This is a genomic window from Pseudomonas entomophila, assembly GCF_029193575.1.
GTDB classification, from domain to species: domain Bacteria; phylum Pseudomonadota; class Gammaproteobacteria; order Pseudomonadales; family Pseudomonadaceae; genus Aquipseudomonas; species Aquipseudomonas entomophila_G.
In genome coordinates this window covers 516,902-628,290 of the sequence record NZ_JARGCS010000012.1, presented here as the reverse complement: position 1 = coordinate 628,290, position 111,389 = coordinate 516,902, and the positions used below count along the sequence as shown (strand labels likewise).

General features: G+C 65.0%; 111 protein-coding genes and 2 tRNA genes (2 of these 113 running past the window's edge). 30 read left to right on the top strand and 83 right to left on the bottom strand.

Annotation, left to right across the window (positions count from 1 at the left end):
• From P0Y43_RS07655 to P0Y43_RS07635, 5 genes are all read right to left on the bottom strand, one after another.
• On the bottom strand, positions 1-355 hold the 5' end (the start) of the coding sequence (locus P0Y43_RS07655) for a YebC/PmpR family DNA-binding transcriptional regulator (RefSeq protein WP_275636688.1). It extends 392 nt beyond the left edge of the window; 355 of the gene's 747 nt are visible here — the first part of the coding sequence; it begins with the start codon at positions 353-355; the stop codon falls past the left edge of the window.
• A 111-nt stretch (positions 356-466) separates the two neighbouring features.
• Positions 467-2,242 (bottom strand): aspartate--tRNA ligase, encoded by a 1,776-nt coding sequence (gene aspS, locus P0Y43_RS07650; RefSeq protein WP_275636687.1) that lies wholly within the window; start codon positions 2,240-2,242, stop codon positions 467-469.
• A gap of 94 nt (positions 2,243-2,336) precedes the next feature.
• Positions 2,337-2,558, bottom strand: a complete 222-nt coding sequence (locus tag P0Y43_RS07645) for an FmdB family zinc ribbon protein (protein WP_275636686.1) — start codon at positions 2,556-2,558, stop codon at positions 2,337-2,339.
• Positions 2,559-2,651: 93 nt separating this feature from the next.
• Positions 2,652-2,969, bottom strand: a complete 318-nt coding sequence (locus P0Y43_RS07640) for a ribbon-helix-helix domain-containing protein (protein ID WP_275636685.1) — start codon at positions 2,967-2,969, stop codon at positions 2,652-2,654.
• 156 nt (positions 2,970-3,125) lie between these two features.
• A complete protein-coding gene (locus P0Y43_RS07635; RefSeq protein WP_275636684.1) occupies positions 3,126-3,599 on the bottom strand; it encodes a Dps family protein in 474 nt (157 codons plus the stop codon).
• Positions 3,600-3,879: 280 nt separating this feature from the next.
• On the opposite strand from P0Y43_RS07635, the gene P0Y43_RS07630 reads away from it, so the two are divergent.
• The gene (locus P0Y43_RS07630) at positions 3,880-4,473 is read left to right on the top strand and encodes a cold shock domain-containing protein (protein WP_275636683.1); all 594 of its coding nucleotides are present in this window, start codon (positions 3,880-3,882) and stop codon (positions 4,471-4,473) included.
• Between the two features lie 21 nt (positions 4,474-4,494).
• Here P0Y43_RS07630 and P0Y43_RS07625 read toward each other — a convergent pair whose 3' ends face one another.
• Complete coding sequence (locus P0Y43_RS07625) at positions 4,495-4,701, bottom strand: SlyX family protein (protein WP_275636682.1); 207 nt, start codon at positions 4,699-4,701, stop codon at positions 4,495-4,497.
• A 5-nt stretch (positions 4,702-4,706) separates the two neighbouring features.
• A complete protein-coding gene (locus P0Y43_RS07620) occupies positions 4,707-5,126 on the bottom strand; it encodes an HIT family protein (protein WP_275636681.1) in 420 nt (139 codons plus the stop codon).
• 247 nt (positions 5,127-5,373) lie between these two features.
• Between P0Y43_RS07620 and P0Y43_RS07615 the strand changes: the two genes are divergently transcribed.
• From P0Y43_RS07615 to P0Y43_RS07600, 4 genes are all read left to right on the top strand, one after another.
• The gene (locus P0Y43_RS07615) at positions 5,374-5,691 is read left to right on the top strand and encodes a hypothetical protein (RefSeq protein ID WP_275636680.1); all 318 of its coding nucleotides are present in this window, start codon (positions 5,374-5,376) and stop codon (positions 5,689-5,691) included.
• A gap of 166 nt (positions 5,692-5,857) precedes the next feature.
• Positions 5,858-7,177, top strand: a complete 1,320-nt coding sequence (locus tag P0Y43_RS07610) for an OprD family porin (protein WP_275636679.1) — start codon at positions 5,858-5,860, stop codon at positions 7,175-7,177.
• 159 nt (positions 7,178-7,336) lie between these two features.
• Positions 7,337-9,052 carry a proline--tRNA ligase gene (locus tag P0Y43_RS07605; RefSeq protein ID WP_275636678.1) on the top strand — a complete coding sequence of 572 codons (1,716 nt, stop codon included), beginning with the start codon at positions 7,337-7,339 and terminating at the stop codon, positions 9,050-9,052.
• A gap of 21 nt (positions 9,053-9,073) precedes the next feature.
• Positions 9,074-10,027 (top strand): hypothetical protein, encoded by a 954-nt coding sequence (locus tag P0Y43_RS07600; RefSeq protein WP_275636677.1) that lies wholly within the window; start codon positions 9,074-9,076, stop codon positions 10,025-10,027.
• A 119-nt stretch (positions 10,028-10,146) separates the two neighbouring features.
• Here P0Y43_RS07600 and dinB read toward each other — a convergent pair whose 3' ends face one another.
• A complete protein-coding gene (gene dinB, locus P0Y43_RS07595; RefSeq protein ID WP_275636676.1) occupies positions 10,147-11,211 on the bottom strand; it encodes a DNA polymerase IV in 1,065 nt (354 codons plus the stop codon).
• A 223-nt stretch (positions 11,212-11,434) separates the two neighbouring features.
• On the opposite strand from dinB, the gene P0Y43_RS07590 reads away from it, so the two are divergent.
• The 4 genes from P0Y43_RS07590 (at position 11,435) to P0Y43_RS07575 (ending at position 15,889) form a co-directional block, all read left to right on the top strand.
• Positions 11,435-11,511, top strand: a tRNA-Met gene (locus tag P0Y43_RS07590).
• 121 nt (positions 11,512-11,632) lie between these two features.
• Positions 11,633-11,709: transfer RNA gene (locus tag P0Y43_RS07585), tRNA-Met, on the top strand.
• Positions 11,710-11,951: 242 nt separating this feature from the next.
• A complete protein-coding gene (mprF, locus tag P0Y43_RS07580) occupies positions 11,952-14,597 on the top strand; it encodes a bifunctional lysylphosphatidylglycerol flippase/synthetase MprF (protein WP_275636675.1) in 2,646 nt (881 codons plus the stop codon).
• Positions 14,597-15,889: a virulence factor family protein gene (locus tag P0Y43_RS07575; RefSeq protein ID WP_275636674.1), complete on the top strand. Its 1,293-nt coding sequence runs from the start codon at positions 14,597-14,599 to the stop codon at positions 15,887-15,889. Before mprF ends, P0Y43_RS07575 begins: the two co-directional genes overlap by 1 nt.
• 92 nt (positions 15,890-15,981) lie before the next feature.
• Here the strand turns inward: P0Y43_RS07575 and P0Y43_RS07570 are convergent, their stop codons facing one another.
• Complete coding sequence (locus P0Y43_RS07570) at positions 15,982-17,892, bottom strand: potassium transporter Kup (RefSeq protein ID WP_275636673.1); 1,911 nt, start codon at positions 17,890-17,892, stop codon at positions 15,982-15,984.
• A 251-nt stretch (positions 17,893-18,143) separates the two neighbouring features.
• Between P0Y43_RS07570 and rimO the strand changes: the two genes are divergently transcribed.
• From rimO to tsaA, 5 genes are all read left to right on the top strand, one after another.
• On the top strand, positions 18,144-19,475 hold the full coding sequence (rimO, locus tag P0Y43_RS07565) for a 30S ribosomal protein S12 methylthiotransferase RimO (RefSeq protein ID WP_275636672.1): 1,332 nt from the start codon (positions 18,144-18,146) through the stop codon (positions 19,473-19,475).
• Between the two features lie 111 nt (positions 19,476-19,586).
• The gene (locus tag P0Y43_RS07560) at positions 19,587-20,063 is read left to right on the top strand and encodes a GNAT family N-acetyltransferase (RefSeq protein WP_275636671.1); all 477 of its coding nucleotides are present in this window, start codon (positions 19,587-19,589) and stop codon (positions 20,061-20,063) included.
• Between the two features lie 51 nt (positions 20,064-20,114).
• The gene (locus P0Y43_RS07555; protein WP_275636670.1) at positions 20,115-20,825 is read left to right on the top strand and encodes an rRNA pseudouridine synthase; all 711 of its coding nucleotides are present in this window, start codon (positions 20,115-20,117) and stop codon (positions 20,823-20,825) included.
• 51 nt (positions 20,826-20,876) lie between these two features.
• Positions 20,877-21,338 carry a DUF1456 family protein gene (locus P0Y43_RS07550; RefSeq protein WP_275636669.1) on the top strand — a complete coding sequence of 154 codons (462 nt, stop codon included), beginning with the start codon at positions 20,877-20,879 and terminating at the stop codon, positions 21,336-21,338.
• Between the two features lie 6 nt (positions 21,339-21,344).
• Positions 21,345-22,046 (top strand): tRNA (N6-threonylcarbamoyladenosine(37)-N6)-methyltransferase TrmO, encoded by a 702-nt coding sequence (gene tsaA / locus P0Y43_RS07545; RefSeq protein ID WP_275636668.1) that lies wholly within the window; start codon positions 21,345-21,347, stop codon positions 22,044-22,046.
• Positions 22,047-22,148: 102 nt separating this feature from the next.
• On the opposite strand, the gene fpr is transcribed toward tsaA, so the two are convergent.
• Entirely contained in the window at positions 22,149-22,928 is a 780-nt protein-coding gene (gene fpr / locus P0Y43_RS07540; protein WP_275636667.1) for a ferredoxin-NADP reductase, read from the bottom strand.
• Between the two features lie 121 nt (positions 22,929-23,049).
• On the opposite strand from fpr, the gene finR reads away from it, so the two are divergent.
• Positions 23,050-23,976: a LysR family transcriptional regulator FinR gene (gene finR / locus P0Y43_RS07535; protein WP_275636666.1), complete on the top strand. Its 927-nt coding sequence runs from the start codon at positions 23,050-23,052 to the stop codon at positions 23,974-23,976.
• Here finR and P0Y43_RS07530 read toward each other — a convergent pair.
• From P0Y43_RS07530 to P0Y43_RS07520, 3 genes are all read right to left on the bottom strand, one after another.
• A complete protein-coding gene (locus tag P0Y43_RS07530) occupies positions 23,973-24,335 on the bottom strand; it encodes a diacylglycerol kinase (protein ID WP_275636665.1) in 363 nt (120 codons plus the stop codon). The two genes, finR and P0Y43_RS07530, sit on opposite strands and share 4 nt — an antisense overlap.
• Before the next feature lie 74 nt (positions 24,336-24,409).
• The gene (gene erdR, locus P0Y43_RS07525; RefSeq protein WP_275636664.1) at positions 24,410-25,060 is read right to left on the bottom strand and encodes a response regulator transcription factor ErdR; all 651 of its coding nucleotides are present in this window, start codon (positions 25,058-25,060) and stop codon (positions 24,410-24,412) included.
• A 227-nt stretch (positions 25,061-25,287) separates the two neighbouring features.
• Positions 25,288-25,998, bottom strand: coding sequence for a tRNA-uridine aminocarboxypropyltransferase (locus tag P0Y43_RS07520; RefSeq protein WP_275636663.1), 711 nt, complete (start codon positions 25,996-25,998; stop codon positions 25,288-25,290).
• Between the two features lie 222 nt (positions 25,999-26,220).
• On the opposite strand from P0Y43_RS07520, the gene P0Y43_RS07515 reads away from it, so the two are divergent.
• Positions 26,221-26,646 (top strand): quorum-sensing-regulated virulence factor family protein, encoded by a 426-nt coding sequence (locus P0Y43_RS07515; protein WP_275636662.1) that lies wholly within the window; start codon positions 26,221-26,223, stop codon positions 26,644-26,646.
• Position 26,647: 1 nt separating this feature from the next.
• Here P0Y43_RS07515 and P0Y43_RS07510 read toward each other — a convergent pair whose 3' ends face one another.
• A complete protein-coding gene (locus P0Y43_RS07510; RefSeq protein WP_275636661.1) occupies positions 26,648-26,854 on the bottom strand; it encodes a hypothetical protein in 207 nt (68 codons plus the stop codon).
• Positions 26,855-27,213: 359 nt separating this feature from the next.
• On the opposite strand from P0Y43_RS07510, the gene P0Y43_RS07505 reads away from it, so the two are divergent.
• The gene (locus P0Y43_RS07505; protein ID WP_275636660.1) at positions 27,214-28,332 is read left to right on the top strand and encodes an LOG family protein; all 1,119 of its coding nucleotides are present in this window, start codon (positions 27,214-27,216) and stop codon (positions 28,330-28,332) included.
• 75 nt (positions 28,333-28,407) lie between these two features.
• Here P0Y43_RS07505 and recX read toward each other — a convergent pair whose 3' ends face one another.
• The 36 genes from recX to P0Y43_RS07325 all read right to left on the bottom strand — a co-directional run bounded on the left by recX (position 28,408) and on the right by P0Y43_RS07325 (position 58,115).
• A complete protein-coding gene (gene recX, locus P0Y43_RS07500; protein ID WP_275636659.1) occupies positions 28,408-28,875 on the bottom strand; it encodes a recombination regulator RecX in 468 nt (155 codons plus the stop codon).
• A gap of 5 nt (positions 28,876-28,880) precedes the next feature.
• Complete coding sequence (gene recA, locus P0Y43_RS07495) at positions 28,881-29,948, bottom strand: recombinase RecA (RefSeq protein WP_275636658.1); 1,068 nt, start codon at positions 29,946-29,948, stop codon at positions 28,881-28,883.
• A gap of 103 nt (positions 29,949-30,051) precedes the next feature.
• Positions 30,052-30,534, bottom strand: coding sequence for a CinA family protein (locus P0Y43_RS07490; RefSeq protein WP_275636657.1), 483 nt, complete (start codon positions 30,532-30,534; stop codon positions 30,052-30,054).
• Between the two features lie 39 nt (positions 30,535-30,573).
• Positions 30,574-31,071, bottom strand: a complete 498-nt coding sequence (locus P0Y43_RS07485; protein ID WP_430540227.1) for a lysis system i-spanin subunit Rz — start codon at positions 31,069-31,071, stop codon at positions 30,574-30,576.
• Complete coding sequence (locus tag P0Y43_RS07480) at positions 31,068-31,616, bottom strand: glycoside hydrolase family 19 protein (protein ID WP_275636656.1); 549 nt, start codon at positions 31,614-31,616, stop codon at positions 31,068-31,070. Before P0Y43_RS07480 ends, P0Y43_RS07485 begins: the two co-directional genes overlap by 4 nt.
• A gap of 13 nt (positions 31,617-31,629) precedes the next feature.
• A complete protein-coding gene (locus P0Y43_RS07475) occupies positions 31,630-32,136 on the bottom strand; it encodes a phage tail protein (protein ID WP_275636654.1) in 507 nt (168 codons plus the stop codon).
• Positions 32,133-33,275, bottom strand: coding sequence for a phage tail protein (locus P0Y43_RS07470; RefSeq protein ID WP_275636653.1), 1,143 nt, complete (start codon positions 33,273-33,275; stop codon positions 32,133-32,135). The genes P0Y43_RS07475 and P0Y43_RS07470 overlap by 4 nt, the downstream gene beginning before the upstream one ends.
• An 11-nt stretch (positions 33,276-33,286) precedes the next feature.
• Positions 33,287-33,886 (bottom strand): YmfQ family protein, encoded by a 600-nt coding sequence (locus tag P0Y43_RS07465; protein ID WP_275636652.1) that lies wholly within the window; start codon positions 33,884-33,886, stop codon positions 33,287-33,289.
• Positions 33,874-34,914, bottom strand: coding sequence for a baseplate J/gp47 family protein (locus P0Y43_RS07460; RefSeq protein ID WP_275636651.1), 1,041 nt, complete (start codon positions 34,912-34,914; stop codon positions 33,874-33,876). Before P0Y43_RS07460 ends, P0Y43_RS07465 begins: the two co-directional genes overlap by 13 nt.
• On the bottom strand, positions 34,904-35,299 hold the full coding sequence (locus tag P0Y43_RS07455; RefSeq protein ID WP_275636650.1) for a phage GP46 family protein: 396 nt from the start codon (positions 35,297-35,299) through the stop codon (positions 34,904-34,906). Before P0Y43_RS07455 ends, P0Y43_RS07460 begins: the two co-directional genes overlap by 11 nt.
• Positions 35,296-35,796 carry a phage baseplate assembly protein V gene (locus tag P0Y43_RS07450; RefSeq protein WP_275636648.1) on the bottom strand — a complete coding sequence of 167 codons (501 nt, stop codon included), beginning with the start codon at positions 35,794-35,796 and terminating at the stop codon, positions 35,296-35,298. The genes P0Y43_RS07455 and P0Y43_RS07450 overlap by 4 nt, the downstream gene beginning before the upstream one ends.
• Positions 35,797-35,821: 25 nt before the next feature.
• Entirely contained in the window at positions 35,822-36,877 is a 1,056-nt protein-coding gene (locus tag P0Y43_RS07445; protein ID WP_275636647.1) for a phage baseplate assembly protein, read from the bottom strand.
• Positions 36,878-36,880: 3 nt separating this feature from the next.
• Positions 36,881-38,182, bottom strand: a complete 1,302-nt coding sequence (locus tag P0Y43_RS07440) for a DNA circularization protein (protein WP_275636646.1) — start codon at positions 38,180-38,182, stop codon at positions 36,881-36,883.
• On the bottom strand, positions 38,179-39,795 hold the full coding sequence (locus P0Y43_RS07435) for a hypothetical protein (RefSeq protein ID WP_275636645.1): 1,617 nt from the start codon (positions 39,793-39,795) through the stop codon (positions 38,179-38,181). Before P0Y43_RS07435 ends, P0Y43_RS07440 begins: the two co-directional genes overlap by 4 nt.
• A gap of 131 nt (positions 39,796-39,926) precedes the next feature.
• The gene (locus P0Y43_RS07430) at positions 39,927-40,223 is read right to left on the bottom strand and encodes a phage tail assembly protein (RefSeq protein WP_275636644.1); all 297 of its coding nucleotides are present in this window, start codon (positions 40,221-40,223) and stop codon (positions 39,927-39,929) included.
• On the bottom strand, positions 40,220-40,567 hold the full coding sequence (locus P0Y43_RS07425) for a phage tail tube protein (RefSeq protein WP_275636643.1): 348 nt from the start codon (positions 40,565-40,567) through the stop codon (positions 40,220-40,222). The genes P0Y43_RS07430 and P0Y43_RS07425 overlap by 4 nt, the downstream gene beginning before the upstream one ends.
• 61 nt (positions 40,568-40,628) lie before the next feature.
• The gene (locus tag P0Y43_RS07420; RefSeq protein ID WP_275636642.1) at positions 40,629-42,125 is read right to left on the bottom strand and encodes a phage tail sheath subtilisin-like domain-containing protein; all 1,497 of its coding nucleotides are present in this window, start codon (positions 42,123-42,125) and stop codon (positions 40,629-40,631) included.
• Positions 42,125-42,307 (bottom strand): DUF2635 domain-containing protein, encoded by a 183-nt coding sequence (locus tag P0Y43_RS07415; protein ID WP_275636641.1) that lies wholly within the window; start codon positions 42,305-42,307, stop codon positions 42,125-42,127. Before P0Y43_RS07415 ends, P0Y43_RS07420 begins: the two co-directional genes overlap by 1 nt.
• The gene (locus tag P0Y43_RS07410) at positions 42,304-42,891 is read right to left on the bottom strand and encodes a phage tail terminator protein (RefSeq protein ID WP_275636640.1); all 588 of its coding nucleotides are present in this window, start codon (positions 42,889-42,891) and stop codon (positions 42,304-42,306) included. The genes P0Y43_RS07415 and P0Y43_RS07410 overlap by 4 nt, the downstream gene beginning before the upstream one ends.
• Before the next feature lie 156 nt (positions 42,892-43,047).
• On the bottom strand, positions 43,048-44,082 hold the full coding sequence (locus P0Y43_RS07405; RefSeq protein WP_275636639.1) for a phage late control D family protein: 1,035 nt from the start codon (positions 44,080-44,082) through the stop codon (positions 43,048-43,050).
• A gap of 29 nt (positions 44,083-44,111) precedes the next feature.
• Entirely contained in the window at positions 44,112-44,318 is a 207-nt protein-coding gene (locus P0Y43_RS07400) for a tail protein X (RefSeq protein ID WP_275636638.1), read from the bottom strand.
• Entirely contained in the window at positions 44,293-45,138 is an 846-nt protein-coding gene (locus P0Y43_RS07395) for a phage tail protein (protein WP_275636716.1), read from the bottom strand. Before P0Y43_RS07395 ends, P0Y43_RS07400 begins: the two co-directional genes overlap by 26 nt.
• A 10-nt stretch (positions 45,139-45,148) precedes the next feature.
• Entirely contained in the window at positions 45,149-47,482 is a 2,334-nt protein-coding gene (locus P0Y43_RS07390) for a phage tail tape measure protein (RefSeq protein ID WP_275636637.1), read from the bottom strand.
• 124 nt (positions 47,483-47,606) lie between these two features.
• The gene (locus P0Y43_RS07385) at positions 47,607-47,909 is read right to left on the bottom strand and encodes a phage tail assembly protein (protein ID WP_275636636.1); all 303 of its coding nucleotides are present in this window, start codon (positions 47,907-47,909) and stop codon (positions 47,607-47,609) included.
• A 12-nt stretch (positions 47,910-47,921) separates the two neighbouring features.
• The gene (locus P0Y43_RS07380) at positions 47,922-48,431 is read right to left on the bottom strand and encodes a phage major tail tube protein (RefSeq protein ID WP_275636635.1); all 510 of its coding nucleotides are present in this window, start codon (positions 48,429-48,431) and stop codon (positions 47,922-47,924) included.
• A gap of 13 nt (positions 48,432-48,444) precedes the next feature.
• Positions 48,445-49,611: a phage tail sheath family protein gene (locus tag P0Y43_RS07375; protein ID WP_275636634.1), complete on the bottom strand. Its 1,167-nt coding sequence runs from the start codon at positions 49,609-49,611 to the stop codon at positions 48,445-48,447.
• Positions 49,612-49,706: 95 nt separating this feature from the next.
• Positions 49,707-50,099, bottom strand: coding sequence for a phage tail assembly chaperone (locus P0Y43_RS07370; RefSeq protein ID WP_275636633.1), 393 nt, complete (start codon positions 50,097-50,099; stop codon positions 49,707-49,709).
• 970 nt (positions 50,100-51,069) lie between these two features.
• Complete coding sequence (locus P0Y43_RS07365) at positions 51,070-51,507, bottom strand: phage tail protein (RefSeq protein WP_275636632.1); 438 nt, start codon at positions 51,505-51,507, stop codon at positions 51,070-51,072.
• Between the two features lie 10 nt (positions 51,508-51,517).
• A complete protein-coding gene (locus tag P0Y43_RS07360; protein WP_275636631.1) occupies positions 51,518-53,614 on the bottom strand; it encodes a phage tail protein in 2,097 nt (698 codons plus the stop codon).
• Positions 53,607-54,218, bottom strand: coding sequence for a phage tail protein I (locus P0Y43_RS07355; RefSeq protein WP_275636629.1), 612 nt, complete (start codon positions 54,216-54,218; stop codon positions 53,607-53,609). The genes P0Y43_RS07360 and P0Y43_RS07355 overlap by 8 nt, the downstream gene beginning before the upstream one ends.
• Before the next feature lies 1 nt (position 54,219).
• Positions 54,220-55,101, bottom strand: coding sequence for a baseplate assembly protein (locus P0Y43_RS07350; protein WP_275636628.1), 882 nt, complete (start codon positions 55,099-55,101; stop codon positions 54,220-54,222).
• Positions 55,098-55,424, bottom strand: a complete 327-nt coding sequence (locus tag P0Y43_RS07345) for a GPW/gp25 family protein (protein ID WP_275636627.1) — start codon at positions 55,422-55,424, stop codon at positions 55,098-55,100. The genes P0Y43_RS07350 and P0Y43_RS07345 overlap by 4 nt, the downstream gene beginning before the upstream one ends.
• An 88-nt stretch (positions 55,425-55,512) precedes the next feature.
• Complete coding sequence (locus P0Y43_RS07340) at positions 55,513-56,076, bottom strand: phage baseplate assembly protein V (protein ID WP_275636626.1); 564 nt, start codon at positions 56,074-56,076, stop codon at positions 55,513-55,515.
• Complete coding sequence (locus P0Y43_RS07335; protein ID WP_275636625.1) at positions 56,073-56,570, bottom strand: hypothetical protein; 498 nt, start codon at positions 56,568-56,570, stop codon at positions 56,073-56,075. The genes P0Y43_RS07340 and P0Y43_RS07335 overlap by 4 nt, the downstream gene beginning before the upstream one ends.
• A gap of 11 nt (positions 56,571-56,581) precedes the next feature.
• Positions 56,582-56,905: a phage holin family protein gene (locus tag P0Y43_RS07330; protein ID WP_275636624.1), complete on the bottom strand. Its 324-nt coding sequence runs from the start codon at positions 56,903-56,905 to the stop codon at positions 56,582-56,584.
• A gap of 463 nt (positions 56,906-57,368) precedes the next feature.
• Entirely contained in the window at positions 57,369-58,115 is a 747-nt protein-coding gene (locus P0Y43_RS07325) for a LexA family transcriptional regulator (RefSeq protein WP_275636623.1), read from the bottom strand.
• A gap of 133 nt (positions 58,116-58,248) precedes the next feature.
• Here P0Y43_RS07325 and mutS point away from each other — a divergent pair, with 133 nt between their 5' ends.
• Together mutS and fdxA are read left to right on the top strand one after the other, a co-directional pair.
• Complete coding sequence (gene mutS, locus P0Y43_RS07320; protein WP_275636622.1) at positions 58,249-60,822, top strand: DNA mismatch repair protein MutS; 2,574 nt, start codon at positions 58,249-58,251, stop codon at positions 60,820-60,822.
• A 136-nt stretch (positions 60,823-60,958) separates the two neighbouring features.
• The gene (fdxA, locus tag P0Y43_RS07315; RefSeq protein WP_004375459.1) at positions 60,959-61,282 is read left to right on the top strand and encodes a ferredoxin FdxA; all 324 of its coding nucleotides are present in this window, start codon (positions 60,959-60,961) and stop codon (positions 61,280-61,282) included.
• A gap of 470 nt (positions 61,283-61,752) precedes the next feature.
• Here fdxA and rpoS read toward each other — a convergent pair whose 3' ends face one another.
• From rpoS to P0Y43_RS07275, 8 genes are all read right to left on the bottom strand, one after another.
• Positions 61,753-62,760, bottom strand: a complete 1,008-nt coding sequence (gene rpoS / locus P0Y43_RS07310; protein ID WP_275636621.1) for an RNA polymerase sigma factor RpoS — start codon at positions 62,758-62,760, stop codon at positions 61,753-61,755.
• Between the two features lie 108 nt (positions 62,761-62,868).
• On the bottom strand, positions 62,869-63,723 hold the full coding sequence (locus tag P0Y43_RS07305; protein WP_275636620.1) for a peptidoglycan DD-metalloendopeptidase family protein: 855 nt from the start codon (positions 63,721-63,723) through the stop codon (positions 62,869-62,871).
• A 185-nt stretch (positions 63,724-63,908) separates the two neighbouring features.
• Positions 63,909-64,547, bottom strand: a complete 639-nt coding sequence (locus P0Y43_RS07300) for a protein-L-isoaspartate(D-aspartate) O-methyltransferase (RefSeq protein ID WP_275636715.1) — start codon at positions 64,545-64,547, stop codon at positions 63,909-63,911.
• A gap of 38 nt (positions 64,548-64,585) precedes the next feature.
• Positions 64,586-65,335 (bottom strand): 5'/3'-nucleotidase SurE, encoded by a 750-nt coding sequence (gene surE, locus P0Y43_RS07295; RefSeq protein WP_275636619.1) that lies wholly within the window; start codon positions 65,333-65,335, stop codon positions 64,586-64,588.
• The gene (gene truD, locus P0Y43_RS07290) at positions 65,323-66,381 is read right to left on the bottom strand and encodes a tRNA pseudouridine(13) synthase TruD (protein WP_275636618.1); all 1,059 of its coding nucleotides are present in this window, start codon (positions 66,379-66,381) and stop codon (positions 65,323-65,325) included. The genes surE and truD overlap by 13 nt, the downstream gene beginning before the upstream one ends.
• Positions 66,378-66,851 carry a 2-C-methyl-D-erythritol 2,4-cyclodiphosphate synthase gene (ispF, locus tag P0Y43_RS07285; RefSeq protein WP_275636617.1) on the bottom strand — a complete coding sequence of 158 codons (474 nt, stop codon included), beginning with the start codon at positions 66,849-66,851 and terminating at the stop codon, positions 66,378-66,380. The genes truD and ispF overlap by 4 nt, the downstream gene beginning before the upstream one ends.
• Before the next feature lie 89 nt (positions 66,852-66,940).
• Entirely contained in the window at positions 66,941-67,795 is an 855-nt protein-coding gene (fghA, locus tag P0Y43_RS07280; protein WP_275636616.1) for an S-formylglutathione hydrolase, read from the bottom strand.
• 8 nt (positions 67,796-67,803) lie between these two features.
• The gene (locus P0Y43_RS07275) at positions 67,804-68,916 is read right to left on the bottom strand and encodes an S-(hydroxymethyl)glutathione dehydrogenase/class III alcohol dehydrogenase (protein WP_275636615.1); all 1,113 of its coding nucleotides are present in this window, start codon (positions 68,914-68,916) and stop codon (positions 67,804-67,806) included.
• Positions 68,917-69,022: 106 nt separating this feature from the next.
• Here P0Y43_RS07275 and P0Y43_RS07270 point away from each other — a divergent pair, with 106 nt between their 5' ends.
• The gene (locus P0Y43_RS07270) at positions 69,023-69,919 is read left to right on the top strand and encodes a LysR substrate-binding domain-containing protein (protein WP_275636614.1); all 897 of its coding nucleotides are present in this window, start codon (positions 69,023-69,025) and stop codon (positions 69,917-69,919) included.
• Between the two features lie 77 nt (positions 69,920-69,996).
• Here P0Y43_RS07270 and ispD read toward each other — a convergent pair whose 3' ends face one another.
• From ispD to rpsB, 23 genes are all read right to left on the bottom strand, one after another.
• The gene (gene ispD, locus P0Y43_RS07265) at positions 69,997-70,704 is read right to left on the bottom strand and encodes a 2-C-methyl-D-erythritol 4-phosphate cytidylyltransferase (RefSeq protein ID WP_275636613.1); all 708 of its coding nucleotides are present in this window, start codon (positions 70,702-70,704) and stop codon (positions 69,997-69,999) included.
• Entirely contained in the window at positions 70,701-70,982 is a 282-nt protein-coding gene (gene ftsB / locus P0Y43_RS07260) for a cell division protein FtsB (protein WP_054891061.1), read from the bottom strand. The genes ispD and ftsB overlap by 4 nt, the downstream gene beginning before the upstream one ends.
• Positions 70,983-71,141: 159 nt before the next feature.
• On the bottom strand, positions 71,142-72,431 hold the full coding sequence (gene eno, locus P0Y43_RS07255) for a phosphopyruvate hydratase (RefSeq protein WP_275636612.1): 1,290 nt from the start codon (positions 72,429-72,431) through the stop codon (positions 71,142-71,144).
• A 152-nt stretch (positions 72,432-72,583) separates the two neighbouring features.
• Entirely contained in the window at positions 72,584-73,429 is an 846-nt protein-coding gene (gene kdsA / locus P0Y43_RS07250) for a 3-deoxy-8-phosphooctulonate synthase (RefSeq protein WP_275636611.1), read from the bottom strand.
• A 4-nt stretch (positions 73,430-73,433) separates the two neighbouring features.
• Entirely contained in the window at positions 73,434-75,062 is a 1,629-nt protein-coding gene (locus P0Y43_RS07245) for a CTP synthase (RefSeq protein WP_275636610.1), read from the bottom strand.
• Between the two features lie 268 nt (positions 75,063-75,330).
• On the bottom strand, positions 75,331-76,614 hold the full coding sequence (gene tilS / locus P0Y43_RS07240; protein WP_275636609.1) for a tRNA lysidine(34) synthetase TilS: 1,284 nt from the start codon (positions 76,612-76,614) through the stop codon (positions 75,331-75,333).
• Positions 76,615-76,744: 130 nt separating this feature from the next.
• Entirely contained in the window at positions 76,745-77,692 is a 948-nt protein-coding gene (locus P0Y43_RS07235; protein WP_275636608.1) for an acetyl-CoA carboxylase carboxyltransferase subunit alpha, read from the bottom strand.
• Positions 77,693-77,797: 105 nt separating this feature from the next.
• Positions 77,798-81,322, bottom strand: a complete 3,525-nt coding sequence (dnaE, locus tag P0Y43_RS07230) for a DNA polymerase III subunit alpha (protein ID WP_275636607.1) — start codon at positions 81,320-81,322, stop codon at positions 77,798-77,800.
• A 133-nt stretch (positions 81,323-81,455) separates the two neighbouring features.
• A complete protein-coding gene (gene rnhB / locus P0Y43_RS07225; protein ID WP_275636606.1) occupies positions 81,456-82,079 on the bottom strand; it encodes a ribonuclease HII in 624 nt (207 codons plus the stop codon).
• A gap of 1 nt (position 82,080) precedes the next feature.
• Positions 82,081-83,208 carry a lipid-A-disaccharide synthase gene (gene lpxB / locus P0Y43_RS07220; RefSeq protein ID WP_275636605.1) on the bottom strand — a complete coding sequence of 376 codons (1,128 nt, stop codon included), beginning with the start codon at positions 83,206-83,208 and terminating at the stop codon, positions 82,081-82,083.
• A gap of 1 nt (position 83,209) precedes the next feature.
• Complete coding sequence (gene lpxA, locus P0Y43_RS07215) at positions 83,210-83,986, bottom strand: acyl-ACP--UDP-N-acetylglucosamine O-acyltransferase (protein WP_275636604.1); 777 nt, start codon at positions 83,984-83,986, stop codon at positions 83,210-83,212.
• The gene (gene fabZ, locus P0Y43_RS07210; protein ID WP_003252314.1) at positions 83,983-84,423 is read right to left on the bottom strand and encodes a 3-hydroxyacyl-ACP dehydratase FabZ; all 441 of its coding nucleotides are present in this window, start codon (positions 84,421-84,423) and stop codon (positions 83,983-83,985) included. The genes lpxA and fabZ overlap by 4 nt, the downstream gene beginning before the upstream one ends.
• 113 nt (positions 84,424-84,536) lie before the next feature.
• Positions 84,537-85,592, bottom strand: a complete 1,056-nt coding sequence (gene lpxD / locus P0Y43_RS07205) for a UDP-3-O-(3-hydroxymyristoyl)glucosamine N-acyltransferase (RefSeq protein ID WP_275636603.1) — start codon at positions 85,590-85,592, stop codon at positions 84,537-84,539.
• Between the two features lies 1 nt (position 85,593).
• Entirely contained in the window at positions 85,594-86,097 is a 504-nt protein-coding gene (locus tag P0Y43_RS07200; protein ID WP_275636602.1) for an OmpH family outer membrane protein, read from the bottom strand.
• Positions 86,098-86,141: 44 nt separating this feature from the next.
• The gene (gene bamA, locus P0Y43_RS07195) at positions 86,142-88,502 is read right to left on the bottom strand and encodes an outer membrane protein assembly factor BamA (protein ID WP_275636601.1); all 2,361 of its coding nucleotides are present in this window, start codon (positions 88,500-88,502) and stop codon (positions 86,142-86,144) included.
• A gap of 74 nt (positions 88,503-88,576) precedes the next feature.
• A complete protein-coding gene (gene rseP, locus P0Y43_RS07190) occupies positions 88,577-89,929 on the bottom strand; it encodes an RIP metalloprotease RseP (RefSeq protein ID WP_275636600.1) in 1,353 nt (450 codons plus the stop codon).
• Positions 89,930-89,974: 45 nt separating this feature from the next.
• Entirely contained in the window at positions 89,975-91,165 is a 1,191-nt protein-coding gene (gene ispC / locus P0Y43_RS07185) for a 1-deoxy-D-xylulose-5-phosphate reductoisomerase (protein WP_275636599.1), read from the bottom strand.
• On the bottom strand, positions 91,162-91,977 hold the full coding sequence (locus P0Y43_RS07180) for a phosphatidate cytidylyltransferase (RefSeq protein ID WP_275636598.1): 816 nt from the start codon (positions 91,975-91,977) through the stop codon (positions 91,162-91,164). Before P0Y43_RS07180 ends, ispC begins: the two co-directional genes overlap by 4 nt.
• Positions 91,977-92,732: a polyprenyl diphosphate synthase gene (uppS, locus tag P0Y43_RS07175; RefSeq protein WP_275636597.1), complete on the bottom strand. Its 756-nt coding sequence runs from the start codon at positions 92,730-92,732 to the stop codon at positions 91,977-91,979. The genes P0Y43_RS07180 and uppS overlap by 1 nt, the downstream gene beginning before the upstream one ends.
• A gap of 16 nt (positions 92,733-92,748) precedes the next feature.
• Positions 92,749-93,306 (bottom strand): ribosome recycling factor, encoded by a 558-nt coding sequence (gene frr / locus P0Y43_RS07170; protein WP_275636596.1) that lies wholly within the window; start codon positions 93,304-93,306, stop codon positions 92,749-92,751.
• Positions 93,303-94,046 carry a UMP kinase gene (gene pyrH, locus P0Y43_RS07165; protein ID WP_043208871.1) on the bottom strand — a complete coding sequence of 248 codons (744 nt, stop codon included), beginning with the start codon at positions 94,044-94,046 and terminating at the stop codon, positions 93,303-93,305. Before pyrH ends, frr begins: the two co-directional genes overlap by 4 nt.
• Positions 94,047-94,227: 181 nt before the next feature.
• On the bottom strand, positions 94,228-95,091 hold the full coding sequence (gene tsf / locus P0Y43_RS07160; protein WP_275636595.1) for a translation elongation factor Ts: 864 nt from the start codon (positions 95,089-95,091) through the stop codon (positions 94,228-94,230).
• Between the two features lie 179 nt (positions 95,092-95,270).
• Entirely contained in the window at positions 95,271-96,008 is a 738-nt protein-coding gene (rpsB, locus tag P0Y43_RS07155) for a 30S ribosomal protein S2 (RefSeq protein WP_275636594.1), read from the bottom strand.
• Positions 96,009-96,423: 415 nt separating this feature from the next.
• On the opposite strand from rpsB, the gene map reads away from it, so the two are divergent.
• The 3 genes from map to dapC are packed head-to-tail and all read left to right on the top strand — an operon-like array spanning position 96,424 to position 101,149.
• Complete coding sequence (gene map / locus P0Y43_RS07150; RefSeq protein ID WP_275636593.1) at positions 96,424-97,206, top strand: type I methionyl aminopeptidase; 783 nt, start codon at positions 96,424-96,426, stop codon at positions 97,204-97,206.
• Between the two features lie 25 nt (positions 97,207-97,231).
• Positions 97,232-99,931: a [protein-PII] uridylyltransferase gene (locus P0Y43_RS07145; protein WP_275636592.1), complete on the top strand. Its 2,700-nt coding sequence runs from the start codon at positions 97,232-97,234 to the stop codon at positions 99,929-99,931.
• Between the two features lie 21 nt (positions 99,932-99,952).
• On the top strand, positions 99,953-101,149 hold the full coding sequence (gene dapC, locus P0Y43_RS07140) for a succinyldiaminopimelate transaminase (protein WP_275636591.1): 1,197 nt from the start codon (positions 99,953-99,955) through the stop codon (positions 101,147-101,149).
• A gap of 124 nt (positions 101,150-101,273) precedes the next feature.
• On the opposite strand, the gene P0Y43_RS07135 is transcribed toward dapC, so the two are convergent.
• Positions 101,274-102,920, bottom strand: coding sequence for a Na+/H+ antiporter (locus tag P0Y43_RS07135; protein WP_275636590.1), 1,647 nt, complete (start codon positions 102,918-102,920; stop codon positions 101,274-101,276).
• A gap of 279 nt (positions 102,921-103,199) precedes the next feature.
• Here P0Y43_RS07135 and P0Y43_RS07130 point away from each other — a divergent pair, with 279 nt between their 5' ends.
• The 4 genes from P0Y43_RS07130 to P0Y43_RS07115 all read left to right on the top strand — a co-directional run bounded on the left by P0Y43_RS07130 (position 103,200) and on the right by P0Y43_RS07115 (position 106,316).
• Positions 103,200-103,547: an ArsC family reductase gene (locus P0Y43_RS07130; RefSeq protein WP_275636589.1), complete on the top strand. Its 348-nt coding sequence runs from the start codon at positions 103,200-103,202 to the stop codon at positions 103,545-103,547.
• 43 nt (positions 103,548-103,590) lie between these two features.
• Positions 103,591-104,625, top strand: coding sequence for a 2,3,4,5-tetrahydropyridine-2,6-dicarboxylate N-succinyltransferase (gene dapD / locus P0Y43_RS07125; protein ID WP_275636588.1), 1,035 nt, complete (start codon positions 103,591-103,593; stop codon positions 104,623-104,625).
• A gap of 78 nt (positions 104,626-104,703) precedes the next feature.
• On the top strand, positions 104,704-105,909 hold the full coding sequence (locus P0Y43_RS07120) for a cysteine desulfurase (RefSeq protein WP_275636587.1): 1,206 nt from the start codon (positions 104,704-104,706) through the stop codon (positions 105,907-105,909).
• Positions 105,906-106,316, top strand: a complete 411-nt coding sequence (locus P0Y43_RS07115) for a SufE family protein (RefSeq protein WP_275636586.1) — start codon at positions 105,906-105,908, stop codon at positions 106,314-106,316. Before P0Y43_RS07120 ends, P0Y43_RS07115 begins: the two co-directional genes overlap by 4 nt.
• Positions 106,317-106,333: 17 nt before the next feature.
• Here the strand turns inward: P0Y43_RS07115 and tcdA are convergent, their stop codons facing one another.
• A complete protein-coding gene (tcdA, locus tag P0Y43_RS07110; protein ID WP_275636585.1) occupies positions 106,334-107,143 on the bottom strand; it encodes a tRNA cyclic N6-threonylcarbamoyladenosine(37) synthase TcdA in 810 nt (269 codons plus the stop codon).
• A gap of 247 nt (positions 107,144-107,390) precedes the next feature.
• Between tcdA and P0Y43_RS07105 the strand changes: the two genes are divergently transcribed.
• The 3 genes from P0Y43_RS07105 to P0Y43_RS07095 form a co-directional block, all read left to right on the top strand.
• On the top strand, positions 107,391-109,982 hold the full coding sequence (locus P0Y43_RS07105; protein ID WP_275636584.1) for a glycosyltransferase: 2,592 nt from the start codon (positions 107,391-107,393) through the stop codon (positions 109,980-109,982).
• Positions 109,983-110,131: 149 nt separating this feature from the next.
• Positions 110,132-111,283 (top strand): succinyl-diaminopimelate desuccinylase, encoded by a 1,152-nt coding sequence (dapE, locus tag P0Y43_RS07100; protein ID WP_275636583.1) that lies wholly within the window; start codon positions 110,132-110,134, stop codon positions 111,281-111,283.
• Positions 111,283-111,389, top strand: partial view of a putative RNA methyltransferase gene (locus tag P0Y43_RS07095; protein WP_275636582.1) — the start only. It continues 706 nt past the right edge of the window; 107 of the gene's 813 nt are visible here — the first part of the coding sequence; it begins with the start codon at positions 111,283-111,285; its stop codon lies beyond the right edge, outside the window. The genes dapE and P0Y43_RS07095 overlap by 1 nt, the downstream gene beginning before the upstream one ends.

Below are 111,389 nucleotides of genomic sequence, written 5' to 3'. Positions count from 1 at the left end.
TGGTGAAGGCATGGCGCACGGCGGCGGCGGTGCGGTTACGGTTATCGGTCATGGCCTCGACCATGATCGCCACGCCACCCGGGCCGTAACCTTCGTAGGTCAGCTCCTCGACGTTGTCGCTTTCATTGGTGCCAGCGCCACGCGCCACGGCGCGGTCGATGATGTCGCGGCTCATGTTGGCGCCCAGGGCCTTGTCCAGGGCCAGGCGCAGACGCGGGTTGGAGGCTGGGTCAGGCCCGCCCTGCTTGGCGGCGACGGTCAGTTCGCGGATCCACTTGGTGAAGATCTTGCCTCTCTTGGCATCCTGGCGCTCTTTGCGGTGCTTGATGTTCGCCCACTTGGAATGACCTGCCATAACGACTCCAAATCCTTGAAACAAAAACAGGTTCCGCCCCGAAGGGCGGAACACGAGAAATGCTGCGCCGAAGCGCGTGGGCGCCCCGGCGAAAGGGCACCCGCAGGTCGCTTACTCGACCTTGGTCTGCTCGCGCAGACGGATGTGCAGCTCGCGCAGAGCCTTGGCATCCACCAGGCCTGGGGCCTGGGTCATGACACAGGCCGCGCTCTGGGTTTTCGGGAAGGCGATCACTTCACGGATCGACTGCGCGCCAGTCATCAGCATGACCAGACGGTCCAGGCCGAAGGCCAGGCCGCCGTGAGGCGGTGCACCGAACTTCAGCGCATCGAGCAGGAAGCCGAACTTCTCTTCCTGTTCCGCCGCCTCGATGCCCAGCAGACGGAACACCGCCTGTTGCATTTCCTTGCGGTGAATACGGATCGAACCACCACCCAGCTCAGTGCCGTTCAGGACCATGTCGTAGGCACGCGACAGCGCGGTGGCCGGGTTGGCCTCCAGCTCTTCAGGCGAGCACTTCGGCGCGGTGAACGGGTGGTGCAAGGCGGTGAAGCTGCCGTCTTCGTTCTCTTCGAACATCGGGAAGTCGACGACCCACATCGGCGCCCACTGGCAGGTCAGCAGGTCGAAGTCGTGGCCCAGGCGGATACGCAGCGCGCCCAGGGCCTCGCTGACCACCTTGAACTTGTCGGCACCGAAGAACACGATGTCGCCATCGACCGCGCCGACGCGATCGAGGATCACGTTGAGGTTGGCCTCGGGGATGTTCTTGACGATAGGCGACTGCAGGCCGTCGACGCCCTTGGCACGCTCGTTGACCTTGATGTAGGCCAGGCCCTTGGCGCCATAGATGCCGACGAACTTGGTGTACTCGTCGATCTTGCTGCGCGGCATGCTGGCGCCGCCCGGCAGGCGCAGCGCGGTGACGCGGCACTTCGGATCGTTGGCAGGGCCGGCGAAGACCTTGAAGTCGACATCCTTGAGTTGGTCGGCAACGTCGACCAGCTCCAGCGGGTTGCGCAGGTCCGGCTTGTCGGAACCGTAGCGGCGCATGGCCTCCTCAAAGGTCATGTGCGGGAACTCACCGAACTCCAGGTCCAGCACTTCCTTGAACAGCTTGCGGATCATGCCTTCGGTCAGGCCCATGATCTCGGATTCGTCGAGGAAGCTGGTCTCGATGTCGATCTGGGTGAATTCCGGCTGGCGGTCGGCACGCAGGTCTTCGTCGCGGAAGCACTTGGCGATCTGGTAGTAGCGGTCGAAGCCGGCGACCATCAGCAGTTGCTTGAACAGCTGCGGCGACTGCGGCAGGGCGAAGAAGCTGCCGGCATGGGTGCGGCTCGGTACCAGGTAGTCGCGCGCGCCTTCCGGGGTGGCACGGGTGAGGATCGGCGTCTCGACGTCGAGGAAGCCGTTCTCGTCGAGGAAGCGCCGAATGCTGCTGGTGATGCGCGAACGCAGGCGCAGCTTGTCGGCCATCTCCGGACGGCGCAGGTCGATGAAGCGATAGCGCAGACGGGTTTCTTCGCCCACGTCGGAATATTCATTCAACGGGAAGGGCGGCGTCTCGGCTTCGTTGAGCACGGTCAGCTGGTAACCCAGGATCTCGATGGCGCCGGACGCCATGTTCGGGTTCACCGCACCTTCCGGACGCTTGCGCACCTTGCCGGTGATCTGCACCACGTATTCGCTGCGCACGCGGTCGGCAGCGGCGAAGGTGTCGGCGCGATCCGGGTCGAACACGACCTGGGCCATGCCTTCGCGGTCACGGATGTCGAGGAAGATCACCCCGCCGTGGTCGCGGCGACGATGGACCCAGCCGCAAAGGGTGACTTCCTGGCCGTCCAGGCTCTCGTTCAGTTGGCCGCAATAATGGCTGCGCATCATGATGGTGGTTTCGCTTCTCGTGATTCGTGTATTCGGTGGAGGTCTTGGCCGCCCAAGGGGCTAATAGTGCAAGACCCGGTCGCTGCACTTCAACTCAGTCGGCCTTGTCGCCGCCTGCCAGGTTCTTCTTCGCCCCGGTCTTGAAATCGGTTTCGTACCAACCATTGCCGCTCAGGCGAAAGCCGGGTACCGACAGTTGTTTCTTCAGCGCCGGCGCCTGGCAGGCCGGGCAATCGGTCAAAGGCGCCGCGCTGATCTTCTGCAACGCCTCCAGGCGGTGGTCGCAGGCGGCGCATTGATAGTCATAAAGAGGCATGGGTGTCTCTCGCTCAACCCTGTCGCTGGCTGCCGGGGCAGCAAAAAGCGGGATTATATATGGTTAAGGAGAGCAGTGCAGCCCGCCCGGCGATCAGTGCGCGCTCGGCGGCTCGAGCAGCCAGGCGACACAGACCACGCGGATCAAACCACTGAAATTGCGCACGCCGCCCTGGCGCAGGTGCACCTCCCGATCAATATAGGAAAGCACCGCGCTCACCGAACAGCCATTGGCTTCGGCTATACGCTCGAGGATCTGCCAGTAAACAGCCTCCAGGCGCAGGCAGGTGGCGAAACCATTGAGCCGCACCGAACGTGAAACCGGCACGATACGCCGCATGTCGAAATCATTCCTGAATGGGTCCCTGCACTCCTTGACCGGCCAGCCACCGAACTTGCCTGCTTGCGCCATACGTCACCACCACTTCCTTTGTCATTGCACGAAAACCCTTCTGGGTCGGGCAATGAAGCGCCGTCACGGCGCCGGAAAGCAGCGACAAGGGTTTCCTTGTGCAAAGAAAAGCCCGGCGCCGGAAAACCGGGCCGGGCTGGCTTAGCGCTGGCGAGGTCACTTGCCGTCGAGCAATACCCGCAGCATCCACGCCGTCTTCTCGTGTACCTGCATGCGCTGGGTCAGCAGGTCGGCGGTCGGCTCGTCACTGACCTTGTCCACGACCGGGAAGATACTGCGCGCCGTGCGCACGACCGCCTCCTGGCCCTGAACCAACTGGCGAATCATCTCGTCCGCGGCCGGGACGCCTTCTTCTTCCTTGATGGAAGAATGCCGCGCATAGAAGGCATACGAACCCGGCGCGGGGAAGCCCAGGGCACGAATGCGCTCGGCGATCGAGTCGACGGCCAGGGCCAATTCGTTGTACTGCTCTTCGAACATCAGGTGCAGCGTGCGAAACGACGGGCCAGTGACGTTCCAGTGGAAGTTATGGGTTTTCAGGTACAGCACGTAAGTATCCGACAACAGGCGAGACAACCCGTCAACGATGGACTTGCGATCTTCTTCGCTGATACCGATATCGATTGCCATGAATCTCCCCTTTCCTTAAGGCTTGATGATCAAGCGGGCAAAAACACTCTATCAAGAGTTGCACCCCGCCGCATGCGACAGATGGCTGCGCATCAGTCGCACCGGCCTACGGTTTGAGAAGCCTGCGCCTTTGCGGTTAAATAGGCAGCGTGCCACCCGTGCGGACTTTTATTGCCGGGTGCATAGGCTGGCCAGTCACGTGATCGCGCCTTTTCCACACCTGCGCACCGTGCTGCCCGCTCTTCCTGTGATCGACTTATCCAACTGTGAGCCTAACCCAATGTTCAAGATCGTCCATCTGGTGACGGGCGTGGCGGCTTTGCTGCTGTCGCTCATCCCCAGCCTCAGAACCGACGCGACACCCTTTCTACAGCAACCCGAAGCTGTCTACCTTGGACTGCTTGGCCTGCTCAACCTGATCCTGGCCCCAGTCGTGCCGCACTACTACCAAGGTACTCGGCAACTGCTGCAACGCCTGGCGAGCACCCTGCTGGTAGTGGCGGTGATCCTGCAGACCATCACCCTGCTGGCCCGCCCGGAATTGGGCAATGCCCCTGCCCTGTTCTGCGCCGCACTGGCAGCCGCCCTGCACCTGGGCGCCAACCTTGCCCGCGGCAGCCGCAAACCACGCACCAACCCAGTACCGCTGCCGGATGGCGGCAAGCGCGATACTGGCACCGTGAAGTGGTTCAACACGTCCAAGGGCTTCGGCTTCATTTCCCGCGACTCCGGCGACGATATCTTCGTGCACTTCCGCGCCATCCGCGGTGAAGGCCACCGCGTGCTGGTCGAAGGCCAGCGCGTGGAGTTCTCGGTGATGCACCGCGACAAGGGCCTGCAGGCCGAGGACGTGGTCGCGGTCACCCGTCGCTGAGCGCACCCAACCCTGCCGCCCTCAATAATGAGGCGGCGGGGCCTCCTCCCCACCGGCCTCGTACTGGCCGACCATCTCTTCATAACGCTTGATCAGTTCGGCCATCTGCAATTGCAGGCGCTCGATCACCTGCCCCTGCTCCACCAGCACATCATTGAGCGCCTGGATGGTGTCGTCCTGGAACGCCTGACGGGTTTCCAGTTCGATGACGCGCGATTCCAACGACATACGCCTCACACCTCCTTGAATTCGTCGCCCAACAGCGCACGCAGGCGCTGGCGGATGGCCTCGACCTGCTCCGGCGCATACTCAACGGCTGGCGCCTTGCCCCACACCGGCGCCGGCCAGGCGGCATCGTCACGGCGACGCACGATCACGTGCATGTGCAGCTGGCTGACCACGTTGCCCAAGGTCGCCACGTTCATCTTGTCGGCGGCGAAGCCATCCTTGAGGGTTTCCGCCAGGTAGGTGGTCTCTTTCCAGAGCTGCTGCTGGTCGGCGGCATCCAGCTGGAACAACTCACTGACGTCCACACGTCGCGGCACCAGAATGAACCAGGGGTAATTGGCGTCCCTGCTCAGCAACAAACGGCATAGCGGGAAATCCCCCAGCACCAGGGAATCCTGCTGCAGACGCGAATCCAGGTCGAACACGACAAAACCTCCTCGAAACCCCAACCGACAACCACTGCCGGCACATTGACGCAGGATACCTCGCCGCGCGCCAGGCCTCGCACCCTTTTTGCCCCACACCTGATAGCGCAATGCCACACGCGGTAACACATCGCTACTTTTCGCACCAAAATGAGGCGACAAATGTCGACCAACCCACACCTGCCCGCAAAAAACTACTCAGGATGAACAGTGCGCGGTAACACATTGACTTTCAAGGCAGCTTTCCTTGACGCAACCCGCCCTGAAAACAGCCCGGCCATCAAGCGAGCAAAACCCAGCATTTGCGGTGCTTTGCAGGCCCTTCCAGAGCAAATGTGAAAAAATCATCAACGGTGATCGTTTTTGTGCACGCTTGTTGCATTCTTTTTACGCCAAGTCGGCACGACACCTGCAATGTCGGGTGGACGGAATGGATAACAACAGCGACAGGTTTACCAGGGAGTACCACACCGGCACATTTTCTTTACGGGCAGGTGACGGGCGTGGAAACAACGCTGAAGTACACGCCGCGAAAAAAGGGACGTGGTTTGCGACATGGATATAACCGGGAGCGACATGAGCATAAACTTTCCGAAAGGATGTTTTTTTCATATCGCCAACAACAGTCAGGTGATATACATTTTCGCCGACATAAAAAGAAAGTGCTGCCCCGATAACTAGAAAACCTGGGCGCAGCGGTACTCTTCCTAAAACCAAAGGAGCAAATCACGATGCGCGTGATGAAGTGGAGCATGATCGCCCTGGCCGTTGCGGCAGGGACCTCGCAGTTCGCCGTAGCCTCTTCGCAAGATGAATCCAAGGGCTTTGTCGAAGACAGCAAACTGAGCGTCAAAACCCGGATGCTGTATTTCAGCCGTGACTTCCGTAACTCGCCGGCCGACAGCAAGAGCCGCACCGAAGAAACCGGCCTGGGCTTCCACGGCGCCTTCGAGTCTGGCTTCACCCAAGGCACCGTCGGCGTTGGTGTGGATGCCATCGGCTTGCTGGGTGTGAAACTGGACAGCGGCAAAGGTCGCGCGGGCAGCGGCCTGTTCCCGACCGGCAGTGACGGTCGCTCCCAGGACGATTACTCCGAGGCTCATGGCGCAGTCAAGATGCGCATCTCGGACACCACCCTCAAGTACGGCGGCCAGTACACCGCTCTGCCGGTCTTCGCTACCGACGACAGCCGTCTGTTGCCAGAAGTTGCCGAAGGTTTCCTGCTGACCAGCAAGGAAGTCAAAGGCCTGGAGCTCAACGCCGGTCACTTCACCCGTCTCAATGCCCAAGCCCAGACCTACAAGGACAGCGTTCTCGGCAAGAACCGTAATACTGGGGTCAAGACCCCAGGCCTGACCGAAGCCAATGTGTTCGGCGGTACTTACGCAATCACCGACGGCCTGAGCACCAGCCTGTACTATTCGCGCGTGGAAGATCACTTCCGCAAGTACTACGGCAACCTCAACTGGGCAGTGCCGCTGAGCGACAAGCAAGGCCTGGTGTTCGACTTCAACATCTATGACACCAAGTCCATCGGTGACAACCGCACCGGCGCCTACGTTGCCAAAGCTGACGGCAGCAACAAGCTCGACAACGTCGCAGCCAGCCTTTCGGCCGCTTACAACATTGGTGCACACACCTTCACCCTGGCCTACCAGAAAGTCAGCGGCGATGGCGACTACGCCTACGGAATCGACGGCGGCGGCAGCATCTTCCTGGCCAACTCCATCGCGCGTTCGGACTTCAACGCCGAAGACGAGAAATCCTGGCAGGCTCGCTACGACCTGAACTTCGCTGAATACGGCATCCCGGGCCTGAGCTTCATGACCCGTTATGCGCGTGGTACCGGTGCGCAAACCAGCTCCACCGACAACGGCAAAGAGTGGGAACGCGACATCGATGTCAAGTACGTCCTGCAGAGCGGCCCGGCCAAGGACCTGAGCTTGCGCGTCCGTCAGGCCACCTACCGCTCCAGCGATGGCGTCTACTACGATTCCAACTCCATCGACGAACTGCGCCTGATCGTCGAGTACCCGCTGAGCATCCTGTAAGCCCTGGCTTGCACTGCCCCGCATCTGAAGAAGCCCGGCACTCGCCGGGCTTTTTCTTGGCTGACAAGTGCCGCGCCCTGGGGCATTCTGTACGCTTTCGTTTCGCCCCCGTACAATGCGGGGTCATTTCAAACATTCAGGCAATCGACACGGCTCCCCATGCGCACCAGTCAATATTTGCTCGCCACCCAGAAAGAAACCCCTGCCGACGCGGTGGTCATCAGCCACCAGCTCATGCTGCGCGCCGGCATGATCCGCAAGCTGGCCTCCGGCCTGTACACCTGGCTGCCGATGGGCCTGCGGGTGATGCGCAAGGTCGAGAACGTGGTGCGCGAGGAAATGAACGCCGCCGGCGCCCTGGAAGTGCTGATGCCGAGCATCCAGCCCGCCGAGCTGTGGCAGGAATCCGGCCGCTGGGAGCAGTACGGCCCCGAGCTGCTGCGTCTGAAGGACCGCCACGATCGTGACTTCTGCGTCGGCCCGACCCACGAGGAGGTCATCACCGACCTCGCGCGCAACGAGCTGTCCAGCTATAAACAGCTGCCGCTGAACATGTACCAGATCCAGACCAAGTTCCGTGACGAGATCCGTCCGCGCTTCGGCCTGATGCGCGGCCGCGAGTTCATCATGAAGGACGCCTACTCCTTCCATGCCGACCAGGCTTCCCTGCAGGAAACCTACGACCGCATGCACCAGGCGTACTCCAACGTCTTCACCCGCCTGGGCCTGGACTTCCGTCCAGTGCAGGCCGATACCGGCTCGATCGGCGGCAGCTACTCCCACGAATTCCACGTCCTGGCCTCGTCCGGCGAAGACGACGTGATCTTCAGCGACAGCTCCGACTACGCGGCCAACATCGAGAAAGCCGAAGCCATCCCGCGCGAAACCGTGCGCCCAGCGCCCGCCGAAGAGCTGCGCCTGGTCGACACCCCGGACGCCAAGACCATCGCGCAACTGGTCGAAAACCACGGCCTGGCGATCGAAAAGACCGTCAAGACCCTGATCGTGCGCGGCGCCGAGGAAGGCAAGCTGATCGCCCTGATCGTCCGCGGCGACCATGAGCTGAACGAAATCAAGGCCACCAAGCTGGAGCAGGTCGCCGACCCGCTGGTCATGGCCACCGACGCCGAGCTGCGCGCCGCCATCGGCGCTGGCGCAGGCTCGCTGGGCCCATTGAACCTGCCGCTGGAAATCGTCATCGACCGCTCCGTGGCCCTGATGAGCGACTTCGGCATCGGCGCCAACATCGACGACAAGCACTACTTCGGCGTCAACTGGGAACGTGACCTGCCCGTCCCACAAGTAGCCGACCTGCGCAACGTGGTCGCTGGCGACCCGAGCCCGGACGGCCAGGGCACCCTGGTGATCAAGCGCGGCATCGAAGTGGGCCACATCTTCCAGCTCGGCACCAAGTACAGCGAGGCGCTCAAGTGCCAGGTACTGGGCGAGAACGGCAAGCCGGTCACCCTGTCGATGGGCTGCTACGGCATCGGCGTGTCCCGCGTGGTCGCCGCCGCCATCGAGCAGAGCCACGACGACAAGGGCATCATCTGGAACGACGCCCTGGCGCCCTTCCACATCGCCCTGGTGCCACTGCGCTACGAAACCGAGGCCGTGCGTGAAGCGACCGACAAGCTGTACGCGGAACTGACCGCCGCCGGCTTCGAGGTGCTGCTGGATGACCGCGACAAGAAGACTAGCCCCGGCATCAAGTTCGCCGACATGGAGCTGATCGGTATTCCGCACCGCATCGTGGTCAGCGACCGCTCGCTGGCCGAAGGCAACCTTGAATACAAGCACCGCACCGAGCAGGAAGCCCAGGCGCTGCCACTGAATGAAGTGCTGACCTTCCTGCAAGCCCGCGTCCGCCGCTGATAGCCCAATGCACGAGTGATCATGTCCAAGCGAAGTACCTTTACCCTGGGGGGCGCCGCGCTCTGCGGCGCCCTGCTCGTCAGCGGTTGCGCCAACCAGATGTCCCAGCGCAGCGAGCATGAGGAGCGCGTCGAGCGCAAACTGCTCGAGCACAGCCTGCAAATCGACGTCGGCGAGCCCAAGGTCATGGAGCTTCCGCAACGGCGCGTGCGCATCCACGAGCAGAAGCGCTTCGAAGTCACCGAGTTCGAGGTCACCCGCCGCTACGACCGCTACACGCCCTACCAACCGTGGCGGGAGATCTACGAGATCCCGCTGGGCGCGGTGGCGGTGGTGGCCGGGATCGGCGCCAACGTGGTCAATGTGTTCGCCCTGGGCAACCTGCCGCAAAGCGTCACGCACGACTGGCTGAACTACGGCGTCGCCGGGCTCAACCCGTTCATGAACGTGCAGTCCAACGGTCGCGCACAGCAGAACCTGGCAGGTATCAGCGAGGTGCAGAAGGGCAAGCGCGAAGAGGCCACCAGCGTGCCTTGGAGCGAGCGCCTGGTGGAGGTCAAGGCCGGCAAGAAGACCCACGAGCTGACCACCGACCGCAACGGCGTGCTGCGCCTGAACCTGCTCGACAGCCCGTTCTCGGAGCAGAACCTCAACCACATCGGCACCCTGCACCTTCTGGTGGCCGACGAGGACAACGGCGTACGCGGCGATGCGAGCCTGCTGGTCAGCGGCAGCCTGCGCAACAAGTTGCTGGAAGCCCACGAACTGATCTTCGATGACCTTGAGGACGATGATGTCGGCCAATGGGTGCACCGGGTCAAGCGCCTGTCTGAGCTGGGCCTGGAAGAGGAAGCCAGCGAGCTGGAGCAGAGCCTGATCGAGCTGACCCGCAACGATCCGGAGCTGCAGCAGGAATTTCTCAAGGCGCTGACCAAGGATACCGGCCGCTTGGTGGCCGACCCGGGCGTGCATTGATCCGTAAACAGTAGCGGCCTCATCGCGGGGCGAGCCCGCTCCCACAGCTACACCAGCGCCCACGAGGGTTGCGGTGTGCCGGTGGAGGCGAGCTCGCCCCACGATGAGGCCGCTGCCGTTCACCGAGGCGGAAACAACTCCAGTTGCTCATGCGCCCCGCGCAGATCCCGCAGCCGCACCCCTACCCCCAACAACCGCACCGGCTTGCCACCCCGGGCAAACGCCTGGCTGAGCAACTGCCGGTAACTGTCCAAGTCCCGCCCCGCCCCCGCCTGCTCCAGCGTGGTCTGGCTGAAATCGTGGAACTTGACCTTCACGAAGGGCTTGTCCGGCCGGTAGCTGCTGTCCATGCGCGCGATGCGCTCGTTCAGGCTGCGCAGCAGGTCGGGGATCTTTTCCAGGCAACTGGCCAGATCCGGCAGGTCGTTGTCATAAGTGTTCTCCACACTCACCGACTGGCGCCGGCTGTCGTTCTGCACCACCCGATCGTCAATGCCCCGCGCCAGCCCCCACAGCCGCTCACCGAAGCTGCCGAACTCACGCACCAGGGCCAGCCGTGACCATTCACGCAGCGCCAGGCAGGTATCGACCCCCAGGCGCGACAATTTATCCGCCGTGACCTTGCCTACCCCATGCAACCGCGCCACCGGCAAGGCGGCGACGAAATCCTCCACATGGTCCGGGGTGACCACGAACAGGCCGTCGGGCTTGCGCCAGTCACTGGCGATCTTGGCCAGGAACTTGTTCGGGGCGACCCCTGCCGACACGGTGATGCGCAAGGTCTGCACGACCCGCCGACGAATGTCTTCGGCGATACGCGTGGCGCTGCCGCCGAACCACTGGCTATCGCTGACGTCCAGGTAGGCCTCATCCAACGACAGCGGCTCGATCAGCTCGGTGTAGTCACGCAAGATCGCGTGGATCTCCCGCGAGGCTTCGCGGTACGCCTCGAAGCGCGGCTTGACGATCAGCAGGTCCGGGCACAACTTCAGCGCATGCCGGGATGACATCGCCGAATGCACACCGTAGGCGCGCGCCTCATAGTTGCACGTGGCGATCACACCGCGATGCTCGGGTGAGCCGCCCACCGCCATCGGTCGCCCGGCCAGGCGCGGGTCGTCACGCATCTCGATCGCGGCATAAAAGCAATCGCAGTCGATGTGGATGATCTTGCGCTGAGACATGGATGACAGCCGATACTGTAAATTCATACAGATATTACAACATCACTGGCGATGGGAAAGCCCAGGCGCTGTCACGGCGATGACCGGGGTGCCAATTGAGCCACACCCGCGCCGTTGCTGGGCCGCCGGCCGAATGGGAACGCTAAGCTTTTGAACAAAAAAGGATTTTTTTGAGAAAGCGCTTGACATGGTGGCGCTTTTCCGTAGAATTCGGTTCCACAGGCGCGGGATGGAGCAGCCTGGTAGCTCGTCGGGCTCATAACCCGAAGGTCGTCGGTTCAAATCCGGCTCCCGCAACCAAATCAAGAAAAAGGCCACTGCTTGCGCAGTGGCCTTTTTCGTTGCGCCCAGAAAAAATCTGAAAAAATCAACACTTAACGCTTGACACCCCGCCGCGAATCCGTAGAATGCGCACCACTGACGCGGGATGGAGCAGCCTGGTAGCTCGTCGGGCTCATAACCCGAAGGTCGTCGGTTCAAATCCGGCTCCCGCAACCATATCGTCAGAACAAGCCCCGCCTGTCCCAGGACAGCGCGGGGCTTGTTGCATCTGCACCACGCAATACGCTGGCCTTCCTGGCCCGCCCGCGCCCATGCGCCGCCACTCGATGAACTAACTTTAACTATCCTGAAACAGATAAAACGACTCCTTACGGAGTAATATCCGGATACGTTTTTCAAAGGGACTTTCACTTGGCCGCACCTCTTCTTCACCTCGGGCTGCCTGCACGGGGTTACCCATGACTGCCTCCTCCTCTCCAGAACCCCAGGCCTCCCTCACCGCCGCACTGCCCACAGCCGCGCAGCGTCTGCCCTGGTTGGAGCGCCTGAGCAAGTACCGGCAACCGATCGGCCTGGCGGTGACCCTGTTGCTGTTCGCGATGGCATTGATCGCCTGTCGCCACCTGCTCAGCGAATTGGATATCTATGCCCTGCACGACGCCATGCTCAGCGTGCCGGCCCACGCCTTGCTCGGCGCACTGCTGGCCAGCGTTGCAGGCTTCGTGATCCTGCTGGGCTACGAGTGGTCGGCCTGCCGCTACGCCAACGTCAAGCTGCCGACGCGCACCCTGCTGCTAGGCGGCTTCAGCGCCTTCGCCATCGGCAACGCGATTGGCCTGTCGATGCTCTCCGGCGGCTCGGTACGCTACCGCCTGTATGCACGCCAAGGCCTGGGCGCCGCCGAAGTGGCGCGAATGACCGTGTTCGCCAGCCTGTCCCTTGGCTGCGCGCTACCACCGCTGGCCGCGCTGGCCACCCTCAGTGACCTGACCTCGGCCTCCACCGCGCTGCGCATGTCGCCAACGCTGCTCGGCAGCCTTGCCGTCGGCGTGCTGTTGGCCACTGCGGTGCTGGTGATCGGCCTCTACCGCCGGCGTGCAGCCGAGCAGCCCTTGGCCGACAACCTGCTGGTGCAGGTCGGCCGCCGCGCCCTGCGTTTGCCGGGCGCGCGCCTGGCGGCCCTGCAGCTGCTGATTACCGCGCTGGACGTCGCCGCCGCCGCCACCGTGCTCTACTTGCTGCTGCCCCAAGCCCCGCCGTTCGGCGCCTTCGTGCTGGTGTACCTGCTGGCCTTGGCTGCCGGCGTGCTCAGCCACGTGCCGGGCGGCGTCGGGGTGTTCGAGGCGATCCTGCTGGCCGCCTTCGCCAATGAGCTGGGGGCCGCGCCGCTGGCCGCCGCCCTGCTGCTGTACCGCCTGATCTACGTGGTGCTGCCGCTGCTGGTGGCCTGCGTGCTGCTGCTGGCCAACGAAGCCCGGCGCTTGCTGTTCGCCCAACAGGCGATCAAGGCCGCCTCGGGGCTGGCCGCCCCGGTGCTGGCGATCCTGGTCTTCCTCTCCGGCGTGGTGCTGTTGTTCTCCGGCGTTACCCCGGAAATCGACAGCCGCCTGGAGCACATGGGCTTTCTCATCCCGCACCGACTGATCGACGCCTCGCACTTCGGTGCCAGCCTGATCGGCGTGCTCTGCCTATTGCTGGCCCAGGGCCTGCGCCGACGCCTGTCGGCCGCCTGGCTGCTGACCATCGTGCTGCTGCTGACCGGCGCCCTGCTGTCGCTGCTCAAGGGCTTCGACTGGGAAGAGGCGTCGATGATGATCTTCACCACCGCCCTGCTTGCCTTGTTCCGTCGCTCGTTCTATCGCCCCAGCCGCCTGCTCGAGCTGCCATTCTCGCCGATCTACCTGGTGGCCAGTGCTTGCGTGGTCGGCGCCTCGGTGTGGCTGTTGCTGTTCGCCTACCAGGACGTGCCCTACAGCCACCAGCTGTGGTGGCAATTCACCCTCGATGCCGACGCGCCACGCGGCCTGCGAGGCGCCCTGGGTAGCGCGATACTGCTGGTGATCGTCGCCCTGACCTGGCTGCTGCGCACCGCGCGCCCGGTGATCCACCTGCCAACCGACGATGAGCTGCAGCGTGCCAACCACATCCTGCTGGCCTCCGACCAGCCCGACGGCGGCCTGGCCCTGACCGGCGACAAGGCGCTGCTGTTCCACCCCAACGACAATGCCTTCCTGATGTATGCCCGCCGCGGCCGCAGCCTGGTGGCGCTGTACGACCCGATCGGCCCGGCCCAGGAACGCGCCGAGATGATCTGGCAGTTCCGCGACCTGTGCGACCTGCACCACGCTCGGCCGGTGTTCTACCAGGTGCGCGCCGAGAACCTGCCCTTCTACATGGACATCGGCCTCACCGCGATCAAGCTGGGTGAAGAGGCGCGGGTCGACCTGCGTCGCTTCGACCTCGAGGCCAAGGGCAAAGAGATGAAGGACCTGCGCTACACCTGGAACCGCGGTGGCCGCGATGGGCTGACCCTGGAAGTCCACGAACCCGGCCAAGCCCCACTGGCCGAGCTGCGGGAGATCTCCGACGCCTGGCTCACCGGCAAGAACGTACGCGAGAAAGGCTTCTCGCTGGGCCGCTTCAGCCCCGAGTACCTGCGTCACTTCCGCATTGCCTTGATCCGCTTCCAAGGCCGCCCGGTGGCCTTCGCCAACCTGCTGGAAACCCACAGCAACGAGTTGGCCAGCCTCGACCTGATGCGCGCGCACCCCGAGGCGCCGAAGCTGACCATGGAATTCATGATGATCGGCCTGATCCTGCACTACAAAAGCCACGACTACGCCCGTTTCAGCCTGGGCATGGTCCCACTTTCCGGCCTGCAGCCGCGGCGTGGCGCCCCCCTGACCCAGCGTCTGGGTTCGATGGTGTTCCAGCGCGGCGAGCAGCTTTACAACTTCCAGGGCCTGCGGCGCTTCAAGGACAAGTTCCAGCCGGACTGGGAACCTCGTTACATGGCCGTGCCGGCCGGGCTCGACCCGCTGGTGGCACTGGCTGACACCGCCGCCCTGATCGCTGGCGGCCTGACTGGACTGGTGAAACGCTGATGATCCGACGCTATTGGCTGTATGTCCTGATCCCCTTGCTGCTGGCCCTGTTGGCCGGCGCCGCGGCCTTCTGGCTGTGGACCCGCCCGGCGCCCGAGGCGCGGGTAGAGCACCTGACCCTGAACGACGGCAGCGCCCTCACCCGCGTGACCCCTGGCGTGCGCCCCAAGGCCCTGGTGGCCATCGGCGTGCCCCACAACCAGGCACTGACCGACAAGCAGCTACTGGACCTGAGCCAGGCCGGCGAGGCCCAACTGGTGCAGGTGGTGCTGCCCACCGGCGAGTGCAGCAAGCAACAGCAGGCGCTGAACGACGCCATGACCCAGTTGGCCGGCAAGCCGACTTTGGTGGCTGGCATCGGCCCAGGCGCGAGCGAGGCATGGCGCTGGCTGGCCGGGCAGAGCGACGACAAGGCGCGGGCGATTTCCGTCGATTTCAATCTCGAACAACCCGCCTGCCAGGCCGCCCTGCCCAAGACCGCCGCCCATGGCCGCTGGAACGTGGCCTGGAACGACAACCCGGACGACGCCAGCGCCGCCTTCGTGCGTGACCAGGCCAACGCCGAGACCAGCATCGCCGACTACGACATCCACCTGCCGCAAGTGCTCAAGGCTCAGTTGACCCAGGCCCTGGTGGGCCGCGACGGCAACGCCCTGGCGATCCCGGTAGTGGAAGTGCCCGCCGGGCAGACCACCGACACCGTCACCCTGTTCCTCTCCGGCGACGGTGGCTGGCGCGACCTGGACCGCGATGTGGCCGGCGAGATGGCCAAGCTCGGCTACCCGGTGGTGGGCATCGACACCCTGCGCTACTACTGGCAGCACAAGACGCCGGAACAGAGCGCCGTCGACCTGTCCGAGCTGATGCAGCACTACCGGCAGAAATGGGGCACCAAGCGCTTCGTGCTGACCGGCTACTCGTTCGGTGCCGACGTGCTGCCTGCGATCTACAACCGCCTCTCGGCCGATGACCAGAAACGCATCGACGCAGTGATCCTGCTGGCCTTTGCCCGCAGCGGCAGCTTCGAGATCGAGGTGGAGGGTTGGTTGGGCAAGGAAGGCCAGGAGGCACCGACCGGGCCGGAGATGGCCAAGCTGCCGGCGTCCAAGGTGGTGTGCATCTACGGCGTGGAAGAAACCGACGAAAGCGGCTGCACCGACAAGACCGCCGTGGGCGAGCGCCTGAAGCTGCCGGGTGGCCACCATTTCGACGAGAACTACCCGTCGCTGGCCAAGCGCTTGATCGGCGAGATCGAGACCCGCCAGGGCAAGGCCAACGTCGCCGAGCAGTAAGTTCAGGAGGGGGCCGCTCCAAGGGGACTTCGCTGTGCCTGCAGGAGCGGGCTTGCCCAGCGATGGGCCGCACAGCGGCCCCTTTTTAACCCTCAGATCTCGACCTGGGTCCCCAGCTCGATCACCCGGTTCAATGGCAGGTTGAAGAAGCGCAGATTACCGTTGGCATTCTTCAGCAGGAAGGCGAACAGGTTGCCCCGCCATCGCGACATCCCCTCCAGGCGCGAGGCAATCACCGTCTCGCGGCTGAGGAAATAGGTGGTGCGCATCGGGCTGAAATCCAGCGCGTCCAGGTGGCACAGCCTCAAGGCCGCCGGCACGTCCGGCTCGTCCATGAAGCCAAAGTGCAGCAAAACGCGGAAGAACCCGTCGCCATAGGCCTCCACCTCGAAGCGCTCATGCTCCGGCACCCGTGGTCGGTCTTCGCTGACCACCGTCAGCAGCACCACCTGACTGTGCAGCACCTGGTTATGCAGCATGTTGTGCAACAGCGCATGGGGCACGGCATCCGGCCGGGCGGTGAGAAACACCGCGGTACCCTCGACCCGGTGCGGCGGCTGCACGCGGATGCTGCTGATGAACACCGGCAGCGGCAACGCGCCTTCGTCGATGCGCTCCACCAGGATCTGTTTGCCGCGCTTCCAGGTGCTCATCAGCACGAACAACACGATCCCCGCCAACACCGGGAAGGCACCGCCCTGGACGATCTTCGGCACGTTGGCGGCGAAGAACAGCCCGTCGACGAACAGGAAGCCCACCAGCAAGGGCACCGCCAGCACCGGCGGCCACTTCCACAGCAGCAGCATCACCACCGCCACCAGGAGGGTGGTCATCAGCATGGTGCCGGTCACCGCGACACCATAGGCTGCTGCCAGGGCACCGGACGATTCGAAACCGATCACCAGTAGCACCACGCCGACCATCAGCGTCCAATTCACCGCGCCGATGTAGATCTGCCCCTGCTCGTCGCTGGAGGTGTGCTGGATCTGCATGCGTGGCACGTAGCCCAGCTGGATGGCCTGGCGGGTCAAGGAGAACGCCCCGGAGATCACCGCCTGGGACGCGATCACCGTGGCCATCGTGGCCAGCCCCACCAGCGGCAGCAACGCCCAGCCCGGGGCCAGCAGGTAGAACGGGTTGCGCGCGGCTTGCGGGTCTTGCAGCAGGATAGCCCCCTGGCCGAAGTAGTTCAGCACCAACGCCGGCAGCACCAGGGCGAACCAGGCGCGGGCGATGGGTTTGCGACCGAAGTGGCCCATGTCGGCGTACAGCGCCTCGGCACCCGTCAGCGCCAACACCACCGCACCGAGGATGGCCACACCCATGCCGGGGTGAACGATGAAGAAATTCACCGCCCAGCCTGGGTTGAAGGCCTTGAGCACTTCCGGGCTCTGCGTGATGCCGTGCACACCCAGGGCGGCCAGCACCAGGAACCAAGCGACCATGATCGGGCCGAATGCCTTGCCGATCTTGTCGGTGCCGTGCTTCTGCACCAGGAACAGCGCCACCAACACCACCAGCGAGATCGGCACGACCCAGTGGTCGATGCCCTCGAACGCCAGGCCCATGCCCTCCACCGCCGACAACACCGACACCGCCGGGGTGATCATGCTGTCACCGTAGAACAGCGAGGCCCCCACCAACCCGCAGCCGACCATCAGCATGCGCAGCCGCGGGTGTTGCGCCGTGGCCCGCCGTGCCAAGGCGGTAAGCGCCATGGTGCCGCCCTCGCCCTGGTTGTCGGCGCGCAGGATGAACATCACGTACTTGAACGACACCACCCACAGCAGCGACCAGAGAATCAGCGACAGGATACCCAGCACCCCGTCGTGGTTGACCTGCACGCCGTAACCACCACCAAACACCTCTTTGAGGGTATACAACGGGCTGGTGCCGATATCGCCGTACACCACCCCCACGGCCGCCACCAGCAGGCTCAGCGGGCGCGACGCCCCCTGCTTGCCCGCGTGCCCGCCTTCGGCGTGACTGCTTGCCTGAACCATCGACCACTCCCGCAGACGGCCTCCAAGGCCCGATAGAATTCACCCTTGCGCCCAGGCCTGAGCAACGCCGGGCGCAACGGCGCGAAGCATAGCGCAGCGTTCGTCGCTTTTCTGCTGGTCAAGCGACCTCGTGCTCGCTAGAATTGCGCACTTTTTGATCAGAGGCGCCGAGAGCGCCCGCCGTGGGGCGGGTCGGGGCTGTTTCTCAGCCCCGACGCCCGACCGCCGCACCCCTTACACCGAGGTTAGCCATGTCCACCACTCCCGCCACGCCGAAGGTCGGCTTCGTCAGCCTGGGTTGCCCCAAGGCCCTGGTCGACTCCGAACGCATCCTGACCCAGCTGCGCATGGAAGGTTACGAAGTCGTGCCGACCTACCAGGACGCCGACGTGGTAGTGGTCAACACCTGCGGCTTCATCGACAGCGCCAAGGCCGAGTCGCTGGAAGTGATCGGCGAAGCGATCAAGGAAAACGGCAAGGTCATTGTCACCGGCTGCATGGGTGTCGAGGAAGGCAGTATCCGTGACGTGCACCCGAGCGTGCTGTCGGTCACCGGCCCGCAGCAGTACGAGCAGGTGGTCAATGCCGTGCACGAAGTGGTGCCGCCGCGCCAGGACCACAACCCGCTGATCGACCTGGTGCCGCCCCAAGGCGTGAAGCTGACCCCGCGTCACTACGCCTACCTGAAGATTTCCGAAGGCTGCAACCACAGCTGCAGCTTCTGCATCATCCCGTCGATGCGCGGCAAGCTGGTCAGCCGTCCGGTCGGCGAAGTGCTGAGCGAGGCCGAGCGCCTGGTCAAGGCCGGGGTCAAGGAGATCCTGGTGATCTCCCAGGACACCAGCGCCTACGGCGTCGACGTCAAGTACAAGACCGACTTCTGGAACGGTCGCCCGGTCAAGACGCGCATGCTCGAACTGTGCGAGGCCCTGAGCAGCCTCGGCGCCTGGGTGCGCCTGCACTACGTGTACCCGTACCCGAACGTCGACGACGTGATCCCGCTGATGGCTGCCGGCAAGATCCTGCCGTACCTGGACATCCCCTTCCAGCACGCCAGCCCCAAGGTGCTCAAGGCCATGAAGCGCCCGGCCTTCGAAGACCGCACCCTGGCCCGCATCAAAAACTGGCGCGAGCAGTGCCCAGAGCTGGTGATCCGTTCGACCTTCATCGTCGGCTTCCCCGGCGAGACCGAGGAAGACTTCCAGTACCTGCTCGACTGGCTGACCGAAGCCCAGCTCGACCGCGTCGGCTGCTTCCAGTACTCGCCGGTCGAAGGCGCCCCGGCCAACGACCTGGGCCTGGACGAAGTGCCGGATGACATCAAGCAGGACCGCTGGGACCGCTTCATGGCCCACCAGCAGGCGATCAGCGCGGCGCGCCTGCAACTGCGCATCGGCAAGGAGATCGAGGTGTTGATCGACGAAGTCGAGGAGCAGGGTTCGGTTGGCCGCAGCTTCTTCGATGCGCCGGAAATCGACGGCAGCGTGTTCATCGACGGTGACCACGGCTTCAAGCCAGGCGACAAGGTGCGCTGCCGCGTGGTCGACGCCGACGAATACGACATGTGGGCCGAACCGATCTGAAGGTCTTGCGCCTGAATATAGCCTCGCCGCACTGGCGGGGCTTTTTTTTGCATCTATGTTTCCTGTAGGAGCGGGCTCTCCCCGCGATAGCGCCACAGGAAACACCACGCCATGCCACCCTCCCTCACCCTGCAAACCCCACACCTGAGCGACTACCCGGCGCTGGTGCAAATCTGGGAAGACGCCGTGCGCGCCACCCATGACTTCCTCCCCGACGCCTACATCGTGCTGCTGCGCGAACACGTGCTGCGCCGCTACCTCGACGCGGTGATGCTGGTCTGTTGCCGCGACCCCGCGCGGCGCATCCTGGGCTTCGCAGGCGTGGCCAATGGCCGGGTCGACATGCTCTTCGTCGACCCGCGCCACCACGGCCAAGGGGTGGGCAAGCGCCTGCTGCGCTACGCGATCGACGAGCTCAACGCCGAACGCCTGGACGTCAACGAGCAGAACCCCAAGGCCCTGGGCTTTTACCTGCATGAGGGCTTCGAAGTGGCCGGGCGCTCGGAGACCGACGGCCTGGGCCAACCCTACCCTCTGCTGCACCTGCGCCTGGCCCATGCGAAAGGTGCAGATTCCCGGGCTGATTGACGCCCAGGCAGGTACAATGGCGGCCTTTTCCCCTTGCGCGAACGTCTGTCCATGTCCGAACCCATCCGCCTGTCCAAACGCCTCATCGAGCAGCTCGGCTGCTCTCGCCGCGAGGCCGAGCTGTACATCGAGGGTGGCTGGGTCACAGTCGATGGCGTAGTGGTCGAACAACCGCAGTTCAAGGTTGACGCCCAGCGCGTCGAGCTGCTGCCCGGCGCCCGCGCCGACGCCCTGGACCCGGTCACCCTGCTGCTCAACCTGCCCGCCGGCCAGGACGCCGAAGCCGGCCGCATCAGCATGACCCTGGCCAGCCTCAGCGAAGCCCACCGCGAAGGCGTGCGGCCCCTGCACGGGCATTTCGCCCGGCTCACCTGCCTGGCCCCGCTGGAGCCAGGTGCCAGCGGCCTGCAGCTGTACACCCAGGACTGGCGAGTGACCCGCAAGGTCGACGCCGACCTCAGGCGCCTGGAACAGGAATACATCGTCCAGGTCAGCGGCGCGGCGCCCGCCTCGGCGCTGGAGCGCCTGGCACGCGGCGTCACCTATAAAGGCCGCGAACTGCCCAAGGCCAAGGCCAGCTGGCAGAGCGAAAGCCACCTGCGCGTGGCCATGAAGAACCCCTTGCCCGGCCAGATCGCCCAGCTGTGCGCCAGTGTCGGCCTCACCGTGCAGGGGATGCGCCGCATCCGCCTGGGCGGCGTGCCGATGGGCAAGCTACCCTTGGGGCAGTGGCGCTACCTGGCCAGCACCGAACGTTTCTAGCATTACCGCCGCGCCCGTTTCGTCGCGGCACTTGAACAGGATTGGCTTTACATGAACCACAACGATGTCCTGCGCAGCCTGCGCTACATGCTCAAGATCAACGACGCCAGGATGGCCGAGATCATTGGGCTGTCCGGCCTCGAAGTAAACCCGGTGGTGCTCGCCACCTACCTGAAGAAGGAAGACGAGGCCGGCTTCGTGCGTTGCCCCGAGCGGGTCATGGCGCATTTTCTCGATGGCCTGGTGATTCACCGCCGCGGCAAGGACGATAGCCGTCCGCCGCAACCGGTGGAACTGCCGGTGACCAACAACACCATCCTCAAGAAGTTGCGGGTCGCCTTCGAGCTCAAGGAGGACGACCTGCACGCGATCCTCAAGACGGTCAACTTCCCCGTGTCCAAACCCGAGCTGAGCGCGTTGTTCCGCAAGGTCGGCCACGACAACTACCGCCCGTGCGGCGACCAGCTGCTGCGCAACTTCCTCAAGGGCCTGACCCTGCGCGTGCGCGGCTGAGTGGTGATGCAGCACAGTGTCTCGCCAGTCGGAGTCGTGCGCTCCTGCTTCAAGGAAAAGTTCGCCATTCCGCGCCAGCCCCAGCTGGCACCCGCCGCGCGCGGCGTGCTGGAACTGCTGCCGCCGTTCGACCAGGGCGACGCGGTGGCGGGGCTTGAGCAGGTCAGCCATGTATGGCTGCTGTTCCTGTTCCACCAGGCGCTGGAAGACAAACCACGCCTGAAAGTGCGCCCGCCGCGCTTGGGCGGCAACAAGAGCATGGGCGTGTTCGCCACCCGCGCCACCCATCGCCCCAACGGCATCGGCCAGTCGGTGGTGCGCCTGGAGGGCGTGGAGCCGGGGCGCCTGTTGCTGTCGGGTATCGACCTGCTGGACGGTACGCCAGTGCTGGATATCAAACCCTACGTGCCCTATGCCGACAGCGTCCTTGACGCGAGCAACCTGATGGCCAGCGAGGCGCCCGCCCCGATCGAGGTGCAGTGGAGCGAGGCGGCGCTGCCCCAGGCCCACGTGCATGCGCTGCGTCTGGGTGAGCCGTTGGTGGAACTGATCGAGCAGTGCCTGGCGCAGGATCCGCGGCCCGCCTACCAGGTGCCACCGCCGGAACGGGTGTATGGGGTGAAGTTCTGGGATGTGCAGGTGCGCTGGCATTACCCGACACCGGAGGTGATCCGGGTGTTGGAGGTGATGCCGGACGGCTCTGCATAACCTGAAGCGGGCTTGCCCCGCGATAGGGCCGGCACAGACACCGCCCCATCAGCCATAAAAAAACGCAGGCCAAGGCCTGCGTTCTTCATGCTGCGTTTTGTCTTACTTCTCGACAAACGCCCGCTCGATCAAGTAGTCGCCCGGCTCACGCATACGCGCGGAAATCTTCAGGCCAAAGCTGTCGAGCACCTCGCTGGTCTCGTCGAGCATGCTCGGGCTGCCGCAGATCATCGCACGGTCGTCCTGCGGGTTGATCGGAGGCAGGCCAATGTCGCTGAACAGCTTGCCGCTGCGCATCAGGTCGGTCAGGCGGCCCTGGTTCTCGAACGGCTCACGGGTCACGGTCGGGTAGTAGATCAGCTTGTCACGCACCGCCTCGCCGAAGAACTCGTTCTGCGGCAGGTGCTCGGTGATGAACTCGCGGTAGGCCACTTCGTTCACGTAGCGCACGCCGTGGACCAGGATCACCTTCTCGAAGCGCTCGTAGGTCTCCGGGTCCTGGATGACGCTCATGAACGGCGCCAGGCCGGTGCCAGTGCTCAGCAGGTACAGGTGCTTGCCCGGGTTCAGGTCGTCGAGCACCAGGGTACCGGTGGGCTTCTTGCTGATGATGATCTCGTCGCCTTCCTTCAGGTGCTGCAACTGCGAGGTCAGCGGGCCGTCCGGCACCTTGATGCTGAAGAACTCCAGGTGCTCTTCCCAGTTCGGCGAGGCGATCGAGTAGGCACGCATGAGCGGACGGCCGTTGGGCTGCTGCAGGCCGATCATCACGAACTGACCGTTCTCGAAGCGCAGGCCCGGGTCGCGGGTGCACTTGAAGCTGAACAGGGTGTCGTTCCAGTGGTGCACACTGAGGACACGTTCGTGGTTCATGTTGCTCATCTAAGGGGGCTCCTGAAGAAAGACGCGATGCGCGCAAAACGCGCAGTTGCGCGATAGTTTAGGGGCAGCGACAATATCTGTTAACTGAATTATCAAGATATGTCTTATCGGTTATATAGATATGCGATTCACCCTCCGCCAGCTCCAGGTGTTCGTCGCCGTGGCCCAGCACCAAAGCGTCTCCCGAGCCGCCAACGTGCTGGCCTTGTCGCAATCGGCCGCCAGCACCTCCATCACCGAACTGGAGCGCCAGTCCAGCTGCCAGCTGTTCGACCGCGCCGGTAAGCGCCTGAGCCTCAATGCCCTGGGCCACCAGTTGCTGCCTCAGGCCGTGGCACTGCTCGACCAGGCCAAGGAAATCGAAGACCTGCTCAATGGCAAGTCGGGTTTCGGCTCGCTGGCGGTCGGCGCCACCCTGACCATCGGCAACTACCTGGCCACATTGCTGATCGGCAGCTTCATGCAGGTGCACCCGGAAAGCCAGGTCAAACTGCACGTGCAGAACACCGCGCACATTGTGCAACAGGTGGCCCACTATGAAATTGACCTGGGGCTGATCGAGGGCGACTGCAACCACCCCGACCTGGAGGTGCAGCAATGGGTCGAGGACGAACTGGTGGTGTTCTGCGCACCGCAGCATCCACTGGCGAAGATCGGTCGGGCCAGCATCGAGTCGCTGTCGCACGAGGCGTGGATCTTGCGCGAACAGGGCTCAGGCACACGCCTGACGTTCGACCAAGCCATGCGTCATCACCGCGCCAACCTCAATATCCGCCTGGAGCTGGAACACACCGAGGCGATCAAGCGCGCCGTGGAGTCGGGCCTGGGCATCGGCTGCATCTCGCGCCTGGCCCTGCGCGACGCCTTCCGCCGCGGCAGCCTGGTGCCGGTGGAAACCCCGGAGCTGGACTTGCTGCGCCAGTTCTACTTCATCTGGCACAAGCAGAAGTACCAGACCTCGGCCATGCGCGAGTTCCTCGACCTGTGCCGCAGCTTCACCGCCGGGGTACGGCGCAGCGACGAGATCGTGCTGCCGACGATCGCCTAGAGCAGGATCACGCCCCACACCAGCGCCACCATACTCATCGCCACCAGTTGCGCGGCGCTGCCCATGTCCTTGGCGTTCTTCGACAACGGGTGGCGCTCCAGGGAAATGCGGTCGATGGCCGCCTCCACCGCCGAGTTGAGCAGCTCGACGATCAGCCCCAGCAGGCACACCGCGATAAGGATGGCACGCTCGGCGCGGCTGACCGGCAGCCAGAAGGCGGTCGGGATCAACAGCACGTTGAGCAGCACCAGTTGGCGGAAGGCGGCCTCGCCCTTGAAGGCGGCGCGCAGGCCGTCCAGCGAGTAGCCGGCGGCGTTGAGGATACGTTTGAGGCCGGTCTGGCCCTTGAATGGCGACATGTGCGTCTATTCACCGATGAAAAGGCCTGCAGGCTAATCCAGCCTGGGTCAAAAAAGCGTGAAGCAGCAGCGACTTAACTGCCGGCAACCGATTCCAGTTGTTGCAGCAGCAAGGCCGCCTGGGTGCGCGTGCGCACGCCGAGCTTACGGAAAATCGCGGTCACGTGGGCCTTGATGGTCGCCTCGGACACACTCAGCTCGTAGGCGATCTGCTTGTTCAGCAGCCCTTCGCAGACCATGGTCAAGACCCGGAACTGCTGCGGCGTGAGGCTGGCCAACCCTTCGCTGGCGGCCTTGGCTTCGGCCGACACATCGACCTTGTCGAACGCCTGCGGCGGCCACCAGACCTCGCCGTCGAGCACCTTTTGCACCGCATCCTGAATCACTTCCAGCGGGCTCGACTTGGGAATGAAGCCACTGGCGCCGAACTCGCGGGACTTGACCACCACAGCCGCTTCTTCCTGGGCCGAGACCATCACCACCGGAATCTGCGGGTACTGCCCACGCAACAGCACCAGGCCGGAAAAGCCGTAGGCGCCGGGCATGTTCAGGTCGAGCAGGACCAGGTCCCAGTCGGCCTTCTCGGTCAGGCGGTTTTCCAGTTCGGCGATGCTCGCCACCTCCACCAGACGCACGTCCGGGCCAAGGCCCAGGGTCACGGCCTGGCGCAACGCGCTGCGAAACAGCGGGTGGTCATCGGCAATCAGGATTTCGTATGTGGCCATCGATCCAGGGGTCCTGTTCTGAGCCAGGCGTGCAGGGGTATGGCGAGCGCCTGGCGGGCAACTCAAGGCACGGCGAAGCCGGGGGTACCCGCCGCCTCGCCGTGGCCGAATCGGCGCCAAGGATGCCGAGCGCGGTCCGGGTGGTCAAGCCAATTGCCCGCCGGGCTCGCCCACCCTGGCTGCCAGCCCCGACAGTATGAACCAATCCGCCTCACCTGCCCCTTGGACTATAGGAAGGTATGCAAACGCTGGTGCGCCTCATCCTGCGGGTCCAGTGGCAGGCGGCGCTTGCCGCTCAGGTAGTGCAGGCTGAACACGTCCAGGTAGGCGTCCAGCGCCTGGGACGCGCGCGCGTCGCCGGCCAGGTCCAGGCACATGGCCGCCACTTCCGCGGTGCAGAAGTGGTCGTCGCGCTTGGAGCGGCGCAAGCGATAGCGCGACATCTGCTCGGCTTGCAGGCTCAGCACCGGGAAGCGGTCCAGATACGGGCTCTTGCGAAACATCTTGCGCGCCTCGGTCCAGGTGGCGTCGAGCAGGATGAACAGCGGCCGCTTGCCCGGCTCGCGCACCACCTCGCTGACTACCCGCTCCTCGGCGACGAATTCGCCGGGGAACACGATGTAGGGCTGCCACTGGGGTTGTTCGAGCAGCTCGAGCAGACGAGGGTCGACCTCGGTGCGCAGCCAGCCGAAGGCCCAGGTGTCGGCAACCAGGTCGGCGATCAACCAGCCGGTGTTGGTCGGCTTCAGCGGCTCGGTGTCGTGCATCACCAGGCAGACACCTGAGTCGGCATCGACCCGCGGCTTCCAGGCGCACAGACAGTGAGTGGCGATCACCCGGCAGTCCGGGCAGCGCTCGGCGCGCGAACCTCGGGCGATGAAGGGTTTGTTGCTGCGCGCCAGGCGCTCGGCGCGCAGGCGCGCTACCGCGTGGCTCATGTACGCGCGCCTGTGGACGGGGTGAAGGTGGACACTGCGACGACTCGGAAGGAAACAGGCGCCCAGTCTACCAGAGCGGGCGTGTCAATTGCCGTGCAGGCACAGGGAGCGCTCCCTTATACTCGCCACTTTGGCGATCCGCGCGCCGGCAGGCGTGCGGTTTAACGGAACGCTGCCTGCCGGCGCCGGTCAAAGCGCCTGTCACCGAACCAGGAGAGATTCATGCTGCGTCTTATCGTCCCGACCCTGAGCCTGCTGCTCGCCCTGCCGCTGGCTGCTCAGGCGGCCTCCAAGCAGGATTACGACCTGAACCAGATGCTGCAGAAGGTCGCCAAGGAAAGCAGCGTCGGTACGCCGCGGGCGGTCAATGAGGACATCCTCGACCAGGGCTACACCGTCGAGAAGGGCAAGGCTCTGGTCAATCACCTGAGCGTGCGTGAAGCCCATGCCCAGCGCATGCTGGAAAACCCGGCGCTGGTGCGCAGCCAGTTGGGCGACAGCGTCTGCCGCAACACGGGCTACCGCCAACTGATGTCCAAGGGCGCAGTGCTGGTCTACCGCTTCACCGTGTACAAGACCAACCAGCCGGTGATGGACCAAGCCTTCGATGCCGCCAGCTGCGTGTCGGGCAACAACAAGAAGAAGTGATTCAGGCCAACTGGTCGTTCGCACTGGCGAGTCGCTGCTCCTCATCGGCGCGCAACTCCGCCAGCAACGCCTGCAAGTAGCTCGACTGGCGCGGCGCGCCTTGCAGGCGGCGCAAGCACTCCCCTTCCACGCTCAGGTGATTGGCCTGGGCGGCATGCTCCAGCAACTGGTACAGCGGTCCATCCACTTCGATGACCAACAGATGCATGGGCCTACCTCGCGTCGCACCCTCTGTTTCTCCAGTTAATCAAAGCCTCGCAGCGATTGGATCCTATCCGACGAGCGGCCAGTCGCGCCCGAATCCGGCACGAAGCGGCGCCAGGGTCTAGATTGATAGCGAACAGCCCGCACTTTTCCGGCAAGCCGAGGAGATTGCCGAAGCCGCGGTGTTGGCGGATCAGCACAATGACGACGAGATGGACTCATGCCACTGCATCATGGCCTTGAAGGCCTACTGCAATGCTCAAGGTGCACGCTTGGGCGACAGCAGCCAGCGACACACGCAGTGTCGCGGCCGGGACACACCATCGACCCGGTCAAAGGTTTTGCTGCAGAAGGAGACGTTGAATGCCTTACCTACCGAATGAACGCCTGTCCAACCACTTCAGGGACCACGGTATCGACCTGAACAAGATTGACGAACAGTTGCAGCTGGTCGCCCCCGACAGCCCCAATTTACCGCTGTACCGCGACATGATGTTGACCGTTCTGCGCATGGCCCATGACGACGCCGACCGCTGGAGCGCCAAGATCACCCTCCAGGCACTGCGCGAGTTGGACCACGCTTTCCGCACCTTGGCGCACTACCGCGGACGGCGCAAAGTCACGGTGTTCGGCTCGGCCCGCACGCCGCTGGAACACCCGATGTATGCCCTGGCCCGCGAACTGGGCGCGACCCTGGCGCGCTCCGAGTTGATGGTCATCACCGGTGCCGGAGGGGGCATCATGGCCGCCGCCCACGAAGGCGCGGGCAGCGACCACAGCCTGGGCTTCAACATCACCCTGCCCTTCGAGCAACACGCCAATGCCACGGTGGACGGCACCGACAGGCTGTTGCCCTTCCACTTCTTCTTCATCCGCAAGTTGTTCTTCGTCAAGGAGGCTGACGCGCTGGTGCTGTGCCCGGGTGGCTTCGGCACACTCGACGAGGCGCTGGAGGTGCTGACGCTGATCCAAACCGGCAAGAGCCCCCTGGTGCCGGTAGTGCTGCTCGACTCGCCAGGGGGCAGCTTCTGGCGCGACGCCCTGGACTTCATCAGCCGCCAACTGGAGGAAAACCGCTACATCCTGCTCAGCGACCTGAAGCTGGTGCGCCTGGTGCACAGCGCCGATGAGGCCGTGGATGAGATCAACCAGTTCTACAGCAACTACCACTCCAGCCGTTGGCTGAAGAACCAGTTCGTGATCCGCATGCAGCACCCGCTCAGCGAAGCGGCGCTGCAGGACGTGCAGGATGGCTTCGCCGACCTGCGCTTGAGTGGCAAGTACCACCAGCACGCCGACAGCGGCTTCGAGCATGAAGAGGGTAACTTCAGCCACCTGACACGGCTCACCTTCGCCTTCAACGGCCGCGACCAAGGCCGTCTGCGCGAATTGGTGGACTTCATCAACCTGCCGGAGAACTGGGCCAAGCCCCAGCCCATGCACACGACCCAGCGGGCCCGGGAGGCCTTGAAGGTCAGCTGAAACGAAAACGGCCTGTACGGCTGACCCGCCCTCGAGGCGCTGGGTCAGCCGTACAGGCCGTCGTTGTCAAAACGCTCAATCGTCGAAGCTGCGCCCGCTGAGCAGGCGCCCAATCATGTCCATGGGAAACCCACGGTAAGCCAGGAAGCGGGTTTGCTGCGCGCGGCTGCGTGGATCTTGCGGGCGTTGCCCGGCGAACTTGCGTTGCCAGACATCCTGCAAGCGTGCCGACCAGTCCACCTCGCTGTCACGCAAGGCCTGCTCGATATCGCCCCGGTTCAAACCGCGCTGGCCCAACTCTTCGCGGATGCGAGCAGGGCCGTAGCCAGCGTTGGAACGATGATTGATGAAGCTTTCAAGATAGCGTGCTTCGCTGAGCAGGCCGTCTTCGGTGAGCCGGTCGAGCGCTTGGTCGATCAGCTCATCCGAAGCGCCGCGCTGACGCAACTTGCGGGTCAGCTCGACGCGACCATGCTCGCGTCGCGCGAGCAGGTCCATGGCTGTCCGCCGAACGGCGACGGGGGTGTCGAGTACGACGGACATGCCAATCAGTAACCGGCGTCGGCGTCAGCCAGGTCGTCGGCATCGGCTTCGGCAGCAGCGGCCTTGCCAGCGGCGGCAACGGCACCCGAGGTGAGCAGCTTCTCGCGGATCTGCTTCTCGATTTCGCCACCGATGGCTGGGTTCTCTTGCAGGTACTTGGCGGCGTTGGCCTTGCCCTGACCGATCTTGTTGCCTTGGTAGCTGTACCAGGCACCGGACTTTTCCACCAGGCCTTGGGACACACCCAGGTCGATGATTTCGCCGTTGCGGTAGATACCCTTGCCGTAAAGGATCTGGAACTCGGCCTGGCGGAACGGTGGCGAGACCTTGTTCTTGACGATCTTCACGCGGGTTTCGCTGCCGACCACCTCGTCACCTTCCTTCACCGCGCCAGTGCGGCGGATGTCCAGGCGCACGGAGGCGTAGAACTTCAGGGCGTTACCGCCGGTGGTGGTTTCCGGGCTGCCGAACATCACGCCGATCTTCATGCGGATCTGGTTGATGAAGATGACCAGGCAGTTGGCGTTCTTGATGTTGCCGGTGATCTTGCGTAGCGCCTGGGACATCAGGCGGGCTTGCAGGCCCACGTGCATGTCGCCCATCTCGCCTTCGATCTCGGCCTTCGGCACCAGGGCGGCCACGGAGTCGACGATGATCACGTCGACGGCGTTGGAGCGCACCAGCATGTCGGTGATTTCCAGGGCCTGCTCGCCGGTGTCCGGCTGGGAGACCAGCAGGTCGTCGACGTTGACGCCCAGCTTGCCGGCGTACTCGGGGTCGAGGGCGTGCTCGGCGTCGACGAAGGCGCAGGTGGCGCCGTTCTTCTGGGCTTCGGCGATGACCGACAGGGTCAGGGTGGTTTTACCCGAGGACTCCGGGCCGTAGATCTCGACGATACGGCCTTTCGGCAGGCCGCCGATGCCCAGGGCGATGTCCAGGCCCAGGGAGCCGGTGGAGATGGCGGGGATGGCCTGGCGCTCGTGGTCGCCCATGCGCATGACCGCGCCCTTGCCGAATTGGCGTTCGATCTGACCCAGGGCCGCAGCCAAGGCGCGCTTCTTGTTGTCGTCCATTGAAATCCTCACGTGATCGACTTGGCCCTGATGGCCGGAATAACTGTATAAGTAGCCAGTATTATTCCACAGGGAAAAGATTCCGCAACCCCCGTCGAGCGATTTACTCGGCACCAAGCTGTAACAAGCCGTCTAGCGCAGCGATCACCGTCTGTCGGCGCACCGCCTCGCGGTCGCCGTCGAAGTGCCGGCGCTCGCTGCTCACGCGGTCGCCGTCGGCCCAGGCCAGCCACACCGTGCCCACCGGTTTGGCCGGCGAGCCGCCGTCCGGGCCAGCGACGCCACTGACCGCCACGGCGAAGCGCGCCCCGCTGGCGGCCTGGGCGCCACGCGCCATGGCCTCGACCACCTCCTGGCTGACCGCGCCGACCTGCGCGAACAGCGCCTCCGGCACGCCGAGCTGGCGGGTCTTCTGGCGGTTGGAGTAGGTCACGTAGCCGGCCTCGAACCAGGCCGAGCTACCGGGAATGCGGGTGATGGCCTCGGCGATGCCGCCGCCGGTGCAGGACTCGGCGGTGCTCACCTGGGCGTTGAAGCGGCGCAGGTGTTCGCCCAGGCGGGTGGAAAGAACGGTGATCGGGTCCATGGCAGGCTCCTGGCGGGTCGGCCCCCTACCCTACCACCCTCAGGGCCGCAGCGCGCGCACGTAGGCCTGGCAGGCGCGCAGGGCGATCAGCCCCCGGTCGCCGTCGTCGGTGATGGCGATAAGGCGTCGAGCATTCGCTGGGTCAAGTCGGGCGCGTACGGCGCCATGATCCACGCCGCCGGCGCCGGCGGCGGCAGGCACTGTGGCACAGGCGCTGTCGCGCTCGACCAGGACTGACAGCCGTAGATCGGCAGTAGCCAGGCGGTCACGCAGGCGAGCCTGAGTCTGTTGCGCATCGGTAAGCTCCTGGAAATGTCTGGTTTCACTGTCGTGCAGGCGTTGCTCGAGGCCCTGGCGCTGCCCGCGCTCGGCGAGCAGCTGGTCGTTGAGCACCTCGGCCTGCTCCACCCGTTGCTGCGCCTGGAGCGTGTCCGACTCGGCCAGCAGCCGTTCGTAGCGCCAGGCCTGGACGTGCCAGGCCAGCGCTGCGGACAGCAGCATGAGCACTGCGTACACACCCAGTTGCAGGCGGCTCAGCACAACACCTCGCGGGCCCGGGCCCAGAGCTTGAGGCGATCGTCCAGGCCGTTGAGGCCGCCGTTGATGTGCCGGGTGATGCGGTTGAACTCGCCACGGTCGGCCAGGGCGTTGAGCCCGCGCGACTGCCAGAACCACGCCGCCGATTCGCAGGCCCAGCGCGGCTGTTCGAGCAACTGCGGCTGCGCCAGGAGGCGCTCGTCGCCGAACAGCGCGCGGCTGCACGCCTGGTAGTTGTTGCGGCCGGTGACCTGGATCAGGCCACGGCCGCAGTAGCGCTGGCCGTCGCCGTCGGCCTCGGGGGTGTTGCCCAGGCGCAGGGCCAAGGGGCCGGTGTCGTAGCGCGACAGGTAGCGGTCGCTGCCCAGTTCCTTGACGTAGCGCAGTTGGCCGGACTCATGGCCGACCTGGGCGAGGAACGCCGCCACGCGCTTGGGGTTGTCGATTTCCCAGCGCGGCAGGGCGGTGTTCAGGGCGGGCAGAAAAACGCCCGCGACGGGGCGGGCGTTGGGGAGGATGGCGAGCAGTTGGCTTTCCGTAAGCATGGGGCCTCCTTGGTCACTCCAGTTCAACATTGCGCAGCTCTCGCAGGGCTTGGACAGTCTGGTCGCGAACCGCCTCGGCCTGCGTCGCGTCGGTGGCGCCACGCACCTGCTCCTTGGCTTGCAGGCGCAAGGTGCGAACCACGAGCAGCGCTTCGGCGAAACGGTCGGCTTGGGCCACGATGTCCTCGGCGGCCTGGCGCGCGTCACGCTGCGCGGTGACCCAGGCCTGCACGGCCTGCGGTACCGCTTGCGCTGGCGCGCCAGCGGCAAGGAAGGCTCGTGCGGACTCGCTGGCGCGTTGGTGCTCCAAGGCCCGCAGTGCATCGCCTGAAAGCACAAGCCTGGCGTTGTCGGCGTCGCGGTCGATATCGGCGCACAGCGCCAGTAAGCGAGCAGCCAGGTTACTGGCCTGTAGTTGCAGGTCGATCACCCAGCCGTCGCCGTTCCAAACGTGATCCGGTGAAGGGGCTGGCGGCAGCAGCTCGCCGTTGTAGTCGTGCATATCCTGAATGACTTTCATCGAATCAGCTCCCATGCCAATTGCAGATTGACCGCATTGAAGAAATTGAGCGCGATCCCACTCTGGTACTCCTCCGCCACATGACCCTTGATGGCCATGCTGAACAGCAGCTCATCACTAACGGCGTCGGTCGCGCCATAGAGGTGTTCGGCCTGATAGCAGTTCCACAGAGAACGCCCGACACCATGATCGAAGCTCACATTGACATTGGAGATCGTCACGTCACCCACGAGGTTGTTGGTGAACACATAGAAGCCGACGGCGTTAGGGGATTTCCATCCGTCGAAGTTGCTGATCGTGTTGGCGAGCGTCGGGTTCAAGTACGAGTAGTTGTAGCCTTGCCAGCCCAACGCTGGGAAATACAAACTCGTCACCTGCGTTGGGTGCGGTATCGGGTTGGCTGCATGCAGGCGGGCACCGCGAGCCAACGGATCGATCGGCAGGTAGATGACACCGGTGCCATTGAGGGTCTGCGTCCAAAGCAAGGACTTGCGATTGTAGGTCGTCACCACGGAAGGAACGCTGCCAACCGCACCCGTGCGAATCCACGCCAGGCAAACATCCAGCGCTGTACTCGGGTAGCCACCGCCAGACGCCGAGCGAACATCCCCCTTGAGCAAGGCGGGCGTGGCATCGTAAAGGGTGCCTTGCTGCACATAGACGGACAGCGCCCCCGCCACCACCTGCGCCCGCAGGAAGTAGGTGCTGTTGGCCACCAGGTCCGCGCTGCTCCAGGCGCTGGTGACGAATGCGCCGCCCCGTCCCTGAGTGCCATCGCCGAAGCTCTCGCCCAGGGCAATCGGCACGCCCGCAGGGATCGACACCCTGCCCGCACTGCCACTGGCCGCCAGCGGCGTAACAGGCAAACGTCCATCGGCGGTCTGCACCACCGCGTTCGGCAATGCGCTGACTGGCAAACGCTGCCCTACCCCAAGCTGACGCAGCGATTGCCACAACTGGTCAGTACGGGTTTCGTCCGGCGTGGCGCCGGAGGAGCGAATGACGTTGAGCACCTCCTCGGTCACCGCATTGCCCCAACTCGCCGGAATCAACGACCCCGGCATCCCGGTCGCCGGGTTCTCGTCGACGAACTTGCCGTTCACCAGCCCGACGCTGGGAACACTTTTCGGATAATCCACTTTGCTTTCCTCTAGTCGTAGTTGATCCGCACCTGCGTGTGCGCCGGTGCGCTGCGCCGTATCAGGCACTCCAGGGCATTGCCCGGGTTGACGCCGAAGCGTTCACCGAAATAGCTGGCGCCGAAGCGCCGGCCCAGGCGTTGCCGCCCGCCGGTGTTGAGGGTCCAGATGAACTGGGCCTGCCAGGTGCCGAAGTGGTCACGGCCAAAACGCGAGCGGCCAAAACGTGGCGCGCGGTGTTCGGTGACGGTCGGCGACGGGTAGCCCTGGCCCCGAGCCAGTTCCAGGTAATAGGCGATGTGCTGGCCGCCCACCGCCAGCAGGCGCTGGCGCACGGCCAGGCGGCGGTCCTCGAAGGCCGCCGCCGGGCCCAGGCAGGTATCCGGCAGTTGCATCACCCGCTCCCAGTCCGGCACCAGCTCGCTGAAGGTCGCCGGGTCCGCCTCGAACAGCAGGTCGCGGATACGCGCATCGACCCGCGCCAGTTCCTCGGCGGCGCCTTCAAGCACCAGGTCCAGCTCCGGCACCCGCTCCGGGTCCCAGGCCGGGCCGGCCGGCAACAGCGTGCGCAGTTGCTGGTGGTAGTCGGCGGTGGTTCTCAATCCAGCCATTGGCAACCTCCGTACACCAGCAACTGGTTGCCCTCGGCGGGCACGTCGGTCAGTGGCCAGTCAAGGCGATGGTCGCGCTCGCCGCTGGCGCCGCTGATGGCCTCGCGGATATGGCTGAGCAGCAACGGCACGCCCAGCTCGGCCTCGCGCCGGTGCAGGTCGGCCAACTGCGCCTCGACGGCGGCGCGCACCACGCTGCTGTCCGGGGTGACGCGCAGGCGATAGGTCACCGTCACCGGCACCGGGGCCAGCACCCACACTTCGGCGGTCACCGGGCGCAGCGGCTCGATGTAGGCCTTGATCGCGGCCAACTGCTCAGCCGTGGGCAAGGGCGTGGCATCGTCGTCACGCATCACGAACACGCCGACGGTGCCCGGGCCCAGGTAGTTGCGCCGGCACCAGGCGCGGGTCACGCCGGGGCACTCCAAGGCCCAGGTGACGTAATCGTCCGCCGCGCCGCCATGGGGGATGACCCGGTACGAGCGGATCACCCGGGCGCGCAGCGACTCAACGCTTTCCGCCGCCACGCCACCGCTCAGGCCCGGCGCCAGCACGCGGAACGGCCCCGCGATGCCGGCGACCGGCTGCACCGAGAACAACGCGGTGCCGGGCTCGGCGTTACCGCTCACACCGGGGTCGAGCGCCTCGACCGAAGCCTGGTTGTCACCCGCGTGCACGCTGACCGCGCGGGTGACCCGGTAGCTGCGGCCATCCTCGCTCTGCAGCAGGGTGTCGACCTCCAGCCGCGCACTGGCGGCGGCGCTGAAGCCAACCTGCCCCTGGGCGCGCTGGGCAGCCTTGCGCGGCTGCTTGAGGCGCAGCGCGGCCATGCGTTCGAGGGTCTCTTCATCGGCGCTGTCGGGCAGGATCTGTTCGGCGATCCAGTCCAGGTAGCCGTACAGCCCGAACGCCGCGCCGCCAAGGGCGCGCGCCAGCACCTGGGCGTCGGCGCGGCGCAACGGCGCGCGGCCCAGGTCGTTGCGGGTGCGGTCGATCAGTTGCGCAAGGTTGGGGGTTTCAAAGGGCATAGAGCACCTGCCAGCTGTCTTCCAGGTTGATGTCCAGGCGCTCGCCATCGGCGAGCACCAGCGTGGTGTGCAGGGCCAGGCGTTGCAGGCCGCTGCGCTCGCCGCGCACCTCGACCGCCCGGCAGTGGCCGTCGTCGATCAACCATTGCAGCGCCTCGCGGGCATAGAACTCGGCGTCGCGGCGGGTCTGCTCGGTCAGCTTCACCCGCTGCAGCAACCAAAGCCGCGAACCGATGCGGTCGTCGGCGACGTCGGGAAAGCTGTCGCCCCACCAGCCATGGCGCTGTTCATCGTCGATCGGGTCGTCCGGTGCGGCGCGGCGCCAGCTGAACAGGCTGATCAGCACCGCGCGGTCGAGGTTGGCCTTGAGTTCGGCGCTGATCATGCCGGCCTCCCGGTCTGCCCATTGCCGCCCTGCACGCCGCCGTGCACGTGCTGCACCTGGCTGATGCCGGCGGCCACCTGGTCGCCCTGGGAGACGATGCGCCCACTGTGCTTGAGCAGCGGCGACTCGATGTTCACCGCCGTGCTGGCGCGGATGTTCAGGGTGGCGGTATCGATGTCGATGATGCGCCCGCGCTTGAAGTGCAGACGGTCGCCTTCGTCGGTGTACAACGCCACCTCGCCCGGGGCCAGGGCTTGCAGGCGGTAGCGGCGGTCACCGACCACCAGCACCACGCCGTGGGAGCGGTCGCCGCCGATGAACGCGGCGATGCCCTCGGCGCCGGGCAGCGGGTGGCTGGTGAAGCCATAGGCCTCGAAGTGCTCCAGGTCGTCCTGCAGCTCCCCGGCCAGCAGGCGCATTTGCAGGCGTTGCAACTGGTCTGCGGACTGGGCGAGCACCAGGCTGCCGCGCGCCAGCATTCGCGTGAGTAGGTTCATGGGTTGTGCCTGTGTCAGGGATCGATCACTCGGCCTCGCGCTTGGGGCGCTGCGGATCGATCGGGTTGAGTTCGAACTTGGCCGCCGGCGCCACCTGCAAGGTGGTGACCGAGCCATTGCCATCGAGGTGGTAGGTGACCTTGGCGATCAGCATCCAGCGTTCGAGGCCGAGGATCGGGTCGCTCACCCACACCAGGGTGTTCTGCCGCCACAGCTCGCCGTTGGACTGGCGCCAGCCCTGCACCTTGTAGGTCGCCTCCCACACCTGCGCCTCGCGGCTGCGCGCCTCCCAGTCGGCACGGCGCTGGGCGTCGCGCTCGCTGATCTGGCAGCTCTCGTTGATCACCAGCACGCGTCGACGCACCGCCGGGTCGAAGGCCACGGCCTCAACGCCGCAGGCCTGTTCGGCGGTCTCGCCGGTCTTGCGCTTGCGCTGGCCGCGAATGCGGTATTCGGTGAAGCGCTTCTGGTGGCTGAGCGTGGCGTTGGCCGACAGCACGTTGCGCCCGACCTTGAGGTCATCGCACGCCAGGCCACCGCTGCCAGGGCGCACCAGCACCAGGCCGCCCTCGGCGTCGTCGGTGGAATAGGCCATCTGCACGGTGAGCAGGCGGTCCAGCGACTGGAACACCGTCTCGCCGGGGTGGATGGCGTGCACGGCGATCGGCGCGAGCACGCCCAGCTCGCTGCGCACCCGCACGCCGTAGGGCGCGGCCAGGGCCTGGGCGATCTGCTCCAGGCGTTGTTGGCGCCATTGCCCGGGGTCGTTGATCGCCGAGCACTCGACCAGGTCGACGGTCAGCGATTCACCCTGCACGGTCAACGCGGTCTGCTTGTGGTCGTGGTTGATCGGCGTGGCCGAGACCCAGCCGGTCAGCACCAGGTCGTTGCCGATGCGCAGCTCGCAGCGGTCGCCCGCGGCGATGCGCACCGCGCTGCCCTGCCCCGGCCACTGCCAGGTGATGCCGAGCTTGAAGCTGCGCGCCTGTTGCTCGAAGCCGGCGCTGACCTCGACGCTGGTCCAGCCACCGTAGTCCAGGCCGTTGACGCTGAGGGTCACGGCATTGCGCGGGTCGTCCATGGTCTACTCCCCGGCCATCTGCAGCGGCACCGGCGGCACGAAGCCGGGGTGACGCACGCGGTTGCGCTGGACGATCTCGCCGGCACGGGTCGCGTCGGCGAAGCGTCGGTAGGCCAGCACCAACGCCGGCAGCGGTTGCTCAGGGGTGACCGCGACCAGGCGCACGCCGGAGGCGGCCACCGCTTCCAGGTGGGTCGCCAGCAGCTGGCGCAGCTCGCTCAAGGCCGGGTAGTGCTGCGCATCGGCGCGCAGCGCGGCCTGCCAGATCACCTCGTCGAGCAGGTCGCGCAGGGCCAGCACGTCGTCCGCCACTGGCACCTGCGGGCGCGCCACCGGCTGCAGCCGTTGCACCGCCAGCGTCGGCACACCGGCCAGTTCGCTGCCACGTGCATTGACCGGCATGCGCGCTAGCAACAGCGCCAACTGCACCAGCACAGCGTCCTGCAGCAGGTCGATCAGCGCCTGGGCAGCAAGGCCGGTGTCCTTGCCGCTGGCAGGCGGCAAGCGTTCGAGCTGGGCGGCGGCCTCGGCCTGTTGCGTGGCGTTGGCCAGCACGCCGCGATAGCCCCGGCCCAAGGCTTGGTTCAAGGCCAGCGCCGAATCGCCCGGGGCGTCGCTGGAGGGCTGCGAGAAGCGGCCCAGGTTGCCCTTAATGTCGCTGAAGTAGTTGCCGGCCAGGGCGCTGATCGCCCGGGGCGCGTTGACCAGCGAATCGACCAGCGCGCCCAGGCTGTCGAAGGTCGCCAGCCACGGTTTGAACTGTTGGTTGATCAGGTTGTACGCGCCCGACAATCGGCTGCGCAGGGCTTGCAGGTTGATCCGCGCCTGGTCGACCTGGGCCAGCGTCGCCTGGTAGCGCGCCAGCGCCGCGTCGAGCAGCGACTGCGAGGCGCGCTCCAGTTGCTGGCGGGTGTTGGCCCGGGCGCTGGGGTAGGTCAGCGGCGTGTCCGGGTGGAACTTCAGGCTGAAGCTGGCCACGCCCCCGGCCTTGCGCTCCTGGGTCAGGCTGCATTCGCCGACCTTGACCTGCATGCGCCCCAGCCACGGGTGCACCAGCTCGCCGGCGCCCTTGGCCAGCGCGGCCAGCAACCGGTCGCGCTGAGCGAAGCAGTCCGGGCCGACGATGAAGGCCTCGAAGTCGTGCACCTGGGCCTGACGGCCGAGGCTTTCGAAGAACGCCTGGTCACGCTGCGGATACTCGTGCAGCGCACCCTTGCGCCCAACCGGCACGGTGGCCTTGCCGACCCAGAACTTCACCCCGGCGAAGCTGGCGGGCAACAGGCTCTCGGTCCAGTCACGGTTCATGCGACACCTCCTTGCGAGAGTGAACGGACGCCCACGTTCGAGCGGATGCTCAGGCCCGGCTGATTGCTCTGGCTGTCGGCCAGGGCCAGGCCCGGGGGCGGGTTCTCGAAGCGCAGCAACAGGCTGCCGTCCAGTGAAGTGCGGCGTGCCTCGGCGGTCTGTTGCACCAACATGCTCGACCCGTTGCCCGCCAATGGGCTGGCCAGCGAAGAAGACGCGTCGGGCAGCGACTGGGCGATGTCCGACGCACCCGACGCTTCGCCCTGCGCAGCAAAGGCCTGGAAGGCACTGGAAAAGGTGCCGCCAAAGAACGCCCGGATCGGTTCGATGATCGGCGCGAGCTTGGCCCACCACTCAGTCAGCCAGGACGCCAGCGGCTCCCACCGCTGCTTCAGGCTCTCCAGAGGAGAACCACCGAACAGCGTGTCGAAGGTTGCACGGATCGGTGACAGGACGTTCTGCAATTGGCCCCAGAGCTCTTCGAAGAAACCGGACACCGGTGTCCAGAGTTCCTCCAGCATCGACAGCGGCGAGAAGCCGAACGCCCTGCCCAGACGAGCCAGGAAACGCAGGGCGAAACGCCCGGCATTCTCGAACAGGCCCTCGAAGAACCCACCAAGGGCGCTCCAGGCGCGCTCCAGGAGCGGCATGGGCGACCAGTCGAACACTGCACGAATCCAGTCCCAGACCGCGGAAAGCCGTGCCAGGCTGTCGGCCATCGTGTTGCCGATGAACTCGGGAATCTTCTGCCAGTTGTTCGCCAGCAGCATCATCGGGCTCCAGTTGAACAGTGCCTTGATCACCACCCAACTGATCTGCAACGCCAGCAGGATTTGCGCGCCGAGCCTTGCGAAAAACCCGACCACCGCGCCCCATGCCGAGGCCACCACGCCCAGCAACCCGGCAAAGGCCTCCCCCACGACCGCCAGCACTTGGCCGATACGCTGGCCGATGGCGGTGAAGAACGCCGAGAGGGGTGCCCAGTTGGCCACGATCACCCCAGCCGCAAGCGCGAGCGCGCCAATCACCAGCCCGACGCTGCCGAAGCTCAGGGCCGTCAGCGCGACCTTCATCACCGTGAAGGCCACCGCCGCTGCGGCCACCCCCTCGGCCAATTGCGGGTGGGCGACGATCAGTTGCGAGAGCCCTTGGAGCATCGGCGTCAATGCATCGGCCACCGCGACGAAGGCCGGCAGCAACGCCACGCCGAACGCCAGGCTCACACCGCCGATCGCCTCACGCAGTTGCGCCAGGCTCTCCTGACCCTTGCGCACATCGGCTTGCGGCAACAGCTTGGCCAAGTCGTCACGCTGCAACCCGGTGCCCTTCAAAGGGTCGCCCTCGGCCTTGTCTTCCTTGAGATCGTGCAGGTGCTGTTCGAACGCCAAGGCAGCCTTGATGCCATTGACGAAAGGTTCAGCCAGCCCCTCTCCCTTGAACACGTTGCCGATCTCGACCTCGGCGAGCGTGCTGTTTTCCAGGGCCTCGGCAAAACCAGAGACCTTGGGTGCCTGGGCCGCGACTTCGGCGGCCTGACGGCGCATCTGGCCCAGGTTGAGCACCAGGCGCCCCGTAGCCAGCGCCATTGAATTGAGCTGAAGTTGATCTGCCATTCATTGCACCTGTTGCATCGCATTGATCCGTTGCGCGTGCTCCAGGGATTCCCGGAGCACATCCAGGGGCCTGGCCAGCATCTGTTCGGGGTCCACCCGCCAGAACCAGGCCAGGTCATAGGCCGTCGCGATCAACCCGCCGAGGTCGGCGATGCCGCACTCATGAAAAAACCGGCGACGACCCAGCTGGCGGTGTTGAGGTCGGCCAGGTCCATCTGGTTGACCGACGACGGCGGGATGCCGGCGCAGACGGCGATGTACTTGGCGGCCACATCCATGTCCAGGCTGACCTCCTCGCTCTTGTCGATGCGGTAGGGCAAGGCCTTGATGGCACGCACTTCCTGCACCGTGGGCCGGCGCAGGGCCAGTTCCTGCAGCACTTCGCCGTGGGCCTCGAGCGGCACGTTGAGCTTGAGGGTCTGGGTCATTGCCAGCTCCCCTTGATGCCGTCGAATTCCAGGGCGATCTCGGCGTCGTCGCCCTTGCTTACCGGTTCACCGACCAGGTAGGCGCCGGCCAGCACGTAGACACGGCCGTTGCTGAACTCGCAAGTGATGGTCATGTCGGTGCCGTTGACCAGCTTCTTCAGCGGGAAATCCGGGGTGTGCAGCGCGGTGACTTTCAGCGATGCGCGACGCTCCTCTTCCTTGTAGTAACCGGGCACCAGGGTGCTGCGGTTGACTTCCATCAGCGGTGCTTCGCAGCCGCCCTTGATGGTCAGTTGGGCCCCGTCGACCTTGACGTAGCAGGTGCCCGCGATTTTCTGCCCCATGGCATCTCTCCATAAAAACAGGCCCGCGCGTGGCGGGCCGGGATAGGTGGTTGGTCGCGCCTCAGGCGGCGTCTTCGTACTGCAAGCGGAACTGGTTGAGCAGCGCGAACACGCGCAAGCCGTTGATGTAGTCCGGCGGGAACAGCACGTTGACCCGGCTCGGGTCGGTGGCCGAACGCTCCACCACCAGGTGCTCGGCGAACAGCTCGGCGTTCTCCACGTGGCCTTCGTTTTCCAGGCGCGCGTACTGGGCGATCAGCTCGCCACGCAGGGTGCTCGGCGTGACGATCGGCTGGCCGGCGCCGAAGCGGGTGCCGTCGCTGGCCAGCTTGTGGCGCCCGTACTTGCTGGTGATCACCCCTTGCAGGCGGCGCACGATGAAGGCCGACTGGTGCAGGGTCTCGCTGTCCAGGTAGGAGTTGTCCGGCTGGCCGTAGGCGTTCTTCTGGTAGGTGGTGATCGCCCGCTGGATGCGCAGCGAACCGCCTTCGTAGTACGCGGTGGCGATGCCGTAGCTGAGCAGCGACTGGCGCTCGCTCAGGGTGAAACGCGCGCTGGCGGCGGCCGGCTCCAGGCCCGGCAAGGTACCGCTCTGGGTCGGGCGGCTGGCATCGGCGGAAAGGAACGCCGCCGAACGCGCGGCGAAGCTTGCCGCGTGCAGCCACACCGGCTGCGGCGCGCCCTGCTCCACCGCCAACAGGCTGACGTGCTGGTCGTTGCGCTGTTGCCCGGCAGCGACGAGGCTGCCCACGGTGCCGCGCTTGGCGCCGTATACGTGGCCGTACAGCTGGCGCGCCCACGACCAGCGCCCGGCGCTGTCGTCCATGGCCAGCTTCCAGGCATCGAGGCTGGCGCTGTCGGACCACGGCTGGCAGATGAATTCGAACGGCTCGTCACCCAGTGCGGCCAGGGCCTGGACTTGGTCCGGCACGCCGACACCGGCCGCGAAGGCGGTGAGGGTCAGGGTCAGGCCGCCAGGGGTCTGCTCGCCGTTGCTCAGGCCCAGGCGGTTGAGCTCCAGGGCGATGTCGTTGCCACTGGCACCGGACCATTTGCAGGTCAGGGTCAGTACACCGGCAGCCGCCACAGCGGTCACCGGCAGGTCGGGGTTGGCGTTGACCTTCAGGGCCAGCGCCGCGGCCACCTGGGTCGCGCTGTTGCCCAAGGCCACGCTGGCCTGGACCTTGGTGCCGGCAACGTACAGGTTGACCAGGCCGGCCTCGGTGGCGCCGCCTTCGACCTTCACTTCGGCCTTGGCCGCCACGCCTTCGCTGGCCAGCAGCGGCAGGCACCAGACCTCGCCGATCGGGTCGGCCTTGCGCCAGGTTTCGTACATGGCCGCCAGCATCGAACCCTGGCCGCCGATCTGCCGGGCCACGGCCAGGCTCGGCAGCAGCACCAGCTTGCCGGTTTGCTCGCGGCTGACGTTGTCGTTGACCTGGGCGACGATCAGCCGACGCAGGTTGGAGGTGGCGCTGTTGGCCGCCGAGTTGTCCATCTCGGCATAGAACAGCGGGACGCGGATGTCCGCGGGGATGTTGCTGAATCCGACCGACATTATTTCACTCCCTGTTGTTTTGCCGCCTTGGCGGCCTTGAGAATCACATCGCCGTCTGCCAGGCGGCGGCGCCACCAGGCCGAATCCGGCACTTCGCGGCCCTCGACGGGCAGCAGGTCGCCGGCTTGCGGGTCCGGCACCGCCCGGCCGGCGGCCGGGATCACGGTGATACGTGCAGTCATGGGTTGAACGCTCCTTGGAAGGTCATTTCGATGCGCCCGTCCGGGCCGGGCTGGCGCAGGTTGGGGTCTGCCGGGTCGATGGCATCGACGTGCACGGTGATGCCGGTGAACGGCGGCAGGTTGTCGAGCTGGCGTTCATGCCAGGTCTCGGCGGGGTCGCCGGCCTTGCTGCGGCCCAGTTGCAGCGGCGCGACGAAGCGGTGGCGGTAGAGCACGCGGCTCTTGTCGCAACGCAACAGCTCGCCGCCGGCGTACTCCACCGGTTCGCGGCCTGGCGCGGGCGCCCAGCCGACCAGGGCAAGCCACAGTTCGGCGCGCAGCTCGTCGAGCTGCTCCAGCGTGTGGGCCGGGCCATGGGCGCTGCTGTCGAGCAGCAGCAAGACCTCGAAGCGCTCGCGCAGCAGTTGGCGGGTGGCGTTCTGCAGGTCGTTGCCCTCGGCCTCCTCGCCGATCGGCAGCAGGCAGGCGATGGGTTGCGGTTGTGGGGCGAGGCTTTCGATCGCCGCCAGGTCCAGCCCGACCACGGCCGGCCGGCCAAGGCTCGGGCAGAGCGCCAGTTGGGCGCTGAGCAGGCTTGGTTTCATGGGGATGTCCAGTGGGTAGGGTATTCAGCGCTCCTGACAGGTGCCCCGCTGATTTCAAAAGCGGTGGTGCGCCTGTGGGAGCAATCGTCTTTGCGGTGTCAGTGCCGGACTCATCGCGGGGCAGGCGGTGCTCGATCTTGAGAAATGCACCTACCACTAAGCCTTGGTGCTGCCCCCCTGACGCGGCGCCCGCCCCTTGGCCGTGGCCTTGCCAGCCTTGCCGCCGCTGCACTGCACCGTGGTGCGCCAACCAGAGCTGGTGAACACCTGCTCGACCGATTCGATCAGGTACACCCCATCCAGCCCATCGACGAAGCCCTTGGCTTCCAGGCTGCGCTCGGCGAACAGGTCGGTGCGCCCGGGCATGTCCAGGCGCACGTGCGCGGTGTCGCGGTTGAAGCTGGCCAGGCGCGCCCGCGCCGCCTGCTCGGCGGCGCTGCGGTTGGGGTACAGGTGGCGGTCGGTGTGCACCGGCTGCAAGCCCTCAGGCGCATCGGCGTTGCCCAGCTCGACCTCCACCAGCTTGCCGCTGGCCGTGTCCTGGTGACGGGTGCGCACCGCCTTGTGGGTGGCCTTGTCACCCAGGCGGAACTGCCACTGGCTGACCTCGCGCCGCTCGATCGGCACCACCCCCAGCGGCTTGCCACTGGCGCTCTGCCCGCCCTGGCGCGGCAGCACCAGCAGCTGGCCGTTGGCGAGCTTGGCGGTGCAGTCGTACTGGCGCGCCAGGCGGGTGATGAAGTTGAAGTCCGACTCGGCGTACTGGTCGATGCGCGGCACCTTGCTGGCCACCGGGCACACCGCCTGCCAACCGTTGCGCGCGGCGATCTCGGCGACGATGCGCTGCAACGCCACCGCTTCCCAACTGCCGCTGCGGGTGGTCTTGCCGGTGCCGCGCAGGTCGCTGGCCTTGCCGCGCACCACCAGGGTGTCCGGTGGGCCGGACAGCTCGACCTCATCGACCGTGTAGCGGCCAAGCAAGGTCAGTGGCTGGCCGGCGTAGCCCAGGTGCACTTCGAGCACCGCGCCACGGGCCGGCAGGGCCAGGGCGCCGTCACGGGCGTCGATGCGCAGCTCGAACTCGTCCGACTCCATGCCAGGCTTGTCGGTGGTGCGCATCAACAGCAGGCGGTCGTTGATCAGGGCGGTGATGTCCTTGCCATCGGCCTTGATGCTGAACACGGGTTGCATGGTTCATGGCTCCGTTGGTGAGGCTGGGGTCAATCCCAGAGTTGCACGGTGTTGGCCGCCACCAGCGGCAGCTCCGGCAGCAGGATCATCACCCCGGTGCGAAACGGCTGGGCTTCGTCGGCCAGGCCCTGGTTGGCCTCCAGCACCGTCTCGACGGTACCGTTGAGGTGGCCGTAGTAGTGCTGGCAGAGGCTGTCGAGCAGGTCGCCGTCAGACGTTGTGCAGGTCTTGGCCATAGCTGGTGAACTCCAGAGAGAAACCCTGTTTGCGGGGAATGCCACCGGCCAGCAGGTTGCCCTGCTCTTCCTCGATGCTGGTCAGGCACCAAGTGCCGAGCACTTCGCCGTAGCCGGTGGTCAGGCTCAGTGGCAGCAACTGGCGGCCGATGCTGCGCAGGGTCTGCAACTGGCCGATGCCGCCTTTGAAAGTGGGGAAGATCGCACCGCGGATGCTGATGCTCTCCTCGCCCAGGCTCACGGCCTGCTGCGCGGTCTCGCGGCTCAGGCGCTCCTGGCCGGCCCAGCGGAAGCGGGTCTGGCGGCGCAACTGGTCGAAGGCGGCGGTGTCGAGGTTGAAGTAGTACGGCGCCGCACCGGCCTTGAGCGGTTGCAGCACCAGCAGGTGGGGAAACGGCTTGATCGCCTCGGCGGCGGGCGTCGCTTCCGGCGCCAGGCCCAGGGCGGTGAGCACGCCGCCCACGGTCTTGCGCACCTCGCCCACCACCCGGCCGATCGCCGCGCTGGCCTTGGCGACATGGCCGGCGAAGGCATCGATGCGCTCACGCACCTGACGCACCACGCCCAGGGCTTGGTCGTACTTGGCGATCACCTTGGCGACACGCGCCTGGGCCGCCGTAATCGCCCGCATGGTGCGCTGCAGGCGCGCACCGATCAGCGGGCCGACCACCGGCAGCCCTTCCAGCTCCGTCACCGCGCCCTGCACATGGCCGATCGCCTCGTTCATCGGGTCGAGCATGGCGTCGGCACGCCGCCGCCCCGCCTCCCCTGCCTTGACCACGGCGTGCAGCGCGGATTGCAGCTGCTCCAGGTAGGTCATCATGTCCTCCTCAAACATGTACGGTATCGGACATTTGCGCGTCGTTGGCTCGGGCCATCAAGTCCATGAGCGTCCGTCGCGCGATTGCCTCCAGTTGTGCCAGCACGGAAGGGTCGTCAAGGCTGTTGTTGAAGGTGACCGGCATGTTGGCGGTGAAGGTGAATTGCTGGTTGGCTGGCACGGGAGGTGCGCCAAGCGTGGACGTCGAAGCTGTGGCCATCACGCCCGCCGCGGCTTGTGGCACAGCCCCCGTGTCGTCCAGCGTGCGGGCGACAGCCCCAACGTCAAGCGGTGCCTGAGCGCCATTACCTGTGCTCGCCGGTTCACTCGGCTTCTTTGCCCCGGGTACGAGACTGGCCAGCCAACCGACGGCCTCTTCACCGTACGCACTACCGACCATGCTGCCGAGAAGGCCCCCGATCGCCGTGCCGAGCACCGGTACCACCGAGCCAAGCGCCGCGCCTGCGGCCGCCCCGGCCATCGCACCACCCTGGCCGCCCAAGGCGACGCCCACGCCTTGCAGCTTCTCGCGCCAACTACCCTTACCGGTCACGGTGCTCCACAGTTGCCTGCCCGTTTCCAGCTGGGAGAGCCCAGGCACACGCCTGAGCAACCCCTTCGCCGAGCCAAGGACACCGCCCAGGCGTGAGGTCACAGCGCCCCCCATGCTGCCCAGGAAGCCCGTGATACCTCCCGGCCCCTTGGCGCCAACACGGTTCTTCAGCCCATGCTTCTCATTAGCACGCCCGCCCATTACCTGGGCGCCCTCGCGCGCTACCCCGGCGGCCGGCCTGGCTTGAACAGCCACACCTTTGCCGCGCCCAGACCTTGCAGCACCGCGTGGGGAGGTGCCCTTGCCTTTTCTGCCGTTGCGACCGCCACCTGAACGCCGTGACCTAGCAAGGGCATCGAGGTTGACTACGCGCACGTCGATTGGCTGCTTGCCACCGAGGGCCTGGCCGCCAGTGGCCTCCTTGAAACTGGGCAGCCCCTTGGCACCCGCCTGGCGCTCCCTGGACAAGCCAGCGCCCAGGTCCAACAGCCCCTTGCCAACCTGCAACCCTCGATAGACCGTGCCCACCGCAACCGCCGCAACCGCAAGGCCGGTAAGTCCGGTTACCACCCAGGTGCAGGCATCCGACACCTTGGTCAGCCCTTGAAGGGCGGCGGTGGCGCCTTGCGCCAGGACATCGGTGACCGGACGCATCCCGTCGCCCAGGCTGCGCTGCAGGTCATCGAAGGCATTGCCAGTCTGCGACCATTGTTGCTTGGAGAGGCCCTGGCGGCTCTTGAGGTCATCATCCAGGACACTGCCACCCTGGGGAGGTAGCTTGCGCAGGCGATCGTGCAGCGCGATGTCGCCGCCATAGGCCTGGCTTTCACCGTTCTTGTCCGGACTGAAGCCCTTGGGGTTGGCGTCCAGGAACGTGCCGACCTTGGCAGCCGCCTCATCGGTGCCATTGGCACTGACCATCTGCCCCTGCAACAGGGCTCCCACTTCGCCCACCGCTGCCAAACCGGTTTGCTCGCTCCCCACCTTCGGCAGCAGCTTGGGAACCCACTTGGCCAGCTCGGCGCTGTCGAAGCCACCTTCCTTGGCTTGTGTCACCAGCAGTTCCAGCGCAGCGCGCGTCTGCTCCGGCTGACCCAGACCACGCTGCTGCAGGCTGCGCATGAGCGTTGCGGTATCTTCGACACCGGCATTCTGGCCGACCGCGAAAGTGGCCGCGGTGGGCAGGTTGTTCCGCGCATCCTTCAGCGACATGCCCTTGCCAATCATCTGCGCAAGCAACTGAGCGACCTGATTGCGCGACATCCCGGAAGCGTTCGAGGTGTCGATCACCTGACGCGTCACCTCCCGCTCCGTCGCAGCGTCCGCCCCGGTCTTGAGGCTGATGTCACGGAGCTGCGCCTGATAATCGCCGCTGACCTTCACCGGCTTGCTCGCCAACGTGACAAGGCCGGCAAGCCCGACCAACCCAGCACGGCCTTCAGCGAGCTGCTCATGGCCCTTGATCTGCTGCTTGTATGCCTTGACCGCTTCGCCGAGGGCCTCGTAGCGCGCCCCCAGCCCCTTGGCCTCTACGCCCTGCTTGCGCAGCGTATCCAAGTGCCTGTCCATGACGCTCTGCAACTGGCTGACCGAGTCGGCTTTCGCCTGTTGAGCCTCGTGCAGCCGTGCGGACGCTTCCAGGTATTTCTGGATGTCATTGTCCAGGCGCATCGCGGCGCCCAACTTGCCATCCAGCTTGCTGACACGCTCCTGGACCGCGTTCAGCGCCGCGCTAACCGTCGGATTGACGGCGGCACCGATCTCCAGCGTGATCGCCGGTTTGTTCGCCATCCGTTCCTCCTGTCACTCCGAGAGCCACCAAACCATGTCGCTGAACGACATGGTCATGATTTCACTCGCGGAAAAGTTCAGCTCCTTGGCCAGCCGCCTCGCGGCGGCCTTCTGCCAGGAAGGATCAAACCTCGTCGTCCTGCACCAGGCGAAAATAGCCGCTTTGCAAACGGCCATAGTCCTTGAGGGTGAGGCCTTCGAGGTCCTTGACGCCGACTTCGGCCAGCGACGCGAACAGGTTCAGTTCGCGTTGCTCGTCGTCGACGGCGCCGCCGGCCTGGGCGTTGCGGATGTCACGCACGGTCGGTGCGCGCAGCGACAGGCTGTCGACCTGCACGCCATTGGCCTCGCTGGGCCGCGACAGGCGCACGGTGATGCGCTCGGCGGTCACGTGCAGCCATTGCGGTGTCTGTTTTTCCTGAGCCATGAACGGGCCTCCTTACAAGCCAAGGGCGGCGCGCTGGGCGGCCAGCTGGTCGACACCGTCGATCACCCGGGTCATGCCCAGGGCATCGATCTCGTAGACCACGCGGCCATCGACTTCGAGCTTGTAGTAGGTGACCGCGATGCTGTGCTTGATCTCGGCCTTGTCGCCGGATTTCCAGTCACCCATGTCGACTTCCTTGAGCGCGCCGCGCAGGCTGACGATCACTGGGTTGATCTTGCCCTTCAGGCCCTTGAAGGCGCCGCGGAAGGTGCCGTTGAAGGCCGTGCCGTCGGCCAGGCCGAAGAACTTCAGCGACTCGCGGCGAACGCCGGTGGTGGTGAAGGCCGCTTCCTGTTTTTCCATGCCCTGGTCCATCTCGACCGGCATGTCCATGCCGCCGGGGCGGTGCTCTTCCATTTTCAGGGTGAGCTTTGGCAGGGTCAGGCTAGGGACATCGCCCTGGAAGCTGACGCCGTCGACGAACAGGTTCAGGTTGGCCAGGGTTTCGGGAATCATTGCCATGTAAGAGCGCTCCTTAGGCGGCGGAATCGAGGACTTCGGTCAGCCACTGGTTGGTGACTTCGACGCGGAAGTTGGGGTTTTCGGCAGGCGGGACGTCGGTGAAGCGGATGTTCCAGTACACCTTGCCCTGCTCCAGCTGGCTGGCGGTGTTCAGCTCCGGGTCGGCGAAGACTTCGAAGTTGATGATCGCGCCCTGGTTCTTCAGGTCGCGCATGAAGGCCTGCAGGCCCTCGGTGACGTCCTTGACGTAGGTGGCGGTGATGGAGCGGTCGACGGCCCACTTGTGGCCGTAGAGGATCGCGTCCATGACGATGTCGAGGGTGCGCACGCGGGTGACGAAGGCCCATTTCGGGTCGCTCGACAGGGTGCGGTTGCCCCACAGGCGGAAGCCGTCGTCGCGGATGATAGTGGCGATGTTGGCGTTGTTCAGCAGGTTGGCGCGGCAGCTGTCGTCGCCATCGAGGAACTCCACCGGGCGGCTGGTACCGGTGATGCCGACGAACTCCTTGTTCGACGGCGAGGCCCAGAAGCCGTACTCGCGGTCGGTGAAGGCGAACAGGCCGGCGACCCAGGCAGAGCCCGGCGCATCGACGGTGGCGGCAGCCTCGGTGTCGAAGTAACGCACGCCCGGGTCGACCAGGAAGGCGCGCTTGGCGCCGAAGTTCTTGGCGTAGGCGACCGCCGCTTCATCGGTGGTGTTGGGACCGTCGATGATGGCGATGCCGCGCAGCTTGTCGGCCAGCGCCACCAGCGCGGTGCCGACCGCCTGGGTGGCGCTGTGCTTGGGTGCTACCAGCAGGCGTGGCTGGGCGTTGAAACGGCTCTTGCCGTCGAGCAGCGCTTGCAGGCCGGTGCGCTTGCCGTCGGCCAGCACGCTGCCGATGACCGCCGCGGTCTGTTCGGCGGCGTCCTCGAGCTTGGCCACGCCGCAGGCGACGATGACCGCCTTGGCGCGGCTGAACACGGCGCGGCAGGCTTTGGTGATCGCCGCCTCGGCACCGAACGCGGCGACCGCTTCGCGTTCGCTGGTGATCAGCACCAGGTCGTTGGCCTTGGCGGTGACGTCGGCGCCTTCGGTGAAGGTGTCGACCAGGCCGATGATCGAGGACGACGGCAGCGCGATGCTGCGCGCGCCGCTGTCGACGTTGGTCACGGTGACGCCGTGGAAGAATCCACTCATGTAGGTTGTCTCCAAGTCAGATATGAAAAGGCCCTGCGGGGAGTGCAGGGCCTGGGGTGAGGCGAGGATGAAAAAAGCCCCGACGAGGCGGGGCTTCAGTGAATATGTTCAATGAGCCAGGAGGGCGCCAATGGATGCCTTGCCTGATCTGGGAAAACATCGTCTTGCGGCCAGGTACGAAGCATCTGGCGATAGCTGAGCAACTCACTATAGTGCTCGCTGCTCAAGGTAGTCTGTAGGTTCATGTCCAGTTCTTCACGGTGACGCGAAACCAGCCACTCACTGCTCATCAGTTGCGCGTCACGCCAGGCGCGCTCGGCAACCCCGCAGTGAGCGTATTCAGAAGGCACCAAGGTGCCATCTATCAGGCGATGACCAGGTTGCACCTCAAACGAGCAGGGCATCCAGTTCATCGAGGTATGAAAGCGGCCTTCGGGGTCGATGAGCGTCACTTCAACGACGGTGTTATCTACTATCAATGCCCACATAAATCCTCCTATCACCACCAGAGCTCTACGCAACCATGAGCCCCCGGGGCGCCCGCCGAATAGGTCCGTCCACCGCCCCCATAGCCAGGCTTAGTTGGACGGTTGGGATCGATTGCCGCCAAAATGCTGACGCAGCCACCGCCATGCCCCCCATAAACCACCCCGCTGCCGGACAATATGCCTACGCCGCCTGTGCCGAGGTCATAATTGAGATCTCCCCCATAACCTTGTGCACCAGGCGCTGCATTACCGTCCGTCGTGCCGCCTGGTCCTCCCGAAGCGGAGCAGAATGTTACGAACGAAGAACTACCGCCGGCCTTTCCGACTTCTCCATCAGCTTGGCCACCAGCACCGCCCGCTCCCACCGAAACCGTCATCACGCTCAGCCCGACCAGGCTGACCAGCTTCTCAGCAACGCCTCCACCGGCGCCGCCACCCGGGCCCGGAGCAGTGGTACGCCTCGCCCCACCACCACCCGCGCCAGTTACCCTGACTCGGGCAAGGCGACGCCCACTGCGCAAGATTGGCGGAACAGCAGGGGAACTGGTGCCGGGTGTATTCCAAACCAAGTAGCCGCTGGCCTGGCTCGCAGGCAGTTGGGCTTGCCCGATGCACCACCAGTTACCTCCGCCATCCGCCCGCAATGCCAGGTAATCACCGGCGAAGATCAGCTCCGTTGAGGCGAGTCCTGTTGGTGAAAAGGCCGAGTCGAGCATGATCCTGTCGGCGCCTGTGGCATTGATCGACAGCATATTGGCGGAAGCATCCCGACGCTGGAGAATTACCTCTACAACGCCTAACGTCGCATCGGCTCTGGGCAGCGTTACGCTGACGGCACCTGCGCTAGCGTCGACACCGACATGGCCCAAGCGATCGAGCGATAGGCTCGTCGTGTTAGTGATTACACCGTCTTGCATGGCCCAAGATCGCAGCAGAACCGTATCCAACTGCGACATCGTGCTTGCCCTGGTCATGACTCATCTCCCCGTTCAAAGATGAACGCTGGTGTTAGCGGGCGGTATTCCCTGTTAGGGAATGCAAGTGCCTGAGGCCAATCGCGCATTACCTGCACATAGGTCAGCAGTTCTTTGAACTGCGCGTCCGTAAGTGTGGTGCTGCGTGCCAGGTCTAATTCATCGCGATGCCGCTCACGCAACCAGAGAACACGGTCGATCGCCGTGTCACGCCAGCTTCGCTCCTGTGCGGCCAACGCAGCTTCATCCAGTGGAAGCGGTTCGACCAGTATCGGCAGGTTGTCAGCATCATGCTCACGCACCATCCCGGGCGTAGGGTTGCCGATCACTGACGCGTAGCGGTCTTCGGATATCGCAACGGCATCCGAGGGAAAGAGGGTGTGAACACCTTCTAGATAGGTGCAGCCAGTTGTACGGCTGTAAAAACGCTTCATGTAGATCTCCTTAGCTGCCAATCGCCAGCCATCGACACGTCCAGTTACCCGTGCCCCACACATAAACGGTCGCACCGGTGCGCGTACCACTTGAGATCGCGGGCCCACCCGCCCCCGTCGAGGTGCTGGTACCAACAGGGGTACCTACCAGTGTGTAAAGCGCATTGGGAAACTCTATGGGGAACGTCAGCGCCGCACTGACCCCGCTCAATGGGGTACTGCCCCATTGGATGACAAGGCCACCGAGCCATGACGGAAGGACCACGTAGCCGTTAACTGCCAGGCTGATGGCAAAACCTTTACGCAACTTCTTCGGCGTTGCGACGACCTCGTCGCTTACGCTGCCTTGCATTTCGGCATCGGTAGCGATTTCAACTATCCCCGGCCGCGTCTCTGTCGCAGGGACGATACCTGCGGCTAGCGCAGCCACATCGATCTGTCCTTGATTGACTGGCGCGTTCCAGGCCTTGATGCACCACATGACGGCCAGGTTGCGTGGTCGGGTTTCCGCTGCTGTCCTTGCCGCCTTGGAAGCATCGAAGCGAACCACATCACTAGCAGCGGCGGAGTTTGGATCACGGGTGATAGTGTTTGCCGGCGACGACTCGCCGAAGGAGCCAGAAAATACACCCGCGGTGCCTCCCAGCACACCGAGCCCAATCCCCGCACCACCACGCAGGCCAATCGACCCAATGAGGTTCTGCAAGGCATCATCCTGATAGGAGCCCATCGCCCGCGCCGTGTCGATACCACGACCGTGATCCCAACCACGTAGGAACTCCCCCCGACTGTCCGGCAGCCGGAAGAAACCCGCAGGCTCATTACCCTTGTTGTATGTCGTCCCCAGATAGCCCGCCAGGTCCGGATACACCGCCGCGCTCTGCGCACTGCCATCCACCTCCAGGAACCCCGCCGGCACGGTCCCTTTTGGGAACGGCAACATGGTGCCCACCGGCAGCGCGGACGCCGTCTTCAGCAGCGCATCGGTCTCGGCCTTGGTGTAACTGTTGGCGGCCTGGAAGGAGCTGAACGCCAGGATCTCCACCGACTCACCCAGGCTGCAGGGCGCCTTGAGCGTGATCTTCTGGCCGTCCGACAGGTAGTCGGTAATCTCGCGGCCATTGCGCAGCACGATGGTGCTGCCAATCGCGTGCGGCACGCTGAACAGCGTCTGCCCCAGCGAAGCCTCGAACGAGAAACGCTCGAACGCCTTGCTGGCGCCCACCCCACCGCCCAGCTGGAAGAAGCTGCCGTCGTAGTTCAGGTCATACAGCGCACCTGCGCGGATATCACCGCCGACCAGGTCCACCAGACCGTTATTGCCGGCCTTCTTCACTGCCACGATCGGGAGGCCGTTGATCCGTGCAGTCACCACGCCGGTATTGGCCACCCTGGCCTTGAACTGGAAGCGCTGCCCCGCCGCATAGGCGGTCAGCGCCGTTTCCGCGTTCTTGAGGGTCAGCACCAGCGCATCGCCCGTCCCGGCGGCATCACCGAGCCAGGCTAACGGCCCGCTGTCCTTCGCCACATCGGCGCGACGCAGGTACTGCGGATGCGGGTTCGCTGCGTCGGTGTGGGCCTTGAGCTGGTTGCGTGCATACAGCTCGGCGGCCTCACGGGCCTTGTCGACGTAGTCACGGGTGGCGAGCACGATGCTCGGGTCGATCTTCAGCGTGACGTTGGCGACGTTGCCGAACACCACGTGCATGCGAATGGTCTGGGTACGCCCCGAGCCCTGCGCCAGCAGCGGCTTGTAGCTGGGCGCCGGCTTGGCCACGGCGATGAAGTTGCCGTTGCCGTCCTCCAGGGCCAGTTCGCGGATCCACCAACCACCGGTCTCTGGCGGCAGCACCAGTTCGGCCACCAGCACGCCGGGGTCGGCCGGCGAGGGATAGATGGCATTGAGCTGGGCACGGTAGACCTGACGCACCAGCGCCGTCTGGGTCGGTTTCGGTGTCGGCTCAGGGGTCTGCGAAGGCTCACCGCCGGCATCGCCGATGAGCATGTGGGTGATGTTCCAAGGCAGGCCCAAAGCAGCGTTGTTGGCTTGCTGGGCGATGCCGATGTTGGTCAGGAACCCACCGAATTGAGTGGTTGAGTTAGCCATTGAGGTAGATGTCCAGTATGTCCAGAGTGTGGTCGCTCACCAGGTTGAAGGCCCCCAGCCGCACCTCGATATCCGAGGCCTCCCAGGGGTACACCTCCAGCAGTTCACCTTCGTTGAGGGCGACCGCCTGGTAGGCGGGAATGCGGGTTTCGAGGCTGATATCCAGCCCGACCAAGTGGCGACTGATAGGCTTGGCGTCGTCGATCAGCCGCGTCAGTTCCTGGTAGGTCTGTTCGTCGATGCCGCTGTCCTCCACCCCCACTTTCAGGGCAAAGGTCCCCGGCACCCCGGCAGGCTGTGCCTGCCACCATTCCCGCACCTCGATCAGGTAGCCGAACGGCTCGACCACCCGCCTGAGGGCGCCGAGGGTGCCCTTGTGGGCGTGGACGAAGAACGCCGAGCGAATCACCGAGCGCTTGATCGATTCGCTCCAGCTGTCGTCCCAGCGGTCCACCGACCAGGCCCAGGCCAGCTGGTAGAGCAAGTGCGCGGGGCAGGTGTCGGGGTTGTAGAGGCGGCGCAGGGTGACCTTCAGGTCCTCGTCGCCGGCCACTTCGATGGCCCGTTCCAGGGGCGTGCGATTCAGTGGCAGGAGGCTCTGCATGTCAGTCCCCCCGCGTGATGTCGACACCCAGGCACCAGGCGGCCTGGGCCTTGCTCGGGCGGATGTCGGACCAACCGACCAGCTCGACCCGGCTGACGCCATCGATGTGCAGCTGGGCGTCGATCCCGGAGCGCGCGACTTCCACGCCCAGGCGCCGCCGTGGGTTGATCCAGGCTCGCAGACGCCGTTCGCACTCGGCGCGGATCGCCTCGTACTCGGGGCCGTTGTCGGCCATGTGCAGCACCGCCTCGATGCGATACGGCAACACCTCGGCGCTGCGCACGTTGACCCGGTCGGCGACCGGGCGGATGTCGTCGTCGTTGAGGTAGGCCGCGACCTCGTCGATCAGCGCCTGGCTGGCCACACCGTCGCCGTCCAGGCTCAACACCGTGACATCGACCACCGCTGGCGACGGGCTCTCGGCGGTCGCGTCGGCGACCCGTCCCGAGGCGTTGCGCGCATGCAGGATGTAGCTGTTGCGCGGGCCGGCGGTGGTCAGGCCCTCGTAGACCAGTTGCACCCGCTCGCGCAGGGCGTCGTCGGCTTCGAGGATGGCCTCGATCGGCGGCAGTGCGGTCGGGTCGGCGGCCTGGATCACCAGGCGTTGCAAGGCGACGTTGGCGGCCAGTTGGTCGAGGTCGCTGCCCTGGGCGTAGGCCAGCAGCAGGGCCTTGGCGGCATCGTTGATGCGCGCGCGGTTGAGCAGCTTGCGGTAGGCGCCGACCTCCAGCAGCTTGGTGACCGGGTCGCTTTCCAGCTGCGCCGTCCAGGCGCCGCCCAGGTGGGCGCGGAAGGTGTCCAGGTCGGCCTGGTAGAGGGTTTCGAAATCCAGGTCTTCGAGCAGTTGCGGGGCGGGCAGTTTCGACAGGTCGACCTGGCTCATACACGCACCTCCAGCAGGGCGTCGTCGCCCAGGTAGCGGCCGCTCAGCGCCAGGCTCACCTGGCCGTCGAGCACCGCCAGCACCTTCACCCGTTCGAGCTTCAGGCGTGGCTCCCACCGCCCCAGGGCGCGGGCGACCTCGGCTTGCACGGCGCTCTTCCAACCTTCGTTGACCGGCAGGTCGACGTAGCGGCGCAACTGGCTGCCGTATTCGGGGCGCATGCGCCGGCTGCCCAGGGGGGTGGTGAGGATGTCTTCGATGGACTGGCGCAGGTGGGCGATGCCCGCCAGCGGCTGGCCGGTGCGGCGGTCCATGCCGATCATGGCGAACCTCCGGTGACGACCCGGGCCCGTTCAGGGGTATCCATTGCGTTCTCCTGGCATGAAAAAGCCCGCATGGGCGGGCTGGGTTTCAGTGTTTGTGGTTGGCGGTGTTGCCGGCGGTGTCGATGATCCGCCCGCCGCCGTTGATATCGCCGCTGACCGTCAGCGGGCCGTTGACCGTGACCTTGCCCGTCAGCGTGAGGCTGGCGGCATCCAGGGTGATGGCGCCGTCGCTGACCTCGACCGTGCTGGCACCGACCTTGATGGTCGCGTTGCCGCTGGGCAGGTGGATGTCGTAGCGTCGCGCCTGCCAGTCGTAGACCAGCGAGCCGCCGTCGTCGAAACGCCAGGCTTCCACATGGTCGCGGTTGTCCGGCGGGTTGCCGGCGTTGCCGTACAGGCCCGGAACGAAGGTGCCCTGGGCCGGCTCACCGCTGGGGCTGACCAGCACGCCCTGCTCGCCCAGGCTCGGTGCCCGCCAGTGCCGGGCCTTGCCCGCGGCCTGGGCGTGCCAGCGCACCCAGGCGCTGGTCCAGCCGCCGCCGTCGGACACCCGCACCCGGGCGGCGGCAAGGTCCACGGCCACCACCTGGCAAGGGATCACCAGGCTGGCGAGCATGCGGTCGTGGGCGGCGCTGACATAGAAGCTCATGCCAGGTCCCCCGGGGCGAAGTATTTGTCCTGGTTGCCCGCTCCGGTGTCGGGGGCGATGCCCAGCATCAGGCTGCCCGGTGGCTCGTCGGGCCAGTGCCATTGGGCTTCGCCGAGCAATACCGGCTGCTCCCAACGCACCTTCCAGTTCGCCCCGGACAAGTAGGCCCGCACGTTGCGGCTCGCCTCGACGAAGTCCAGGCCCCACAGTTGCTGGCGCAGCAGGTCCACCAGTTGCGCCGCCAGCACGCTGCCCTGCAAGCGCGCTTCGGGGTTGCCGGCATCGGTGGTGATGTCCGCCTCGAAGGTGGTGAACAACACCGAGCGCCCATCACGCGGGGCAGCGTCGGCGGTCATGCGGACGATGCCGTGGCGCAACGCGGGCAGCGCTGCATCATTTCCTACCGCTGCATATGCATCGACTGACGCCAGTTCCGGCATCGCCTCACGAATCGTTGCGGTCAAGGCCGCATGCAATGTGGCCAGTTCGCTCATGCCCTTACCTCCTATCGCTCGTCGCGCAGCCCCAGGCGCCTGGCGGCCCAGCGCTCGTAAAGCCCGATGGCCACGTCGGCGCCAGCCATCGCGGTGAGGCAGCCAAAGGCGCTGGCGCTCCAGATCGACATGCCGCTGGCGTACAGCAGCATCACCGTCGATACCCCGCAGACCATGCATGCCCCGGAGCGCAGCGCCAGCCGCCGCAGCAGCGACCAGCCCCTGGCTCCGGCCTTGTCGGCCCGCCACATCTCGCCGGAGAGACCGCCCAGCAATGCCAGGACGATCACCAGCCAGAGCGGCATTTCCAGCAACGCCTGTTGCTCGTTCGTCACTGTTCCGTCTCCTGTGTGATGCCCGCCGGCGACTGCCGACGGATCGTTTGCCGTAGAACGCGGCATTCCAAAAGGCCCGCCGTGCAGGCCCTTCAGTAATGCGTTGTCGAACCGCCGGCCACGACTGGTGACGCCGTGCGGTTCCGCTTCAAATTGGTGACTCCGACCGCGGCCGCCTGCCCGCCGGATAACTGATCGTGGTGCTTTACGCTGCACACCCGGGCCAGTTGCCAACCCTCTGAACAGTCAAGGCCTGTTCATCGCTGCCTGTGTAACAACCGGTTGCTGTCCGGCTTGAGACACAGGCTATGCATTGATGCATATGCAGTCAATGCATTTCTTCATCTTTCCATGCATTTAATTTTGCTGAAATGCATGAAGGCCATGCGCGGCGTGGGCTGTAGGAGTTTTCTGTGGACGAAAAAAAACCCGCCGAAGCGGGTTTTCTGGACGGCGCGATGCCTCAGCGAGCGTACATGCCCCACCAGAACACATGCCCGAGCAGGCTGATCTGCTCCTCCTGCATCTGCTGGAAGCTGTAGTCCTCGTCGGGGTGCTCGTCGCGGTTGAAGCTGCGCAGGCGGATGCCGGTGGGCAGGCGGTAGACCTGCTTCACGCGCAACTGACCGTTGTGATTGATGGCATAGAGGTCGCCATCGATGATGTCGCCGATGCCGCACTTGCCGGTGTTGACCCCGACCGTCGCGCCGTCGCGCAGCACCGGCAACATGCTGTTGCCGCGCACCGTCACGCACTTGGCCTGGTCGAATTGCACCCCGTTATGGCGCAGGCTGCGCTTGCCGAAGCGCAGGCACGCGCGCTCGCTCTCTTCGATGACGAATCTTCCTGATCCTGCTGCCAATTCGACCTCACGAAGAAAAGGGACCGACACCTCGTCGTCCTCGACGGGGGTTTCGTCATCCCACAGGCTGATGTCGTTCATGTCCGCATGGCCGTGCATAGGCTGCGCCGCTTCGCGGGTATCGCCCAGGTCGGCACGGCCACGCAACTGGTCGGTGCTCACGCCGAAGTAGTCGGCGATCTTCGAGACGTGTTTGTCCGAAGGGTCGACGATCTTCTCGCTGAGGATCCGCGACAGGGTGGATTGCGGTACGCCCGTGCGCCGGTGCAGCTCCGTCGGGGACAGGCCGTGGCGGTCGAGCAGTTCTCTGAGTACGGTGGCTACGTTGCGTTTTTGCATAGCGTGCATAATGCAGCGGGTTCGGCGCAAATGCAATCGGGTAAACCACCGTTCCCAGCGGCCGCTGACACCCCGCCGGGGGAAAATCCCTGTATCATCGGCGGTTTCGCAAAAGCCACCAGATCACGCTGTAAGGCCCTGAATGTCCGATCTCTCCGCACACACGCCAATGATGCAACAGTACTGGAAGCTGAAGCACCAGCATCCAGACCAGCTGATGTTCTACCGCATGGGCGATTTCTACGAGATCTTCTACGAAGATGCGAAGAAAGCCGCGAAACTGCTGGACATCACCCTGACCGCCCGTGGCCAGTCCGCGGGCCAGTCGATTCCCATGTGCGGGATCCCCTTCCATTCCCTGGAAGGCTACCTGGCCAAGCTGGTCAAGCTGGGCGAGTCGGTGGTGATCTGCGAGCAGATCGGCGACCCGGCCACCAGCAAGGGCCCGGTGGAGCGCCAGGTGGTGCGTATCATCACCCCCGGCACGGTGAGCGACGAGGCGCTGCTGGACGAACGCCGCGACAACCTGATCGCCGCGCTGCTCGGCGACGAGCGCCTGTTCGGCCTGGCGGTGCTGGACATCACCAGCGGCAACTTCACCGTGCAGGAGATCAAGGGCTGGGAAAACCTGCTGGCCGAGCTCGAGCGCATCAACCCGGTCGAACTGCTGATCCCCGACGACTGGCCCCAGGGCCTGCCGGCCGAGAAGCGTCCCGGCGCGCGGCGCCGTGCGCCGTGGGACTTCGACCGCGACTCGGCGCGCAAGAGCCTGTGCCAACAGTTCGCCACCCAGGACCTCAAGGGCTTCGGCTGCGACAAGCTGACCCTGGCCATCGGCGCCGCCGGTTGCCTGCTGACCTACGCCAAGGAAACCCAGCGCACCACCCTGCCGCACCTGCGCAGCCTGCGCCACGAGCGCATGGACGACACGGTCATCCTCGACGCTGCCAGCCGCCGCAACCTGGAGCTGGACATCAACCTGGCCGGTGGCCGCGACAACACCCTGCAGTCGGTCATCGACCGCTGCCAGACCGCCATGGCCAGCCGTCTGCTGACCCGCTGGCTGAACCGCCCGCTGCGCGACCTCAAGGTGCTGCAGGCGCGCCAGGACTCGATCCGCTGCCTGCTCGACGGTTACCGTTTCGAGAAATTGCAGCCGCAACTCAAGGAAATCGGCGACATCGAGCGGATCCTCGCCCGTATCGGCCTGCGCAACGCCCGCCCGCGTGACCTGGCGCGCCTGCGCGATGCCCTGGGCGCGCTGCCCGAGCTGCAGAACGCCATGGCCGAGCTGGAAGCGCCGCACCTGGCGCGCCTGGCCGCCATCACCGGCACCTACCCGGAGCTGGCGAGCCTGCTGGAGCGGGCGATCATCGACAACCCGCCCGCAGTGATCCGCGACGGCGGCGTGCTCAAGACCGGCTACGACAGCGAGCTGGACGAACTGCTGGCGATGAGCGAGAACGCCGGGCAGTTCCTCATTGATCTGGAAGCCCGCGAGAAGGCGCGCACCGGCCTGGCCAATCTCAAGGTCGGCTACAACCGCGTGCACGGCTACTACATCGAGCTGCCGACCAAGCAGGCCGAGCAGGCCCCGGGCGACTACATCCGCCGCCAGACGCTCAAGGGCGCCGAGCGCTTCATCACCCCGGAGCTCAAGGCCTTCGAAGACAAGGCGCTGTCGGCCAAGAGCCGCGCCCTGGCGCGCGAGAAGATGCTCTACGATGCGCTGCTGGAAACCCTCATCGGCCACCTGGCGCCGCTGCAGGACAGCGCTGCGGCGCTGGGCGAGCTGGACGTGCTGAGCAACCTGGCCGAGCGCGCATTGAACCTCGACCTGAACTGCCCGACCTTCGTCGAGGAAGCGTGCCTGCGTATCGACCAAGGCCGCCACCCGGTGGTCGAGCAGGTGCTGACCACACCGTTCGTGGCCAACGACCTGGCCCTGGACAACAGCACGCGGATGCTGATCATCACCGGCCCGAACATGGGCGGTAAGTCCACCTACATGCGCCAGACCGCGCTGATCGTGCTGATGGCGCACATCGGCAGCTTCGTCCCCGCGGCACGCTGCGAGCTGTCGTTGGTCGACCGGATCTTCACCCGCATCGGTTCCAGCGACGACCTGGCCGGCGGGCGCTCGACCTTCATGGTCGAGATGAGCGAGACCGCCAATATCCTGCACAACGCCACCGACCGCAGCCTGGTGCTGATGGACGAGGTCGGCCGCGGCACCAGCACCTTCGACGGCCTGTCGCTGGCCTGGGCCGCCGCCGAGCGCCTGGCCCAGTTGCGCGCCTACACCTTGTTCGCCACGCACTACTTCGAGCTGACTGTGCTGCCGGAGAGCGAACCCCTGGTGGCCAACGTGCACCTGAACGCCACCGAGCACAACGAGCGCATCGTCTTCCTGCACCACGTGCTGCCTGGCCCTGCCAGCCAGAGCTACGGCCTGGCCGTGGCGCAGCTGGCCGGTGTGCCAGCACCGGTGATCCAACGCGCCCGCGAGCACTTGGGCCGCCTGGAAACCGCCAGCCTGCCCCATGAGCCGGTGGTCACCAGCAAGGTCAAGGGCGAGGCGCAGGTGCCGCACCAGAGCGACCTGTTCGCCAGCCTGCCACACCCGGCCATCGAGAAGCTGGGCAAGCTGGACCTGGACGACATGACACCGCGTCAAGCTATCGAAACGCTATATCAACTGAAAAACCTGTTATAACGGCCGACCGAGCAAGCTGGTAGAATCCGGCGCGGTTCGCGGGTCCGCAGGCAATTAGCCTGGTCTGCGGCACATCGTGGATCGCGCTGCCCCGAGAGGAAGGGCACGCTGCCGTCGCCTGAGGAGAAAATTAGAAATGACCTTCGTCGTCACCGACAACTGCATCAAATGCAAGTACACCGATTGCGTGGAAGTCTGCCCGGTGGACTGCTTCTACGAAGGCCCGAACTTCCTGGTCATTCACCCGGACGAGTGCATCGATTGTGCGCTGTGCGAGCCGGAATGCCCTGCCCAGGCGATCTTCTCGGAAGACGAAGTGCCTGCAGGCATGGAGAACTTCATCGAGCTGAACGCCGAGCTGGCGGAGATCTGGCCGAACATCACCGAGCGTAAGGACGCACTGCCTGACGCCGAAGAGTGGGACGGCAAGACCGGCAAGATCGCCGACCTGGAACGCTGATCGGCGTCCAGATACGAAAAAGGCCCTACAAGGGCCTTTTTCATTTTCTGCGGGCAAAAAAAAGGGGCGGTTTGACCCGCCCACATTTTTTCCGTAGTCCCTGCTTGTCCCATTCATCATCCTGATGAATCGCGTCCTGCGATGTCCCTGGCGACCTATCCTTGGCCGCCTGTGCCAGTCCGTCGGCACAGTTCGAATACTAGCGACTCCAGATTTGAAGGCAACCGACAGGTATCTCAAAGTACTACCGTGGAAACATTTCCAAAAATCTAATAATTCTTTTATTTTCAATGACTTATGAATTATCACCTACTAAAAACGACAATGATTTACTGATCCTCAGTCCAATGTCTCACACACCTTGTAAGCAATGGCTTACATGCAAAGCTACAGCGGTGGCACTGGAAACCATTTCCATGGAAAACAAAAACGCCCCGAGGTCATCGGGGCGTTTTGCGTAACGTCGGCGCTTACTGGAATAGCGACTCGCTGGACAGGCCGTTCTTCTCCAGGATCTCGCGCAGCCGCTTGAGCCCTTCGACCTGGATCTGCCGCACCCGCTCCCGGGTCAGGCCGATCTCCAGCCCCACATCCTCCAGGGTGCTGCTTTCGTGGCCGCGTAGGCCGAAGCGGCGGATCACCACTTCACGCTGCTTGTCAGTCAACTCGCCCAGCCACTGGTCGATGCTCTGCGACAGGTCGTCGTCCTGCAGCAGCTCGCACGGGTCGGTGGGGCGATCATCGGTAAGGGTGTCGAGCAGGGTCTTGTCAGAGTCCGGGCCGAGGGACACATCCACCGAAGAAACACGCTCGTTGAGGCCGAGCATGCGCTTGACCTCGGCGACGGGCTTCTCGAGCAGGCCCGCGATCTCTTCCGGCGACGGCTCGTGGTCGAGCTTCTGGGTCAGCTCCCGCGCGGCGCGCAGGTAGACGTTGAGCTCCTTGACCACGTGAATCGGCAAACGGATGGTGCGGGTCTGGTTCATGATCGCCCGCTCGATGGTCTGGCGAATCCACCAGGTGGCGTAGGTCGAGAAGCGGAAGCCCCGTTCCGGGTCGAACTTCTCCACTGCGCGGATCAGGCCCAGGTTGCCCTCCTCGATCAAATCGAGCAGCGACAGGCCGCGGTTGACGTAACGGCGGGCGATCTTCACCACCAGGCGCAGGTTGCTTTCAATCATGCGCTTGCGCCCGGCGGGGTCGCCCTTCTGCGACAGGCGCGCGAAGTGCACTTCCTCTTCCGGCGAAAGCAGGGGCGAGAAGCCGATCTCGTTGAGGTACAGCTGCGTGGCATCGAGCGCGCGGCTGTAATCGATGTATTTGTGCTGCTTGAGCGATGAGCCTTGTTTGGCTCGGGTCCGAACCGAAGGTACAGCAGGTTCGTCTGACACCACATCCGTTTCCAAAACGATGCCGGTCTCCATCAGGAGCAGGTCATCGTCGATGTCAAACTCCGGCACTTCTTTGCTGAGAGCCATTGTTATAGTCCTTTGCTGAGTTCGAACTCAGACTCTAGCGGCACCTGATTCCCTGGCATCGCTGGAGCCTGTCCCCTCTACATCCAAGGAACAGGCCGGGTGCAACCATCAACGGCGTGGCAGGAACTGGAGAGGATCGACGGGTTTTCCCTGCCGGCGAATCTCGAAATGCAGCTTCACCCGATCAGTGCCCGTAGACCCCATTTCTGCGATCGTCTGCCCTGCCTTGACCTGCTGCCCCTCCCGAACCATCAGCCTACGGTTGTGACCGTAGGCACTGACGTAGGTATCGCTGTGCTTGATGATGACCAGCTCGCCGTAGCCCCGCAAGCCACTCCCGGCGTAAACCACCGCACCATCAGACGCAGCAAAAACAGGCTGTCCCAAATCACCGGCGATATCAATGCCTTTATTCAAACTACCGTTTGAAGCGAATTTTCCAATCAGCACACCGTTGGCCGGCCAGGTCCAGCCTCCGGCCGAACGCTCGGCGGCGGGCACTTGAGTGACCACTGGGGCGGTGCTGACCGCAGGCGGCGAAGTGGATTTGTCGGAGCTCGGCGGCGGCGTGGTGGTCGCCACCGGGCGGCGGATGACGGTGGTCTTGCTCGACGACGATGGGCTCGACACAACCGTGGTGCTGCCGCCCGCAGCGCTGTTGAAACGGATGGTCTGGCCGGGACGGATGGTGTAAGGCGCGTCGATGCTGTTGCGTGCGGCCAGCTCCTTGTAGTCCCAGCCGTAGCGGAAGGCGATGGAATACAGGGTGTCGCCCGGCTTGACGACATACTGCCCCGAGGTCACGGTCGGCCGCTTGGGCACCGTGCTGTTGCGGTCGACTACCCGCGCACCGCTCGGTCCGCTGCTGGAGCAGCCGGCCAGCAAGGTGCCCATGGCCAGCGCAATCACCAGAAGCTTGAAACCCGATCGATCCTTGCGCTGCCGCATGACTGTGTGACCCACCCGCGCTCCCCTCATGGTGCAGAAATCTGATGTGACAAAATGCAATATTGTTTCAATTATAACCGAGCCTACCCCATATGGGCGCTCGATCAAGGCCGCGCCCTCGATTGAGTCAGCGGGTGCCCCGCCAGATAGACAGGCCGGCGGCGCAAGAATTCTTCGTCGCCGCAAATATTCCGCCCAGCTCAGGCCACCGGGCCGTTGAGCAACGGCACGAAACGCACGGCGCCCAGCACCCGACGGGAGAAGCCGTGCTCCTCGCGGACGATCAGCATCAGTTGCTGCGACTCGCCAGCCGCGCCGACCGGGATCACCATGCGCCCCCCCGGCGCCAGCTGGTCCAGCAGTGCCTGGGGCACCTCCGGCGCCACGGCGGTGACGATGATGCCATTGTAGGGCGCCAGTGCCGGCCAACCCTCGCAGCCATCACCCCAGCGGAACACCACGTTGCGCAGGTTGAGTTCCACCAGGCGCTCCTTGGCGCGATCCTGCAGAACCTTGATGCGCTCGACCGAAAACACCCGCTCCACCAACTGGGCGAGGATCGCGGTCTGGTAGCCGGAGCCCGTGCCGATTTCCAGCACCTTGTCCAGCGGCCCCGCCTCCAGCAGCAGCTCGCTCATGTGCGCGACCATGAATGGCTGGGAGATGGTCTGGTTGTGCCCGATCGGCAGGGCGGTGTCTTCGTAGGCCCGATGCGCCAGCGCCTCATCGACGAACAGGTGACGCGGGGTACGGCGGATGGTCTCGAGCACTTTGGTGTTCGACACGCCCTCCTCGTACAGACGCTGGATCAGCCGCTCCCGGGTGCGCTGGGAAGTCATGCCGATGCCGCGCCGCTGCAGATCGTCCTGTTCACGCATCAGAGCAGCCCCTCCAGCCAGCCGTCGAGGCGCTCGAAGGCATCGTTGAAGGTGCGGTCCAGTTGCAACGGCGTAATCGACACGTAGCCTTGCATCACCGCATGGAAGTCGGTGCCGGGCCCGCCGTCCTCGGCATCACCGGCCACGGCGATCCAGTAGCCTTCCTTGCCGCGCGGGTTGACCACCTTGGTCGGCGCCGCGGCCCGGGCGCGGTGGCCCAGGCGGGTCAGCTGGATGCCACGGATGTGCTCCAGCGGCAGGTTGGGGATGTTGACGTTGAGCACCGTGCGCGGGGGCAGTTCCAGGCGCGACTGCGCCTCTACCAGGCGCCGGGCGACGTAGGCCGCGGTCGGCAGGTTGTCGGGCAGGCGCGAGAGCAGCGAGAAGGCCAGCGAGGTGCCGCCGAGGAAACGCCCTTCCAGCGCGGCGGCGACCGTGCCGGAATACAGCACGTCATCCCCCAGGTTGGCGCCCAGGTTGATGCCGGAAACGACCATGTCGGGCGTTTCCGGCAACAGGCCGTTGAGCCCCAGGTGCACGCAATCGGTGGGCGTGCCGTTGAGGCTGATGAAACCGTTGGCCAGGACCTGCGGATGCAGTGGGCGGTCCAGTGTCAGCGAACTGCTGGCACCGCTCTTGTCTTGATCCGGGGCGATCACCACGCACTCGGCATAGTCGGCCAGCGCTGCATGCAGCGCGGCGATGCCGGGTGCGGTAACACCATCGTCATTGGAAATCAGAATACGCATGGGCTGTCCGTCTGCCCTGCCGGCACCAGATCGACAAGCTCGCGCACCACCACGGTGGCGAAGCATCCGGCCGGAAGGACGAATTCCAGTTGCAGGATATCAGGCTCGGGATAATGCCATGTCAGACGCCCAATAGGGAGCCGCAAGATACGTCGTTCGTGACCTAGGCCCGCCCTGGCCAGCCATTGGCACAGTGCGGGCATCCGTTCAGCGACCTCGGTTTCAAGCACGGCGGTGGCGCCGGCACTGGTCGTGGCGCCTTCACCCCACATCGGGCCGGTAGGGTGCAGGTCGAGAATGGCCAGGCGTGGATCGGAACATTCCGCCTCGCCCGCCGGAAAGAAGCTACGGCTGTCGGTGAAGGCCAGCAGGTCGCCGACCTGCGCTCGGTTCCAGCTACCGTCGGCGACTCGCGCCGCCAGCACCTGGTTGAACAGGTAGCTGCGCCCCGCCGAAAGCAGCCGCGAACGCAGGTTGCGCTGTTCTGGCAGGGCCTCGCGGGCCGCCCACTCGAGCGCGTCGTGAACGTTGCCGCCGGCATGGCCGAAGCGCTGGGCGCCGAAGTAGTTGGGCACGCCCTGAGCCTTGAGTTGCTCCAGACGCGCGTCCAGCGCCTGGCGCTCGGCCGCCAGGGCCGTCAGGCGCAGGGTGAAGCCGTTGGCCGAATGCGCGCCGCGCTGCAGCTTGCGCTGATGGCGCACCTGCTTGAGCACGCGCAGGGTGGCGTCCTCGGCGCGCGACAAGTCGGGGTCGGCCTTGCCTGGCAGGTGCAGGCTGAACCATTGCCGGGTCAGGGCCTGACGGTCCTTGAGCCCGGCGTAGCTGATCGCCCGCACCGGCACACCGGCGGCACGGGCCAGACGGCGGGCGGCCTCCTCGGTGTTGAGGTCGCGCTTCTCGACCCACAGCCACAGGTGCTCGCCTTGGCCGGACAGCGGGATGTCCAGTACCTCGTCGACCTGGAAATCCTCGGCCACGGCCTTGAGCACCGCACTCCCCAGCGCGGCCCCGCAGGCCCGCGGCCCCAGCAGTTCCTGTTCGGTCATACGGGCAGCAGCAGGGCCACCGCGTGTACCGCGATGCCCTCCTCACGACCAGTGAAGCCGAGCTTCTCGGTGGTGGTGGCCTTGACGTTGACCTGGTCGAGCTCGACCTGCAGGTCCGCGGCGATGCGCTCGCGCATGGCCTGGATGTGCGGCGCCATCTTCGGCGCCTGGGCGACGATGGTGGTGTCGACGTTACCCACCTTCCAGCCCTTGGCCTGGACGATGCTCAGCACATGGCGCAGCAACACGCGGCTGTCGGCGCCCTTGAACTGCGGGTCGGTGTCGGGGAAGTGCTTGCCGATGTCGCCGAGGGCCGCCGCGCCGAGCAGGGCATCGCTCAGGGCGTGCAATACCACGTCGCCGTCGGAGTGGGCCAACAGGCCAGAGGTGTGAGGGATGCGCACGCCTCCCAAGGTAATGAAATCACCGTCGGTGAAGCGGTGCACATCGTAGCCGTGGCCAATACGCATAGAAAAACGCCCTGATGAAGTCAGGGCGTGATTCTACCTGCTTTTACCGTGCAGTTGCGGGGGTTGCGCAGGCGAGCGCAGGGACCGCGCTATACACGCCCCAGCGCCATGGCGTGATGGCGCAGGTGCTCGTCGATGAAACTGGCGATGAAGTAGTAGCTGTGGTCATACCCCGGCTGCAAGCGCAGGGTCAGCGCATGCCCGCCCTTGCGCGCCGCCTGCTCCAGCGCCTGGGGCTTGAGCTGCTTGTCGAGGAAGTCGTCACGGTCGCCCTGGTCGATCAGCAGTGGCGGGCACTGCCCGCTCGGGGTTTCGGCCAGCAGCACGCTGGCATCCCACTCGCGCCAGCGTGCCCGGTCTTCGCCCAGGTAGCGGGAGAAGGCCTTCTCGCCCCATGGGCAATCCATGGGGTTGCTGATCGGCGAGAACGCCGACACCGAACGATAACGCCCAAGGTTGCGCAAGGCGCACACCAGTGCGCCATGCCCGCCCATGGAGTGACCGCTGATACTGCGTTGGTCAGAGGCCGGGAAATGCGCCTCGATCAGTGCTGGCAGCTCCTGCACCACATAGTCATGCATGCGGTAGTGCTGGGCCCAGGGTTGCTGGGTGGCATTGAGATAGAAGCCGGCACCCAGGCCGAAGTCCCAGGCGCCGTCCGGGTCGCCCGGCACCTGCTCGCCACGCGGACTGGTGTCGGGGGCGACGATGATCAGCCCGAGCTCGGCGGCCAGGCGCTGGGCGCCAGCCTTCTGCATGAAGTTCTCGTCGGTGCAGGTCAGCCCGCTGAGCCAGTACAGCACCGGCAGTGTCTCGCCCTGCTCGGCCTGCGGCGGCAGGTAGACGGCGAAGACCATGTCGCAGCCCAGCACCTTGGAGTGATGCCGGTAGCGCTTGTGCCAGCCGCCGAAGCTTTTCTGGCAGGAGATGTTTTCCAGGCTCATGGCTGACCTCAGAAGTGGATCACGCTGCGAATGCTCTTGCCTTCGTGCATCAGGTCGAAGGCTTTGTTGATGTCCTCCAGGCCCATGGTGTGGGTGATGAAGGTATCCAGCGGAATCTCGCCCTTCTCGGCCATCTCGACGTAGCTTGGCAGTTCGCTGCGACCGCGCACGCCGCCAAACGCCGAACCGCGCCAGACGCGACCGGTGACCAGCTGGAACGGACGGGTGGCGATTTCCTGGCCGGCACCGGCGACACCGATGATCACCGATTCGCCCCACCCCTTGTGGCAGCATTCCAAGGCCGCACGCATCAGTTGCACATTGCCGATGCACTCGAAGGAGAAGTCCACACCGCCGTCGGTGAGATCGACGATCACTTCCTGGATGGGACGGTCGTAATCCTTCGGGTTAACGCAATCGGTCGCGCCCAACTGGCGGGCGATCTCGAACTTGGCCGGGTTGATGTCGATGGCGATGATGCGCGAGGCCTTGGCCTTGACCGCGCCGATCACCGCCGACAGGCCGATGCCGCCCAGGCCGAAGATCGCCACGGTGTCGCCCGCCTTGACCTTGGCGGTGTTGAGCACCGCGCCGATACCGGTCGTGACGCCGCAGCCGAGCAGGCAGACTTTCTCCAGCGGCGCTTCTTTCTGGATCTTGGCCACGGAGATTTCCGGCAGCACGGTGTACTCGGAGAACGTCGAGGTGCCCATGTAGTGGAACAGTGGCTGGCCCTTGTAGCTGAAGCGCGTGGTGCCGTCGGGCATCAGGCCCTTGCCCTGGGTGGCGCGGATCGCCTGGCACAGGTTGGTCTTGCCGGAGCGGCAGAATTTGCACTGGCCGCACTCTGGGGTGTAGAGCGGGATGACATGATCGCCCACCGCCACCGAGGTCACGCCCTCGCCCACCGCTTCGACGATCGCCCCGCCCTCGTGGCCGAGAATGGCCGGGAAGATGCCTTCCGGGTCGGCGCCAGACAGCGTGTAGGCGTCGGTGTGGCAGACACCCGAGGCGACGACGCGCAGCAATACTTCACCGGCCTTGGGCATGGCCACGTCGACTTCGACGATTTCCAGGGGTTTCTTGGCCTCGAAGGCGACGGCGGCGCGGGACTTGATCATTACGGGTCTCCAGACAGGTGTCGATGTAGGCCTTCAGTGTAATTCACCGCCTTTTGAGGAATAATCCGAGCCAACACAAAACATTATTGCCATGCAGGGATAATCCATGAGCAGCCGCTGGGAAGGGATCGACGAATTCGTCGCGGTGGCCGAGTCCGGCCAGTTCACCGCGGCAGCCGAGCGCCTGGGCGTGTCGTCTTCGCACATCAGCCGGCAGATCGCCCGCCTCGAGGAGCGTCTGCAAACCCGCCTGCTGTACCGCAGCACCCGGCGCGTGACCCTGAGCGAGGCCGGGCAGACCTTCCTGCAACATTGCCAGCGCTTGCAAGATGGCCGCGAGGAAGCCTTGCGCGCCATGGGCGACCTTGCCAGCGAGCCCAAGGGCCTGCTGCGCATGACCTGCGCGGTGGCCTATGGCGAGCGTTTCATCGTGCCGTTGGTGACGCGCTTCATGGGGCTTTACCCGCAGTTGCGGGTGGAAGTGGAACTGAGCAACCGCACCCTGGACCTGGTGCACGAAGGCATGGACCTGGCCATCCGCCTCGGCCGCTTGCAGGATTCGCGGCTGGTGGCCACGCGCCTGGCGCCTCGGCGCATGTACCTGTGTGCCTCGCCGGCGTACCTGGAGCGCTATGGGCGGCCGCATAGCCTGTCGGAGCTGGCGCGGCACAACTGCCTGGTCGGCAGTTCGGACCTGTGGGCCTTGCAGCAGGAGGGGCGGGAAATCAGCCAGCGGGTGCAGGGCAACTGGCGCTGCAACAGTGGGCAGGCGGTATTGGATGCGGCCTTGCAAGGGATGGGGTTGTGCCAGCTGCCGGACTATTACGTGCTCGAGCACCTGCACAGTGGCGCGCTGGTGTCGTTGCTGGAGGCACACCAGCCACCGAACACGGCGGTGTGGGCGCTTTACCCGCAGCAACGGCATCTGTCGCCGAAAGTGCGCAGGTTGGTGGATCATCTCAAGGAGGGGTTGGCGCGGTTGCCGGAGTATCGGGCCGGGTGAATCGTAGTGGCTGTGCCGGCCCTATCGCGGGGCAAACCCGCTCCTGCAGGTTCACCACCAGCCCGGACCATCACTGATCAGCGCCGTGCGGCCCAGCGCTGACGCAACCACTCCAGGTCTTCCGGGCGGGTGACCTTGAGGTTGTCGCTGCGCCCTTCGACCAAGCGCGGCGCATGCCCGGCCCATTCGATCGCGGACGACTCGTCGGTGACCGCCACCTCCGACACCAGGCACTCGGCCAACGCCCGGTGCAAGGTGCCCAAGCGGAACATCTGCGGCGTATAGGCCTGCCAGATGGTGCTGCGGTCGACCGTGGCCGCCACCCGGCCCTGGGCATCGGCACGCTTGAGCGTGTCGCGCGCCGGCACAGCCAACAGGCCACCCACCGGGTCATCGGCCAGCTCGTGCAACAGCTTGTCCAGGTCGCTGCGCGCCAGGTTCGGCCGCGCCGCATCGTGCACCAGCACCCAATCACCGTCTGCCGCCCCTTGGGCATGCAGCAGCAACAGGGCATTGAGCACCGAGTCGGCCCGCTCGCGCCCACCCGCCGCACGCTGGATGCGCGGGTCACCGGCGCAACGCAGGCCAGGCCAGTAGGGGTCGTCGGCGGCAATGCTGACCACCACGCCCTTGAGCGCGGGGTGGTCGAGGAAACAGTCGAGGCTATGCTCGAGAATCGTCTGCCCGCCCAGTTGCAGGTATTGCTTGGGACGGTCGGCAACCATGCGGGCGCCAACGCCCGCGGCGGGAATCACGGCCCAGAAGGCCGGCAGTGGCTGGGTCATTTCTGCGGCAACTGGTAGAGGGTTTCACCCTCCTTGACCATCCCCAGTTCATGACGAGCCCGTTCTTCGACGGTCTCCATGCCTTTTTTCAACTCCAGGACTTCTGCGTCGAGCACACGATTGCGCTCCAGCAACCGTTCGTTTTCCGCATGCTGGTCGGCGATCTGCTGCTGAAGCTCGGCCACTTGCGCCAGGCTGCCATTACCCACCCAAAGGCGATATTGCAGGCCACCGAGAAGCAGGAGCAGGACGAGAAACAACCAATAGGGACTGCGCATCAAGGTATCCAGAGGTTAAAAGACCGCGACACAGGGGTCTCGAACAGCACGAAGCCTGGCCAAGGCCAGGCTTCGTCGACAGAAACCCGCAGCAAGCGCCCGAGCCCTCAGTGAGAGCGCTCAGGCAGCCTCGGCTGCTGTCTTTTTACCATCTCTTGCTCAGCCGCGAAACTCGGCACGGCCACGGTAGACCGCCTTGGCGCCCAGTTGCTCTTCGATGCGCAGCAGTTGGTTGTACTTCGAGACGCGGTCGGAACGGCACAGCGAGCCAGTCTTGATCTGGCCAGCGGCGGTACCGACGGCCAGGTCGGCAATGGTCGAGTCCTCGGTTTCACCGGAACGGTGCGAGATCACCGCGGTGTAGCCAGCGGCCTTGGCCATCTGGATGGCTTCCAGGGTTTCGGTCAACGAGCCGATCTGGTTGAACTTGATCAGGATCGAGTTACCGATGCCCTTCTCGATGCCTTCCTTGAGGATCTTGGTGTTGGTCACGAACAGGTCGTCGCCGACCAACTGGACCTTGGCGCCGATCTTGTCGGTGAGGATCTTCCAGCCTGCCCAGTCGGACTCGTCCAGGCCGTCTTCGATCGAGATGATCGGGAAGCGCTCGGTCAGGCCCTTCAGGTACTCGGCGAAACCTTCGGCGTCGAACGACTTGCCTTCGCCGGACAGGTTGTACTTACCGTCTTCATAGAACTCGGAAGCGGCGCAGTCCAGGGCCAGGGTGACGTCGGTGCCCAGCTTGTAGCCGGCTTTCTCGACAGCCTCGGCGATGGCGGCCAGGGCGTCTTCGTTGGAAGCCAGGTTCGGGGCGAAGCCACCTTCGTCACCGACAGCGGTGTTCAGGCCACGGGCCTTCAGCACGGCTTTCAGGTGATGGAAGATCTCGGTGCCCATGCGCAGGCCGTCGGAGAAGGTCTTGGCGCCAACCGGCTGGACCATGAACTCCTGGATGTCGACGTTGTTATCGGCGTGCTCGCCACCGTTGATGATGTTCATCATCGGCACGGGCATGGAGTACTGGCCCGGGGTGCCGTTGAGGTTGGCGATGTGCGCGTACAGCGGCAGGTCCTGGTCCTGGGCGGCCGCCTTGGCGGCAGCCAGGGACACGGCGAGGATGGCGTTGGCGCCCAGCTTGGCCTTGTTCTCGGTGCCGTCCAGTTCGATCATGGCGCGGTCGAGGGCTTTCTGGTCGGACGGGTCCTTGCCCAGCAGCAGGTCACGGATCGGGCCGTTGATGTTGCCGACAGCCTTCAGCACGCCCTTGCCCAGGTAACGGCTCTTGTCGCCATCACGCAGCTCCAGCGCTTCGCGCGAGCCAGTGGAAGCACCCGACGGCGCGCAGGCGCTGCCGATGATGCCGTTGTCGAGCAGCACATCGGCTTCCACGGTGGGGTTGCCACGCGAATCGAGAACTTCACGACCTTTGATGTCGACGATCTTTGCCATTGTTGTAAGCACTCCAGAATTGACGAAAACAACGCAGCTTTGGGAATTCTTGCCGTTCACCAGGCGACATGGCACGGGCAGGCCTGGCGAAGGGAGCCCCTGACCGATAGGTCAGGGGTGGAACGGGCGGTACTTTACCCGAGAAATGCGCTTTACGCGGTTTCTACCGTCGGAAAACTTTTCACCAGGTCGTCCAGCTGCTTGAGCTGGGCCAGGAACGGCTCGAGCTTGTCCAGGCGCAGGGCGCACGGGCCATCGCACTTGGCGTTGTCCGGGTCAGGGTGGGCCTCGAGGAACAGGCCCGCCAGGCCCTGGCTCATGCCGGCCTTGGCCAGGTCGGTGACCTGGGCGCGGCGGCCACCGGCGGAGTCGGAGCGACCGCCCGGCATCTGCAGGGCGTGGGTCACGTCGAAGAACACCGGGTACTGGAACTGCTTCATGATGCCGAAGCCGAGCATGTCCACCACCAGGTTGTTGTAGCCGAAGCTCGAACCGCGCTCGCAGAGGATCAACTGGTCATTACCGGCCTCCTCGCACTTGGCCAGGATGTGTTTCATCTCCTGGGGCGCGAGGAACTGGGCTTTCTTGATGTTGATCACCGCGCCGGTCTTGGCCATGGCCACGACCAGGTCGGTCTGGCGCGACAGGAAGGCCGGCAGCTGGATGATGTCGCAGACCTTGGCCACCGGCTCGGCCTGGTAGGGCTCGTGCACATCGGTGATCACCGGCACGTTGAAGGTGCGCTTGATCTCTTCGAAGATCTTCAGCCCTTCTTCCATGCCCGGGCCGCGGTAGGACGTCACCGACGAACGGTTAGCCTTGTCGAAGCTGGCCTTGAACACGTAAGGGATGCCGAGTTTCTCGGTGACCCGCACGTATTCTTCGCAGACCTTCAGGGCCAGGTCACGGGATTCCAGCACGTTCATGCCGCCGAACAGGACGAACGGCTTGTCGTTGGCGATCTCGATGTTACCGACGCGAATGATCTTCTGGGTCATGGGCTCAGGCCTTGTTCTTCTGCGCCAGGGCCGCCTTGACGAAACCACTGAACAGCGGGTGGCCGTCACGCGGGGTCGAGGTGAACTCGGGGTGGAACTGGCAGGCGACGAACCATGGGTGGTCCTTGGACTCGACCACTTCCACCAGCGCGCCGTCCTCGGAACGACCGGAAACCACCAGGCCGGCTTCGATCAACTGCGGCAGCAGGTTGTTGTTCACCTCGTAGCGGTGACGGTGACGCTCGGTGATCACGTCGTTGCCGTAGCAGTCGTGGACCTTGGAGCCGGCGATCAGCTGGCAGTCCTGCGCGCCCAGGCGCATGGTGCCGCCCAGGTCGGAGGCTTCGGTGCGGGTCTCGACGGCGCCGGTGGCATCGGCCCATTCGGTGATCAGACCGACGACCGGGTGGCCGCTGTTGCGGTCGAACTCGGTGGAGTTGGCGTCGCTCCAGCCCATCACGTTGCGGGCGAACTCGATGACGGCGACCTGCATGCCCAGGCAGATACCCAGGTAAGGCACCTTGTTCTCACGGGCGAACTGCACGGCCTTGATCTTGCCTTCCACGCCGCGCAGGCCGAAACCGCCGGGCACCAGGATGGCATCGGCGCCTTCGAGCAGGCTGGTGCCCTGGTTCTCGATGTCTTCGGAGTCGATGTAGCGCAGGTTGACCTTGGTGCGGTTGGTGATGCCGGCGTGGCTCATCGCTTCGATCAGCGACTTGTACGCGTCCAGCAGCTCCATGTACTTGCCGACCATGGCGATGGTGACTTCATGCTCGGGGTTGAGCTTGGCGTCGACGACCTTGTCCCATTCGGACAGGTCGGCGCCGTTGCACTGCAGGCCGAAGCGCTCGACGACGAAGTCGTCCAGGCCCTGGGCATGCAGCACACCCGGGATCTTGTAGATGGTGTCGACGTCTTCCAGCGAAATGACCGCACGCTCTTCGACGTTGGTGAACAGGGCGATCTTGCGGCGCGAGGACGCATCGACCGGGTGGTCGGAGCGGCAGATCAGCACGTCCGGCTGCAGGCCGATGGAACGCAGCTCCTTGACCGAGTGCTGGGTCGGCTTGGTCTTGGTCTCGCCGGCGGTGGCGATGTACGGGACCAGGGTCAGGTGCATCAGCATGGCGCGCTTGGAGCCCACTTCGACGCGCAGCTGGCGGATCGCCTCGAGGAACGGCTGCGACTCGATGTCGCCGACGGTGCCGCCGATCTCCACCAGGGCCACGTCGGCATCGCCGGCGCCCTTGATGATGCGGCGCTTGATCTCGTCGGTGATGTGCGGGATGACCTGGATGGTCGCGCCCAGGTAGTCGCCACGGCGCTCCTTGCGCAGCACGTGCTCGTAGATACGGCCGGTGGTGAAGTTGTTGTTCTGGGTCATGGTGGTGCGGATGAACCGCTCGTAGTGGCCCAGGTCGAGGTCGGTCTCGGCGCCGTCGTGGGTGACGAATACTTCACCGTGCTGGAACGGGCTCATGGTGCCCGGGTCGACGTTGATGTACGGGTCCAGCTTGAGCATGGTGACCTTGAGCCCCCGCGCTTCCAGGATGGCCGCCAGGGAAGCCGAGGCAATGCCTTTCCCCAATGAAGAAACAACACCGCCCGTGACGAATATGTAGCGCGTCATGAAAAACCCTAGAAGTCTGCGTTAAGGCGGCCAGCGCCGCCGGAGAAAGCGAAGGAAGGCCGAAGCCCCCGGTCACCTGCGTCAATCACAGTGCATCTCGAAAAACTGCCGCGTCTGTACAGACCGGGGTTGTCCCGGCATGGAGCTCGCTCGTCATTTTAAGAATCAGCCCAGCAAAAAACTGCTTGGTAATCGGCAACTCCTGTGTTTTCGAGGAACCCACAGAAGCTGTATCAAGAAGGGAGGGTAGTCTACCGGAATGTCACCTTCACCTCAAACCTTGCACGTTCGTCGGTGGCTGCCAGTACAGTTGCCAGGCCCCCTGCCCCAGCGCCGGCAGGTTCGCCACCGCAAGCAGGCGCTCGCCGTGGAACAGCAACGGCAGACGCTGGCGCAGGAAATGCGGCACCTGCTGTTCGTTGAGCAGGCGCTTGAGGTCGCGCCGGCCGCGCCCGGGGGTATCGAGCACTTCGCCGCCCTGGCGGTAAGCGATGCGCAGGCCGCTCGGCGGCTCGTCCCCAGCCAGCAGCACGCTGCCGTTGCCGGGCAAGGGTAGCGCCTGGCGGGGGTCGTCCCAGAGGACGTCACCCGTAGGCGCGACGAGCCAGGCGCCGCTCAACCACCAAAGGCGACCCTGGCTGCGTTGCAGTTGCCCGTCGGTCAGGCGCCAGATCGGCTGGGCGGCGGGCGCGGCGTCGCGCAAGTCTTCCCAGCCAGCCCAGTGGCGACTATCGGGCAGCCGGGTGCGGGCCACCAGCCAGTGCTGCAGGGCATTGCGCTGGCGCGCCGGGGACAGTGCGGCGAGGGTGCCGAGGTCCAGGGAGTCGAGGCCGGGCCATTGCGCTGGCGCGCCGGGGACGGCAGCGGCTATGTCGCTGCAAGCGAGTTCGTCCAGCAGCTCCAGCGCCTCGCCCAGGTGCGCGGCACCCCGTGCGAGGTTCTGGCTGGCTTGCGGCCAGCGCTGGCGCAACAGCGGGAACACCTCGGCGCGCAGGAAGTTGCGGGCGAAGGCGGTGTCGCTGTTGGAGGGGTCTTCGATCCAACGCAACCCCGCTGCCTGGGCATATTGCTGCAAGTGCTCACGGGCAAGGTGCAACATTGGCCTGGCCAACCACCCCTGCCCCAACGGCCGGGATGTCGGCATCGCCGCCAAACCGCGCAGGCCAGCGCCGCGCAAAAGCCGAAACAGCAAGGTTTCGGCCTGGTCCTCGCGGTGCTGGCCGATGAACAGCACCTCGCCGGGGCCGACGATGGCACTGAAGGCACGGTAGCGGGCTTCGCGCGCTGCCTGTTCGAGGCTGGCGCCGGGAGGGACTTGGACGTGGACCACGCTGAGCTCGATGCCCAGTGCGTCGCAAACTTGCTGGCAGTGTACAGGCCAGGCGTCGGCGGCGGATTGCAGGCCATGGTGGATATGGACAGCGCGCAACGGCGGCGCGTCAGGGTGACGAGCGCGGTCGGCGAGCAGGTGCAGCAGGACGGTGGAGTCGAGGCCGCCGGAGAAGGCGACGTGCCAGGCGGGGGCGTTGAGCCAGGGGGTGAGGTCGAGCATGGGTGCCTCACAAGAAATAGCATCGCGGGGCAAGCCCGCCCCTACAGGTTCAGCGTTGACCGTAAGAACGGTACGCCCCTGTGGGAGCGGGCTTGCCCCGCGAATGGGCCGCAATGCGGCCCCGAATGGATCAGAGGCCGTAACTCATCAGGCGCTCGTATCGGCGCGCCAGCAAGGCGTCGTTGTCGAACTTGCCGAGCATGTCCAGCTGTTCGATCAGGTCGCCGCGGATGCTCGCCGACATCGTCGCCGGGTCGCGATGGGCGCCGCCCAGGGGCTCGCCGATGACCTTGTCGACGATGTTCAGGCTCTTCAGGCGCTCGGCGGTGATGCCCATGGCCTCGGCGGCGTCGGCGGCCTTGTCGGCGGTCTTCCACAGGATCGAGGCGCAGCCTTCCGGCGAGATCACCGAGTAGGTGGAGTACTGCAGCATGTTCAGTTGGTCGCACACGCCGATGGCCAGTGCGCCGCCGGAACCGCCCTCACCGATCACGGTGGCGATGATCGGGGTCTTCAGGCGCGCCATCACCCGCAGGTTCCAGGCGATGGCCTCGCTCTGGTTACGCTCCTCGGCGTCGATGCCCGGGTAGGCGCCTGGGGTGTCGATGAAGGTCAGGATCGGCATCTTGAAGCGTTCGGCCATTTCCATCAGGCGGCAGGCCTTGCGGTAGCCTTCCGGACGCGGCATGCCGAAGTTGCGGCGAACCTTCTCGCGCACTTCACGACCCTTCTGGTGGCCGATGACCATCACTGGCTTGCCATCCAGGCGCGCGGTACCGCCGACGATGGCGGCGTCGTCGGAGAAGTGACGGTCGCCGTGCAGTTCTTCGAACTCGGTGAAGATGTGGTCGATGTAGTCCAGGGTGTACGGACGACGCGGGTGGCGGGCCAGGCGGGCGATTTGCCAGCTGGTCAGGTTGCCGAAGATGCTTTCGGTCAGGGTGCTGCTCTTGTCTTGCAGACGGGCAATTTCATCGCTGATGTTCAGCGAGTTGTCGTTACCGACCAGGCGCAGCTCTTCGATCTTGGCTTGCAGGTCGGCAATCGGCTGTTCGAAATCGAGGAAATTCGGGTTCATAGGCATCCGTCTTGGGTCTACGGCCAGGCGGCCGGCCGGTTGATCCGTTTGGCGCCCTACCTTAAGGGATCAGGCGCGTTCAGGTCGAGATTAAAATTCGTCGGTTCAACGATATTGCAGGAAGACGTTCTCACGTCCGAACTGGTCACGCAGTGCCTGAATCAAGCCATCGGCCGGGTCGATGCACCATTGGTCGCCGAACTGCAACATGGCCTTGGCCTCGCTACCGGTGTACTCCAGGGTGATCGGGCACCCCCCGCGGTGGCGGGTGATCAACTCGCCCAGCCAGGCCAGGCGGTCGCCCTTGAGCGCGTCGTGGGCGACCTTCAGGCGCAGGCTCTCGGCCAGCTTGGTGCGCGCGTCCTCCATGGTCATCACTTGCTTGACCCGCAGGCGCAGGCCGCCGGAGAAGTCGTCGTTGCTGACCTCGCCTTCGACCACCACCATGGCGTCGGTCTGCAACAGCGCCTGGGCGGCCATGAAGGCATCGGCGAACAGCGAGGCCTCGATGCGCCCGGAGCGGTCATCGAGGGTGACGAAGCCCATCTTGTCACCCTTCTTGTTCTTCATCACCCGCAGGGCAATGATCATCCCGGCGACGGTCTGGGTCTCGCGCGACGGTTTCAGGTCGATGATGCGCTGGCGAGCGAAACGGCGGATCTCGGTCTCGTATTCGTCGATCGGGTGACCGGTGAGGTACAGGCCGAGGGTGTCCTTCTCACCCTTCAGGCGCTCCTTGAGGGTCAGCTCGCGAACCTTGTGGTGGTTGGCGTAGACGTCCGAATCCGCTTCGACGAACAGCCCGCCGAACAGGTCGATATGGCCGCTGTCAGCGGTCCGCGCGGTCTGCTCGGCGGCCTTGATCGCCTCCTCCAGCGCCGACAGCAGCACCGCGCGGTTGCGGTCGATGTTGGCCTGGTAGGCCTTGATCTCGTCGTGGAAGTGCGGGCCGAGACGGTCCAGGGCGCCACTGCGGATCAACGCATCGAGGGTACGCTTGTTGATGCGCTTGAGGTCCACGCGCTCGCAGAAATCGAACAGGTCCTTGAACGGCCCACCCTCGGCGCGCGCCTCGACGATCGCCTCCACCGGGCCTTCGCCCACGCCCTTGATCGCGCCCAGGCCATAAACGATGCGGCCGTCCTCGTTCACGGTGAACTTGAAGTCGGAGTTGTTCACATCGGGCGCGTCCAGGCGCAGCTTCATGCTGCGCACTTCCTCGACCAGCACCACCACCTTGTCGGTGTTGTGCATATCCGCCGAGAGCACCGCGGCCATGAAGGGCGCCGGGTGGTGGGTCTTCAGCCAGGCGGTCTGGTACGACACCAGGCCGTAGGCGGCGGAGTGCGATTTGTTGAAGCCGTAGCCGGCGAACTTCTCCACCAGGTCGAAAATGTTACCCGCAAGGTCTGCGTCGATGCCGTTGTTCGCGCAACCTTCGATGAAGCCACCGCGCTGCTTGGCCATCTCCTCGGGCTTTTTCTTGCCCATCGCCCGGCGCAGCATGTCGGCGCCACCGAGGGTATAGCCGGCCATCACCTGGGCAATCTGCATCACCTGTTCCTGGTACAGGATGATGCCGTAGGTCGGCGCCAGTACCGGCTGCAAACCGTCGTACTGGTAGTCCGGGTGCGGGTAGGCGAGTTCGGCGCGACCGTGCTTGCGGTTGATGAAGTCATCCACCATGCCCGACTGCAGCGGGCCGGGGCGGAACAGCGCCACCAGTGCGATGAGGTCTTCCAGGCAGTCGGGCTTGAGCTTCTTGATCAACTCCTTCATGCCGCGCGATTCAAGCTGGAACACCGCCGTGGTCTCGGCCTTCTGCAACAGCTCGTAGGTCTTGCGGTCATCCAGCGGGATGAAGTCGATGTTGACGTCGGGCAGGTTCTTCTTGGCCTGCTCGCGGTTGATGATCTCCATCGCCCACTTGATGATCGTGAGCGTGCGCAGGCCGAGGAAGTCGAACTTCACTAGGCCCGCGGCCTCGACGTCGTCCTTGTCGAACTGGGTCACCAGGCCGCCGCCTTCTTCGTCACAGGCGATCGGCGAGAAGTCGGTGAGCTTGGTCGGCGCGATCACCACGCCACCGGCGTGCTTGCCGGTGCCACGGGTGACGCCCTCGAGCTTGAGGGCCATGTCCCAGATCTCGCGGCCGTCCTCGTCGCCCTTGAGGAAGTCGCGGAGCATTTCTTCCTGCTCGTAGGCTTTCTCCAGGGTCATGCCCACTTCGAACGGGATCATCTTCGACAGGCGGTCGGCCAGGCCATAGGACTTGCCCTGCACCCGCGCCACGTCACGCACCACCGCCTTGGCCGCCATGGTGCCGAAAGTGATGATCTGGCTGACCGCATTGCGCCCATAGGCCTCGGCCACGTAGTCGATGACCCGGTCGCGACCGTCCATGCAGAAGTCGACGTCGAAGTCGGGCATGGAAATACGTTCAGGGTTGAGGAAGCGTTCGAACAGCAGGTCGTAGGCCAGCGGGTCGAGGTCGGTGATCTTCAGCACGTACGCCACCAACGAGCCGGCACCCGAACCCCGGCCTGGGCCAACCGGCACACCGTTGTTCTTGGCCCACCTGATGAAGTCCATAACGATGAGGAAGTAACCCGGGAAGCCCATCTGGATGATGATGTCCAGTTCGAACTTCAGGCGGTCCAGGTAAACCTGGCGCTTCTCTTCGTAGTTGGGCGTGGTGTCCTTCGGCCAGAGCACCGCCAGGCGCTCCTCCAGGCCTTCGTGGGAAACGTGGCGCAGGTAATCGTCGATACCCATGCCGTTGGGCGTGGGGAAGTCGGGGAGGAAGTACTTGCCCAACTGCACGGTGATGTTGCAGCGCTTGGCGATCTCCACGGTGTTGGCGATGGCGTCCGGCAGGTCGCTGAACAGCTCGGCCATCTCCTCGGCGCTCTTGAGGTACTGCTGGTCGCTGTACAGCCGCGGACGACGCGGGTCGTCGAGGGTCCAGCCTTCGCCGATGCAGACGCGCGTCTCGTGAGCGTCGAAGTCCGACTGCTTGATGAAGCGCACGTCGTTGGTCGCCACCAGCGGCGCGCCGAGCTTGTCGGCCAGGGCTACGGCGGCATGCACATAGTCTTCGTCGCCGGCTCGGTTGGTGCGCTGCAGCTCGACGTAGAACCGCCCGGGAAGCATCTGCATCCAGTCGCGCAGCAGGGTTTGCGCTTCGTCTTCGCGGCCAGCCAGCAAGGCCATGCCGATATCGCCTTCACGTCCCGCCGACAGGCCGATCAGACCCGCGCTGGCCGGGGCGATCCACTCACGCTGGATGATCACCAGGCCATTGCGCTGGCCATCGGTCCAGCCGCGAGAAATCAGTTCGGTGAGGTTGCGGTAGCCCTCGGGGTTCATCGCCAGGAAGCAGATACGCGACAGCGGCGCTTCCGGGTCGGCACCGGCCAGCCACAGGTCGGCACCGCAGATCGGCTTGATGCCGGCCCCCATGGCGGTCTTGTAGAACTTCACCAGCGAGCACATGTTGCTCTGGTCGGTGATCGCCACCGCCGGCATGTTCATTCCGGTCAGGGCCTTGGCCAGCGGCTTGATTCGCACCAGGCCATCGACCAGGGAGAATTCGGAGTGCACGCGAAGGTGAACGAAGGGAACCGACATGGGAAGTCCTGTTGCAGTGCTGAACGACAAGGGCGGGATTGTAGCGTAATGCACGAGGGTTAAGGGACCGCTCCCGAACCTGCGGGAGCGGGCTCGCCCCGCGATGGGCTGCGCAGCAGCCCCGGCGCCCCGCTCAGATCAATGAGCCGGGGACGCCTTCGCGGGCCTCGTAGGCCGCCCGCACCGGCGCGAACGAGCGTCGGTGAATCGGCGTCGGCCCCAGGCGCGCCAGGGCTTCGAGGTGCACCGGTGTCGGGTAGCCTTTATGCCCGCCGATCCCATACCCCGGGTAGATGAGCTCGAACGCGCTCATCTCGCGGTCACGGGTGACCTTGGCCAGGATCGACGCGGCGGCGATCGCCGGCACCTGGGCATCGCCCTGCACCACCGGCGCCGCGGGCACTGCCAGCTTCGGGCAGCGGTTGCCGTCGATCAGCGCCAGTTTCGGGGTCACGCTCAAGCCTTCGACCGCGCGCTGCATGGCCAGCATGGTGGCGTGGAGAATGTTCAACCGGTCGATCTCCTCGACCTCGGCACGGGCGATACAGAAGCTCAGGGCCTTTTCGCAGATCTCGTCGAACAGCGCCTCGCGCTTGGCTTCGGTGAGTTTCTTCGAATCGTTCAGGCCAAGGATCGGCCTGCTTGGATCGAGGATCACCGCGGCAGTGACCACCGCGCCACACAGCGGGCCGCGGCCGACCTCATCGACACCGGCGACCAAGTCCTCGACCAGGTTGAAATCCAGTCCCATCTGCATGTCATCGGTCCTTCAGCAAAGCCAGCACCGCGTCGGCGGCCTGGTTAGAGGCATCGCGGCGCAGGGTGCGGTGGATCTGGTCGAAATGCTCCGTCTGCTCACGGCCATCGGCCACCAGCGGCGCCAGGGTACTGGCCAGGGCCTCGGGGGTCGCGGCGTCCTGCAGCAGCTCCGGCACCAGCGGGCGCTGGGCCAGCAGGTTGGGCAAGGAAACGTAGGGGCTCTTGACCATGCGCTTGAGGATCCAGTACGTCAGCCCCGCCAAGCGGTAGGCGACCACCATCGGGCGCTTGTACAGCAGGGCCTCGAGGGTGGCGGTGCCGGAGGCGATGAGCACCGCGTCGCACGCCGCCAGGGCCTGGTGCGACTGACCGTCGAGCAGGGTCAGCGGCAGGTCGCGGCCTTGCAGCATCTGCTCGAGCTGGGCGCGGCGCGCAGGGTTGGCGCAGGGCGAAACGAAGCGCACGCCCGGCACCAACTCGCGCAGGCGCTGCGCCGCATCGAGGAACAACGCGCCCAGGCGTCCGACCTCTCCACCACGGCTGCCCGGCATCAACGCCACCAGCGGCCCGTCGCCCAACCCCAGCACGGCGCGCGCGGCCTGGCGATCAGCGTCGAGGGGAATGGTGTCGGCCAGTGGATGGCCGACGAAACGCACCGGTACGCCCTGTTCCTCGTAGAACCTGGCCTCGAAGGGCAGCAGGGTCAGCATCAGGTCGCAGCCTTCGCGGATCTTCAGCACGCGCTTCTGCCGCCACGCCCACACCGATGGGCTGACGTAGTGCACTGTCTTGATCCCGGCCTGGCGCAGCTTCAGCTCGATATTGAGGGTGAAATCCGGCGCATCGATGCCGATGAACACATCGGGTTGTTCGTCGATCAAGGTGCGAATCAACGCTTTGCGCCGCTTGAGCAGCTCACGCAGGCGCCCCAGCACCTCGACCAACCCCATGACCGCCAGGCGCTCCATGGGAAAATAGGATTGCAGGCCTTCGGCCTCCATCAACGGACCACCGACACCGATGAAGCGAACATCGGGATGCTGCGCCTTGAGCGCGCGCATCAGGCCCGAGCCGAGGATGTCGCCACTGGCCTCGCCGGCCACCAGCGCTACACAGAGCTGGGCCATGTCAGCGGGTGATGCCGCGGGCGGAGTTCACGATCGACTGGCGGAACAGCTCGACCTCGACATGCTGGCCAGCCAGCTCATCCAGTTCCTTGAGCGCCTCTTCGACGGTCAGGCCCTGGCGATAGACCACCTTGTAGGCACGGCGCAGGGCGTGGATCACTTCTTCACTGAAACCCCGGCGGCGCATGCCCTCGAAGTTCATGCTACGCGCCTCGGCGGGGCTGCCGAAAACGGTGACGAAGGCCGGGACATCCTTGCCGATCGCCGTGCCCATGCCAGAGAAAGCGTGGGCGCCGATATGGCAGTACTGGTGCACCAGGGTGTAGCCGGACAGGATCGCCCAGTCGCCGACGTGCACATGGCCCGCCAGCGCGGTGTTGTTGACCAGGATGCAATGGTTGCCGATCACGCTGTCATGGCCGATGTGGGCGTAGGCCATGATCAGGTTATGGTCGCCCAGGGTGGTTTCCGAGCGGTCCTGGATGGTCCCACGGTGAATGGTGACGCCTTCGCGGATCACGTTGTGATCGCCGATCACCAGGCGGGTCGGCTCGCCCTTGTACTTCAAGTCAGGGGTATCTTCGCCGATCGAGGAGAATTGATAGATGCGGTTATGCCGACCGATCCGGGTCGGGCCCTTGAGGACCACGTGCGGACCGATGACGGTGCCCTCGCCGATTTCCACGTCGGGGCCTACGATCGACCAGGGGCCGATCTCGACGCCTGCGGCCACCTTGGCCGAAGGGTCGATGATCGCCCGCGGATCAATCGAATTCATAGGGAGCGTTCCGCGCAGGTGATCTCTGCCGAGCAGACCGGCTTGCCATCTACCAGGGCTCGGCATTCGAACTTCCAGATCATGCTCTTGCGGCTGAGGAACTTCGCTTCCAGCACCAACTGGTCACCCGGCAGCACCGGCTGGCGGAAACGCAGTTTGTCGGAGCCGACGAAGTAGTACAGGGTGCCATCGGCCGGCTTGGCATCGAGCATCTTGAAACCGAGAATCCCGGCGGCCTGGGCCATGGCCTCGATGATCAGCACACCCGGCATGATGGGGTGTGCCGGGAAGTGGCCATTGAAGAACGGCTCGTTGATGCTGACATTCTTGTAGGCACGAATGCTCTGGGCCTCGAAGTCCAGGTCCGTCACCCGGTCCACCAGCAGGAACGGGTAGCGGTGAGGCAGGTATTCGCGAATCTCGTTGATGTCCATCATTTCGGGGGGAAGCCTGTAGTAAGAATAGGGAGCGCAGGTGCTGACCACACGCTCCTTTTGCAATCCAAAGAGGAGCCAGCTAGCGACTGTTCACTCTTGCTCAGGGAATGGTATCAGCCTTCTGATGCAGGCTGGCCACCTGAGGTCACGGTATCGACACGTTTTTCCAATTGCTGGAGGCGTTTGGACATCTCGTCCAACTGACGGATGCGCGCAGCGCTCTTGCGCCATTCGGCCAAAGGTTGCATGGCCGTGCCGGAGGAATAGCCACCCGGTTCCGTGATGGAGCGGGTCACCATGGTCATTCCGGAAACGAATACGTTGTCGCAAACGTCGATGTGACCGACCATACCGACGCCACCGGCGATCATGCAGTGCTTGCCGATGCGCGTGCTGCCGGAAATCCCGACACAGGCGGCCATCGCCGTGTGATCACCGACCTGGACGTTATGGGCGATCTGGATCTGGTTGTCGAGCTTGACGCCGTTGCCGATGCGCGTGTCCGACAAGGCCCCGCGGTCGACGGCGGTGTTGACGCCGATTTCCACGTCATCGCCAAGGGTCACGCCACCGATCTGTGCGATCTTGTTCCACACGCCCTTCTCGTTGGCGAAACCAAAGCCCTCGCCCCCGATCACCGCACCGGATTGAATGACCACGCGCTTGCCGATGGTCACGTCGTGGTACAGCGTGACGCGCGGTGCCAACCAGCCGTCATCACCAATCACGCAGCGCGCGCCGATGAAGCAGTGAGCCCCCACGGCAACGTTTGCCCCAATGCGCGCACCGCTTTCGATGACCGCGAACGGGCCGATGCTGGCGCTGGCATCCACCTGGGCATCCCCGGCCACCACGGCGCTGGGATGGATTCCCGCCACAGCCTTGGGTTTGGGGTCGAACAGGTGGGAAATGCGTGCGTAGGCCAAGTACGGGTCGGCGACGATCAGGGCGTTGCCAGCGAAACCTTCGGCGTCATCGGCCTTGAGCAGCACCGCGGCGGCCTTGGAATCGTCCAGGTACTTGCGGTACTGCTTGTTGGCCAGGAAGCTCAACTGCCCCGGCCCGGCTTCCTGCAAGGTCGCCAGCCCGGTGATCTGCAGCCCTTCAGGGCCCTTGAGGGTGGCCCCGAGGGCCTCGGCCAACTGGCCGAGCGTCATGGTCAGGGTCATATCAACGCGCTTGGTTCATACGCTCGATAACCTGGCGGGTGATGTCGTACTGCGGTTTGACATCGATGACCGCACCACGCTCGAGCACCAGGTCGAAACCACCCTTCTTGATGACTTCTTCGACAGCGCCGTCGAGCTTGGGCTTGAGTTGCTTGAGCATGTCGCGGTCGGCAACGGCCTTGGCTTCGTTCAGTTCCTTGGACTGGAACTGGAAGTCGCGTGCCTTCTGTTTGAATTCGAGCTCCAGGCGCTCACGCTCTTGCTGCTGCATCTTGTCGCCACCCTTGATCAGGCGGTCCTGGATGCCCTTGGCGCTGCTTTCCAGGTTCTTCAGCTGGGTCAGCTGCGGGCCGAACTTCTTCTCCGCATCGACGGCGTACTTCTTGGCCGCGTCGGATTCGAGCAGGGCCATCTGATAGTTCAGAACGGCAATCTTCATTTCGGCGAAAGCCGGGGTGGCGACCAGCGCCGCGGCCACTACGGCCAGTTGAGTCAACTTACGCACGATGCACTCCTGGATAAACCGTTGTCGTTAAGCGAGGGCCGACCTCAGAAGGTCTGGCCCAGAGAGAATTGGAACACCTGGGTATCGGCGTCGTCCGGCTTCTTGATCGGCATCGCCAGGCTGAAGCTCAGCGGGCCCAGCGCGGTAATCCAGGTCACGCCCAGGCCCACGGAGCTGGCCATGTCGGAGAAACCGACCTTCGCGCAATCCGGCTTGGAGCCGCAGTTGGTGTCGAACACGTTACCCACATCCCAGAAGACCGAGGTGCGCAGCGAACGCTGGTCCTTGACGAACGGCAGCGGGAACAGCAACTCGACACCGCCCTGGACGAGGACGTTACCACCGAACGGCAGCGGATCCTGGTCCGGGTCGGCGATGGTGCCCTGGTTACCGGTCACCGCCTGGCCACGGCTCGGCGTACTGCGCGGGCCGAGGCTGCTGTCCTTGAAACCACGCACCGAGTTGAAACCACCAGCGTAGTAGTTTTCATAGAACGGCAGGCCCGAGGTGGAACCGAAACCATCACCATAGCCCAGCTCGGTGTGCAGGCGGAGGGTGTACTCATTGGTGATTGGCTTGAACAACTGGCCACGGTAGTCGAGCTTGTAGAACGACAGGTCGCTGCCTGGCACGGTGGTTTCCAGGGTCAGGCTCTGGGAGTGACCACGGGTTGCCAGTACGCCTTTGTTCAGTGTCGACTCGGACCAGCCAATCGAGGCCTTGAAGTTCAGGAAGTTGTCACCTTCGTCCTGCAGGAACTTGAAGATCTCATCGACGGTGTAGCGGCCGGTCTTGATCTTGTCCTGCTGCACGGTCAGGCCGTAGGTCAGGCGCGAGGTCTCGCTGATCGGGTAGCCGAGGCTGACACCGGCACCCAGGCTGTCCACCGCATAGCTGGCCACGTCGACGTCGAGGTCGTCGTAGTTGGTGCTGCGGTAGAAGGCGTTGTAGCCCAGGCTCACGCCGTCGGCCGTGAAGTAGGGGTCGACGAAGCCGAAGTTGTAGCGGGTCTGGTATTCCGAACGGGTCAGGCCGATGGAGACCTTGTTACCGGTGCCGAGGAAGTTGCTCTGGCTGATCGAGCCGCCGAGGATCAGGCCGGCGCTCTGGGCGAAGCCGACACTGGCGGTGATCGAGCCGGACGCCTGCTCCTCGACGCTGTAGTTGACGTCGACCTGGTCGTCGGTGCCTGGCACCGGCGGGGTCTCGACGTTGACTTCCTTGAAGAAGCCCAGGCGCTCGAGACGGGTCTTGGACTGGTCGATCAGGTAGGTCGAAGCCCAACCGCCTTCCATCTGGCGCATCTCGCGGCGCAGCACTTCGTCTTCGGTCTTGGTGTTGCCGCGGTAGTTGATGCGGTTCACGTAGGCGCGCTTGCCCGGGTCGACCACGAACATGATGTCGACGGTGTGATCCTGGTCGTTGGGCTGCGGCACGCCGTTGACGTTGGCGAAGGTATAGCCTTCGTTACCCAGTCGACGGGTGATCAGGTCGGAAGTGGTGGTCATCACCTTGCGCGAGAACACCTGGCCTGGCTGCACCAGCAGCAGCGACTTGACCTGGTCTTCCGGCACCTTGAGGTCACCGGACAGCTTCACGTCACGGACGGTGTACTTCTCGCCCTCGTTGACGTTGACGGTGATGTAGACGTGCTTCTTGTCCGGGGTGATGGACACCTGGGTAGAGGCGATGTCCATGTTGATGTAGCCGCGGTCCAGGTAGTAGGAACGCAGGCGCTCCAAGTCACCGGAGAGTTTTTCGCGGGCGTACTTGTCATCGTTCTTGAAGAACGACAGCCAGTTGGTGGTCTTCAGTTCGAACAGCTGGCTCAGGTCTTCATCGCTGAACACGGTGTTGCCGACCACGTTGATGTGCTGGATGGCGGCAACGGTGCCTTCGTTGATCTTGATCTTCAGACCGACACGGTTGCGCGGCTGCGGCACGACTTCGGCGTCGACCTCGGCCGAGTAACGGCCCTGGGCCACGTACTGGCGTTGCAGTTCGTTACGCACGCCTTCGAGGGTGGCGCGCTGGAAGATCTCGCCTTCGGCCAGGCCCGACTGTTTCAGGCCTTTCATCAGGTCTTCGGTGCTGATCGCCTTGTTGCCTTCGATTTCGATGCTCGAAACCGACGGGCGCTCGACCACGTTGATGATCAGGACATTGCCGTCACGGTCCAGCTGGATGTCCTGGAAGAAGCCGGTCTTGAACAGCGAGCGGGTGGACTCCACCAGGCGCCGGTCGTCGACCTGGTCGCCAACGTTCAACGGCAACGCGCCGAACACGCTGCCAGCGGAAACCCGCTGCAGGCCGTTGACGCGAATATCGGAGATGGTGAAGGACTCGGCGTGAACTTCAGCGATCATCAGTGCGGAGAGCACCGCAGTTAGCAGCAGACGTTTCATGAAGTCCTTTTATTCCAACTGGCAATAAACAACCTGCCGCGAGTGAGGCGGCAGGTTCGCAATAGAGCGAAGCGTTAAAGTCGACCCAGATCGTTGATCAGGGCAAGCAACATCACCCCGATGACCAAACTGATACCGATCTGGACCCCCCAACCTTGCACCCGATCCGAGAGCGGACGACCGCGCGCCCACTCGATCAGGTAGAACAGCAAATGCCCCCCATCCAGTACAGGAATGGGCAGCAGGTTCAGAACCCCCAGGCTTATGCTCAGGTAGGCCAGGAAATTCAGGAAATCCCCCACGCCCGACTGGGCTGAAGCGCCCGCCACTTTAGCAATGGTTATCGGTCCGCTCAAGTTTTTTACCGAGAGCTCTCCGAACAACATTTTCTTCAGCGATTCAAGGGTCAGGACACTCATGCTCCAGGTCCGGGAAAGCCCTTCGCCCACCGCCTCCAGCGGGCCATAGCTCACTTCGCGAAGCATGTTCGATGGCCATTGCGCGGCCTTGACGCCCGCCCCCAGGTAGCCCCCCGAAGCCTGCCCTTCGCCCTTGCGCGCCAGGGTCACCGGCACCTCGAGCGTGGCGCCATCGCGCTCGACGCGCAGCAGCACCTTGGCCTGCGGCCGGGCGCGCACGCTGTCGACCACCTGCTGCCAGTCATTGAGGACGACGCCATCGAGCGCCAGCAACTTGTCACCGGTCTTGAGCCCCGCCGCCGCGGCCGGGCCTTTCGGGTCGATCTCGGCGAGCACCGGGGTCACGGCCGGACGCCACGGGCGCAGGCCGAGCGACTGGATCGGGTCGGGTTCATCGACCCCCTTGAGCCAGTGGTCAAGGGAGATGTCGTGCTGGCGCTCGAGCGTCCCGCCCTCGTCGCGCACACCGACCCGCAACGTGCCACTTTCGCCAAGGCGGCGCACCAGTTGCAGGTTGACCCCTGACCAACCGCTGATCGCCTTGCCATCGACGGAGACAATTTCCTGACCCACGCTCAGCCCTGCCGACGCCGCCAGGCTGCCCGGCTCGACCGCGCCGATGACCGGGCGCACCTGCTGGCTGCCCAGCATGGCCAAGGCCCAGAAGAACAGGATGGCAAGCAGGAAGTTGGCAATGGGGCCGGCAGCGACGATGGCGATACGCTGGCCGACGGGCTTGCGATTGAAGGATTGGTGCGCCTGATCGACCGGCACATCGCCCTCACGCTCGTCGAGCATCTTGACGTAGCCGCCCAGAGGAATCGCCGCGACCACGAACTCGGTGCCATGGCGGTCGTGCCAGCGCAGTAATGGCGTGCCGAAGCCGACGGAGAAGCGCAACACCTTGACGCCGCAGCGACGGGCCACCCAGAAGTGGCCGAATTCATGGAAGGTGACCAATACACCCAGCGCCACCAGGGTGCCGATAATCATGTAGAGCGCTGTCATATCCATCTCCGAATGATGTTCAGCAAAGCCTGGGGCCGCCGGGAGTCAGCGGCCGTGACGCCGCAACCACTCCCGCGACAGCTCGCGGGCGCGCTGGTCGGCGGCGAACACCGCGTCCAGCGAAGGCAGGGGCACCACCGGTTCCTGGTCGAGCACCTGTTCGATCATACCCGCGATCTCCGGGAAGCAGATACGCCGCTGGAGAAACGCCTCAACGGCCACTTCGTTGGCCGCATTGAGCACCGCCGGCGCACTGTTGCCGGCCTCGGCAGCCTGACGCGCCAGGCGCAGGCAGGGGAAGCGCTGTTCGTCGGGTGCCTGGAAATCCAGACGGGCGATGGCGAACAGGTCCAGCGGCGCGACGCCAGAGTCGATGCGCTCGGGCCAGGCCAGGGCGTTGGCGATGGGCGTGCGCATGTCCGGATTGCCCAATTGCGCCAGCACCGAGCCATCGACGTAATCCACCAGGGAGTGGATCACGCTCTGCGGGTGCACCACCACCTCGACCTTCGCCGGCGTCGCATCGAACAACCAGCAGGCCTCGATCAGTTCGAGGCCTTTGTTCATCATGCTCGCCGAATCGACGGAGATCTTGCGCCCCATCGACCAGTTGGGGTGGGCGCAAGCCTGTTCCGGCGTGACATCCATCAGCGCGCTGGCGGAGGTTTCGCGGAACGGCCCGCCGGAAGCGGTCAGCAGGATGCGCCGCACACCCACCGGCCCCAGGCCGCGGGCGTAGTCGGTCGGCAGGCACTGGAAGATCGCATTGTGCTCGCTGTCGATCGGCAGCAGCACGGCGCCGCTGCGCCGCACGGCATCCATGAACAGCGCGCCGGACATTACCAGCGCCTCCTTGTTGGCCAGCAGCACCTTCTTGCCCGCCTGCACCGCCGCCAGGGTCGGACGCAGGCCGGCAGCGCCGACGATGGCCGCCATCACCGCATCCACCTCGGGCGCGGCAGCGACCTGGCACAGCCCGGCCTCCCCCTCCAGCACTTCGGTGGCGCAACGGGCAGCAGCCAAGCCATCACGCAGGCGCGCGGCGGCATCACTGCCCGGCACCACGGCGAAGGCCGGGCGATGGCGCAAGCACAGGGCCAGCAGCTCATCGACCCGCGAGTAGCCACTCAGGGCGAATACCTGGTAGCGCTCAGGGTGACGCGCGATCACATCCAGGGTGCTGAGACCGATGGAGCCGGTCGCCCCCAGCACGGTAATGCGTTGCGGCTGGCTCACATCACACCCCATTCGACGGCCCAGAGCAGCACGGCGAACATCGGGATAGCCGCGGTCAGGCTGTCGATGCGGTCGAGCACGCCGCCATGGCCAGGCAGCAGGTTGCTGCTGTCCTTGATGCCCTCGCGGCGCTTGAACATGCTTTCGGTCAGGTCACCGACCACCGACGACATGACCACGATCACGGCCCCTATCAGCCCGAGCAGCAACTGCCCGAAGCCCCAGTCGCGCGCCAGAGCGACGCCCAGGGTGATCAGCAGGCTGACCGCCATGCCGCCATAGACACCTTCCCAGCTTTTGCCCGGGCTGACCTGCGGCGCCAGCTTGCGCTTGCCGAAGGCACGCCCAGAGAAATACGCACCGATGTCGGCGGCCCAGACCAGCACCATCACCGAGAGAATCAGCCAGTTGCCCAACGGCCAGTGCTTGAGCAGCACCAACCCCTGCCAGGCCGGCAGCAGCACCAGCAGGCCGATCAGCAAGCGGCAGGCGGCACTGGCCCACAGCTCGCTGCTGCGTGGGTAAGTGAGCACCAACCAGGTCGCCAGCCCCCACCAGATCACCGAGGCGCCCAGCACCCAGGGCGCGAGGTCCGGCATCAGGTACAGCAGCATCAGCGCCCCGGCGACCACCGCCGCGTAGGCGATGCGCAATGGTTGGGCCGTGAGCCCTGCCAGGCGCGCCCACTCCCAGGCGCCGAGGGTCACCACGAAGCCGATGAACAGGGCGAAATCCCCACCGTTGAGCAGGAAGAAGCCACCCAGCGCGATCGGCAGCAGGATCAGCGCGGTAATGATGCGTTGTTTAAGCATTAAGCACGAGCTCCAGCCTCGACCTGCTCGCTGGTCTTCCCAAAGCGGCGCTGGCGCGAAGCGAAATCGGCCAGGGCACTGCGCATGGCCTCGTGTTTGAAGTCCGGCCAGTACAGGTCGGAGAAGTACAGCTCGGCGTAGGCCAGCTGCCACAACAGGAAATTGCTGATGCGGTGCTCGCCGCCGGTGCGGATGCACAAGTCGGGCAGCGGCAGGTCGCCGGTGGCCAGGCACGTCTGCAGCAGCTCAGGAGTGATGTCGTCTGGACGCAGGTGGCCGGCCTGGACTTCCCGCGCCAGGCGCTGGGCGGCCTGGGCGATGTCCCACTGGCCACCGTAGTTGGCGGCGATCTGCAGGATGAAGCGGTCGTTGCCGGCGGTCAGGGCCTCGGCTTCGCGCATGGCGGCCTGCAGCTCGGGGTGGAAGCGCGAGCGGTCACCGATGATACGCAGGGAGATGTTGTTGTCGTTGAGGCGGCGAGCCTCGCGACGCAGGGCCGAGAAGAACAGCTCCATCAACGCACCGACCTCGTCGGCCGGGCGCTGCCAGTTCTCGCTGGAGAAGGCGAAGAGCGTGAGCACTTCCACCTTGGCCTCGGCACAGACCTCGATCACCGCCCGCACCGCATCGACGCCGGCCTTGTGCCCGGCAACGCCGGGCAACAGGCGCTTCTTCGCCCAGCGGTTGTTGCCGTCCATGATGATGGCGACATGACGCGGCACCGAGTTCGGCGCCGCTGGCTTGGTCTTTTCCATGAAAGAATCCCTGGCCTCAAACAGCCAGCAAGTCCTTTTCCTTGGCCTTGAACGCAGCGTCGATTTCCGCGACGAACTTGTCGGTCAGCTTCTGGATCTCGTCCGCGGCACGACGCTCCTCGTCTTCGCTGATGGCCTTGTCCTTGGTCAGCTTCTTCAGGTCGGCCAGGGCATCGCGGCGCACGTTGCGCACCGCCACCTTGGCATCCTCGGCAACGCCGCTGGCCTGCTTGGTGTAGCCCTTGCGGGTTTCCTCGGTCAGGGCCGGCATCGGAACGCGGATGGTGGTGCCAGCGCTGGACGGGTTCAGCCCCAGGTCGGAGGTCAGGATGGCCTTCTCGATGGCGGCGCTGAGGTTCTTGTCGTGGGCGACGATCTTCAGGGTACGGGCGTCCTCGACGGTGATCGCGGCCACCTGGTTCAGCGGCATCTCGCTACCCCAGGCCGTTACCTTGACGCTGTCCAGGATGCTCGGGTGCGCGCGACCGGTGCGGATGGACGCCAGGTTGCGACCCAGGGCTTCGATGGACTTGCCCATGCGGTCCTGGGCGTCTTTCTTGATGTCGTTGATCATGCTTCGCCTTCCTCGATCAGAGTACCTTCAGCGCCACCCACCACGATATTCAGCAGGGCGCCAGGCTTGTTCATGTTGAATACCCGCAACGGCATCTTGTGGTCGCGACACAGGCAGATTGCGGTCAGGTCCATGACGCCGAGCTTGCGATCCAGAACCTCGTCGTAGGTGAGGTGATCGAACTTCTCGGCATGTGGATCCTTGAATGGATCGGCAGTGTACACACCATCGACCTTGGTCGCCTTCAGCACGACGTCGGCATCGATTTCGATGGCACGCAGGCAAGCTGCGGAGTCGGTGGTGAAGAACGGGTTGCCGGTACCGGCGGAGAAAATTACCACATCCCCGGAGTTGAGGTGGCGAATAGCTTTGCGACGGTCGTAATGGTCGGTGACACCGACCATGGAGATGGCCGACATGACCAGAGCCGGGATGTTCGAGCGCTCCAGGGCGTCGCGCATGGCCAGGGCGTTCATCACCGTGGCCAGCATCCCCATGTGGTCGCCGGTGACGCGGTCCATGCCGGCCGCACTGAGCGCCGCGCCGCGGAACAGGTTGCCACCACCGATCACCAGGCCGACCTGGACACCGATGCCGACCAGCTGGCCGACTTCCAGGGCCATGCGGTCCAGCACTTTCGGGTCGATCCCGAACTCTTCCGAGCCCATCAGGGCCTCGCCGCTAAGTTTGAGCAAAATGCGTTTATAGCGAGGTTGGCGACCACTCACCTGCTGAGCCATTGCGTGTCTCTCCTGCGGCGTTCTTTAGAAAATTCCGTGCGGGCTGTTTGCAGCCTGCTAACTGTAGCGTGGCACTGCTTCAGTGCCAGCGAAGAGGGGTTTTATAAACCCTTCCGCGCTTTGACAAAGAGGCTGCGCGCGTGAGCGGGCAGCCTCTTCGGGGCGACAGACGAGGTCCGTCTTACTGCTTGGCGGCAGCTACCTGGGCGGCAACTTCTTCAGCGAAGTTGTCGACCGGCTTCTCGATGCCTTCGCCGACCTTGAAGTAGGTGAAGGAAACGATTTCAGCGCCGGCTTTCTTGGCCAGTTCGCCAACCTTGACTTCCGGGTTCATGACGAAGGCCTGCTCTTTCAGCGAGGCTTCGGCTTTGAACTTGGTGATACGGCCGTTGATCATGTTCTCAACGATGTTTTCCGGCTTGCCGGCGATCTTGTCGGCATTCAGCTGCAGGAAGACGTTCTTCTCGCGCTCGATGGCCTCGGCGGAGATTTCCGACGCGTCCAGGAACTCTGGGTTCGAAGCCGCAACGTGCATGGCGATGTTCTTGGCCAGCTCGACGTCACCGCCTTTCAGAACGACGGTAGCGCCGATCTTGTTGCCGTGCAGGTAGGCGCCGACGACGTCGCCTTCAACGCGCACCAGGCGACGGATGTTGACGTTCTCGCCGCACTTGGCGACCAGGGCTTCACGGGCGGCTTCGCGGGAAGCGATCAGCGGCGCGGCGTCGGTCAGCTTCTGGGCGAAGGCTTCTTCGAGGCTTTCGGCAACGAAGTTCTTGAAGTCGTCTTGCAGGGCCAGGAAGTCGGTCTGCGAGTTCACTTCCAGCAGGACGGCCGTTTTGCCGTCGGCCTTGACGGCGATAGCGCCTTCAGCAGCGACGTTGCCAGCCTTCTTGGCGGCCTTGATGGCGCCGGAGGCACGCATGTCGTCAATGGCTTTCTCGATGTCGCCGCCGGCCTTTTCCAGGGCCTTCTTGCAATCCATCATGCCTTCGCCGGTACGCTCGCGCAGTTCTTTGACCAGCGCTGCAGTAATTGCTGCCATTTCAAAATCCTCTTGGAAAGTTTTTCAACCATTCCACCCGCTCGTGGCGGGCGTTCAATTCTGGAAACCCACTGCCTTGATGCCAGCGTGACGCGGCGGTGTTGCTGACAGGAGGATTTCAGGTGGCAAAAAGGGGGCAAAGCCCCCTTTTTGCGTGCCAAGTAGACGCCAGGCGTCAATTACTCAGCAGCAGGTGCAGCCGCTTCTTCAACGTAGACTTCAGTGCCGCCGGCAACGTTGTTGCGGCCGCGGATGACGGCGTCAGCCATCGAAGTCATGTACAGCTCGATGGCGCGAATGGCGTCGTCGTTGCCTGGGATGATGTAATCAACACCTTCCGGGCTGCTGTTGGTATCGACGATGCCGATGACCGGGATACCCAGCTTGTTGGCTTCGGTGATCGCGATGCGCTCGTGGTCGACGTCGATGACGAACAGTGCGTCAGGCAGACCGCCCATGTCCTTGATGCCGCCCAGGCTGCGATCCAGTTTTTCCAGGTCGCGGGAGCGCATCAGGGCTTCTTTCTTGGTCAGCTTGGCGAAAGTGCCGTCTTCGGCCTGGGTTTCCAGGTCGCGCAGACGCTTGATCGAAGCGCGGATGGTCTTGTAGTTGGTCAGCATGCCGCCCAACCAGCGGTGGTCAACGTATGGCGAACCGCAACGAGCAGCTTGCTCGGCGACGAGCTTGCCAGCGGAACGCTTGGTGCCGACGAACAGGATCTTGTTCTTGCCCTGGGCCAGGCGCTCGACGAACGACAGCGCGTCGTTGAACATCGGCAGGGTTTTTTCCAGGTTGATGATGTGGATCTTGTTGCGCGCGCCGAAAATGAACTTGCCCATTTTCGGGTTCCAGTAACGGGTCTGGTGGCCGAAGTGCACACCGGCCTTCAGCATATCGCGCATGTTGACTTGGGACATGATAGTTCCTTGATAAGTCGGGTTGGGCCTCCACGCATCCCAATGACCAACCCTCGGATCCAAAGATCCTGGGCACCCAGGCCATCGTGTCGACACGTGTGTGGGTTTGAGCTTCCGGGGACGTCCCCGAAAGCGGCGCATTTTATACCACAGACTGCGGGCGAACGGAACCCGGATCACGCATCGTCCGTCCGCGGCTTTTGCACGCGCCCGGCAATCGCGCCAGAATGCCTGCAGAAGCCGTTGCGAGCGACGCGTTTCGAGCTGCGGGAAACGCGGCCGGCGCACAATATGATTTTTCTTGCAGCGTGCGACTTGCAGCTCGCCGTTATCCAGACAGAAGCCCCCCCTGCTCTGGTAGAATCCGGCCTTTCCCGATTTTGTGCGCGCCGCGCGGCGCCGTAGAGAGCCTGTAATGACCGTCACCATCAAGACCGCAGAAGACATCGAGAAGATGCGCGTTGCCGGCCGCCTGGCCGCCGAAGTGCTGGAAATGATCGAAGAGCACGTCAAGCCCGGCATCACCACCGAGCAGTTGGACCGCATCTGCCACGACTACATCGTCAACGTGCAGCAGGCCATCCCCGCGCCGCTCAACTACAAGGGCTACCCCAAGTCGATCTGCACCTCGATCAACCACGTGGTCTGCCACGGCATCCCCAACGACAAGCCGCTCAAGGATGGCGACACCCTGAACATCGACATCACCGTGATCAAGGACGGCTACCACGGCGACACCAGCCGCATGTTCCACGTCGGCACCGTCGCGCCTTGGGCCGAGCGCCTGTCCAAGGTCACCCAGGAGTGCATGTACAAGGCCATCGAGCTGGTCAAGCCGGGCTGCCGCCTGGGTGACATCGGCGAGGTGATCCAGAAGCACGCCGAGAAGAACGGTTTCTCGGTGGTTCGCGAATTCTGTGGCCACGGCATCGGCAAGGTGTTCCACGAGGAGCCGCAGGTGCTGCACTACGGCAAGGCCGGCACCGGCATGGAACTCAAGGAAGGCATGACCTTCACCATCGAGCCGATGATCAACCAGGGCAAGGCCGACACCAAGGTGCTGGGCGACGGCTGGACCGCCATCACCAAGGACCGCAAGCTCTCGGCCCAGTGGGAGCACACCCTGCTGGTGACCGCCACCGGCTACGAGATCTTCACCCTGCGCAAGGACGACACCCTCCCGCGCACCTCGGCCTGACCCCTGCCAACAGGAACGTGACTCGATGCCCCAGCCGGATCCGGAGTTGTTCGACCGCGGCCAGTTCCAGGCGGAACTGGCACTCAAGGCGAGCCCCATCGCCGCCTTCAAGAAAGCCATCCGCCAGGCCGGCGAGGTGCTCGACCGGCGTTTTCGCGAAGGCGGCGAGATCCGCGACCTGATCGAGGACCGCGCCTGGTTCGTCGATAACATCCTGCAACAGGCCTGGAACCAGTTCGACTGGCGCGACCCGGCCGGCATCGCCCTGGTGGCGGTCGGCGGCTATGGCCGCGGCGAGCTGCACCCGTACTCGGACATCGACCTGTTGATCCTGCTCGACGCCGCTGAGCACGAGCAATACCGTGACGCCATCGAGCGCTTCCTCACCCTGTTGTGGGACATCGGCCTGGAAGTGGGCCAGAGCGTGCGCACCGTCGAGGAATGCGCCGAACAGGCCCGCGCCGACCTGACGGTGATCACCAACCTGATGGAAAGCCGCACCATCGCCGGCCCCGAGGCCCTGCGCGAACGCATGCTCGAGGCCACCGGCACCGAGCACGTGTGGCCGAGCAAGGAGTTCTTCCTGGCCAAGCGCGCCGAACTCAAGGCTCGCCACCATAAGTACAACGACACCGAATACAACCTCGAACCCAACGTCAAAGGATCGCCGGGCGGCCTGCGCGACATTCAGACGGTGCTGTGGGTGGCACGCCGCCAGTATGGCACCCTGAACCTGCACGCACTGGCCGACGAAGGCTTCCTGCTGGAAAGCGAGAACGAGCTGCTGGCCTCTTCCCAAGCCTTCCTGTGGCGCGTGCGCTATGCCCTGCACATGCTCGCAGGACGCGCCGAAGACCGCCTGCTGTTCGATCACCAGCGCAGCATCGCCGCATTGCTGGGCTATGCCGACGAGAACCCCAAGCGCGCCATCGAACGGTTCATGCAGCAGTACTACCGCGTGGTGATGAGCATCAGCCAGCTGTGCGACCTGATCATCCAGCACTTCGAGGAAGTCATTCTGGCCGACGACAGCGGCAGCACCCAGCCGCTGAACGCACGCTTCCGCCTGCACGACGGCTATATAGAGGCGGTCAGCGCCAACGTCTTCAAGCGCACCCCGTTCGCCATGCTGGAGATTTTCGTGCTGATGGCCCAGCACCCGGAAATCAAGGGCGTGCGTGCCGACACCGTGCGCCAGTTGCGCGAACATCGCCACCTGATCGACGACAGTTTCCGCCACGACATTCGCAACACCAGCCTGTTCATCGAGCTGTTCAAGTGCGAGATCGGCATCCACCGCAACCTGCGGCGGATGAACCGCTACGGCATCCTCGGTCGCTACCTGCCGGAGTTCGGCCTGATCGTCGGGCAGATGCAGCACGACCTGTTCCACATCTATACGGTCGACGCGCACACCCTCAACCTGATCAAGCACTTGCGCAAGCTGCAGTACACCCCGGTGTCGGAAAAATTCCCACTGGCCAGCAAGCTCATGGGGCGCCTGCCCAAGCCCGAGCTGATCTACCTGGCCGGGCTGTACCACGACATCGGCAAGGGCCGCCAGGGCGACCACTCCGAACTCGGCGCAGTGGACGCCCAGGCTTTCGGCGAGCGCCACCAACTGCCGGCCTGGGACACCCGGTTGATCGTCTGGCTGGTGCAGAACCACCTGGTGATGTCCACCACCGCCCAGCGCAAGGACCTCTCCGACCCGCAGGTGATCAACGACTTCGCCCTGCTGGCGGGTGACGAGACGCGCCTGGACTACCTCTACGTATTGACCGTCGCCGACATCAACGCCACCAACCCCAGCCTGTGGAACTCCTGGCGCGCCAGCCTGTTGCGCCAGCTCTACACCGAGACCAAGCGCGCCCTGCGCCGTGGCCTGGAAAACCCGCTGGACCGCGAAGAGCAGATCCGCCAGACGCAAAGCGCCGCGCTGGACATCCTCATCCGCGAGGGCACCGACCCGGACGACGTCGAGCAGCTTTGGTCGCAGTTGGGCGATGACTATTTCCTCAAGCACACCGCCGCCGACGTGGCCTGGCACAGCGACGCGATCCTCCAGCAGCCGGCTGACGGCGGCCCGCTGGTGCTGATCAAGGAAACCACCCAGCGCGAGTTCGAGGGCGGCACGCAGATCTTCATCTACGCCCCCGACCAGCACGATTTCTTCGCCGTGACCGTGGCCGCCATGGACCAGCTCAACCTGAACATCCATGACGCCCGGATCATCACCTCGAGCAGCCAGTTCACCCTCGACACCTACATCGTGCTGGACAACGACGGCGGCGCCATCGGCGACAACCCGCAGCGGGTCAAGCAGATCCGCGAGGGCCTGACCGAGGCCCTGCGCAACCCCGAGGACTACCCGACGATCATCCAGCGCCGGGTGCCGCGCCAGCTCAAGCATTTCACCTTCGCGCCGCAGGTGACCATCCTCAACGATGCCCAGCGCCCGGTGACCATCCTCGAGATCACCGCCCCCGACCGCCCTGGCCTGCTGGCACGGATCGGCAAGATCTTCCTGGAGTTCGACCTGTCGTTGCAGAACGCCAAGATCGCCACCCTCGGCGAGCGCGTGGAAGACGTGTTCTTCGTCACCGACGCCGACAACCAGCCGCTGTCCGACCCGCAGCTGTGCAGCCGCCTGCAGGAAGCCATCGTGCAGCAGCTGCAGGCCGACAAGGCCAGCGACCCCAGCCCAACCCGCGTGACCTTCTGACGATTACGAGACCTTGTGCCGATGAACCATGCCTTGACCCAGCTTCAGCCCTACCCGTTCGAGAAACTCCGCGCCCTGTTGGGCGGCGTGAAACCGGCGGCGGACAAACGCGCCATCGCCCTGTCGATCGGTGAGCCGAAGCACGAATCGCCGGCGTTCGTCGCCAAGGCCCTGGCCGACAACCTCGACAAGCTGGCGGTGTACCCGAGCACCCTGGGCCTGCCGGCCCTGCGCCAGGCCATCGGCCAGTGGTGCGAGCGACGCTTCGGCGTGCAGGCCGGCTGGCTGGATGCCGAGCGGCACATCCTGCCGGTCAACGGCACCCGCGAGGCGCTGTTCGCCTTCACCCAGACCGTGGTCAACCGCGCCGATGACGGCCTGGTGGTCAGCCCCAACCCGTTCTACCAGATCTACGAAGGCGCAGCCTTGCTGGCCGGCGCCACCCCGCACTACCTGCCGTGCCTGGAAAGCAACGGTTTCAACCCCGACTTCGACGCCGTGCCGGCCGAAGTCTGGCAACGCTGCCAGATCCTGTTCCTGTGCTCGCCGGGCAACCCCACCGGCGCCCTGGTGCCGATGGCCACCCTGAAAAAGCTGATCGCCCTGGCCGACGAGCACGACTTCGTGATCGCCGCCGACGAGTGCTACAGCGAGCTGTACTTCGATGAAGAGAACCCGCCACCGGGCCTGCTGACCGCCTGCGCCGAACTTGGCCGCAGCGATTTCAAGCGCTGCGTGGTGTTCCACAGCCTGTCCAAGCGCTCCAACCTGCCAGGCCTGCGCTCGGGCTTCGTGGCCGGTGACGCCGAGATCATCAAGCCGTTCCTGCTGTACCGCACCTACCACGGCTGCGCCATGCCCGTGCAGACCCAGCTGGCCAGCGTCGCCGCCTGGCAGGATGAAGCCCATGTGCGCGACAACCGGGACCAGTACCGCGCCAAGTACGACGCCGTGCTGGAGATTCTCCAGCCAGTGCTGGACGTGCAGCGCCCGGACGGCAGCTTCTACCTGTGGGCCAAGGTGCCGGGCGATGACGCCACGTTCACCCGCGACCTCTTCGAGGCCGAGCACGTGACGGTGGTGCCGGGGTCGTATTTGTCGCGCGAAGTGGAAGGCGTGAACCCAGGCGCCGGGCGCGTGCGCATGGCGCTGGTGGCACCGCTGGCCGAGTGCATCGAGGCGGCGCAACGCATTCGCGACTTCCTCACCCGCCGCTGAGAACGCGACACCTTTTGTGTCAGTGCCTGCCCCGCGATGAGGCCGGCACTGAATGATCTCGAGCGAGGGACCAGCGCGACCGTTCGCGGAGCCCACCCCGCACCTACAGCGGCCTCGCCACGCCCTACTTCACCGCGCCCAGGTTCGCCTCGCTCATATCCAGCTCCCCCAGCACCTGGCGCACCACTTCATCGCCCACCAGGTGCTGGCGGTGCAGGCTATACAGCTCCAAGCGCTGCGCCCGCAACGCGCGCAAGCGCAGGCGCCGCTCCAGCAGATCCATCTGCTCGGCCAGCGCCCGTGCTTCGGCGCTGTCGTTGAAACTGTCCAACGCGTCCCGGTACTCAGCCATCAAGCGCGCCTTGAGTTCGGTCGCCAAGGTCGCCTGCGCGGCGTCCTGCGGCGCATTGGCAGCGATCACTTCTTCTGCCTCCAAGGCATGGATCGCCGCCTCGGCCGTGCGCCGCCAGGCCTCCTGCACTTCCTGGCGCAAGCGCTCGTCCGGGCTCTTGACCACCCCGCGCAGCAAGATCGGCAGGGCGATACAGGCACTGATCAGCGACAGCAGGATCACCCCGGCGGCGATGAAGATCAGCAGATCGCGCTCGGGAAAAGCCTGACCGGCGCCGATCAGCAACGGCACCGACATCACGCCCGCCAACGTCACCGCCCCGCGCACCCCGCCCAGGGTCAGCAGCCAGCAGGAGCGCGCAGTGGGCATCAGCACCAGCGCCGACTTGCCACGCCAGCGCCGTATCACACCGATCGAGCGCCAGATACTCTGCACCCAGACGAAGCGCAACAGCACCAGCGCGGCGAAGATCGCCACCACGTCCAGGCAGCGCCAGGCCAAGGTCGGCCACAGCGACGGTTCATGGCTGGTCACGGCCTTGACGATGTCCGGCAGTTGCAAACCCAGCAGCAGGAAGATCAGGCCATTGAACGCGAATTCCAGCAGCGACCAGACGCTGCGGTTGAGCAAGCGCGTGCTGGTCTGGCGCGGCAGCAGGTCGAGCCAGCTTTGCATCATCCCCGCGGCCACCGCCGAAAGGATGCCCGACACGCCCAGGCGCTCGGCCAGCACATAGGCCGCGAACGGCAGCAACAGCATGAACACCACATGGGTGGCCGGGTCGTCCCAGCCACGGGCGATCATCCAGGCGCGCAGACGCCCGACCAGCCAGCTCAGGCCCACGCCCACGGCCAGGCCGCCGATGGCCACCAGGACAAAAGCCAGGCTCGCCTCGGTCAGCGAGAACACCCCGGTGATCGCCGCCGCCAGGGCGAACTTGAAGGTCACCAGGCCCGAGGCGTCGTTCATCAGCGCCTCGCCCTGGAGCATGTGCATCAACGGCGTGGGCAGGCGGTCCTGGGTGATCGCCGAAACCGCCACGGCGTCGGTGGGCGACAGCACCGCGGCCAGGGCGAAGGCCACCGGCAGCGGGATGCTCGGCAGGATCCAGTGAATGAAGTAGCCGGCGCCAACCACGGTGAACAGCACCAGCCCCACCGCCAGCGCCACCACCGGCCCCCGGATGCGCCACAGTTCGCGCTTGGGCATGCGCCAGCCGTCGGCGAACAACAGCGGCGGCAGGAACAGGAAGAGAAACAGCTCGGGGTCCAGGGCCACGTGCAGGCCCAGGGTGGGCCAGGCCAGCAAGGCCCCTGCGGCGATCTGCACCAAAGGCAAGGGCAGCGGCACCACGCGCCCCACCAGTTTCGACACGCTTACCAGCATCAGCAGGATAAGAACGGTATAGGCTGACTGCATCGGCAAGCTTCCTGTATGAACCGAGAACCACGGCGGGCAAGACCACCCGCTGAAACAACATGTTAGCGGGCAACGCCGAACATGGACCGCTGCACCAAAGTCGCAGCCAGCGCGCAAATATGTAACACAATGCTACTAGACGCACGATGACACGCTTCCCAGGCACCGCCTGGTAGCTCAGCCGTGGCGCCTTGTCCATCGATCCCGCATAATCGCCACCACCCATTCTTCAAGGAGTATCGGGGACGCCAGGCCAGGCCCGGCTGCCCCAGGCATTCAATGGCTTACACTCTCTACGGCATCAAGGCCTGCGACACCATGAAAAAGGCCCGTACCTGGCTTGAAGAACAGGCCATCGGCTACGAATTCCACGACTACAAGACCCAGGGCATCGACCGTGACAGCCTGAACCGCTGGTGCGACGAGCACGGTTGGCAGGTTGTCCTGAACCGCGCCGGCACCACCTTCCGCAAGCTCGACGACGCCAGCAAGGCCGACCTTGACCAGGCCAAGGCCGTCGAGCTGATGCTGGCCCAGCCGTCGATGATCAAGCGTCCGGTGCTCGACCTGGGTGGCCGCACCCTGGTCGGCTTCAAGCCGGACCTGTATGCCACGGCGCTGGCCTGAGTCCGCTTCACGCTCCACTTCCTATTTCGCATGAGGTAACCGCATGTCCACCACTCTGTTCAGCCTGGCCTTCGGCGTCGGCACCCAGAACCGCCAGGGCACCTGGCTGGAAGTCTTCTACGCGCAACCCCTGCTCAACCCGTCGGCCGAGCTGGTCGCTGCCGTCGCACCGCTGCTCGGCTATGAAGGCGGCAACCAGGCCATCGCCTTCAGCCCAGCCCTGGCCGGCGAGCTGGCCACTGCCGTCAAAGGCATCGACGCCACCCAGTACGCCCTGCTGACCCGCCTGGCCGAGAGCCACAAGCCGTTGGTCGCCACCCTGCTGGCCGAAGACGCCGCCCTGGCCTCCACCCCAGAGGCCTACCTGAAGCTGCACCTGCTGTCGCACCGCCTGGTCAAGCCGCACGGCGTGAGCCTGGCCGGCATCTTCCCACTGCTGCCGAACGTGGCCTGGACCAGCCAGGGCGCCATCGACCTGGCCGAGCTGGCCGAGCAGCAACTGGAAGCGCGCCTGAAAGGCGAACTGCTGGAAGTGTTCTCGGTCGACAAGTTCCCGAAGATGACCGACTACGTGGTCCCGGCCGGCGTGCGTATCGCCGACAGCGCCCGCGTGCGCCTGGGCGCCTACATCGGCGAAGGCACCACCATCATGCACGAGGGCTTCGTCAACTTTAACGCCGGCACCGAAGGCCCAGGCATGATCGAAGGCCGGGTCTCCGCTGGCGTATTCGTCGGCAAGGGCTCGGACCTGGGCGGCGGCTGCTCGACCATGGGCACGCTGTCGGGCGGCGGCAACATCGTGATCAAGGTCGGCGAAGGCTGCCTGATCGGCGCCAACGCCGGTATCGGCATTCCGCTGGGCGACCGCAATACCGTCGAAGCCGGCCTGTACATCACCGCCGGCACCAAGGTGAACCTGCTCGACGAGAACAACGAGCTGGTCAAGGTGGTCAAGGCCCGCGACCTGGCCGGCCAGACCGACCTGCTGTTCCGCCGCAACTCGCTCAACGGCGCCGTGGAGTGCAAGACCCACAAGTCGGCGATCGAGCTGAACGAGGCGCTGCACGCCCACAACTGAGAACGCCCCGGGGTTCGAAGTGTTAAGATCGGGTCTGGCCTACTGCCAGACCCGATTTTCATTCCAGGTCCCGCGAACATGTTCCAACCCTCCCCCTGGCGTGCCGACTTTCCCGCCATCGCCGCCCTGCAACGGCAGCACCAGACCTACCTGGACAGCGCCGCCACTACCCAGAAGCCCCAGGCCCTGCTCGATGCCCTGAGCCATTACTACGGCCATGGCGCGGCCAACGTGCACCGCGCCCAGCACCTGCCCGGCGCCCTGGCGACCCAAGCGTTCGAGGCCAGCCGAGATAAGGTCGCCGCCTGGCTGAATGCCGCCGACTCGCGGCAGATCCTCTTCACCCACGGAGCCACCTCGGCGCTGAATCTGCTGGCCTATGGCCTGGAGCACGGCTTCGAAGCAGGCGACGAAATCGTCGTCAGCGCCTTGGAGCACCATGCCAACCTGCTGCCCTGGCAGCAACTGGCCCGCCGTCGCAACCTGCGCCTGGTGGTGCTGCCACTGGATGAGCACGGGCGTATCGACCTGGAACGCTCGCTGCAACTGATCGGCCCACGTACCCGACTGCTGGCGCTAAGCCAGCTGTCCAACGTGCTGGGCACCTGGCAACCCCTGCCGGCCCTGCTCGCGCACGCCCGCGCCCAAGGCGCGCTGACCGTGGTGGACGGTGCCCAGGGCGTGGTTCATGGCCGTCACGATGTGCAGCAATTGGGCTGCGATTTCTACGTGTTCTCCAGCCACAAGTTGTATGGCCCGGACGGTGTCGGCGTGCTTTGGGGCCGCGCCCAGGCCCTGGAACAGTTGCGCCACTGGCAGTTCGGCGGCGAGATGGTGCAGATCGCCGACTACCATGACGCCAGCTTCCGCCCCGCGCCACTGGGCTTCGAGGCCGGTACCCCGCCGATCGCCGGCGTCATTGGCCTGGGCGCCACGCTGGACTACCTGGCCAGCCTCGATGCCCACGCCGTGGCCAACCATGAGGCCAGCCTGCACCAGCAGCTGTTGCGTGGCCTGGCCGATCGTGAAGGCATTCGCCTGCTCGGCACGCCTCAGGCGGCACTGGCGAGCTTCGTCGTCGAAGGCGTGCACAACGCCGACATCGCCCACCTGCTGACCGAGCAGGGCATTGCCGTGCGTGCCGGGCACCACTGCGCCATGCCATTGCTCAAGGGGCTGGGGCTGGAGGGGGCGATTCGCGTGTCCTTGGCGCTGTACAACGACAGCGACGATGTGCAGCGCTTCTTCGACGCCCTCGACCAAGGCTTGGAGCTGCTGCGATGAGCCTGCCAACGGAGGCGCGTCAGGCGCTGGAGGCCTTCGAGCAGGCCCGTGGCTGGGAACAACGAGCGCGCTTGCTGATGCAGATGGGGGATCGCCTGGAGCCCCTTGGCGAGGCCGACAAGACCGAAGCCAACCGCGTGCATGGCTGCGAAAGCGTGGTGTGGCTGGTGGGTGAGCGGGTCGAGGGGCGCTGGCGTTTCAAGGCTGGCAGCGATGCACGGCTGCTGCGGGGGCTGCTGGCGCTGTTGCTGGTGCGGGTGCAAGGGCTAGAGAACGGCGAGCTGGGCGCCCTGGACCAGCCCGGCTGGTTCAGCCAATTGGGGCTGGAGCGGCAGTTGTCGCCATCACGCAGCAATGGGCTTCATGCGGTCTTGATGCGCATGGCGGAGTTGGCGGCGGGTCAGTGACGATGGCGCCGCCACGATCACCCAGCCTTGACCCGCTCCGAAGGCCGCCGCGCCCCTGCCACCAGCTTCTCCACCGCCTTGCTCACCGCCACCATGCCGAAGGTCGCGGTGACCATCATCACCGCGCCAAAGCCTCCCGCGCAGTCCAGCCGAACGCCCTCGCCCACGAAGCTCTTCTGCAGGCACACGCTGCCGTCCCCTTTTGGATAACGCAGTTGCTCGCTGGAAAAGACGCACGGCACCGCGTAGTTGCGGCTGGTGTTACGCGAGAAGTTGTAGTCACGGCGCAGGGTCGAACGCACCCGTGAGGCCAGCGGATCGTTGAAGGTCTTGTTGAGGTCGCCCACCTGGATCTGCGTCGGGTCGATCTGCCCGCCCGCGCCACCGGTGGTGACGATGGTGATCTTGCGGCGCTTGCACCAGGCGATCAGCGCGGCCTTGGCCATCACGCTGTCGATGCAGTCGATGACACAGTCGAAATCTTCGGTGATGTACTCGGCCATGGTCTCGCGGGTCACGAAATCGGCCACCGCATGCACCACGCACACCGGGTTGATCGCCCGCAGGCGCTCGGCCATGACCTCGACCTTGGGCTTGCCGACCTGCCCTTCCAACGCGTGGGCCTGGCGGTTGGTGTTGCTGACACAGACGTCGTCCAGGTCGAACAGGGTGATTTCCCCCACCCCGCTGCGCGCCAGAGCCTCGGCCGCCCAGGAGCCCACCCCGCCGATGCCGACCACCGCCACATGGGCCTGTTGCAGGCGTTGCAAGCCTTCGTCGCCGTACAGCCGGGCGACACCGGCGAAGCGTGGATCATCTGAGCTCATGTTCATACCCCGAAAAAACCGGCGCGCATTATATGCCAAGCCGGTGCTTGCGGGCGGTCTTGCCGCCGAGCGTTAGGAAAGCACCGACCAATGCTGCTTTAATGTCCTATCAAGCAAAAAGAAATGGACGACAACCGAGCGGGCTCAGAACTTCAACCCCAACGGAAAATCCAACGCAGTGCCTGCCCGGTAAGCGTAGGACTCACGCCGCCGCCCCGCTCCCTTCCCCGGAACTCGAAAAACGCTTATGTCATCACGCAAACTCGGCCTCAACCTGGTGGTGGTGCTGGCCATCGCCGCACTGTTCACTGGTTTCTGGGCGCTGATCAACCGCCCGGTGTCCGCGCCCGCCTGGCCGGAGCAGATCTCCGGCTTCTCCTACTCGCCCTTCCGCCTCGGTGAGAGCCCGCAAAAAGGCCAGTACCCTAGCGAAGACGAGATGCGCCAGGACCTGGAACAGCTCAGCAAGCTGACCGACAACATCCGTATCTACACCGTCGAAGGCACGCAGGAGCTGATCCCACGTCTGGCTGAAGAGCTCGGCCTGCGCGTGACCCTGGGCATCTGGATCAGCCCGGACCTGGAGCGCAACGAACGCGAAATAACCAAGGCCATCGAACTGGCCAACACCTCGCGCAGCGTGGTGCGGGTGGTGGTGGGCAACGAAGCGTTGTTCCGCGAGGAGATCACCCCCGAGGCGTTGATCCAGTACCTGGACCGGGTGCGCGCGGCGGTCAAGGTGCCAGTGACCACCAGCGAACAGTGGCACATCTGGAAGGAACACCCGGAACTGGCCAAGCACGTCGACCTGATCGCCGCGCACATCCTGCCCTACTGGGAATTCGTGCCGATGAAGGATTCGGTGCAATTCGTGCTGGACCGCGCCCGCGACCTGCGCCAGCAGTTCCCGCGCAAGCCGCTGCTGCTCTCCGAGGTCGGCTGGCCGAGCAACGGCCGCATGCGCGGCGGCGCAGACGCCACCCAGGCCGACCAGGCCATCTACCTGCGCACCCTGGTCAACACCTTGAACCGTCGCGGCTACAACTATTTCGTCATCGAAGCCTACGACCAGCCGTGGAAGGCCAGCGACGAAGGCTCGGTGGGCGCCTACTGGGGCGTGTACAACGCAGAGCGCCAGCAGAAATTCAACTTCGACGGGCCGGTGGTGGCCATCCCGCAGTGGCGCGCCCTGGCAGTGGCCTCGGTGGTGCTGGCGATGATCGCCCTGGCCGTGCTGCTGATCGACGGTTCGGCCCTGCGCCAGCGCGGGCGCACCTTCCTGACGTTCATCACGTTCCTGTGCGGGTCGGTGCTGGTGTGGATCGCCTACGACTACAGCCAGCAGTACAGCACCTGGTTCAGCCTCACCGTCGGCGTGCTGCTGGCACTGGGTGCGCTGGGCGTGTTCATCGTGCTGCTCACCGAAGCCCACGAGCTGGCCGAGGCGGTGTGGATTCACAAGCGCCGGCGCGAGTTCCTGCCAGTGCAGGGCGACAGCGCCTACCGGCCGAAGGTCTCGGTGCACGTGCCGTGCTACAACGAGCCGCCGGAGATGGTGAAGCAGACCCTCGACGCCCTCGCGGCCCTCGACTACCCGGACTACGAAGTGCTGGTGATCGACAACAACACCAAGGACCCGGCCGTGTGGGAGCCGCTCAAGGCCCACTGCGAGAAGCTCGGCGAGCGCTTCAAGTTCTTCCATGTCGCGCCCCTGGCCGGCTTCAAGGGCGGCGCGCTGAACTACCTGATCCCGCACACCGCCAAGGACGCCGAGGTGATCGCGGTGATCGACTCGGACTACTGCGTCGACCGCAACTGGCTCAAGCACATGGTGCCGCACTTCGCCGACCCAAAGATCGCCGTGGTGCAGTCGCCCCAGGACTACCGCGACCAGCACGAAAGCGCCTTCAAGAAGTTGTGCTACAGCGAGTACAAGGGCTTCTTCCACATTGGCATGGTCACCCGCAACGACCGTGACGCGATCATCCAGCACGGCACCATGACCATGACCCGGCGCACGGTGCTCGAAGAACTGGGCTGGGCCGAATGGTGCATCTGCGAGGACGCCGAGTTGGGCCTGCGGGTGTTCGAGAAAGGCCTGTCGGCCGCCTATGCCCACAACAGTTACGGCAAGGGGCTGATGCCCGACACCTTCATCGATTTCAAGAAACAGCGCTTCCGCTGGGCCTATGGCGCCATCCAGATCATCAAGCACCACGCCAGCGCGCTGCTGCGCGGCAAGGGCAGCGAGCTGACCCGTGGCCAGCGCTACCACTTCCTGGCCGGCTGGCTGCCGTGGATCGCCGATGGCATGAACATCTTCTTCACTGTCGGCGCCTTGCTGTGGTCGGCGGCGATGATCATCGTGCCGCACCGGGTCGACCCGCCGCTGATGATCTTCGCCATCCCGCCGCTGGCGCTGTTCTTCTTCAAGGTCGGCAAGATCATCTTCCTCTACCGCCGCGCGGTCGGGGTGAACCTCAAGGATGCGTTCGCCGCCGCCCTGGCAGGTCTGGCGCTGTCGCACACCATCGCCAAGGCGGTGCTGTACGGCTTCTTCACCAGCAGCATGCCGTTCTTCCGCACACCGAAGAATGCCGATAGCCATGGCCTGCTGGTGGCGATTTCCGAGGCGCGCGAGGAGCTGTTCATCATGCTGCTGCTGTGGGGCGCGGCGCTGGGGATCTATCTGGTGCAGGGGTTGCCGAGCTCGGACATGCGCTTCTGGGTGGCGATGCTGCTGGTGCAGTCGCTGCCTTATGTGGCGGCGCTGGTGATGGCCTTCCTGTCGTCACTGCCCAAGCCGAGTGACACAGTGGTGGAGGCGCAGGCGACCTGATCTCTCAGCGGCCCTATCGCGATTCGACTCGCCCCGCGATAGGGCCGGCACGCACAGCGCAATCCGCCCCAATGCGCCGTGCCCATCGACACAACTTGATATAAGATAACGCCCCTCGTTTTCCGCCCTGCCTTGCCCCGGAGTCCCCCATGACGGCCCCAGCCGAGCTCTCGCCCACCCTTCAACTGGCCTGCGACCTGATCCGCCGCCCCTCGGTGACCCCGGTCGATGCCGACTGCCAATCCCAGATGATGAACCGCCTGGGCGCCGTCGGCTTCCAGCTGGAGCCGATGCGCATCGAAGACGTCGACAACTTCTGGGCCACCCACGGCACCCAGGACGGCCCGGTGCTGTGCTTCGCCGGCCACACCGACGTGGTCCCCACCGGCCCGGTACAGCAGTGGCAACACGAGCCGTTCGACGCGCTGATCGACGCCGACGGCATGCTCTGCGGCCGTGGCGCCGCCGACATGAAGGGCAGCCTGGCCTCCATGGTGGTGGCCAGCGAGCGCTTCGTGCGCGACTACCCGAACCATCGCGGCAAGGTCGCCTTCCTCATCACCAGCGACGAGGAAGGCCCGGCCCACCACGGCACCAAGGCCGTGGTCGAGCGCCTGAAAGCCCGTAACGAGCGTCTGGACTGGTGCATCGTCGGCGAGCCGTCGAGCACCCACCTGCTCGGTGACGTGGTCAAGAACGGCCGCCGCGGCTCGCTCGGCGCCAAGCTCACCGTGCGCGGCAAGCAAGGCCACGTGGCCTACCCGCACCTGGCGCGCAATCCGATTCACCTGGCCGCCCCAGCCCTGGCGGAACTGGCCGCCGAGCACTGGGATGAAGGCAACGCGTTCTTCCCGCCGACCAGCTTCCAGATCTCCAACCTCAATTCCGGCACCGGCGCCACCAACGTGGTGCCCGGCGAGCTGACCGCGCTGTTCAACTTCCGCTTCTCCACCGAGTCGACCGTCGAAGGCCTGCAGGCCCGCGTCGCGGCGATCCTCGACAAGCACCAGCTGGACTGGTCGGTCGACTGGGCGCTATCGGGCCTGCCGTTCCTCACCGAGCCGGGCGAGCTGCTCGACGCGGTGGCGGCGAGCATCAAGGCGGTCACCGACCGCGACACCCAGCCCTCGACCAGCGGCGGCACCTCGGACGGGCGCTTCATCGCCACCATGGGCACCCAGGTGGTCGAGCTCGGCCCGGTCAACGCCACCATTCACCAGGTCGACGAACGCATCCTGGCCAGCGACCTCGACCTGCTCACCGAGATCTACTACCAGACCCTGGTGCGGTTGCTCGCCTGATGCTCGCCTGCCCCCTCTGCCAGGCGCCCCTGGCGCGGCTCGACAACGGCGTGGCCTGCCCCGCCGGGCATCGCTTCGACCGCGCCCGCCAGGGCTACCTGAACCT

What these genes read in the sequence shown, in the direction of transcription:
- uppS (WP_275636597.1), bottom strand. Translation starts at nt 92,732, where the DNA reads ATGGAAAAGACCAAGCCAGCGGCGCCGAACTCGGTGCCGCGTCATGTC.
- P0Y43_RS07480 (WP_275636656.1), bottom strand. Translation starts at nt 31,616, where the DNA reads ATGCTTACGGAAAGCCAACTGCTCGCCATCCTCCCCAACGCCCGCCCC.
- P0Y43_RS07430 (WP_275636644.1), bottom strand. Translation starts at nt 40,223, where the DNA reads ATGACCCAGACCCTCAAGCTCAACGTGCCGCTCGAGGCCCACGGCGAA.
- P0Y43_RS07465 (WP_275636652.1), bottom strand. Translation starts at nt 33,886, where the DNA reads ATGGCTGGATTGAGAACCACCGCCGACTACCACCAGCAACTGCGCACG.
- P0Y43_RS07135 (WP_275636590.1), bottom strand. Translation starts at nt 102,920, where the DNA reads ATGCAGTCAGCCTATACCGTTCTTATCCTGCTGATGCTGGTAAGCGTG.
- dnaE (WP_275636607.1), bottom strand. Translation starts at nt 81,322, where the DNA reads ATGTCGGTTCCCTTCGTTCACCTTCGCGTGCACTCCGAATTCTCCCTG.
- P0Y43_RS07345 (WP_275636627.1), bottom strand. Translation starts at nt 55,424, where the DNA reads ATGATCGGCATGGACCGCCGCACCGGCCAGCCGCTGGCGGGCATCGCC.
- P0Y43_RS07645 (WP_275636686.1), bottom strand. Translation starts at nt 2,558, where the DNA reads ATGCCTCTTTATGACTATCAATGCGCCGCCTGCGACCACCGCCTGGAG.
- P0Y43_RS07450 (WP_275636648.1), bottom strand. Translation starts at nt 35,796, where the DNA reads ATGAACCTACTCACGCGAATGCTGGCGCGCGGCAGCCTGGTGCTCGCC.
- P0Y43_RS07555 (WP_275636670.1), top strand. Translation starts at nt 20,115, where the DNA reads ATGTCCGAACCCATCCGCCTGTCCAAACGCCTCATCGAGCAGCTCGGC.
- P0Y43_RS07105 (WP_275636584.1), top strand. Translation starts at nt 107,391, where the DNA reads ATGTCATCACGCAAACTCGGCCTCAACCTGGTGGTGGTGCTGGCCATC.
- P0Y43_RS07235 (WP_275636608.1), bottom strand. Translation starts at nt 77,692, where the DNA reads ATGAACCCGAATTTCCTCGATTTCGAACAGCCGATTGCCGACCTGCAA.
- P0Y43_RS07600 (WP_275636677.1), top strand. Translation starts at nt 9,074, where the DNA reads ATGTCCAAGCGAAGTACCTTTACCCTGGGGGGCGCCGCGCTCTGCGGC.
- P0Y43_RS07385 (WP_275636636.1), bottom strand. Translation starts at nt 47,909, where the DNA reads ATGGCTCAGGAAAAACAGACACCGCAATGGCTGCACGTGACCGCCGAG.
- P0Y43_RS07365 (WP_275636632.1), bottom strand. Translation starts at nt 51,507, where the DNA reads ATGAAGCGTTTTTACAGCCGTACAACTGGCTGCACCTATCTAGAAGGT.
- P0Y43_RS07410 (WP_275636640.1), bottom strand. Translation starts at nt 42,891, where the DNA reads ATGAAACCAAGCCTGCTCAGCGCCCAACTGGCGCTCTGCCCGAGCCTT.
- aspS (WP_275636687.1), bottom strand. Translation starts at nt 2,242, where the DNA reads ATGATGCGCAGCCATTATTGCGGCCAACTGAACGAGAGCCTGGACGGC.
- P0Y43_RS07560 (WP_275636671.1), top strand. Translation starts at nt 19,587, where the DNA reads ATGCCACCCTCCCTCACCCTGCAAACCCCACACCTGAGCGACTACCCG.
- P0Y43_RS07550 (WP_275636669.1), top strand. Translation starts at nt 20,877, where the DNA reads ATGAACCACAACGATGTCCTGCGCAGCCTGCGCTACATGCTCAAGATC.
- finR (WP_275636666.1), top strand. Translation starts at nt 23,050, where the DNA reads ATGCGATTCACCCTCCGCCAGCTCCAGGTGTTCGTCGCCGTGGCCCAG.
- mprF (WP_275636675.1), top strand. Translation starts at nt 11,952, where the DNA reads ATGACTGCCTCCTCCTCTCCAGAACCCCAGGCCTCCCTCACCGCCGCA.
- P0Y43_RS07270 (WP_275636614.1), top strand. Translation starts at nt 69,023, where the DNA reads ATGAGCAGCCGCTGGGAAGGGATCGACGAATTCGTCGCGGTGGCCGAG.
- rseP (WP_275636600.1), bottom strand. Translation starts at nt 89,929, where the DNA reads ATGACAGCGCTCTACATGATTATCGGCACCCTGGTGGCGCTGGGTGTA.
- P0Y43_RS07325 (WP_275636623.1), bottom strand. Translation starts at nt 58,115, where the DNA reads ATGCACGCTATGCAAAAACGCAACGTAGCCACCGTACTCAGAGAACTG.
- P0Y43_RS07445 (WP_275636647.1), bottom strand. Translation starts at nt 36,877, where the DNA reads ATGGACGACCCGCGCAATGCCGTGACCCTCAGCGTCAACGGCCTGGAC.
- erdR (WP_275636664.1), bottom strand. Translation starts at nt 25,060, where the DNA reads ATGGCCACATACGAAATCCTGATTGCCGATGACCACCCGCTGTTTCGC.
- dapC (WP_275636591.1), top strand. Translation starts at nt 99,953, where the DNA reads ATGAACCATGCCTTGACCCAGCTTCAGCCCTACCCGTTCGAGAAACTC.
- P0Y43_RS07355 (WP_275636629.1), bottom strand. Translation starts at nt 54,218, where the DNA reads ATGCAGAGCCTCCTGCCACTGAATCGCACGCCCCTGGAACGGGCCATC.
- P0Y43_RS07625 (WP_275636682.1), bottom strand. Translation starts at nt 4,701, where the DNA reads ATGTCGTTGGAATCGCGCGTCATCGAACTGGAAACCCGTCAGGCGTTC.
- P0Y43_RS07395 (WP_275636716.1), bottom strand. Translation starts at nt 45,138, where the DNA reads ATGACCTACCTGGAGCAGCTGCAATCCGCGCTGCACGCCGTGGTCAAG.
- eno (WP_275636612.1), bottom strand. Translation starts at nt 72,431, where the DNA reads ATGGCAAAGATCGTCGACATCAAAGGTCGTGAAGTTCTCGATTCGCGT.
- fabZ (WP_003252314.1), bottom strand. Translation starts at nt 84,423, where the DNA reads ATGATGGACATCAACGAGATTCGCGAATACCTGCCTCACCGCTACCCG.
- lpxD (WP_275636603.1), bottom strand. Translation starts at nt 85,592, where the DNA reads ATGACCCTGACCATGACGCTCGGCCAGTTGGCCGAGGCCCTCGGGGCC.
- P0Y43_RS07575 (WP_275636674.1), top strand. Translation starts at nt 14,597, where the DNA reads ATGATCCGACGCTATTGGCTGTATGTCCTGATCCCCTTGCTGCTGGCC.
- P0Y43_RS07455 (WP_275636650.1), bottom strand. Translation starts at nt 35,299, where the DNA reads ATGATCAGCGCCGAACTCAAGGCCAACCTCGACCGCGCGGTGCTGATC.
- P0Y43_RS07475 (WP_275636654.1), bottom strand. Translation starts at nt 32,136, where the DNA reads ATGAAAGTCATTCAGGATATGCACGACTACAACGGCGAGCTGCTGCCG.
- P0Y43_RS07180 (WP_275636598.1), bottom strand. Translation starts at nt 91,977, where the DNA reads ATGCTTAAACAACGCATCATTACCGCGCTGATCCTGCTGCCGATCGCG.
- P0Y43_RS07510 (WP_275636661.1), bottom strand. Translation starts at nt 26,854, where the DNA reads ATGCATCTGTTGGTCATCGAAGTGGATGGACCGCTGTACCAGTTGCTG.
- rimO (WP_275636672.1), top strand. Translation starts at nt 18,144, where the DNA reads ATGTCCACCACTCCCGCCACGCCGAAGGTCGGCTTCGTCAGCCTGGGT.
- P0Y43_RS07375 (WP_275636634.1), bottom strand. Translation starts at nt 49,611, where the DNA reads ATGAGTGGATTCTTCCACGGCGTCACCGTGACCAACGTCGACAGCGGC.
- P0Y43_RS07520 (WP_275636663.1), bottom strand. Translation starts at nt 25,998, where the DNA reads ATGAGCCACGCGGTAGCGCGCCTGCGCGCCGAGCGCCTGGCGCGCAGC.
- rnhB (WP_275636606.1), bottom strand. Translation starts at nt 82,079, where the DNA reads ATGCAGATGGGACTGGATTTCAACCTGGTCGAGGACTTGGTCGCCGGT.
- P0Y43_RS07530 (WP_275636665.1), bottom strand. Translation starts at nt 24,335, where the DNA reads ATGTCGCCATTCAAGGGCCAGACCGGCCTCAAACGTATCCTCAACGCC.
- P0Y43_RS07425 (WP_275636643.1), bottom strand. Translation starts at nt 40,567, where the DNA reads ATGGGGCAGAAAATCGCGGGCACCTGCTACGTCAAGGTCGACGGGGCC.
- P0Y43_RS07350 (WP_275636628.1), bottom strand. Translation starts at nt 55,101, where the DNA reads ATGAGCCAGGTCGACCTGTCGAAACTGCCCGCCCCGCAACTGCTCGAA.
- P0Y43_RS07515 (WP_275636662.1), top strand. Translation starts at nt 26,221, where the DNA reads ATGCTGCGTCTTATCGTCCCGACCCTGAGCCTGCTGCTCGCCCTGCCG.
- P0Y43_RS07145 (WP_275636592.1), top strand. Translation starts at nt 97,232, where the DNA reads ATGCCCCAGCCGGATCCGGAGTTGTTCGACCGCGGCCAGTTCCAGGCG.
- P0Y43_RS07300 (WP_275636715.1), bottom strand. Translation starts at nt 64,547, where the DNA reads ATGACTTCCCAGCGCACCCGGGAGCGGCTGATCCAGCGTCTGTACGAG.
- P0Y43_RS07440 (WP_275636646.1), bottom strand. Translation starts at nt 38,182, where the DNA reads ATGAACCGTGACTGGACCGAGAGCCTGTTGCCCGCCAGCTTCGCCGGG.
- surE (WP_275636619.1), bottom strand. Translation starts at nt 65,335, where the DNA reads ATGCGTATTCTGATTTCCAATGACGATGGTGTTACCGCACCCGGCATC.
- fpr (WP_275636667.1), bottom strand. Translation starts at nt 22,928, where the DNA reads ATGAGCAACATGAACCACGAACGTGTCCTCAGTGTGCACCACTGGAAC.
- P0Y43_RS07370 (WP_275636633.1), bottom strand. Translation starts at nt 50,099, where the DNA reads ATGTGGGCATTGATAGTAGATAACACCGTCGTTGAAGTGACGCTCATC.
- P0Y43_RS07340 (WP_275636626.1), bottom strand. Translation starts at nt 56,076, where the DNA reads ATGAGCTTCTATGTCAGCGCCGCCCACGACCGCATGCTCGCCAGCCTG.
- truD (WP_275636618.1), bottom strand. Translation starts at nt 66,381, where the DNA reads ATGACCGAACAGGAACTGCTGGGGCCGCGGGCCTGCGGGGCCGCGCTG.
- tsaA (WP_275636668.1), top strand. Translation starts at nt 21,345, where the DNA reads ATGCAGCACAGTGTCTCGCCAGTCGGAGTCGTGCGCTCCTGCTTCAAG.
- ftsB (WP_054891061.1), bottom strand. Translation starts at nt 70,982, where the DNA reads ATGCGCAGTCCCTATTGGTTGTTTCTCGTCCTGCTCCTGCTTCTCGGT.
- rpsB (WP_275636594.1), bottom strand. Translation starts at nt 96,008, where the DNA reads ATGTCCCAAGTCAACATGCGCGATATGCTGAAGGCCGGTGTGCACTTC.
- P0Y43_RS07335 (WP_275636625.1), bottom strand. Translation starts at nt 56,570, where the DNA reads ATGAGCGAACTGGCCACATTGCATGCGGCCTTGACCGCAACGATTCGT.
- tcdA (WP_275636585.1), bottom strand. Translation starts at nt 107,143, where the DNA reads ATGAGCTCAGATGATCCACGCTTCGCCGGTGTCGCCCGGCTGTACGGC.
- P0Y43_RS07415 (WP_275636641.1), bottom strand. Translation starts at nt 42,307, where the DNA reads ATGACTGCACGTATCACCGTGATCCCGGCCGCCGGCCGGGCGGTGCCG.
- P0Y43_RS07120 (WP_275636587.1), top strand. Translation starts at nt 104,704, where the DNA reads ATGTTCCAACCCTCCCCCTGGCGTGCCGACTTTCCCGCCATCGCCGCC.
- bamA (WP_275636601.1), bottom strand. Translation starts at nt 88,502, where the DNA reads ATGAAACGTCTGCTGCTAACTGCGGTGCTCTCCGCACTGATGATCGCT.
- recA (WP_275636658.1), bottom strand. Translation starts at nt 29,948, where the DNA reads ATGGACGACAACAAGAAGCGCGCCTTGGCTGCGGCCCTGGGTCAGATC.
- P0Y43_RS07380 (WP_275636635.1), bottom strand. Translation starts at nt 48,431, where the DNA reads ATGGCAATGATTCCCGAAACCCTGGCCAACCTGAACCTGTTCGTCGAC.
- rpoS (WP_275636621.1), bottom strand. Translation starts at nt 62,760, where the DNA reads ATGGCTCTCAGCAAAGAAGTGCCGGAGTTTGACATCGACGATGACCTG.
- P0Y43_RS07400 (WP_275636638.1), bottom strand. Translation starts at nt 44,318, where the DNA reads ATGGCCAAGACCTGCACAACGTCTGACGGCGACCTGCTCGACAGCCTC.
- ispD (WP_275636613.1), bottom strand. Translation starts at nt 70,704, where the DNA reads ATGACCCAGCCACTGCCGGCCTTCTGGGCCGTGATTCCCGCCGCGGGC.
- P0Y43_RS07605 (WP_275636678.1), top strand. Translation starts at nt 7,337, where the DNA reads ATGCGCACCAGTCAATATTTGCTCGCCACCCAGAAAGAAACCCCTGCC.
- frr (WP_275636596.1), bottom strand. Translation starts at nt 93,306, where the DNA reads ATGATCAACGACATCAAGAAAGACGCCCAGGACCGCATGGGCAAGTCC.
- P0Y43_RS07360 (WP_275636631.1), bottom strand. Translation starts at nt 53,614, where the DNA reads ATGGCTAACTCAACCACTCAATTCGGTGGGTTCCTGACCAACATCGGC.
- P0Y43_RS07405 (WP_275636639.1), bottom strand. Translation starts at nt 44,082, where the DNA reads ATGCAACCCGTGTTCAGCATCAAGGCCGATGGCAAGGACATCACCGCC.
- lpxA (WP_275636604.1), bottom strand. Translation starts at nt 83,986, where the DNA reads ATGAATTCGATTGATCCGCGGGCGATCATCGACCCTTCGGCCAAGGTG.
- P0Y43_RS07435 (WP_275636645.1), bottom strand. Translation starts at nt 39,795, where the DNA reads ATGGCAGATCAACTTCAGCTCAATTCAATGGCGCTGGCTACGGGGCGC.
- P0Y43_RS07460 (WP_275636651.1), bottom strand. Translation starts at nt 34,914, where the DNA reads ATGCCCTTTGAAACCCCCAACCTTGCGCAACTGATCGACCGCACCCGC.
- pyrH (WP_043208871.1), bottom strand. Translation starts at nt 94,046, where the DNA reads ATGGCTCAGCAGGTGAGTGGTCGCCAACCTCGCTATAAACGCATTTTG.
- P0Y43_RS07245 (WP_275636610.1), bottom strand. Translation starts at nt 75,062, where the DNA reads ATGACGCGCTACATATTCGTCACGGGCGGTGTTGTTTCTTCATTGGGG.
- P0Y43_RS07610 (WP_275636679.1), top strand. Translation starts at nt 5,858, where the DNA reads ATGCGCGTGATGAAGTGGAGCATGATCGCCCTGGCCGTTGCGGCAGGG.
- P0Y43_RS07130 (WP_275636589.1), top strand. Translation starts at nt 103,200, where the DNA reads ATGGCTTACACTCTCTACGGCATCAAGGCCTGCGACACCATGAAAAAG.
- map (WP_275636593.1), top strand. Translation starts at nt 96,424, where the DNA reads ATGACCGTCACCATCAAGACCGCAGAAGACATCGAGAAGATGCGCGTT.
- P0Y43_RS07275 (WP_275636615.1), bottom strand. Translation starts at nt 68,916, where the DNA reads ATGATCAAGTCCCGCGCCGCCGTCGCCTTCGAGGCCAAGAAACCCCTG.
- dapE (WP_275636583.1), top strand. Translation starts at nt 110,132, where the DNA reads ATGACGGCCCCAGCCGAGCTCTCGCCCACCCTTCAACTGGCCTGCGAC.
- kdsA (WP_275636611.1), bottom strand. Translation starts at nt 73,429, where the DNA reads ATGACCCAGAAGATCATTCGCGTCGGTAACATCGAGATCGCCAACGAC.
- P0Y43_RS07505 (WP_275636660.1), top strand. Translation starts at nt 27,214, where the DNA reads ATGCCTTACCTACCGAATGAACGCCTGTCCAACCACTTCAGGGACCAC.
- recX (WP_275636659.1), bottom strand. Translation starts at nt 28,875, where the DNA reads ATGTCCGTCGTACTCGACACCCCCGTCGCCGTTCGGCGGACAGCCATG.
- fdxA (WP_004375459.1), top strand. Translation starts at nt 60,959, where the DNA reads ATGACCTTCGTCGTCACCGACAACTGCATCAAATGCAAGTACACCGAT.
- tsf (WP_275636595.1), bottom strand. Translation starts at nt 95,091, where the DNA reads ATGGCAGCAATTACTGCAGCGCTGGTCAAAGAACTGCGCGAGCGTACC.
- lpxB (WP_275636605.1), bottom strand. Translation starts at nt 83,208, where the DNA reads ATGGCCCAGCTCTGTGTAGCGCTGGTGGCCGGCGAGGCCAGTGGCGAC.
- fghA (WP_275636616.1), bottom strand. Translation starts at nt 67,795, where the DNA reads ATGAGCCTGGAAAACATCTCCTGCCAGAAAAGCTTCGGCGGCTGGCAC.
- tilS (WP_275636609.1), bottom strand. Translation starts at nt 76,614, where the DNA reads ATGCTCGACCTCACCCCCTGGCTCAACGCCCCCGCCTGGCACGTCGCC.
- P0Y43_RS07490 (WP_275636657.1), bottom strand. Translation starts at nt 30,534, where the DNA reads ATGGACCCGATCACCGTTCTTTCCACCCGCCTGGGCGAACACCTGCGC.
- P0Y43_RS07635 (WP_275636684.1), bottom strand. Translation starts at nt 3,599, where the DNA reads ATGGCAATCGATATCGGTATCAGCGAAGAAGATCGCAAGTCCATCGTT.
- P0Y43_RS07570 (WP_275636673.1), bottom strand. Translation starts at nt 17,892, where the DNA reads ATGGTTCAGGCAAGCAGTCACGCCGAAGGCGGGCACGCGGGCAAGCAG.
- dapD (WP_275636588.1), top strand. Translation starts at nt 103,591, where the DNA reads ATGTCCACCACTCTGTTCAGCCTGGCCTTCGGCGTCGGCACCCAGAAC.
- P0Y43_RS07420 (WP_275636642.1), bottom strand. Translation starts at nt 42,125, where the DNA reads ATGTCGGTCGGATTCAGCAACATCCCCGCGGACATCCGCGTCCCGCTG.
- dinB (WP_275636676.1), bottom strand. Translation starts at nt 11,211, where the DNA reads ATGTCTCAGCGCAAGATCATCCACATCGACTGCGATTGCTTTTATGCC.
- P0Y43_RS07390 (WP_275636637.1), bottom strand. Translation starts at nt 47,482, where the DNA reads ATGGCGAACAAACCGGCGATCACGCTGGAGATCGGTGCCGCCGTCAAT.
- P0Y43_RS07640 (WP_275636685.1), bottom strand. Translation starts at nt 2,969, where the DNA reads ATGGCGCAAGCAGGCAAGTTCGGTGGCTGGCCGGTCAAGGAGTGCAGG.
- mutS (WP_275636622.1), top strand. Translation starts at nt 58,249, where the DNA reads ATGTCCGATCTCTCCGCACACACGCCAATGATGCAACAGTACTGGAAG.
- ispF (WP_275636617.1), bottom strand. Translation starts at nt 66,851, where the DNA reads ATGCGTATTGGCCACGGCTACGATGTGCACCGCTTCACCGACGGTGAT.
- P0Y43_RS07630 (WP_275636683.1), top strand. Translation starts at nt 3,880, where the DNA reads ATGTTCAAGATCGTCCATCTGGTGACGGGCGTGGCGGCTTTGCTGCTG.
- P0Y43_RS07115 (WP_275636586.1), top strand. Translation starts at nt 105,906, where the DNA reads ATGAGCCTGCCAACGGAGGCGCGTCAGGCGCTGGAGGCCTTCGAGCAG.